The 94,575-nt window shown below is 51.1% G+C and carries 104 protein-coding genes and 1 pseudogene (1 of these 105 cut by a window edge); 52 read left to right on the top strand and 53 right to left on the bottom strand.

What is annotated here, in order from left to right; genetic code table 11:
- The first annotated feature begins 84 nt into the window (after positions 1-84).
- The 5 genes and pseudogenes from tnpA to AJE_RS05535 all read left to right on the top strand — a co-directional run bounded on the left by tnpA (position 85) and on the right by AJE_RS05535 (position 4,148).
- Positions 85-370: pseudogene (gene tnpA, locus AJE_RS05555) on the top strand (IS66 family insertion sequence element accessory protein TnpA).
- A gap of 2 nt (positions 371-372) precedes the next feature.
- Entirely contained in the window at positions 373-729 is a 357-nt protein-coding gene (gene tnpB, locus AJE_RS05550; protein ID WP_008950031.1) for an IS66 family insertion sequence element accessory protein TnpB, read from the top strand.
- Positions 730-821: 92 nt separating this feature from the next.
- Entirely contained in the window at positions 822-2,384 is a 1,563-nt protein-coding gene (tnpC, locus tag AJE_RS05545) for an IS66 family transposase (RefSeq protein ID WP_039928106.1), read from the top strand.
- Positions 2,385-2,428: 44 nt separating this feature from the next.
- Positions 2,429-3,259 (top strand): hypothetical protein, encoded by an 831-nt coding sequence (locus AJE_RS05540; RefSeq protein ID WP_008950029.1) that lies wholly within the window; start codon positions 2,429-2,431, stop codon positions 3,257-3,259.
- Positions 3,252-4,148 (top strand): DUF4824 family protein, encoded by an 897-nt coding sequence (locus tag AJE_RS05535; protein ID WP_008950028.1) that lies wholly within the window; start codon positions 3,252-3,254, stop codon positions 4,146-4,148. The genes AJE_RS05540 and AJE_RS05535 overlap by 8 nt, the downstream gene beginning before the upstream one ends.
- Here the strand turns inward: AJE_RS05535 and AJE_RS05530 are convergent.
- Together AJE_RS05530 and AJE_RS05525 are read right to left on the bottom strand one after the other, a co-directional pair.
- Positions 4,145-4,753, bottom strand: a complete 609-nt coding sequence (locus AJE_RS05530) for a gamma-glutamylcyclotransferase (protein WP_008950027.1) — start codon at positions 4,751-4,753, stop codon at positions 4,145-4,147. The two genes, AJE_RS05535 and AJE_RS05530, sit on opposite strands and share 4 nt — an antisense overlap.
- A gap of 127 nt (positions 4,754-4,880) precedes the next feature.
- Positions 4,881-5,405, bottom strand: a complete 525-nt coding sequence (locus tag AJE_RS05525) for a DsbA family oxidoreductase (RefSeq protein ID WP_008950025.1) — start codon at positions 5,403-5,405, stop codon at positions 4,881-4,883.
- Between the two features lie 281 nt (positions 5,406-5,686).
- Here AJE_RS05525 and AJE_RS05520 point away from each other — a divergent pair, with 281 nt between their 5' ends.
- Positions 5,687-6,736 carry an NAD(P)-dependent alcohol dehydrogenase gene (locus tag AJE_RS05520; RefSeq protein WP_008950024.1) on the top strand — a complete coding sequence of 350 codons (1,050 nt, stop codon included), beginning with the start codon at positions 5,687-5,689 and terminating at the stop codon, positions 6,734-6,736.
- Between the two features lie 73 nt (positions 6,737-6,809).
- Here AJE_RS05520 and xseA read toward each other — a convergent pair whose 3' ends face one another.
- Positions 6,810-8,147, bottom strand: a complete 1,338-nt coding sequence (gene xseA / locus AJE_RS05515) for an exodeoxyribonuclease VII large subunit (RefSeq protein WP_008950023.1) — start codon at positions 8,145-8,147, stop codon at positions 6,810-6,812.
- A gap of 152 nt (positions 8,148-8,299) precedes the next feature.
- On the opposite strand from xseA, the gene guaB reads away from it, so the two are divergent.
- Together guaB and guaA are read left to right on the top strand one after the other, a co-directional pair.
- On the top strand, positions 8,300-9,769 hold the full coding sequence (gene guaB, locus AJE_RS05510; protein WP_008950022.1) for an IMP dehydrogenase: 1,470 nt from the start codon (positions 8,300-8,302) through the stop codon (positions 9,767-9,769).
- Positions 9,770-9,875: 106 nt separating this feature from the next.
- Complete coding sequence (guaA, locus tag AJE_RS05505) at positions 9,876-11,453, top strand: glutamine-hydrolyzing GMP synthase (RefSeq protein ID WP_008608957.1); 1,578 nt, start codon at positions 9,876-9,878, stop codon at positions 11,451-11,453.
- 573 nt (positions 11,454-12,026) lie between these two features.
- Here the strand turns inward: guaA and AJE_RS05500 are convergent.
- Both AJE_RS05500 and AJE_RS05495 read right to left on the bottom strand, forming a co-directional pair.
- Positions 12,027-12,572, bottom strand: a complete 546-nt coding sequence (locus AJE_RS05500) for a hypothetical protein (RefSeq protein WP_138984199.1) — start codon at positions 12,570-12,572, stop codon at positions 12,027-12,029.
- A 121-nt stretch (positions 12,573-12,693) separates the two neighbouring features.
- Positions 12,694-13,068: a hypothetical protein gene (locus AJE_RS05495; RefSeq protein ID WP_008950020.1), complete on the bottom strand. Its 375-nt coding sequence runs from the start codon at positions 13,066-13,068 to the stop codon at positions 12,694-12,696.
- Between the two features lie 393 nt (positions 13,069-13,461).
- Between AJE_RS05495 and AJE_RS05490 the strand changes: the two genes are divergently transcribed.
- The 4 genes from AJE_RS05490 to AJE_RS05475 all read left to right on the top strand — a co-directional run bounded on the left by AJE_RS05490 (position 13,462) and on the right by AJE_RS05475 (position 15,310).
- The gene (locus tag AJE_RS05490) at positions 13,462-13,734 is read left to right on the top strand and encodes a type II toxin-antitoxin system Phd/YefM family antitoxin (RefSeq protein WP_008950019.1); all 273 of its coding nucleotides are present in this window, start codon (positions 13,462-13,464) and stop codon (positions 13,732-13,734) included.
- Complete coding sequence (locus AJE_RS05485; RefSeq protein WP_008950018.1) at positions 13,715-13,987, top strand: Txe/YoeB family addiction module toxin; 273 nt, start codon at positions 13,715-13,717, stop codon at positions 13,985-13,987. The genes AJE_RS05490 and AJE_RS05485 overlap by 20 nt, the downstream gene beginning before the upstream one ends.
- 314 nt (positions 13,988-14,301) lie before the next feature.
- Positions 14,302-14,751: an SRPBCC family protein gene (locus tag AJE_RS05480; protein ID WP_008950017.1), complete on the top strand. Its 450-nt coding sequence runs from the start codon at positions 14,302-14,304 to the stop codon at positions 14,749-14,751.
- Positions 14,752-14,794: 43 nt separating this feature from the next.
- Positions 14,795-15,310 (top strand): GNAT family N-acetyltransferase, encoded by a 516-nt coding sequence (locus tag AJE_RS05475; RefSeq protein WP_008950016.1) that lies wholly within the window; start codon positions 14,795-14,797, stop codon positions 15,308-15,310.
- On the opposite strand, the gene AJE_RS05470 is transcribed toward AJE_RS05475, so the two are convergent.
- From AJE_RS05470 to srmB, 4 genes are all read right to left on the bottom strand, one after another.
- On the bottom strand, positions 15,270-15,710 hold the full coding sequence (locus AJE_RS05470; RefSeq protein WP_008950015.1) for a type II toxin-antitoxin system HicB family antitoxin: 441 nt from the start codon (positions 15,708-15,710) through the stop codon (positions 15,270-15,272). The two genes, AJE_RS05475 and AJE_RS05470, sit on opposite strands and share 41 nt — an antisense overlap.
- Positions 15,711-15,721: 11 nt before the next feature.
- Positions 15,722-15,904, bottom strand: a complete 183-nt coding sequence (locus tag AJE_RS05465) for a type II toxin-antitoxin system HicA family toxin (RefSeq protein WP_008950014.1) — start codon at positions 15,902-15,904, stop codon at positions 15,722-15,724.
- Between the two features lie 156 nt (positions 15,905-16,060).
- Entirely contained in the window at positions 16,061-17,119 is a 1,059-nt protein-coding gene (locus AJE_RS05460; protein ID WP_237709312.1) for a S66 peptidase family protein, read from the bottom strand.
- Between the two features lie 151 nt (positions 17,120-17,270).
- Positions 17,271-18,491: an ATP-dependent RNA helicase SrmB gene (gene srmB / locus AJE_RS05455; protein WP_008950012.1), complete on the bottom strand. Its 1,221-nt coding sequence runs from the start codon at positions 18,489-18,491 to the stop codon at positions 17,271-17,273.
- 68 nt (positions 18,492-18,559) lie between these two features.
- On the opposite strand from srmB, the gene AJE_RS05450 reads away from it, so the two are divergent.
- Entirely contained in the window at positions 18,560-19,285 is a 726-nt protein-coding gene (locus tag AJE_RS05450; protein ID WP_008950011.1) for a tRNA1(Val) (adenine(37)-N6)-methyltransferase, read from the top strand.
- Between the two features lie 17 nt (positions 19,286-19,302).
- Here AJE_RS05450 and AJE_RS05445 read toward each other — a convergent pair whose 3' ends face one another.
- The gene (locus AJE_RS05445) at positions 19,303-20,367 is read right to left on the bottom strand and encodes an alpha/beta hydrolase family protein (RefSeq protein ID WP_008950010.1); all 1,065 of its coding nucleotides are present in this window, start codon (positions 20,365-20,367) and stop codon (positions 19,303-19,305) included.
- Positions 20,368-20,459: 92 nt separating this feature from the next.
- Positions 20,460-20,972, bottom strand: coding sequence for a flavodoxin FldB (fldB, locus tag AJE_RS05440; RefSeq protein ID WP_008950009.1), 513 nt, complete (start codon positions 20,970-20,972; stop codon positions 20,460-20,462).
- 181 nt (positions 20,973-21,153) lie between these two features.
- On the opposite strand from fldB, the gene xerD reads away from it, so the two are divergent.
- The 8 genes from xerD (at position 21,154) to yghX (ending at position 29,901) form a co-directional block, all read left to right on the top strand.
- Positions 21,154-22,065, top strand: coding sequence for a site-specific tyrosine recombinase XerD (gene xerD, locus AJE_RS05435; protein WP_008950008.1), 912 nt, complete (start codon positions 21,154-21,156; stop codon positions 22,063-22,065).
- 16 nt (positions 22,066-22,081) lie between these two features.
- On the top strand, positions 22,082-22,816 hold the full coding sequence (gene dsbC / locus AJE_RS05430) for a bifunctional protein-disulfide isomerase/oxidoreductase DsbC (protein ID WP_008950007.1): 735 nt from the start codon (positions 22,082-22,084) through the stop codon (positions 22,814-22,816).
- A 3-nt stretch (positions 22,817-22,819) separates the two neighbouring features.
- The gene (recJ, locus tag AJE_RS05425; RefSeq protein ID WP_008950006.1) at positions 22,820-24,553 is read left to right on the top strand and encodes a single-stranded-DNA-specific exonuclease RecJ; all 1,734 of its coding nucleotides are present in this window, start codon (positions 22,820-22,822) and stop codon (positions 24,551-24,553) included.
- Positions 24,554-24,666: 113 nt separating this feature from the next.
- Positions 24,667-25,765 (top strand): peptide chain release factor 2 gene (gene prfB, locus AJE_RS05420; protein WP_162097744.1). Its coding sequence is split into 2 segments (ribosomal slippage): positions 24,667-24,741 and positions 24,743-25,765, totalling 1,098 coding nucleotides; the frame shifts between segments, so codons are not numbered across the junction.
- A gap of 27 nt (positions 25,766-25,792) precedes the next feature.
- Entirely contained in the window at positions 25,793-27,313 is a 1,521-nt protein-coding gene (lysS, locus tag AJE_RS05415; RefSeq protein WP_008608940.1) for a lysine--tRNA ligase, read from the top strand.
- Positions 27,314-27,489: 176 nt separating this feature from the next.
- Complete coding sequence (locus AJE_RS05410) at positions 27,490-27,873, top strand: PA2779 family protein (protein ID WP_008950004.1); 384 nt, start codon at positions 27,490-27,492, stop codon at positions 27,871-27,873.
- The gene (locus AJE_RS05405) at positions 27,873-28,850 is read left to right on the top strand and encodes a PA2778 family cysteine peptidase (RefSeq protein WP_008950003.1); all 978 of its coding nucleotides are present in this window, start codon (positions 27,873-27,875) and stop codon (positions 28,848-28,850) included. Before AJE_RS05410 ends, AJE_RS05405 begins: the two co-directional genes overlap by 1 nt.
- A 160-nt stretch (positions 28,851-29,010) precedes the next feature.
- The gene (gene yghX, locus AJE_RS05400; protein ID WP_008950002.1) at positions 29,011-29,901 is read left to right on the top strand and encodes a YghX family hydrolase; all 891 of its coding nucleotides are present in this window, start codon (positions 29,011-29,013) and stop codon (positions 29,899-29,901) included.
- Positions 29,902-29,987: 86 nt separating this feature from the next.
- Here the strand turns inward: yghX and AJE_RS05395 are convergent, their stop codons facing one another.
- The 3 genes from AJE_RS05395 to AJE_RS05385 form a co-directional block, all read right to left on the bottom strand.
- Complete coding sequence (locus tag AJE_RS05395) at positions 29,988-30,623, bottom strand: NAD(P)H-dependent oxidoreductase (protein WP_008608933.1); 636 nt, start codon at positions 30,621-30,623, stop codon at positions 29,988-29,990.
- Between the two features lie 158 nt (positions 30,624-30,781).
- Complete coding sequence (locus AJE_RS05390) at positions 30,782-31,246, bottom strand: CreA family protein (RefSeq protein ID WP_008950001.1); 465 nt, start codon at positions 31,244-31,246, stop codon at positions 30,782-30,784.
- Positions 31,247-31,694: 448 nt separating this feature from the next.
- The gene (locus AJE_RS05385; protein WP_008950000.1) at positions 31,695-32,063 is read right to left on the bottom strand and encodes a hypothetical protein; all 369 of its coding nucleotides are present in this window, start codon (positions 32,061-32,063) and stop codon (positions 31,695-31,697) included.
- A 225-nt stretch (positions 32,064-32,288) separates the two neighbouring features.
- Between AJE_RS05385 and AJE_RS05380 the strand changes: the two genes are divergently transcribed.
- Entirely contained in the window at positions 32,289-33,116 is an 828-nt protein-coding gene (locus AJE_RS05380; RefSeq protein ID WP_008949999.1) for a MipA/OmpV family protein, read from the top strand.
- A gap of 213 nt (positions 33,117-33,329) precedes the next feature.
- On the opposite strand, the gene AJE_RS05375 is transcribed toward AJE_RS05380, so the two are convergent.
- The 4 genes from AJE_RS05375 to parS form a co-directional block, all read right to left on the bottom strand.
- A complete protein-coding gene (locus AJE_RS05375; RefSeq protein WP_008949998.1) occupies positions 33,330-33,614 on the bottom strand; it encodes a type II toxin-antitoxin system RelE family toxin in 285 nt (94 codons plus the stop codon).
- Positions 33,604-33,855: a type II toxin-antitoxin system Phd/YefM family antitoxin gene (locus tag AJE_RS05370; protein ID WP_008608928.1), complete on the bottom strand. Its 252-nt coding sequence runs from the start codon at positions 33,853-33,855 to the stop codon at positions 33,604-33,606. Before AJE_RS05370 ends, AJE_RS05375 begins: the two co-directional genes overlap by 11 nt.
- 250 nt (positions 33,856-34,105) lie before the next feature.
- Positions 34,106-34,576: an RES family NAD+ phosphorylase gene (locus tag AJE_RS05365; RefSeq protein ID WP_008949997.1), complete on the bottom strand. Its 471-nt coding sequence runs from the start codon at positions 34,574-34,576 to the stop codon at positions 34,106-34,108.
- The gene (parS, locus tag AJE_RS05360) at positions 34,576-35,031 is read right to left on the bottom strand and encodes a type II RES/Xre toxin-antitoxin system antitoxin (protein ID WP_237709311.1); all 456 of its coding nucleotides are present in this window, start codon (positions 35,029-35,031) and stop codon (positions 34,576-34,578) included. The genes AJE_RS05365 and parS overlap by 1 nt, the downstream gene beginning before the upstream one ends.
- Positions 35,032-35,186: 155 nt before the next feature.
- On the opposite strand from parS, the gene AJE_RS05355 reads away from it, so the two are divergent.
- Positions 35,187-35,534 carry a PadR family transcriptional regulator gene (locus tag AJE_RS05355; RefSeq protein WP_008608924.1) on the top strand — a complete coding sequence of 116 codons (348 nt, stop codon included), beginning with the start codon at positions 35,187-35,189 and terminating at the stop codon, positions 35,532-35,534.
- Positions 35,534-36,481, top strand: a complete 948-nt coding sequence (locus tag AJE_RS05350) for an HAAS signaling domain-containing protein (RefSeq protein WP_008949995.1) — start codon at positions 35,534-35,536, stop codon at positions 36,479-36,481. The genes AJE_RS05355 and AJE_RS05350 overlap by 1 nt, the downstream gene beginning before the upstream one ends.
- Positions 36,482-36,552: 71 nt before the next feature.
- Here AJE_RS05350 and AJE_RS05345 read toward each other — a convergent pair whose 3' ends face one another.
- Together AJE_RS05345 and AJE_RS05340 are read right to left on the bottom strand one after the other, a co-directional pair.
- Positions 36,553-36,774: a hypothetical protein gene (locus AJE_RS05345; RefSeq protein WP_008949994.1), complete on the bottom strand. Its 222-nt coding sequence runs from the start codon at positions 36,772-36,774 to the stop codon at positions 36,553-36,555.
- A gap of 295 nt (positions 36,775-37,069) precedes the next feature.
- Positions 37,070-37,282: a coiled-coil domain-containing protein gene (locus AJE_RS05340; RefSeq protein WP_008949993.1), complete on the bottom strand. Its 213-nt coding sequence runs from the start codon at positions 37,280-37,282 to the stop codon at positions 37,070-37,072.
- A gap of 185 nt (positions 37,283-37,467) precedes the next feature.
- Between AJE_RS05340 and tadA the strand changes: the two genes are divergently transcribed.
- Positions 37,468-37,971, top strand: coding sequence for a tRNA adenosine(34) deaminase TadA (gene tadA / locus AJE_RS05335; RefSeq protein ID WP_008949992.1), 504 nt, complete (start codon positions 37,468-37,470; stop codon positions 37,969-37,971).
- Here tadA and AJE_RS18610 read toward each other — a convergent pair.
- Both AJE_RS18610 and mltF read right to left on the bottom strand, forming a co-directional pair.
- The gene (locus AJE_RS18610) at positions 37,928-38,092 is read right to left on the bottom strand and encodes a hypothetical protein (RefSeq protein ID WP_008608916.1); all 165 of its coding nucleotides are present in this window, start codon (positions 38,090-38,092) and stop codon (positions 37,928-37,930) included. The genes tadA and AJE_RS18610 overlap by 44 nt on opposite strands.
- A 74-nt stretch (positions 38,093-38,166) precedes the next feature.
- On the bottom strand, positions 38,167-39,597 hold the full coding sequence (gene mltF / locus AJE_RS05330) for a membrane-bound lytic murein transglycosylase MltF (protein WP_008949991.1): 1,431 nt from the start codon (positions 39,595-39,597) through the stop codon (positions 38,167-38,169).
- A gap of 198 nt (positions 39,598-39,795) precedes the next feature.
- Between mltF and purL the strand changes: the two genes are divergently transcribed.
- Positions 39,796-43,686 (top strand): phosphoribosylformylglycinamidine synthase, encoded by a 3,891-nt coding sequence (purL, locus tag AJE_RS05325; RefSeq protein WP_008949990.1) that lies wholly within the window; start codon positions 39,796-39,798, stop codon positions 43,684-43,686.
- An 89-nt stretch (positions 43,687-43,775) separates the two neighbouring features.
- Here the strand turns inward: purL and AJE_RS05320 are convergent, their stop codons facing one another.
- The 7 genes from AJE_RS05320 to olsF all read right to left on the bottom strand — a co-directional run bounded on the left by AJE_RS05320 (position 43,776) and on the right by olsF (position 52,483).
- On the bottom strand, positions 43,776-44,036 hold the full coding sequence (locus tag AJE_RS05320; RefSeq protein WP_008949989.1) for a hypothetical protein: 261 nt from the start codon (positions 44,034-44,036) through the stop codon (positions 43,776-43,778).
- Between the two features lie 55 nt (positions 44,037-44,091).
- A complete protein-coding gene (locus AJE_RS05315) occupies positions 44,092-45,186 on the bottom strand; it encodes a GGDEF domain-containing protein (protein ID WP_008949988.1) in 1,095 nt (364 codons plus the stop codon).
- A 51-nt stretch (positions 45,187-45,237) separates the two neighbouring features.
- Positions 45,238-46,155, bottom strand: coding sequence for a histone deacetylase family protein (locus tag AJE_RS05310; RefSeq protein ID WP_008949987.1), 918 nt, complete (start codon positions 46,153-46,155; stop codon positions 45,238-45,240).
- Complete coding sequence (locus tag AJE_RS05305) at positions 46,155-47,999, bottom strand: bifunctional acetyl-CoA hydrolase/transferase family protein/GNAT family N-acetyltransferase (RefSeq protein WP_008949986.1); 1,845 nt, start codon at positions 47,997-47,999, stop codon at positions 46,155-46,157. Before AJE_RS05305 ends, AJE_RS05310 begins: the two co-directional genes overlap by 1 nt.
- 133 nt (positions 48,000-48,132) lie before the next feature.
- A complete protein-coding gene (locus AJE_RS05300) occupies positions 48,133-48,831 on the bottom strand; it encodes an OmpW/AlkL family protein (protein WP_420167167.1) in 699 nt (232 codons plus the stop codon).
- A 148-nt stretch (positions 48,832-48,979) separates the two neighbouring features.
- Positions 48,980-50,641, bottom strand: a complete 1,662-nt coding sequence (locus AJE_RS05295; protein WP_008949985.1) for a DUF3300 domain-containing protein — start codon at positions 50,639-50,641, stop codon at positions 48,980-48,982.
- 135 nt (positions 50,642-50,776) lie between these two features.
- On the bottom strand, positions 50,777-52,483 hold the full coding sequence (gene olsF, locus AJE_RS05290) for a bifunctional ornithine lipid synthase OlsF (protein ID WP_008949984.1): 1,707 nt from the start codon (positions 52,481-52,483) through the stop codon (positions 50,777-50,779).
- Between the two features lie 152 nt (positions 52,484-52,635).
- Here olsF and AJE_RS05285 point away from each other — a divergent pair, with 152 nt between their 5' ends.
- Positions 52,636-53,556 (top strand): 2-hydroxyacid dehydrogenase, encoded by a 921-nt coding sequence (locus AJE_RS05285; protein WP_008949983.1) that lies wholly within the window; start codon positions 52,636-52,638, stop codon positions 53,554-53,556.
- A 302-nt stretch (positions 53,557-53,858) separates the two neighbouring features.
- Here the strand turns inward: AJE_RS05285 and smrA are convergent, their stop codons facing one another.
- From smrA to AJE_RS05270, 3 genes are all read right to left on the bottom strand, one after another.
- A complete protein-coding gene (gene smrA, locus AJE_RS05280; RefSeq protein ID WP_008949982.1) occupies positions 53,859-54,437 on the bottom strand; it encodes a DNA endonuclease SmrA in 579 nt (192 codons plus the stop codon).
- A gap of 112 nt (positions 54,438-54,549) precedes the next feature.
- The gene (locus AJE_RS05275; RefSeq protein ID WP_008608898.1) at positions 54,550-54,828 is read right to left on the bottom strand and encodes a hypothetical protein; all 279 of its coding nucleotides are present in this window, start codon (positions 54,826-54,828) and stop codon (positions 54,550-54,552) included.
- Between the two features lie 152 nt (positions 54,829-54,980).
- Complete coding sequence (locus AJE_RS05270) at positions 54,981-56,309, bottom strand: M20/M25/M40 family metallo-hydrolase (RefSeq protein WP_008608897.1); 1,329 nt, start codon at positions 56,307-56,309, stop codon at positions 54,981-54,983.
- A gap of 120 nt (positions 56,310-56,429) precedes the next feature.
- Between AJE_RS05270 and AJE_RS05265 the strand changes: the two genes are divergently transcribed.
- Positions 56,430-56,819 (top strand): response regulator, encoded by a 390-nt coding sequence (locus AJE_RS05265; RefSeq protein ID WP_008608896.1) that lies wholly within the window; start codon positions 56,430-56,432, stop codon positions 56,817-56,819.
- An 89-nt stretch (positions 56,820-56,908) separates the two neighbouring features.
- A complete protein-coding gene (locus tag AJE_RS05260) occupies positions 56,909-57,205 on the top strand; it encodes an ArsR/SmtB family transcription factor (protein WP_008949981.1) in 297 nt (98 codons plus the stop codon).
- A gap of 188 nt (positions 57,206-57,393) precedes the next feature.
- Here the strand turns inward: AJE_RS05260 and AJE_RS05255 are convergent, their stop codons facing one another.
- Together AJE_RS05255 and rpsT are read right to left on the bottom strand one after the other, a co-directional pair.
- Complete coding sequence (locus AJE_RS05255) at positions 57,394-58,833, bottom strand: IS1182 family transposase (RefSeq protein ID WP_008949780.1); 1,440 nt, start codon at positions 58,831-58,833, stop codon at positions 57,394-57,396.
- Positions 58,834-58,949: 116 nt separating this feature from the next.
- Entirely contained in the window at positions 58,950-59,219 is a 270-nt protein-coding gene (rpsT, locus tag AJE_RS05250) for a 30S ribosomal protein S20 (protein WP_008608893.1), read from the bottom strand.
- A gap of 174 nt (positions 59,220-59,393) precedes the next feature.
- On the opposite strand from rpsT, the gene murJ reads away from it, so the two are divergent.
- The 18 genes from murJ to AJE_RS05160 all read left to right on the top strand — a co-directional run bounded on the left by murJ (position 59,394) and on the right by AJE_RS05160 (position 74,974).
- Complete coding sequence (gene murJ, locus AJE_RS05245) at positions 59,394-60,971, top strand: murein biosynthesis integral membrane protein MurJ (protein WP_193353306.1); 1,578 nt, start codon at positions 59,394-59,396, stop codon at positions 60,969-60,971.
- Between the two features lie 48 nt (positions 60,972-61,019).
- Positions 61,020-61,970: a bifunctional riboflavin kinase/FAD synthetase gene (ribF, locus tag AJE_RS05240; RefSeq protein WP_008949979.1), complete on the top strand. Its 951-nt coding sequence runs from the start codon at positions 61,020-61,022 to the stop codon at positions 61,968-61,970.
- 14 nt (positions 61,971-61,984) lie between these two features.
- Entirely contained in the window at positions 61,985-64,810 is a 2,826-nt protein-coding gene (ileS, locus tag AJE_RS05235) for an isoleucine--tRNA ligase (protein ID WP_008949978.1), read from the top strand.
- The gene (gene lspA, locus AJE_RS05230) at positions 64,810-65,301 is read left to right on the top strand and encodes a signal peptidase II (RefSeq protein ID WP_008608888.1); all 492 of its coding nucleotides are present in this window, start codon (positions 64,810-64,812) and stop codon (positions 65,299-65,301) included. Before ileS ends, lspA begins: the two co-directional genes overlap by 1 nt.
- Entirely contained in the window at positions 65,298-65,729 is a 432-nt protein-coding gene (gene fkpB / locus AJE_RS05225; RefSeq protein WP_008949977.1) for an FKBP-type peptidyl-prolyl cis-trans isomerase, read from the top strand. The genes lspA and fkpB overlap by 4 nt, the downstream gene beginning before the upstream one ends.
- Positions 65,730-65,731: 2 nt before the next feature.
- Entirely contained in the window at positions 65,732-66,661 is a 930-nt protein-coding gene (gene ispH / locus AJE_RS05220; protein WP_008608886.1) for a 4-hydroxy-3-methylbut-2-enyl diphosphate reductase, read from the top strand.
- Between the two features lie 25 nt (positions 66,662-66,686).
- Positions 66,687-67,721 carry a sensor histidine kinase gene (locus tag AJE_RS05215; protein ID WP_008949976.1) on the top strand — a complete coding sequence of 345 codons (1,035 nt, stop codon included), beginning with the start codon at positions 66,687-66,689 and terminating at the stop codon, positions 67,719-67,721.
- Positions 67,718-68,422, top strand: a complete 705-nt coding sequence (locus AJE_RS05210; RefSeq protein WP_008949975.1) for a LytR/AlgR family response regulator transcription factor — start codon at positions 67,718-67,720, stop codon at positions 68,420-68,422. Before AJE_RS05215 ends, AJE_RS05210 begins: the two co-directional genes overlap by 4 nt.
- A 118-nt stretch (positions 68,423-68,540) precedes the next feature.
- Complete coding sequence (locus tag AJE_RS05205; RefSeq protein ID WP_138984196.1) at positions 68,541-68,957, top strand: type IV pilin protein; 417 nt, start codon at positions 68,541-68,543, stop codon at positions 68,955-68,957.
- A 4-nt stretch (positions 68,958-68,961) separates the two neighbouring features.
- Complete coding sequence (locus AJE_RS05200; RefSeq protein ID WP_008949973.1) at positions 68,962-69,417, top strand: GspH/FimT family pseudopilin; 456 nt, start codon at positions 68,962-68,964, stop codon at positions 69,415-69,417.
- Positions 69,417-69,833 (top strand): type IV pilus modification protein PilV, encoded by a 417-nt coding sequence (gene pilV / locus AJE_RS05195; RefSeq protein WP_008949972.1) that lies wholly within the window; start codon positions 69,417-69,419, stop codon positions 69,831-69,833. Before AJE_RS05200 ends, pilV (AJE_RS05195) begins: the two co-directional genes overlap by 1 nt.
- A gap of 47 nt (positions 69,834-69,880) precedes the next feature.
- The gene (locus AJE_RS05190) at positions 69,881-70,345 is read left to right on the top strand and encodes a PilW family protein (protein ID WP_237709310.1); all 465 of its coding nucleotides are present in this window, start codon (positions 69,881-69,883) and stop codon (positions 70,343-70,345) included.
- A 12-nt stretch (positions 70,346-70,357) separates the two neighbouring features.
- On the top strand, positions 70,358-71,563 hold the full coding sequence (locus tag AJE_RS05185; protein ID WP_008949970.1) for a PilX N-terminal domain-containing pilus assembly protein: 1,206 nt from the start codon (positions 70,358-70,360) through the stop codon (positions 71,561-71,563).
- Positions 71,564-71,646: 83 nt separating this feature from the next.
- Positions 71,647-72,132, top strand: coding sequence for a type IV pilus modification protein PilV (pilV, locus tag AJE_RS05180; RefSeq protein WP_039928102.1), 486 nt, complete (start codon positions 71,647-71,649; stop codon positions 72,130-72,132).
- A 3-nt stretch (positions 72,133-72,135) separates the two neighbouring features.
- Complete coding sequence (locus AJE_RS05175) at positions 72,136-73,086, top strand: PilW family protein (protein WP_008949968.1); 951 nt, start codon at positions 72,136-72,138, stop codon at positions 73,084-73,086.
- Positions 73,087-73,140: 54 nt separating this feature from the next.
- Positions 73,141-73,518 carry a hypothetical protein gene (locus AJE_RS05170; protein WP_237709309.1) on the top strand — a complete coding sequence of 126 codons (378 nt, stop codon included), beginning with the start codon at positions 73,141-73,143 and terminating at the stop codon, positions 73,516-73,518.
- Entirely contained in the window at positions 73,515-74,573 is a 1,059-nt protein-coding gene (locus AJE_RS05165; protein WP_008949966.1) for a hypothetical protein, read from the top strand. Before AJE_RS05170 ends, AJE_RS05165 begins: the two co-directional genes overlap by 4 nt.
- Positions 74,573-74,974: a type IV pilin protein gene (locus AJE_RS05160; protein ID WP_008949965.1), complete on the top strand. Its 402-nt coding sequence runs from the start codon at positions 74,573-74,575 to the stop codon at positions 74,972-74,974. Before AJE_RS05165 ends, AJE_RS05160 begins: the two co-directional genes overlap by 1 nt.
- A 13-nt stretch (positions 74,975-74,987) precedes the next feature.
- Here the strand turns inward: AJE_RS05160 and AJE_RS05155 are convergent, their stop codons facing one another.
- Both AJE_RS05155 and nadE read right to left on the bottom strand, forming a co-directional pair.
- Positions 74,988-75,479: a GspH/FimT family pseudopilin gene (locus AJE_RS05155; protein ID WP_039928097.1), complete on the bottom strand. Its 492-nt coding sequence runs from the start codon at positions 75,477-75,479 to the stop codon at positions 74,988-74,990.
- Between the two features lie 147 nt (positions 75,480-75,626).
- A complete protein-coding gene (gene nadE / locus AJE_RS05150; protein WP_008608862.1) occupies positions 75,627-76,460 on the bottom strand; it encodes an ammonia-dependent NAD(+) synthetase in 834 nt (277 codons plus the stop codon).
- 138 nt (positions 76,461-76,598) lie between these two features.
- Here nadE and glnB point away from each other — a divergent pair, with 138 nt between their 5' ends.
- The gene (gene glnB, locus AJE_RS05145) at positions 76,599-76,937 is read left to right on the top strand and encodes a nitrogen regulatory protein P-II (protein ID WP_008949963.1); all 339 of its coding nucleotides are present in this window, start codon (positions 76,599-76,601) and stop codon (positions 76,935-76,937) included.
- A gap of 28 nt (positions 76,938-76,965) precedes the next feature.
- Here the strand turns inward: glnB and AJE_RS05140 are convergent, their stop codons facing one another.
- Genes AJE_RS05140 through AJE_RS05130 form a run of 3 tightly spaced genes read right to left on the bottom strand, consistent with a single transcriptional unit; the run spans position 76,966 to position 81,343 of the window.
- Positions 76,966-78,504: an FAD-binding domain-containing protein gene (locus AJE_RS05140; RefSeq protein WP_237709308.1), complete on the bottom strand. Its 1,539-nt coding sequence runs from the start codon at positions 78,502-78,504 to the stop codon at positions 76,966-76,968.
- Positions 78,477-79,817 carry a DASH family cryptochrome gene (locus tag AJE_RS05135; protein ID WP_008949961.1) on the bottom strand — a complete coding sequence of 447 codons (1,341 nt, stop codon included), beginning with the start codon at positions 79,815-79,817 and terminating at the stop codon, positions 78,477-78,479. The genes AJE_RS05140 and AJE_RS05135 overlap by 28 nt, the downstream gene beginning before the upstream one ends.
- The gene (locus AJE_RS05130) at positions 79,814-81,343 is read right to left on the bottom strand and encodes a cryptochrome/photolyase family protein (RefSeq protein ID WP_008949960.1); all 1,530 of its coding nucleotides are present in this window, start codon (positions 81,341-81,343) and stop codon (positions 79,814-79,816) included. Before AJE_RS05130 ends, AJE_RS05135 begins: the two co-directional genes overlap by 4 nt.
- Positions 81,344-81,467: 124 nt before the next feature.
- Between AJE_RS05130 and AJE_RS05125 the strand changes: the two genes are divergently transcribed.
- The gene (locus tag AJE_RS05125; protein ID WP_008949959.1) at positions 81,468-82,094 is read left to right on the top strand and encodes a ZrgA family zinc uptake protein; all 627 of its coding nucleotides are present in this window, start codon (positions 81,468-81,470) and stop codon (positions 82,092-82,094) included.
- 116 nt (positions 82,095-82,210) lie between these two features.
- Here AJE_RS05125 and AJE_RS05120 read toward each other — a convergent pair whose 3' ends face one another.
- The gene (locus tag AJE_RS05120) at positions 82,211-82,756 is read right to left on the bottom strand and encodes a DUF3299 domain-containing protein (RefSeq protein ID WP_008608847.1); all 546 of its coding nucleotides are present in this window, start codon (positions 82,754-82,756) and stop codon (positions 82,211-82,213) included.
- Positions 82,757-82,854: 98 nt separating this feature from the next.
- Here AJE_RS05120 and AJE_RS05115 point away from each other — a divergent pair, with 98 nt between their 5' ends.
- From AJE_RS05115 to AJE_RS05105, 3 genes are read left to right on the top strand one after another with little or no spacing between them, the layout of a single operon-like run.
- The gene (locus tag AJE_RS05115) at positions 82,855-83,547 is read left to right on the top strand and encodes an ABC transporter ATP-binding protein (protein WP_039928118.1); all 693 of its coding nucleotides are present in this window, start codon (positions 82,855-82,857) and stop codon (positions 83,545-83,547) included.
- Entirely contained in the window at positions 83,541-84,797 is a 1,257-nt protein-coding gene (locus tag AJE_RS05110; protein WP_008949957.1) for an ABC transporter permease, read from the top strand. Before AJE_RS05115 ends, AJE_RS05110 begins: the two co-directional genes overlap by 7 nt.
- A 9-nt stretch (positions 84,798-84,806) precedes the next feature.
- A complete protein-coding gene (locus AJE_RS05105; RefSeq protein ID WP_008949956.1) occupies positions 84,807-85,307 on the top strand; it encodes a DUF1543 domain-containing protein in 501 nt (166 codons plus the stop codon).
- Here AJE_RS05105 and AJE_RS05100 read toward each other — a convergent pair.
- From AJE_RS05100 to AJE_RS05030, 13 genes are all read right to left on the bottom strand, one after another.
- Positions 85,222-86,277 (bottom strand): metal-dependent hydrolase, encoded by a 1,056-nt coding sequence (locus tag AJE_RS05100; protein ID WP_008949955.1) that lies wholly within the window; start codon positions 86,275-86,277, stop codon positions 85,222-85,224. The genes AJE_RS05105 and AJE_RS05100 overlap by 86 nt on opposite strands.
- Positions 86,278-86,297: 20 nt before the next feature.
- Positions 86,298-87,083 (bottom strand): PEP-CTERM/exosortase system-associated acyltransferase, encoded by a 786-nt coding sequence (locus AJE_RS05095; protein WP_008949954.1) that lies wholly within the window; start codon positions 87,081-87,083, stop codon positions 86,298-86,300.
- 279 nt (positions 87,084-87,362) lie between these two features.
- Positions 87,363-87,764, bottom strand: coding sequence for a type II toxin-antitoxin system tRNA(fMet)-specific endonuclease VapC (vapC, locus tag AJE_RS05085; protein WP_008949952.1), 402 nt, complete (start codon positions 87,762-87,764; stop codon positions 87,363-87,365).
- Positions 87,764-87,997, bottom strand: coding sequence for a type II toxin-antitoxin system VapB family antitoxin (gene vapB, locus AJE_RS05080; protein WP_008949951.1), 234 nt, complete (start codon positions 87,995-87,997; stop codon positions 87,764-87,766). Before vapB ends, vapC begins: the two co-directional genes overlap by 1 nt.
- 1,428 nt (positions 87,998-89,425) lie before the next feature.
- A complete protein-coding gene (locus AJE_RS05070) occupies positions 89,426-89,710 on the bottom strand; it encodes a hypothetical protein (RefSeq protein ID WP_008949950.1) in 285 nt (94 codons plus the stop codon).
- Positions 89,711-89,723: 13 nt separating this feature from the next.
- Positions 89,724-91,076, bottom strand: a complete 1,353-nt coding sequence (locus AJE_RS05065) for a replicative DNA helicase (RefSeq protein ID WP_008949949.1) — start codon at positions 91,074-91,076, stop codon at positions 89,724-89,726.
- Positions 91,060-91,863 (bottom strand): hypothetical protein, encoded by an 804-nt coding sequence (locus AJE_RS17930; RefSeq protein ID WP_008949948.1) that lies wholly within the window; start codon positions 91,861-91,863, stop codon positions 91,060-91,062. Before AJE_RS17930 ends, AJE_RS05065 begins: the two co-directional genes overlap by 17 nt.
- A 9-nt stretch (positions 91,864-91,872) precedes the next feature.
- A complete protein-coding gene (locus AJE_RS05055; RefSeq protein ID WP_008949947.1) occupies positions 91,873-92,307 on the bottom strand; it encodes a hypothetical protein in 435 nt (144 codons plus the stop codon).
- A gap of 8 nt (positions 92,308-92,315) precedes the next feature.
- A complete protein-coding gene (locus tag AJE_RS05050) occupies positions 92,316-92,525 on the bottom strand; it encodes a helix-turn-helix transcriptional regulator (RefSeq protein WP_008949946.1) in 210 nt (69 codons plus the stop codon).
- 114 nt (positions 92,526-92,639) lie between these two features.
- Positions 92,640-93,482 (bottom strand): hypothetical protein, encoded by an 843-nt coding sequence (locus AJE_RS05045; protein WP_008949945.1) that lies wholly within the window; start codon positions 93,480-93,482, stop codon positions 92,640-92,642.
- Positions 93,483-93,494: 12 nt separating this feature from the next.
- Positions 93,495-93,677, bottom strand: coding sequence for a hypothetical protein (locus AJE_RS05040; RefSeq protein ID WP_008949944.1), 183 nt, complete (start codon positions 93,675-93,677; stop codon positions 93,495-93,497).
- Between the two features lie 13 nt (positions 93,678-93,690).
- Entirely contained in the window at positions 93,691-93,876 is a 186-nt protein-coding gene (locus AJE_RS18985) for a helix-turn-helix transcriptional regulator (protein WP_008949943.1), read from the bottom strand.
- Positions 93,877-93,905: 29 nt separating this feature from the next.
- On the bottom strand, positions 93,906-94,575 hold the 3' portion of the coding sequence (locus tag AJE_RS05030; RefSeq protein ID WP_008949942.1) for a tyrosine-type recombinase/integrase. The gene runs 563 nt beyond the window's last position; only the last 670 of its 1,233 coding nucleotides appear in the window; the start codon falls outside the window, past its right edge; it ends in the stop codon at positions 93,906-93,908.

The raw sequence follows: 94,575 nt of genomic DNA, 5'->3' as shown, positions 1-94,575 counted from the left end.
GTAAGCGTAACGCCAACCACACATTCCAATCCTAACTGATCAACTTTACCCTGACTGCCACTATCAACTGTCAGGGTAATCATCATGCACCGCACCAAAGAACAATGGTTGGCTTTATTTGCCGAGCAAGCCCAAAGGTGGTCTCACCCAAACTGAATTTGCAAAACGCCAGGGCATCATTCCTACGTATTTTAGTTATCGCAAGCGACAATTGTTGGCGCTTCAGGATAATGACGGCGGCTTTATTGAGCTGACGCCACAGGGCTTGCAGCTGAATCAATCCATTTTACTACGCAAGCGTGATGTGGAATTGCAGTTTCCAGCCGGCACCGATGCGCTGTGGTTAGCTGCCTTGCTCAGAGCGCTTTAACTATGAAAATGTTCCTCGATGTGCCCCAGGTCTATTTGCATAAACAGCCAGTCGACTTTCGTAAATCCATTAATGGCTTATCGTTGCTGGTCGAGCAAGAGATGCAGCTCTCGCCCTTTAGTGGCGCGCTGTTTGTGTTCTGTAATCAGCAGCGCACCCGGTTAAAAGTGCTGTACTGGGATAGCACCGGCTTTTGCCTGTGGTACAAACGGCTTGAAAAAGACAAGTTTCGCTGGCCACGGCAAATGCCAGGTAAAGTGTTAGCCATTAGCGAGCAGCAGTGGCATTGGCTGTTGCAAGGTGTCGATATTCAAAAAATCACCGCACATCAGCCACTGCATTACCAAAGCGTCGGTTGATATGCCGATCGGCTATAAATCCTGTAGATCGCATCCAAAACAATCTAAATCTTACCAAGCACTTAGCCCGATTGGCCGTTACAATAGCGGCCATGAAAAAGACACCTCAATCCTTACCTGATGATGTTGAACTGCTCAAGAAAATGCTGCTTGAGCAGACGCAAAAGCTTGAGCGGAAACTGGCGCAAAAAGATAAACGCATCGCCAAATTAGAGCGGGTTAACCAGCAACTGTCGGACAAGTTGCAGCAATTGCTCGAGCGTTACAACCTGAAGAAGTACCAGAAATTTAGCCCCAGCAGTGAAACCTATGAAGGTGAAGGCGAGGTGTTAAATGAGGCCGAACAGCTTATTGAAGACGAGTCAGTAGCGACAGAGCCAGATACTCAGACGACCGAGAGCGCTGAGAAACCCGCCGCTAAGCCACGCCGACCAAGGATTGCCCCTGAGCTGCCGCGCGTTGATGTTATCCATGACATTGACGATAAAACCTGTGCTTGCTGCGGCCATGCGCTGCATAAAATGGGTGAAGAAGTTAGTGAGCAAATCGAGTTCGTGCCAGCACAAATCCGGGTGCTGAGAAACGTGCGGCTGAAATACAGCTGCCGGCAGTGTGAGACCAATGGCATGAAGGTGGACATTAAGATTGCCGATGTGCCACCGGCGGTTATCCCGAAAAGCATGGCCACACCGAGTCTGCTGGCACAAATCATCAGCAGCAAAATGCACTATGGCTTGCCGCTTTATCGTCAGGAGCAGTTGTTTAATCAGGCCGGTATTGAGCTTAGCCGTCAAACGATGAGCCGCTGGCTGATAACCTGTGCAGAAAAACTGAAACCGCTACTGGCGTTAATGAAAGCCGAGCTTCTGAAACAGCCGGTGCTATGGGCAGATGAAACCACGGTTAATGTATTAGACGTTGAGAAAAGCACCTGTTATATGTGGGTATATGGCTGTGGCTTAGAGCAAAGCACTGGCCCCAAACTGGTGCTGTTTGATTATCAGGATAGTCGCAGCAGTAAACATCCCACCGACTTCCTGACGGGGTTTACCGGCTATCTGCAGGTTGATGGTTATGCCGGATATGAGAAAACCCACGCAACCTTAGTCGGCTGCTGGGCACATGCCAGACGTAAGTTCGTTGAAGCACAAAAAGCGCAGGGCAAAGGCAAAACGGGTAAGGCGGATGTGGCCCTTAACCATATCCAGAAACTCTATGCACTGGAGAGTAAATTAAAAACCGCGCCGCCTGATAAGAAATATGACGCCAGACAAACGCTAGCCAAGCCACTGTTAGAACAATTCAAAAGCTGGCTGGATAAATCAAGCGAGAGTGTCACGAAAGAAGGTTTACTGGGAGCTGCTATCACGTATAGCCTGAATCAGTGGTCCAAACTTATGCGCTATCTGGATGATGGCAGGTTGAATATCGACAACAATCGCGCTGAGCGCGCCATCAAACCGTTCGTGATTGGTCGCAAGGCATGGTTGTTTGCCAATACCAAATCGGGAGCACAAGCCAGTGCGGCACTATACAGCCTGGTTGAAACCGCCAAAATCAATGGTCTGGAACCCTATGATTACTTATGCCGGTTGCTGACAGAGTTGCCCAAAGCCAATACCCATGAGCAATTACAACAACTCCTACCTTACTAATCAGCAGCCACACCGCAAGGTGTGGTTGCTGTTACGCTTACAGTTTGTTTTTTCTGTTCTATCAGTATTGGGGTTTCTTTGGTACCGCAGCCCAGGTCGGACTTTTAATCAGTGCGCCGCTGTTAAGCCTGGCTCTGGTTGGGTGGCTCATGCGGATCGATGCCAGTGGTTACTATGCCAAGCTGGCTGCTCTGGTGTCCTTCGCTGCCTGGGTGCTGAATATCGTCATGCTGGGCAGTATTTTTAATTTGCCGGCATCGCCAAATGCCTTTGCTGTCTTTGCGCTCTATGCCTTTACGCTGGCGTATTTACTGAACCTGCGGTTACTGTTAGCTGTGGGTATGCTCTGTAGTTATATTTTTCTTGGCGCCCGCTTTGGCAGCTGGATGGGCAGTTACTGGGTGTCGACCGGCGAATATCCGGAACATTTTCTGTTAACCAGCCTGTTGTTCTTTTTGTTACCCCTTAAATTTAAGCAGCAGCACTACGATGGTTTTGCTGCCATTTATCAGATCCTCGCGGCGGTAGTGTTCTTTATCGCGATACTGATCCTGGCGAACTGGGGCAGTGTCAGTTATTTACCCTGGTCGCATAGCGTCATTGAAGGGCTGTATCAGGTGCTGGGTTTTGTCTGTAGCGCCTTGCTGGTGCTGTACGGTATCCGGCAACAGGCGGCAAAGTTAATGCTCACCGGTAATGTGTTCTTTGCGTTGTTCCTGTATACCAAGTTTTTTGACTGGTGGTGGGACTGGTTACCGAAGTACCTGTTCTTTTTCCTGTTGGGGCTGACGGCCATTCTGGCACTGTTAATCTTTAACCGGTTACGGCTGGTGGTTCAAACCGCAGCCAAGCCAGATGAGGTGGCCAATGTTTAAGCCTGTGGCAAAAAAGCTGTTACTGTTGGCTGTGATAACCGTACTGGGCGTCAACGCCTTTATCCTTGGCAAAGTCTGGCTAAACCGCAGTTTGGTTGTGGCTGAGCTGACGCTGAGTGAGCGGGAGCTTGACATGCCATATCACTGGGGTATGGCCAAAGAAGATTCATCATTACGCCTAAATCTAGCCTGGACCACGCCCTGGTTAACGTCAAGCGAGGATGATTGGCAATATTTGTCTCGACAGCAACAACGTATCCTAAGGTTGCAGCAGCCGCAGTTTGCCAGTTTTCGATTCGGTAGCTGCACAGATGGCTATCAGCGGCAACAGCGTTCAGGCTGGGTGTTGCTGGAGTTTAATGGTCAGAGTTATCAGGACTACCTGAAACAAGCGGAACAACATTATGCTGTGATACAACAACGGCTGGCAGCAGAAGCGGCTGCGGAGTTAAATGCTGGCATGGCACAGGACAGGCTGCAGGCAGCAGCAAAACGCCGGCAGGAACAGCAGCAACGTGCCGAAGAACAATGGCGGGTTGCCCGCGAGGAGGCAACCCGCCTCTTTGTGATTGATGCCGCCGCAGATCGCAACTTATTACAGCAAACACTGGCAAAACATAGTGGGCCGACAGCCGGTCAGCTATTGCTAGTGCCTGCAGATATTCAGCTTAGCTATACCTGGTGTCAGGACGATAAAACAGCAAAACAGCCCGAGGTAATGGTAAACCGCTTGGCGGTGGAGTCGTTATATGTGGCTAAGCCTTATGCGCAACACTTGCCACGGGATGCCAATCGTCAACATAAAATCCGCTTTCAGGCTCAGCTGCGCTATGGCCGTTATGCCGAGCCCTGGCTAAGTGCGCTGACGCTCAGCGGGACTGAGCCTTAAGCTATTGGCTGCTGCGGTAAATCTAACAGCAGCTGCTCCAGCTTAAACACATGTTCATCCTGTTCGTTAAGCTGGCGCAGTGCCTGTGCCAGCTGCAGCAAATACTCGCTATTCGGGCCGCTCGGGCCACGGCTTTCGGCAATCTGTCTGGCAATATCGGCTTCCGGTGCCGGCCCCAAATAGGCGGCATTATCCGGATTGGCAATATAGACCACGCCTTGCTCGATGCCTGAGCTATCCGCTGTGGAGTGGGGACCTGCGTTATCCAGCCAGTGCAGTTCGGTAAAAAAGCGCAGATAGCCGTTTTTCTCACGCTGATCTAAATGGGCAAAGGTATCCGGTGTTACCTGATACGCCATACCGACACAGCGCTTAGCGGCCGCTTCCACCAGGGTAACAACCCGGCCCGGTGCCTCTGGCGTACCACGGTGATCGTGCGAACCTTGCCAGAAGCGGCGCTGCCAGCCATAAATACAGGCCGGCCGGCTAGCGAGATAGGGAAAATCCGCTTTATAGATTAAAGAACCATAACCGAACAGCCATACCGTATTCAGATGATCTAAGGGTTGGCGTTGTTGGTTTAAAGTAATGGTGTTAACAGGCATACACTGATTAGTGAGTTTCGGCTGCAATTTGCCGCAGCGCTGCCGCCAGTTGTTGCGGCTCCTGGGCGCCGGAAATCAGGTATTTATTATTGATAATAAAGGCCGGCACGGAAGAAATGCCAGCATGCTAATAGCGGGCGATATCCTGTTGTACCTGCTCGCTGTAAGCATCTGAGGCCAGAATTTGCGCTGCCGTTGTCACATCTAACCCCAGTTTAGCCACACAGTCGAGCAGCACCTGATGCCTGGAGACATCGGCAGCCTCACCAAAATAGGCGGTGAATAATGCCATTTTCATTGCCGTCGCCTGGCCTTGCGTCTCTGCCCATTTCACCAGCCGGTGTGCATCAAAGGTATTGCAGGTAAAGCGCTGCTGCATCTTGCTGAAATTTAAGCCAAGCTCTGCCGCGACTTCCATAATGTAAGCCTGACTTTGCCGCATCTCGGCTTCGGATTTACCGTATTTACGGCTTAGCGCTGGCAGGATCGGCTCTTGCGGCGCGTTTTTATCAGGATTGAGCTCAAAGGCATGCCATTCCAGTTCAATCTTAAGTTCAGGCAGACTGGCCAAAGCGCGCTCTAAGCGGGCATAACCCACAGCGCACCAGGGGCAGGCGATATCGGAGACAAGATCAATTTTTAGATTAACCATTTTGGGGTTCTCGTATAGTCACTTAACAGGTTGGGGTGATACTCATTACCACCATTACCCTGAGGTTGAGCTGGCGCCCAGCTTTTTAATAAACGCAGTATAACGTTAAAACCGTAGAGCGGGCATGCACATTCTGGGTCGTTATTTTAGTAACAGCGCCGCTGTTAGCTTGCTGTTTGATAGTATGGCCTCTATTCTTCAACCTAACACCGCACTCGCGCGATGAGCAAAAGCAAAGTGCTAATGCTGCAGTATCTAAACTAATCTTGGGATGAAATCACATGAAAACAATTGGTTATGCAGCTTTTTCTACTGATGCAGTTATGGCCCCTTATCATTTTGAGCGGCGGGCCTTGCGGCCTAATGATGTCGCCATTGAGATTTTATTTTGTGGTGTCTGTCACTCAGATTTACATACTGTAAATGGCGATTGGGGGCCACAGCCGTATCCGTTAATCCCTGGACATGAGATTGTGGGCAGAGTGCAGGCTGTCGGATCTGCGGTAGTACATTATAAAGAGGGAGACCGGGTGGCGGTTGGCTGTTTGGTTGATAGCTGCCAGCAGTGTGATCAGTGCGAAAAGCATGCGGAACAATATTGTCGTACCGGTATCACCCCGACCTATGGCGCGCCGGATCGTGTTGATGGTGTTATTACTCAGGGTGGCTACTCTAAGCACATCGTCGTGCGGGAAGAGTTTGTGCTGCGAATTCCGGAAAACATGGATCTGGCAAAGGCCGCCTCTATTCTCTGTGCTGGTATCACCACCTATTCGCCACTTCGTACCTGGCAGGTCGGCCGCGGCAGCCGGGTTGGGGTAGTTGGGTTAGGGGGCCTGGGGCATATGGCGGTGAAATTGGCTCATGCGATGGGTGCTGAGGTAACCGTCATTAGCCGCTCAGATCAGAAAAAAGCACAAGCCATCGCTATGGGTGCGAAAGCCATGCTGATTTCATCTGATACTGCAGCGATGAAAGCTGCCGCTAGCGCCTTTGATTTAATTATTGATACAGTACCAGTCAAACATGATGTAAGTATTTATACACCGCTGCTGGATGTTGATGGCACTCTGGTGATCGTCGGGCAGGTTGGTCCGCTAAATGAGCTGATGACCATTCCGTTAATTATGGGGCGGCGGCGAATTGCAGGATCATTAATTGGTGGTATTGCTGAAACACAGGAAGTTTTGAACTTCTGTGCCGAGCATGATGTTTATCCTGATTGCGAGATGATTCGCATGGACCAGATCAATGAGGCCTTTAGTCGATTAAAAGAAGGCGACTTAGCGCGTCGTTTTGTAATTGATATGGCCTCCCTCAACCCGAACTAAGCAAATAAGCGCTGCGGACACAGGCTGCAAATGCAGCTGTGTCCAATGTTGCCAGCACTGTTATTAGCTATGGTTATTGTGTGGTAAGTTTTTTCACCTCAGCTTCAAAGGCCCCTTCGGCCAGCTTAACCGTGACTTTATCACCAGGCGCTAACTGCGAGTTACGAGTAACTACCTGTTGCTGAGCATCAAAGGCGATACTATAGCCCCGAGCTAAAGTAGCCAGAGGGCTGACCGTATGCAGTTGTTTACTCAGTTGTATTAAATTGAATTTATGCTGTTTTAGTTGCTGCAACTGCGCCTGCTGTAAACGCTTTGCCAGCTGCTGTAGCTGCAGTTGCTGCTGCTTAATGGCCTTGGCCGGCGATAAGTGCTGCAAGCTTTGTTGTAAATAACTGTGTTGCCGCCGCGCGGTTTGCAGGTGTTGCTGCATCCGCCGTTGCAAACGCAGCTGCAATTCATCCAGCCGCTGCTGCTGTTGCTCCAGCCGCCGCTGTGGATGCAGTTGCTGCAGCCGTTGTTGCAGTTGCATTAAACGTGGTTGCTGCTGCGCCAGTTGCCGGCGTACAGCACGGCTAAGGCGTTGCTGCAGCTGTGTTAACGCCGTCAGATACTGGCTTTGGTCCGGTGATACCAGCTCTGCCGCGGCCGATGGCGTGGCGGCCCGCACATCGGCAACAAAATCGGTTAGCGCAAAATCAATTTCATGGCCCACCGCACTGACAATCGGGATCGGACACTCGGCCACGGCACGGGCCAGGGCTTCATCATTAAAACACCAGAGATCTTCAATCGAACCACCGCCACGGCCGATAATCAAGACATCGACTTCGTTGCGTCTTATCGCGCTGCTGAGCATATTTCGAAGTTGAGCAGCGGCGGTTTCCCCCTGCACCTGACACGGATAAATAATCAGCTCAATGCCCGGCGCCCGGCGCGCCAGCACGGTAATAATATCGCGAACGGCGGCACCGGTAGGCGAGGTAATGACCCCCACACGCCGCGGATTAGCAGGTAACGGCCTTTTCCGTTCAGGGGCAAATAAGCCCTCGGCTGCCAGTTTGGCTTTAAGTTGCTCAAACTGTTGTTTTAACAAGCCAGCACCGGCCGGCTCAATAAATTCGGCCAGCAACTGATATTCACCACGCGGCTCATAAACACTAATCCGGGCCCGGATCAGCACTTGCTGGCCATTTTGCGGCCTGACAGTGGCATAGCGGTTGGCTTGCTTAAACATCGCTACCTTAACCTGTGCCGCCTGATCTTTGAGGCTAAAATACCAATGGCCGGAAGCGGCTGCGACAAAGTTTGACACTTCGCCAACCAGCCATAGCTGCTGAAACTGCAACTCCAGCGTCAGTCGTACTTCAGAATTCAGGCGTGATACCGTATAAATATCCGGGTTTTGCATAGCGTCATTCAGTTTAGCAATCAGGCCCCTAGTGTACCCAGAGTGGGGCTACCTGACAAAAAGAAAAAAAGCCTTTGTCCTAAAGCCCGCTTTGCGCTAAAATTGCACCGCAACATTCCCTATCATTTCACCCAGAAAGCGAGATTGTTGCAATGCTCAGGATCATCAAAGAAGCCCTTACTTTTGACGACGTGTTATTAGTACCGGCACACTCTAGTGTTTTACCCCACACTGCGGATTTACGCACTAAACTTACCGCCTCAATCACGCTGAATATCCCGATGGTATCCGCTTCTATGGATACGGTTACCGAAGCCCGGCTGGCCATTGCGCTGGCGCAGGAAGGCGGTATCGGTTTTATTCATAAAAATATGACCATTGAAGAGCAGGCTGCCAACGTACGTAAAGTGAAAAAGTACGAAAGCGGTGTGGTCTCTGATCCGGTAACGGCCTCTGCTGAGATGACGGTACGCGACGTGCAGGCACTGGCGCAGCAGCATGGTTTCTCCGGCTTTCCGGTACTGGATAAACAGGGTGAATTAGTCGGTATCGTTACCGGCCGGGATATGAGCTTTGAAGCCAATCTGCAGGCGAAAGTGACCGATGTCATGACGCCGCGTGAGCGTCTGGTGACGGTAAATGAAAATGCCCCACGCGAACAGGCACTGAAGCTGATGCATCAACACCGTATCGAGAAGGTACTGGTGGTGGATGATCACTTTAAACTGAAAGGCCTGATCACCGTGCGTGACTACTACAAAGCCGCCAGTAAGCCAAATGCCTGTAAAGATGAATTAGGCCGGTTACGGGTGGGTGCGGCAGTGGGCGTAGGCCCAGGCACTGACGAGCGCATCGCCGCCCTGGTAGAAGCCGGTGTTGATATCCTGCTGATTGATACCTCACATGGCCACTCGCAAGGTGTCATTGACCGCGTTAAACAAACCCGCGCCCAGTATCCGGATTTGCAAATTGTTGCCGGTAATGTGGCAACGGCAGAAGGCGCGAAGGCGCTGGCCGAAGCCGGTGCCAATGCGGTGAAAGTGGGTATCGGCCCAGGTTCAATTTGTACTACCCGTATTGTTACCGGCTGTGGTGTACCGCAAATTACGGCCATTTCTGATGCAGTAGAAGGGGTAAAAGGCACCGACGTTTGCATTATCGCCGATGGCGGCATCCGTTTCTCCGGTGACATTGCCAAAGCCTTAGTGGCTGGCGCTAACTGTGTAATGGTGGGCTCGATGTTTGCCGGTACTGAAGAAGCGCCGGGCGAAGTTGAACTCTATCAGGGCCGCTACTACAAATCTTACCGCGGTATGGGCTCGTTAGGTGCGATGGCGCAGCGTAACGGTTCGTCTGACCGCTATTTCCAGGGCAGCAACAACGCGGAAAAACTGGTACCGGAAGGCATCGAAGGCCGTGTGGCCTATAAAGGCCCGATTGAAACCATTATCCATCAGCAAATGGGTGGCCTGCGCTCTGCGATGGGCTTAACCGGTTCACCGGATATCGATACCCTGCGCACCAAGCCCAGCTTTGTCAAAGTGACAGCCGCCGGCATGGGCGAGTCGCATGTGCATGATGTGCAGATCACCAAAGAAGCACCGAACTACCGTTTGGGTTAAGTTGGCGGTTAGGTAAATTTAGCGTTTAGGTTAGCTTGGCGTTTTCGTTAAGCCAATACCCGAATCCGGCTGGCGCAAGCCAGCCGCCTGAGCATACAAGGTTACTATGAACAAAAATATTCATCATCATCGTATTCTGATCCTCGACTTTGGTTCGCAATATACCCAGCTGATTGCCCGCCGGGTGCGCGAAATCGGCGTTTACTGCGAGCTGTGGGCCTGGGATGTGACCGAAGCCCAAATCCGCGATTTTAATCCAACCGGTATTATCTTATCCGGCGGCCCGGAAAGCGTTACCGAAGCCGGCTCACCACGGGCACCGGCTTATGTGTTTGAAGCGGGCGTGCCGGTACTGGGCGTGTGCTACGGTATGCAAACTATGGCAGAGCAGCTGGGCGGTAAGGTGCAGGGCTCAGAGGAGCGTGAGTTTGGTTATGCCCAGGTCGAAGTGCTGGCGCCAAATGAACTGTTCGCCAAAATTGAAGACCATATCGGCGCCAACGGCAATGCCTTGTTAGATGTGTGGATGAGCCACGGCGATAAAGTGGTACAGATCCCGGCCGGTTTTACGACGATTGCCCAAACGCCAACCTGCCCGCATGCCGCCATGGCGGACGAAGCGCGGCAGTTTTACGGTGTACAGTTCCACCCGGAAGTCACCCATACCCGCCAGGGCCTGCGGATGCTGGAGCATTTTGTGGTGGATATCTGTGGCTGTGACAAGCTGTGGACGCCAGCCTCGATTATTGAAGATGCCATCGTACGCTTAAAACAGCAAATCGGTGATGATCAGGTGATCCTGGGCTTATCCGGTGGTGTCGACAGCTCTGTGGTCGCCATGCTGCTGCACCGCGCTATCGGCAAAAACCTGACCTGTGTTTTTGTTGATAACGGCCTGCTGCGCCTCAACGAAGGCAAGCAGGTCATGGATATGTTTGGCGATCACTTTGGTTTAAATATTATCAAAGTCGATGCCGAACAGCGTTTCCTGTCGGCCTTAGCCGGCGTGGATGAGCCGGAAGCGAAGCGGAAAATTATCGGCCGCGTTTTTGTTGAAGTGTTCGACGAACAAGCGCAAAAGCTGAGCAATGCCAAATGGCTGGCACAGGGCACCATCTATCCGGATGTGATTGAATCCGCAGGTTCCGCAACCGGTAAAGCCCATGTGATTAAATCGCACCATAACGTTGGCGGTTTGCCAGAGCATATGAAGCTGGGCTTAGTCGAGCCACTGCGCGAATTGTTTAAAGACGAAGTGCGCAAAGTCGGTTTAGAGTTGGGCTTACCGTACGATATGCTGTACCGTCACCCGTTCCCGGGACCAGGTTTAGGGGTGCGGGTACTGGGCGAAATCAAAAAAGAATACTGCGACTTACTGCGCCGTGCCGATGCGATCTTTATCGAAGAGCTGCATAAAGCCGATCTGTACAATAAAGTCAGCCAGGCGTTCGCCGTATTCCTGCCGGTTAAATCAGTGGGTGTAATGGGCGATGCCCGTAAGTACGACTGGGTGATCTCGCTACGCGCGGTAGAAACCATCGACTTTATGACCGCACATTGGGCACACCTGCCATATGAGTTGCTGGGTAAGGTGTCGAACCGGATTATTAACGAGATCAATGGTATTAGCCGCGTAGTTTACGATATTTCAGGCAAGCCACCAGCGACCATCGAATGGGAATAATTTTGGCGTTGTCTTTGTCACTGTAGCGGCATTGTCTTCGCCGTTCACCCCGGTCACATACTGTATGTATGCTCCCGGGGCTGAACAGCTCGACGGCTTTGCTACAGCAACAAATCCTTAGCCAAAACCCGAGTAAATTAAGGCGTTGTTTTTATTACTGTAGCGCCATTCTAAACGCTACCCCGCTCCAGGACTCCGGTACGCTCGTCGTACCGGAGTCCATTCTGCGATAGTGATAGCAGCACCAATCTCAACGCTACCGCAAACCCAGGACTCCGGTACGCTCGCCGTACCGGAGTCCACTCTGCGATAGTGATAGCAGCACCAATCTCATCGCTACAGCAAACCTAGGACTCCGGTACGCTCGCCGTACCGGAGTCCATCCTGCGATAGTGATAGCAGCACTAATCTCAACGCTACCCCGATCCGGGACTCCGGTATGCTTGCCGTACCGGAGTCCATCCTGCGATAGTGATTATATCGCTTTGGCGCAACCATGATGACAGATGAAGCAGTCTATCTTGCTGATGGACAACAAACTGGCCGCTAACGCGGCCAGAAGAGCGGTTTTACCTATTGACTCCGAGAAGGCTCATATGTGTTATGTGCAACACATTCCAGAGCCTTAACTTTTATTTCTTCTGCTATTTTGATCCATGGTATCTCATACTCTGCGATACCAAAACCTGAAAGAGTAATGGCGCTACTTCCGTGGCCTCCCCAATACAACTCGTAAAATAAACCATCAAGCATTATTACATCCGTTTCTTGTACAGGTTTATATCCTAAAATCATTTTAGATGAGTCTAAGAGGGAGTTTTTTAACTTTTCAATTAAAGCAACTACGTTAGGGCAATTTTTTAACTTTAGATTGTTTTTTGTTATTGCTTTTGTTACAAAATCTTTGGATGCAATCATTAACTCTTTATCATCGATTTGAAAACCATACATCCCTTTTTTATTCCCAAAGTATCCAACTTGAAATTTTATATCAGGAAAAAACTCTTCGTGTTCTTCATAAGGAAAAGCAGTCTCTAAAATGGGAGTGGGCAAATGATCATTGGTAGAACAAGATAACAAATGAGTTGAGATTAATAATATAATTATCAGTTTAAACATAAACTTCCATTTGCACATAACACCATTGCTAATGGGCAGCCGAAACGCAGTTTAGGCTGTCCCGTGGAGACCACGCTTTTTTTGGCCGTAACGAAATTTAGTAACTTGTCATACGTCATCTTCAAAGGCAATCAATTCCTAAGGAGCATACTGTGTATATGCCAATTAAAGGGAAAAGAGCCGTATAAAGAGCTGAGAAAACACCTGCAAACCAATGAATAAAGAGTGATGAAGGTTTCTTAAAAAAGCTGGTTGCAACAAGCATTAATATAATCGGACTCCCATACATAATAATTTTGCTCAAAGCATACTTAATTGGAGGCTGCACTATTCCATAGGGAGAACTTTCGAAGAAATACCCATATGCACCAAGCAGAATTACTACAAACAATACTATAAAACAGACAGGAGTTGCTCCCATTCTCATTCGTAACCTAAAAATCAATTCAGCAGCCGCGAAAAGAAGTAAGAAAATAGTGATTAATATCGTGGCCAAGATACTCTCCTTGACATATAACGCTTTAGAGTTTTATCCGGCACGCTTTTCAGTGACGGATAAACTCCTGATGAACGGCCCGGTTCACTTAATTTTTGGTATAACTGATGCTAATGGGGTTTGTTTATTTTGGAAACAGATAATTTACCGGCTACCGTTGAAGATGTGGTTGGTTTTGATACTTTTTCCTACCTTTCACACGCAGCATCACCAGGAAAATCGACGACATCGGTTTTCTGCTCCAGTTCGCAGATTATGACTCCGGTACGGCAAGCATACCGGAGTCAGGCGCAGTAGCGGCAAAGCCGGAACGAAAAAGCTGTCGCTATCCTTGGTCTTGTTAGGGCTCTTGACATATACTTGTACGGAAAGTCCGTACATCAAGGTGCCGTTATGGATACGATTAGCGTAAACAAATTTAGAGACAACATGAAGAGTGTTGTAGAAGAAGTGATTAACAGACACGAACCGCTCAAGGTAACGAGAAGGGCCGGAGATGCGTTCGTTGTGATTAGTGCCGATGACTGGGAGCGCGAGCAAGAAACGCTTTATATACTGCAGAACCAAAATCTGATGCAACAGATTGCTAGGTCCCTTGAAACTCACAACAGTGGTAAAGGCTATATTCCGACCGAAGAGCAAATGAATGAGATCACTGGTCTTTGAAGGCAACACTTGGGAAGCGTATGAAGCTATGCGCGAGAAAGATAAACAATTGCACAAGGCATTGTGCAAATTACTGAGGGAAATGCTGCGTTCAAACAATCCCGCTGCAGGTTTAGGGAAGCCAGAACCACTTAAGCATAATCTCTCCGGCCTCTGGTCAAAACGGATATCTCAGAAAGATCGTTTGGTATATCGGTTCGACGAAAAAGCTATTTATATCTTCGCTATTGGTGGTCACTACGATCAGACCTAGCCTAACGGCAAGCATACCGGAGTCAGGTGCAGTAGCCAGGGCTGTTGCAAAGGCTTGGTGCCATCTCCCCTAAATCAAATCCGTGTTCCATACAGCGGCACAGGCAAAACGACGACATTGGTTTTCTGCTCTAGATCGCAGATGTGACTCCGGTACGACAAGCATACCGGAGTCAGGTGTAGTAGTGCAGGCTAAGATTCCCAAGTTGGCGCCACTGTGCTACTTTTATCTGGCTGACCAACTCCGGACGGGATCCGTAGCCGCGTGCACATACTCAACGCCGGCTTCGCATTGCATAATAAGAGGAAAAACCGATGCGTAACGTCAAAGTCATCCAGCATAGTATTGTGATAAAGGCACCAGTCGAACATGTCTGGCAACGGATGTTTGACCCACAGGCTTACCGGCAGTGGACGGCGGCTTTTTGCGAAGGCTCTTATTATCAGGGCGAATGGCGGCAAGGTGAGACGATACGCTTTCTCGATCCCGACGGTAATGGCATGGTCGCGCATATCGCCGAGGTACGGCCGTTGGAGTTTATGTCAATCAGCCATCAGGGTTTTGTGTATGCCGGGCGTGATGATCTGGACAGCGAACAGGTAACAAGCTGGGCGCCAGCCTTCGAAAATTTCCGTTTTCTGCGCCATGGCGACATCACAGAGCTGCAGGTTGAGCAGGAAGTGGCTGCGGAGTACGAAAGCTTTATGCAGCAAGCCTGGCCCAAAGCACTGGAAAAACTCAAGGCCCTGTGTGAGTCATCCTAAGCGCTATGACGCTGTCTTTTTTGCGTATTAATACCGGTATGCTATGAGCAGTCCTGATCTGATCCTGCTTAAGTATTTGCCTGAGCTGATCCCTGAGCTGGCGCATTGGCATTATCTGGAGTGGGGCGCCCTGTTTCCGGAAAAAACCGAAGCCGACTTTGCCGCCGATCTGGCCGACAGTTTAAATGAGCAGCAATTGCCGATCAGTTGGGTCGTAGTGTATGAACATCAGGTGGTAGGCACCGCCTCGCTGTTACTGCACGATATGCAAACCAATCGTGAGTTATCGCCCTGGCTGGCCAATATTTATCTGGCACCTTCGGTAAGAGGTAAAGGGCTTGGCAAATGGCTGGTGCAGCAAGTGATGACAGAAGCCCGGCAGCAGGGGCTGACGCAACTGTATTTATTTACCGAAGATCAGACGGCGTTTTATCAACGCCTGGGCTGGCAGGTACTCAAGCAGGAGCTGTATCAGGGCAAGGCGGTGACCATTATGAGCTGGTGTTGTAACGGAATGGCTAATTGCTTGCCGTCTCCAATTCATGCCGCGCCGCTGTAGCCAAAAAGTGACTGCGATCACGGTAACGATCAGGTGAGTTCTTCACTGTTTGATCAATGCGGCTGATCAAGGTGTCAGGCATACTGATGTTAATACGCTTGGGTTTACCGTCAAAACTAGACAGATCAATATAAACCAGCAACCAACCGTCACAATACGCATACTCAGTTTGCTTTTGATAGCTAAGCGGGCCAAGATCCTGAATGTTGGTTAGTGCAAGGCCTTGCTCTTGAAGCTGTTCCAGCATCATCATAATGGCTTCTGTTACAGCTGGCGCAATTTCTGCCTGGCTGTCAGCAGCACTGATACAACTAAAGTCGGCGGTACAAAGCGCAGGCACCACTAGACCATAAGCGGTTTTATCATCTGTTGGTTGTTCAATACCCACCGAAAAATACATAGTTTACCTCGTTATATACCAGCGGCTTTTCTGATCGCTTTTAATGTGCCAATAGGTAAGGCACCTTTGGGATGGGGAACGACAAAGGTTTTACCAGTAAGTGGCGAATACCATAGTTGATGGCTGCCTTTGCCTTGCCGTTTTAGTTCACAGCCTGCAGATTTCAGTTCCCTGATCAAATCTATGGATTTCATTATAGCTCCGTTTCGCAAGCTTGCACACACCAATACACACACTCTGGTAAGCAGACTTACCAGAGCAGGCGGGTAACAAACGAAGTGTAACTTTAATGTAAAAAGCTTAGCAGGTTTTTGCTAAGCTTTTTATCAGGCAGGTAAGGCTAATATGGGCTAATTTTGAAACACCGGCTCCAGCAGGCGGAAGGTGCCGGCGTCGGCATCCATTTCTGCCATAGCGCCAACCGGCACAATAAACTGCTTTGGAATATGGCCAATCATGGCGCCGCGGTAAGCCGGAATACCGAGCGGTTTAATAAAGTCAGCAAAGATTTCATCTAAGGTTAAACTGCCCCAGCCATTGCCTGGAGTACAGCGGTTACAGTCGCCAAAAATAAAGCCTTTAATTTTATCCAGCGCGCCCATTAGCTTTAAAGTGCTCATCATGCGGTCGATACGGTATGGCTGCTCTTCAATATCTTCGAGGAATAAAATCTTATCCTGAAAATCCGGCAGATAAGGTGTGCCAGCCAGTGCCGTTAATACCGTCAGATTGCCGCCGATCAGCTGGCCCTGTGCTTTGCCGCCGCTAATAACCCGGGTACGGTTTTCGCGCTGCACCAGCTCGCCTTTTAGATCCTGCTCGTTCTGGTATTGCATCAGCTCTTGGTTAAAGAACAGCCGCTCAAACTGATCGACATTAAAGGCATTCCAGCTGCCAATGCCATTCGGGCCATGAAAACTGACCAGGCCGCACTGTGCCAGCAAGGCATTATGCAGGGCGGTGATATCGGAATAACCGAGCAATGGCTTAGGATTACGACGGATCATCTGATAATCCAGCAGCGGTAAAATGCGGGCTGCGCCAGAGCCACCCCGGGCACAGATCACGGCTTTAACCTCCGGATCGGCAAACATCGCGTTCAGATCCGCGGCGCGATCTTCATCTCTGCCGGCTAAATGGCCACGGCGTTCGTTATAAAAGCGGCCGCTTTTTACGTTAAAACCCAGGGCTTGCAGGGTTTCGCGCGCGATCACCAGATCTTCAAGATCCGCGACGGCAGCCGATGAGGCGATTAAGCCCACAGTATCGCCCCTGCGCAGCGGTTTTGGCAGAATGCGGCCAGTAGCTTGCGGCCTGGCTGTGGCTGCGCCAGCCGGTACAGCGCAGGCGGTAAGCGGAAGCAGGCTTAAGGCCAGCGCACTGTGTTTTAGAAATTGTCGTTTGTCCATCAGCGGCACCATGCTTATCAGTAATAATTTATTCCTATTGGTAGCATAACTTTGGAATAAATGCAGCAGCTATGGCGGAAAATCAGGCGTTTTTTCGAAGGGCAGCCCGGCGCAGAGCGCGGCCGGGCTGCATAATGGCAAGTGACAAAGCTTACTTTTTGGCTTTCGGTGCAAGCTTTTTCGCGGCAACCCGGCCCGGTTTTTTCTTTTTCTTGGTGACCTTGGCTTCTTTATGTTTTGGTCGTAGCTCGTCGATAACCCGGCGCTTTAACGGCTGCTCGGTATAACGCTCAACCTTGCCAACCACGGCCATATCATGGGCTTCGACCAGCGAAATCGCGGTGCCTTTTTTACCGGCGCGGCCGGTGCGGCCAATGCGGTGCACATACACATCGGCGCTACGCGGCATATCATAGTTAATCACATGGCTGATATCGTCGATATCCAGCCCACGAGCGGCCACGTCGGTAGCTACCAAAATCCGTACCTGATTATTGGTAAAGCGTGCCAGCGCCTGCAAGCGTTTATCCTGCGGCATTTCGCCCTGTAGCCAGCAGCATTTAATACCGGCGGTTTCCAGCTGACCAGTTAGCGTTGCCAGGCGCTCGCGGGTTTTGACAAACACTATGGCTTTATTCACGTCGGGCTGCTTCAGAATATGGGTGAGCAGCGCCAGCTTATGGTTGGCATCATCGGCCAGATGGCACCATTGCAAAATTTTGGCTTTTTCTTTGCGCGATGGGTTGGCTTCGACATGCTCCGGCTCTTTGAGTGCCTTCTCGGCAAAGCGCTCTAACGAAGCGCCTTCCAGGGTGGCAGAGAACAGGAACGTTTGGCGGCGACGGCGCGCTTCCAGCACAATACGGTTCATCTCACCGATAAAGCCCATATCCAGCATACGGTCTGCTTCATCGAGGATCAGCAGTTCGACTTCATCGGCCTGAAAGCTCTCGGCATCCAGATATTCAATTAAGCGGCCCGGGGTGGCAACCAGAATATCGTTGTTCTTTTCCAGCGTATCTTTATGGCTACCGTAATTGATACCGCCGGTGATCAAACCGACATTGAGCGTGGTGAACTGGCTGAATTGTTTAAAGGTATCGTAAACCTGATACGCCAGCTCGCGGGTTGGTGTCATTACCAGAACCCGGGCGAAGCCCGGATCGCGGCGCGGGAAATCCAGCAGATACTGAATCGCCGGTAACACAAAGGCCAGGGTTTTGCCGGTACCGGTGGGGGCACTGGCTAACAGATCACGGCCTTCCAGCGCCGGCGGGATCGCCAGTTGCTGTATTTGGGTAGGCTGATCAAAACCGGCACTTTCCAGCGCCTGATTTAAGGCGTCATCCAGTTGGAACTCGGCAAAACTCATGTTATTTCCTTAAGCTGTTATATTGTGACATTAGCGGCTGGCGCGTTACACTCCGCGCCGGAGGGCTTATGTCAGCAGGTTTTCAGTGTAAACAATTTTATATCGGCCATCAGCACTGTGCGATGAAAGTCGGCACCGATGCGCTGTTATTGGGCGCCTGGGCGGCTTTGCCCACCGCGTTACAGGCGACACCCGCCATGCTGGATATTGGCTGTGGCAGTGGCATTTTAAGTTTAATGCTGGCACAGCGCACCGGGGGCCAAATTCCGATCACGGCAGTGGAGCTGGATACCCATGCCGCTGCCCAGGCTGCCGCTAATGTGGCATTAAGCCCCTGGCCTGACGCTATTCGCGTGATAAAGGGCGATATTCTAACCTATAGCACCGCCGAGCGTTACGCTTTAATTATTTCTAACCCGCCTTTTTTTCAGCATGCGCTGCCAAGTCAGGATGCCACGCGGCAACATGCCAGGCATACCGATAGCTTGCCCTTTGCGGCCTTACTCGATAAAGCCGCCAGTTTATTAGCACCGGCAGGTGAGTTTAGTTTGGTGTTGCCGGCCGCCAGTCAGGCGGCTTTTACCGCAGCGGCGACCGCGCGCGGTTGGCAGTGTTTGCGGCTTTGTCAGGTGCAAACCACGGCTGGCAAGCCGGTGAGTCGTTATCTGCAAAGCTGGATCAGGTCAACCACAGCGACCTTCTCAGAGCCGGCAAGCTTACTGATCCAGGATGGCGCTGGCGTTTACTCAGCGCAATATCGTGATTTGCTGCGGGATTTTTATCTCAAGTTTTAACACAGGCCTAGGTGGTATCAATTTGCCTTTACCAGCAGATCCGTATGCACAAAGTTGGCAAGCACGGCCTGATGTTGTTGTTGCCATAACCGGATAGCCTGGTCATCACCGGTAATCAGGCGTTCGATAAAGGCGCTGGATAACGCCTGGGTTGCAGCCTTGATCACCTGTTGCTGTGCGGTACTATCCGAGTTGCGGCGCCAACCGGAGAAAATATTGTGGCTACCGGCACTGAACACCGCCAGCACTTTATAGTTACTGGCCATGGCATTGAACAAGTCGAAGCGGTCTTGCGGTGACGAGTAGAAACCCGGCACCCGAATTTCGTCTTCCGTGGTGGTGATATGTAAGGTCGGGATCCTAACTTCCGCCAGTATGCTGTCTAGCGGTTGGTCGTTATAAAACGGCGGCGCGGAAATCAAAATGGCGGCTTTAATGCGCTCATCTCTTAAACTTACCAGCACACCGTCCTGTTCGACCTGAGCGCCGCTTAATAACATCGAAGTATTGGCACCATAAGAATGGCCGGCCATCACAATCTGCTGTGCATCAAAAGCCAAGGCATACTCCGAGGCTAACAGCTGATCCAACGCAAATTTCACATCCTGCACCCGGGCCAGCGCTTCACTGGCAGCGGCCGCGTCTTTTAAACGAAACGGCAAGGTTAGCCGGCTACCACGCCAGACTTTGCGGTCACTACCGTCATGTTGCAAATGCAGGCTGGCATAACCCTGGCTGGCCCAATACTGGCCAAGATAAGCGTAGCGTTCTTTCGAGCCCCCTAAGCCATGGGAAAAAATAATCAGTGCTTGGGCAGATTGCTGTGTTGTGGGTTTAAATAGCAGCGCCGGTACTATCCGCTCCCGACTTTGATCCAACCAGTCGAAATTTACCACCTCAACCTGTTGTGACAGCTGCTTTACAACATCAGCTGACGCTTTAACCGATGGCAAACTTAGTTGCTGCTGCCAAACACTGTCGTCTGGCACAGGTGGTTTTTTTGCGCATCCGGCTAAAGACAGCAGCAAGGTAAAGGCAATGGCGGCAACGCTTGCCGCTTTGAAAAGGCTAACAGCTTGCATTAAAGGTCCTCGTTACGACATCTTTGTCTGCTCTTGCTAGCTTATATGTCCGCGCGCGGGTTTGGGTTTAGTCTGCGCTCAATAAAGCCGCTTTATGCAGCGCACTCCAGCAAAATTTGCTCTACCCACTGCGCCAGCCGCGCATCGGTTTGCTCGTATTGATTTTCATCATCCAGTGCCAGGCCATAAAACCACTCGCCATCCGGTGTGACGGCTTTTGAGGCGATAAAGTCATAGCCCTGATTTGGCCAAAAGCCAACCCGTTTTACCTGCTGTTTGGCGATTTCATGATGCAGCATACCGAGCGCATCCTGAAACCATTCGGCATAGCCCAGCTGATCGCCCATGCCATACAGCGCGATGGTTTTACCGCTCAGATCCACCTGATTAATCTCGGGCCAGTGCGCTTCCCAGTCTTCCTGAATTTCGCCAAAGTCCCAGGTCGACAAGCCGAGGATCAGGATGTCATAGTCGGCCATCGCAGTTAACGGCGTATCTTTTAAGTTATGCAGCGCCACATATTCCGGGCCAATCAGCGCCTGAATTTTTTCTGCCACCATTTCGGTGTAACAGGTGGTTGAGCCGTAAAACAAGCCAATCTTCATCTGGCAGACCTTTTTATCGAGAGTGTTATGACATGCTAAAAACGGGCGCCAGTTTAGCATAATATGCGCCTTGCGCCCATCAGCAAGCAGGGGTAGCTGCCGCTCGCTGGCAGATCAGAACCCTTGTTCCCTAAGGGGGGCCTCCGTTACACTAGCGTCAATTAGTTAAGAAAGAAAACTCATGCCAACACCGCCGCTGTCCGCCGAAAATCTGCATCTGATCCAACAGTTTCAGGAACAACTGGAACTGGAGCAGGCCGCCAGCGTGCATACGCTAAGTGCTTATGGCACGGATCTGAAACATTTCGCCCGTTTTTGCCAGCAACAGGGACAACCGCATCTTACGGCAGTGAGCAGCGATCTGATTAACCGCTATCTGGCGAAACGCTATGACGAGGGTTTTAACCCGCGCAGCACTTCGCGGCTACTAAGCAGCCTGCGCCGTTTTTATCGTTATCTGGTGCAACAACAGCAGCTTGCGCAAGACCCAACCACTGAGCTGATTAACCCGAAAATTGGTAGCAGCTTACCGAAAACGCTGTCGGAGCAGGATGTTGAAGCCCTGCTGGCCGCGCCGGATATCAGTGAACTGATCCAGTTTCGCGATAAAGCCATGCTGGAGCTGTTATATGCCACTGGCATCCGGGTAACCGAGCTGGTGACACTATCGATGCAACAACTGTATTTGCAGCAGGGTATAGTGCGGGTGCTCGGCAAAGGGCGTAAAGAGCGCTTAGTGCCCATGGGCGAGGAGGCGCAGTACTGGCTTAGCCGCTATTTAAAAGAAGCACGGCCGGCGCTACAAAGTCAGCTGAGTGATGTGGTGTTTCCCAGTAGCCGGCAACAGCTGATGACACGGCAAACCTTCTGGCATCGGATTAAGTTTTATGCGAAAGTAGCCGGTATCCGGGCTACCTTGTCGCCCCATACGGTTCGGCATGCCTTTGCCACGCATTTGCTGAATCACGGTGCGGATTTACGGGTGGTGCAGATGTTGCTGGGGCACAGTGATCTCTCTACCACACAAATTTACACCCATGTCGCGCAGGCGCGCTTACAGCAATTGCATCAACAACATCATCCGCGCGGTTAGCGGAGTGGGAAGCATTATGAAAAAGTCAGTTAAAACCCTGTTATCGGTACTTTTTGCCGCCAGCCTGCCTTTCAGTGCGGTTAGCGCGAACGATAATATCAGTAAAACCCTGGCGGAAGTTGGGCTAAATGTGCAGGAAGTCAAAGCGTCGCCGATGCCCGGGGTTGCTCAGGTCCTGACCGATCAGGGGCTGTTTTTTATGTCAGAAGATGGCCGTTATCTGATTGCCGGTAATGTGCTGGATCTGCAGCAATGGCAAACGGTGCGTGGGCAGCGGGTACCGACTAACCTGAAAGATCAGCTGATGGCACCGCTAATCCAGCAAAAACTGCTGGAGCAAAAAGATCAGGTTATTGAATATAAGGCACCAAAAGAGAAGTATGTGGTGCATGTGTTTACCGATCCAAGCTGTGGCTATTGCCGCAAGCTACATCAGGAAATGAAAGACTACCATAATGCCGGTATTACCGTGCGCTACCTGGCCTATCCGCGGGCCGGTGTCGGCTCGGAAACCGGCTTGCAAATGCAGCATGTCTGGTGCGCGAAGAATAAAAACGCTGCCATGGATAATGCAAAAGCCGATAAGACTGTTGCCAAAGCCATGTGTCAGAACCCGGTGGCCAGCCAGTACGCGCTGGGTCAGTTCTTTGGCATTAATGGTACCCCGGCGATGATCCTGCCGGATGGCAATATTATCCCGGGCTATATGCCAGCCGCGGCCTTACTGCAACAGCTAAGTAGCGGAGGCTAAGCTTTGCAGCTAAAACAGATCAGCCGCCGGCCATTACCGGCGCAAGCTGAAAGTGTACTGGATCCGGCTTTGCACCCGGTATTACACCGTTTGTATCTGAGCCGTGGCGTTAGCTGTGCCAGTGAGTTACAACGTCAGGCTTCGGCGTTACTGCCTTTTACGCAACTAAAAGATATCGACCGCGCCAGCGCTCTGCTGGTGGAGGCGCTGACCAGCCAGCAACGTATTGTGATTGTTGGCGACTTCGATGCCGATGGCGCCACCAGCACTGCTGTGCTGATGAGTGGCTTAAAAGCCTTTGGCTTTAAGTATCTGGAATATCTGGTACCGAACCGCTTTGAATATGGCTATGGCTTAACGCCGGAGCTGGCCGAAATTGTCGTAGCGCAGGGCGCTGAGCTGATTATTACCGTTGATAATGGCATTTCCGCTATCGAAGGCGTAGCACTGGCAAAACGTGCCGGTGTCAAAGTACTGGTTACTGACCATCACTTGCCGGGCAATACGCTGCCGGATGCCGATGCCATCGTTAACCCGAATCAGCCCGGCTGTAACTTCCCAAGTAAGGCGCTGGCCGGTGTCGGTGTGGCGTTTTATTTATTACTGGCATTACGTGCCACCTTACGTGACCAGGGTTACTTTGCTACACAGGGGCTTACCGAGCCGAATGTGGCGGAATTGCTCGACCTGGTAGCGCTGGGTACCGTCGCCGATGTGGTGCCGCTGGATGCCAATAACCGTATTCTGGTACATCAGGGCTTAATGCGTATTCGCGCCGGTAAATGCCGGCCCGGTATTCAGGCGCTGATTGATGTCGCCAATCGTGATGCGGCCAAACTGACCGCCAGTGATTTTGGCTTTGCACTGGGACCGCGCTTAAATGCCGCTGGGCGGCTGGATGATATGTCGCTTGGCATCAGTTGTTTGCTGGCACCAAACTTAGGTTTAGCGCGCCAATATGCGGCCGAGCTGGATAACCTGAACGCTGAGCGGCGCAGTATCGAGCAAAGTATGCAGCAGGAAGCGCAGGCACTGCTGAGCCAGCTCTCCTTCGATGGCAGCAACTTACCGGAAACCTTATGTTTATACCGGCACGACTGGCATCAGGGCGTGATTGGTATTCTGGCCGGTCGCATTAAAGAGCAGTTTCACCGGCCGACCATTGCTTTTGCCGAGGGGGATAACGGCGAGTTAAAAGGCTCGGCGCGTTCAATTACTGGCTTACATATCCGTGATGTGCTGGAAGAGATGGCAACCCAGTATCCGGGGCTGATTAAAAAATTTGGCGGCCATGCGATGGCGGCCGGTTTAACGATTAGCGCAGATAAGCTTGATACCTTTGCGCTGGCATTTAACCTGACGGCAAAAAAATACCTGACAGCGGAGCAACTGACCGCCATGGTGTTAACCGACGGCGAGCTGGAGGCGGAGTGTTTTGAGCTCAGTTTTGCCCAGTTGCTGCAAAATGCCGGGCCCTGGGGCCAGGCCTTTCCGGAGCCGGTGTTTGATGGCGAGTTTCAGCTGCTAAGCCAGAAAATGCTGGCCGATCGGCATTTAAAAATGCTGCTTAAAGGCCCCGGCGGCAAGCTGGTTGATGCGATCTGGTTTAATGCCGATAACAAAGCCTGGCCCAATGTGAATATTCAGCGGGTACGGCTGGCCTATCAGCTGGATATTAACGAATATCGCGAACAACAAAGCCTGCAGCTGATCGTGCGGTATATGGAAGGCCTGTAAGCCCACTGCAACATGCCTCAGTTGAAGATTGCTGTTAAAAACTGCCCGTAGCGGCAGTTTTTTTGTTATAATCCGCGCCAATTTTTTTATCGTCCTACAGGTCGGTTTATCCCATGTTTGAAGTGAATCCGGTATATAACAGCATCAAAGATGTTACTGAACGCACCAATGTGCTTCGGGGGTATCTTTGACTACGATGGCAAAAAAGAACGCTTAGAAGAAGTCTCGCGCGAGTTAGAAGACGCCGCTATCTGGAATACTCCTGACAAAGCCCAGGCGCTTGGCAAAGAGCGCTCGGCGCTGGAGCAGGTGGTGGGTACTATCGACAAGCTGGACCAGGGCCTGGAAGATGTGCAGGGCTTGCTGGAACTGGCGGTCGAAGCTGAAGATGAAGCGACTTTTGAAGAAGCCAAAGCTGAGCTGGCCGATCTGGAGAAACAACTGGCGCTGTTGGAATTCCGCCGTATGTTCTCTGGCAAACATGATCAGAACGACTGCTATCTGGATATTCAGGCTGGCTCCGGTGGTACCGAAGCGCAGGACTGGGCCAGCATGCTGATGCGGATGTATCTGCGTTGGGGTGAAGATAAAGGCTTTAAGCCAGAGCTGTACGAAGTGACCGACGGTGACGTCGCGGGCATTAAAGGCTGTACCATCAAGTTTACCGGTGAATACGCCTACGGTTGGCTACGTACCGAAACCGGCGTACACCGCCTGGTGCGTAAGAGCCCGTTTGACTCCGGTAACCGCCGCCATACGTCTTTTGCCTCGGTATTTGTGTCGCCGGAAATCGATGACGATATCGAAATCGAAATTAACCCGGCAGACTTACGTATTGATACCTACCGCGCCTCGGGTGCCGGTGGTCAGCACGTTAACCGCACCGATTCAGCGGTACGGATCACCCACTTACCAACCAATATCGTAGTGCAGTGTCAGAATGACCGCTCGCAGCATAAAAACCGCGACAATGCCTATAAGCAATTGCGCGCCAAGCTGTACGAGTTTGAGCTGCAAAAGCAAAATGCCGAAAAGCAGGCGCTGGAAGACACCAAGTCGGATATCGGCTGGGGCAGCCAGATCCGCTCTTACGTACTGGACGACTCGCGCATTAAAGACTTGCGTACCGGGGTAGAAACCCGCAATACCCAGTCGGTGCTGGATGGCGATCTGGACAAATTTATCGAAGCCAGCTTAAAAGCCGGTTTGTAATTTTTTAACTCACTCAGGAATCAACAAATGTCTGAACAGCATAACCAACATGAAGAAATTCAGGATGTTAACAAACTGATTGCTGAGCGAAAACATAAGCTGGCGGCGATTCGCGAGCAGGGCATTGCCTTCCCGAATGATTTTCGCCGGGCGCATATCTCTGATGAAATTCATGCCAAGTACGATGCGTTAAGCAAAGAAGAGCTGGAAGCCAACAAGGTAGAAGTGAGCCTGGGCGGCCGGATGATGACCCGCCGTATTATGGGTAAAGCCAGCTTCTGTACGCTGCAGGATATGGGCGGCAAGTTTCAGGTGTATGTGGCGCGCGACAGCCTGCCGGAAGGCCTGTATAACGACCAGTTTAAAAAATGGGACCTGGGCGATATCCTTGGCGTAAAAGGTTATTTATTTAAAACCCAAACCGGTGAGCTGACGGTATGGGCGACGGAAATCCGCTTATTAACCAAAGCACTGCGCCCACTGCCAGACAAATTCCACGGTTTAACTGATAACGAAGCGCGTTACCGCCAGCGTTATCTGGATCTGATCTCGAACGAGCAATCACGTAAAACCTTTTTGGTGCGCAGCAAAACTGTGGCCTATATCCGCCGTTTCTTTAACGAGCATGGCTTTTTAGAAGTCGAAACGCCAATGCTGCAAGCCATTCCGGGCGGTGCCTCGGCACGGCCGTTTGAAACCCACCACAATGCGCTGGATATGCAAATGTTCCTGCGCATTGCGCCCGAGCTGTACTTAAAGCGGCTGGTGGTTGGCGGTTTTGAGAAGGTGTTTGAGTTAAACCGTAACTTCCGTAACGAAGGCGTGTCGACCCGGCATAACCCGGAATTCACTATGCTGGAATTCTACTGGGCCTATGCCGACTATAACGACTTAATGGATTTAACTGAAAAGTTATTCCGTGGCTTAGCGCTGGACGTACTGGGCAGCACTGAAGTGCCGTATCAGGGTGAGGTGTTTGACTTCGGTAAGCCGTTTGCGCGGATGTCGGTTACAGAATCGATTCTGCATTACAACCCGTCGATCACGAAAGAGCAGCTGGCAACCCGTGAGTCGGTGGCTGAGCTGGCAAAATCACTGGGGATTGAAGTGAAAGCCAACTATGGCCATGGTCGTATTTTAATGGAAGTGTTTGACGAGCTGGTGGAAACCAAGCTGCGGCATCCGACCTTTATTACCGAGTACCCGGCCGAGGTATCCCCGCTGGCGCGGCGTAACGACGATAACCCGGAGATCACCGACCGCTTTGAATTCTTTATCGGTGGCCGTGAACTGGGTAACGGCTTTAGCGAGCTGAACGATGCCGAAGATCAGGCCGAGCGCTTCCGCGAGCAGGTCGCGCAAAAAGATGCTGGCGATGATGAGGCCATGTTCTACGATGAAGACTTTGTTACCGCGCTGGAACACGGTTTACCACCAACAGCAGGTCAGGGTATTGGTATCGACCGCTTAGTGATGTTGCTGGCTGACGCCGCTTCAATCCGCGATGTGATCCTGTTCCCGCATATGCGTTTACATCACGATAAGTGATCTGTCAGCGCGCCGCGGCGCGCTAAGGTCTTCGGCAGCGACGCTGCCGAGGACCCTGTTCCTTCCTTGCAGCTTGGTTTTTATTGGTCTAATCTCAGTCAGTTAGGGTTCAGCAGCGCAGAACTATCTTAGTTGTTGCTGTTGCAGATTCTGTTATTAACTACAAGGATACCGAAATGCAAGCTAAGCTAATTACCGCAACTTTACTGGCCGCCAGCCTGACGTTTGGTTTGAGCCAGGCGTCTGCCGCTGTGGTCAGCTCTGAGCAGGTTATTGCCAAGCAGCAACACCATTATAATAAGCAGCAGGTACTGTCGTTCCTCGATACGGCCGAAGTGCAGCAAAAACTGGTACAGCTGGGTGTTAGCCAGCAAGACGCCGCCCAGCGTATTGCCAATATGACCGATGCGGAACTGGCTGCGCTGAATAGCCAGTTACATGAGATGCCGGCGGGCGGTGTTGTCGGTACTATCGTCACCGTGCTGGTGGTTGTGGCAGTGTTGGATCTGATGGGCCTGACCGACGTTTATCCCTTTATCCGTCCTATCCGTTCCAGGTAATGCCGGCGCAAATCGCAGCGGCCAGCCTAAAGGCTGGCCTCTTGCTATTACTACTGCTGTTATCAGGGTGTCAAAGCCCACCGCAAAGCCGGCAACTGCTGGCTGAGCCACCGGCCATCAGCCGTCAGGCTTTGCTTAGCACAGTACCCTTTTATCCACAGCAAGACTATTTTTGTGGCCCAACCACGCTCTCAGAAGTGGCTGCCTATTATGGGGTAGAGCACAGCGCCGATAGTATTGCCAGTCTCACCTTTACGCCAGGGCTGCAGGGCAGCCTGCAAATTGAAATGGCCGCTGCCAGCCGCCAACTGGGCTTTGTCGCTTATGAACAGCGCAGCAGTTTAAGCCAGTTACTGCAGCTAATTGACGAGAAAATCCCGGTAATTGTGCTGCAAAACAATGGTCTTAGCTGGTTGCCGCAATGGCACTACGCCGTTGTCATTGGCTATGATTTGGATCGGCGCGAGATGATTTTGCATAGCGGTCTCACCGCCGAATACCGGCTTCCGCTGGCTACCTTTGAGCGGACCTGGCAAAGAGCTAACTATTGGCTATTGGCAATGTTGCCGCCCGGGCGCACCAGCGCGCTGCTGGACCCCTTTCTTTATACCCGAGCCTGTCAGGACCTATTGCAAACCAGGCAAACTGAAGCTGGTGTTGCGGCGCTCATCAGCGCCACCGAACAGTGGCCGGATTACTGGCTACCGTATTTTCTACTGGGTAATCATTTTTTAGCACTAGCACTAGCACCGGCCGAGGCTGCGACCTGGTTTGCTCAGGGTCTGCCGCTGGCCAAACAGCAACCAGCCTATTTAAATAATTATGCTTTGGTATTGAGCGAGCTGGGCTGCAAAGCGCAGGCGCTGGAACTGATCAAAGCTGCGCGGCAGCTGGCGCCTGACGATGCCAATATTATAGATAGTGAGCAACAAATTACCGCTCAGGCGACAACAGCGAGCTGTAGTGTGACTCACTAGCTACCACATCATCGCGGTCAATTGCCATCAGCCGCCGGCTGCAGGCTACTGGTCGCAATAGGGTACAGCAGATTGAACCGGCAGCCACAGCACGGCGTTTATTGCGCAAATATTGCGCTATTATTGTGCATTAGCGAATAACGCATCCAGGGAGAGCACTATGCCACGTTTAACCGCCGCCGACTTTAGCCCGGAATTACTTGAGCTGTACGATTTTTATGTGCATGGCAAATTAAGCCGGCGTGATTTTTTAGAGCAGGCGGCTAAATTTGCCGTTGGCTCAATGACGGCGGTTGCGCTTCTGTCCGCGTTAAGCCCGAATTATGCGCTGGCGCAGCAGATCTCTTTTAACGACCCCGATATTATCGCCAGCTATATCCGTTATCCGTCACCCAATGGGCACGGTAAAGTGCGCGCCTACCTGGTGCGACCGGCCAAGCTGGAGCAGCCCGCGCCAGCCGTGCTGGTGGTACATGAAAACCGTGGCCTGAATCCTTATATCGAAGATGTGGCACGGCGGGTAGCCAAAGCCGGCTATGTGGCGCTGGCGCCGGATGGTTTAAGTTCGGTTGGTGGTTATCCGGGCAATGATGACGAGGGCAGGGCCTTGCAACGTCAGGTTGATCCACAAAAACTGTTAAACGATTTCTTCGCTGCGCTTGAATTTTTAATGGGCAGCGAGCTAACCACCGATAAAGTCGGCATCACCGGCTTTTGTTATGGTGGCGGTGTCTGTAATGCAGCGGCTATTGCTTATCCAGAGCTGGCCTGTGCAGTACCTTTTTATGGCCGGCAGGCAGATCCGGCCGCCGTAGCGCCAATCAAGGCGCCGTTGCAATATCACTTTGCGGAGAACGACCCCAGAGTCAACGAAACCTGGCCGGCGGTAGAAGCAGCACTAAAAGCCGCTAATAAAACCTTCGAAGCCCATTTCTATCCCGGCACTTACCACGGCTTTCATAATGATTCTACACCCCGTTACGATGAAGCCGCTGCCAAACTGGCATGGCAACGCACCCTGGATTGGTTTGCCCGCTATCTAAAAACCTAGCCCAGCATCGCGACCCCGGTATGCTCGCACTACGACTCCGGTATGCTAGCCGTACCGGAGTCGATCCTGCGATAGCGATAAATAAATTAACGGTAGGAAACAAACTCGTCTTTAGCGCGTCGCACCTTTTTCAGGTTAACCAGCCAGTCACCCTCGGCGGCGCGATAACCCAGCGGTAATAACAGCACCGATTTTAAACCTGAGGCTGCCAAGCCAAGGATCTGGTCCACTTTCTCCGGTTCAAAGCCTTCCATCGGTGTCGCATCGACTTGCTGCTCTGCCGCAGCAAGCAGCGCTGAACCCAGGCCAATATAGGCCTGACGGGCAGCATGCTCAAAATTTTGCTCTGCCGGACGCTGCGGATAGTACGCCAGCAGTTTCTGCCGGTAGGCTTCCCAGCCTTCGTTTTTAAAGCCACGCTGCTCGTTAACCAGATCAAACATCATATTGATCCGTTCAGCGGTATAGTTATCCCAGGCAGCAAACACCAACAAATGCGAGCAATCGGTTACCTGTGACTGATCCCAGGCCACCGCACGGATTTGCTGCTTGATTGCCGGATCCGTTATCACTAACACCTGATAGGGCTGTAACCCGCTGGAGCTGGCGCTAAGACGAATCGCTTCCAGGATAATCTCCAGTTTATCTGCCGGCACTTGCTCGGCCGCATTCATTTTCTTAGTGGCATAGCGCCAGTTTAATAACTCAACAATATTTGACATGGTATCTCCGTGATAGCTTACGCAGTTTGGCTGAAATTGGTACAGCAGCAATCGCTTTCAAGGTGAGCGTCAAAAGATTTTTGCCGCCACTATCAGCACAACTCCGCTACGCTTGCCGCACCGAAGTCGATCCTGCGAGAGTGACAGGAACACCGAGCTTAACGGGCAACACTCGGAGCGGTATAAGCCTCGGTCCCCCACAGTGGTACCGTTGACAGGCCATGCTTAAAGCTACCCGAGGTTTCCTTGGTTGAATAAGACAGATACATCAGGGTTTGATTCTGCACATCGTAGATGCGGCGGATTTTCATACTTTTAAAAAATACGCTTTTCGATTTAGTGAAAAGCACTTCCCCGTTTTTGCTTTTATCGATTTTAGCAATCATCTCTGCGGTAATAGGCCCGGTTTGCCGGCAAGAGATAGCGCTATCCGAAGGATCCGAAAAATCCAGATTGGCCTCAATACTGGATACATGGCAGGTTACGCCGCTGACGATAGGATCAGTAAAAGCATCCAGTTTGATATCTTTGGTAGTAAAGAGCCCCAACGACACATCTCCCACTTCATTTTTATTGCAGCCGGTAAGTGCCAGTAATAATAAAACGCAACCTAGTATCCGCATCCCAGACTCCTTAGTGTGCTTTGCTGGCCGCTGCCAGCCCAGTGGTTAGTGGCAATAATAGCGTAATAGGTGGTTTTGCGGTTAGGTGTAAGAAGTATACTTTTCACTATAAAAGTATAATTATTTCTATTAGAAACAGTACACAGAGCTAAGCAGAACTGTCAAACAGACTATTAAATGCGCAACATACCCAGCATCAGAAGTTAGGGTAACTTTTGCCAAATACTATATAAAGTTAGTGCTATTAACGTGCCTGAAAACATAGGTTAACGCGGGAGGTCTGTCGCAAGAATCTTGAAACCTACAACGAAGTAGTGGCGAGCGACCTCCAAGCACAGCAGGCATTTACTCGACACCACTTGTTTCATAACTTATTAAGAAAAAATCTAAGTGAAGATATCTGAAATTCCGAAATCTGTTATTACAGATATATGCTATATCACGTTAATCAGCGATTTAAATGAATTAAATCACCTTCTACACGCATACAATCACGACCGTAAATTAAAGGTATGTACCATCTGTTCATCTCAATACGGACATTGACTAGTAAATCACCATCAATGCCAGAGCTACGGCCGTTGCTAATAGCATTGTCCATAGCTCGTTGGATACGATCATCGTGTTTGCCTACAGGAAAAATGATGACAGTATGGAGACAGGTCTCCCCTTCAGTCTTTGTTAGTGTGCCTTGCTCTGTAGAATAGTCTAATCCACGAACATTGTGTGTAGACGCCGCAGTAAACTGCCCCAACCTAACCGAACAAGCAGAAAGCAATAGAGCCATTAATATTGCAACAGCATGATTTAGTTTCATTATTTATTATCCTTTTCAAAAAAAGGGCGCAAACTACCATGCTCCGAATTAAAGTTCAACCCAAAAAAGGTACAATTTTCAACGTAACGCAAACAGCGCCCACCGGAGTCGATACCAGAACCACGCTAAAAACATGACAAACAGTGATCTTTACGCAACAAAATCCGTAAACGCTAATGTATAGATAAGTTGGCATTTTGCTAAATTGGCATAGGAAAGAATTTTATGAAGAAATTACTAGTGTTAGGTACCGCCCTTGTTATGCATAGCCTGCTGTTGCCGGCAGCGAGCGCACAAGAAACAAGAACCGCTTTGGTGCCCTTGCCATCTATTGATGATTTTAGTCGGGGTAAAGATGGCTGGAGTTTCGCGTTAGGTGCGGGTATTGAATACGAAACTGCCTACGAGGGTTCAGACGAATTTGGTTTGGAGCTTGAACCGGCAGGGGGCTTACAATGGCGGCGCGGTAATGATGTGTTCTATTGGGTCGGTGAAGCCATAGGGTGGCGTGGCTTACGTGCGGATACCTGGTTGTTTGAAGCCCTTATTGGCTTTGACGAAGGTCGTGCAGAGAGTGATTCAAAAAAAGGTTATCTGGATGGGCTCGGTGACAGTGATGAGGGCTTTGAATTAGTGCTGCAAACCCGTCGCGCCTTTGATGCGGATTGGCGCTATTGGCTGGTTGGCCGGCTTGTCACCGGCGGTGATGGTAACCTGGGGTTGTTTGGTGTGGGTCGCCGCTTTGGCGAGAAGTTTGATGGCTCGGGCTCAGAGGTGAATATTGTTGCAGTATTTCACGATAGTAAATATGCCAATAAAGATTTCGGCATCACCGCTGAGCAGTCGGCGGCATCAGGTTTAGCCGCAACCAATATGAGCGGCGGTTATCGCTCTGTCGGTATCAATTACAATTATCGTCACTACATAAACAATAACTGGCAGATTTATGGTGAGGCACTGTATGAGCATTTTAGCAGTGCTGTCCGCAAAAGCCCGATTGCCCGTGGTGACTTTGAAGCAGAGGTTGGCATCGGCTTTATCTATGTGTTTTAAGCGCTAAAGCTAACAGTGCGCGAGAAAGCCCGCAGCTCCAGCATTTGGCCGTCGGAAAATAGGGCATTGCCAGATCCCCGCGTCCGCAAGCTGTGTGTTTGCTACCAAAACTGAATGTCCGCAAATAAATCAATGCGGGCATTCGGTTTATTTAAAATAATGAGTTCAAACGGTGTCTGTTGCAATTGTTTGTAGTGCTTGCTCTATTAGATCTTAGGTTCGCTTTTTGAGAGACGAATAAACCTTACCCTTTTCCCGCTTACCTACGGCAATTACATACACAAACAGTTCATCGTCAACAACCTCATAGGCTAATCGATATCCAGCAGAGCGAAGTTTAATTTTGTACACTGATTCATAGCCACTTAACTTATCAGCAGGTACTCTGGGATTTTCTAATCGCTCCGCCAGTTTTTTCTTGAATTGACTCTTGATCGGGGCACCAAGCTTTTCCCATTCCTTAAGCGCAGCCGGAAGAAATCGCAGCTTATAAGTCATCCAGCGACACCGTTATAGCTTTATCCTTGTCACCACGACGTTCCTCAACAAGCCGCGCCAATTCATAGTCTTCGAGCATATCCATCAGAGCCTCGTAGGTCTCTGCTGGAATCAGGTAGGCTGCAGGTTTATTGTGGTTTAGCACCGCTATCGGTGAACCACTTGCCTGAGCGAGCAAGGCTGAGGGGTTTTTCTTTAATTCTGAAATGCTTACAGAAAAGTCAGCTAATACCTGACGCATGAAAACCTCTATTTTGACCTTAATTATGGTCTTATATTAGCTCGTTTTTCTATTGGGCGCCACGAAGTTTTAGGTATGACAGTTATATATTGTGTTGAATTCCTGTTTCACGTTCAAAGCAGCCTCTCCTCACAACATGATAGAGCGACATCAACTAAAGGTGCTTATCCCACTATCGCAGATGGCGACTGCGGTACGGCAAGCATACCGGAGTTGGGGCCGGGAGCTATATTGGGTTTGGTGTATTAAGCTATCTGAAGATCCGTGCATCAAAACTAAATTCAAGTTTTTCGGCTTTGGCGAGGATAGCAGGTAGCAGCGGGTGCTGTGGATTAACCAGGTAGTTACGGTCTCGCGGCGAAATACTTGAGGGGACCTGGAGTGCGGCGAACTCGGGGTTTTCGGCGTTAAGAAATTGATCGCCAATCAGTTGCGTCTGTTCCGGCGCCGGTATTGCCCGCCAGTTAGGTGGTAGAACTGAATTATCTAACGGGATAATCAGCTCGTCGGGTAACTCAATGCGGTAAAGATCGTATTGCTGAATAACCTCAGGGTCGTGATTAAGGTGTACAAAAACTTCCAGTATGCAAAGCGATTCAGATGCAGCGAAATACAGCGCCGCTGTGCCTTTTGAGTTCCAGCGCCCGCCAAATAATTTTGCGCCTTGCGGATTGAAGGGCGCCTCGGCGAACTTTTTTTGGGTCAGCCGATACAGTTGCATCAAGAAAACACGCCGTGTTCGAGCCGGCCGATTAACTCTTTAACCGTTTCAAAATCGACAGTGGTCGCAATCATATCTAATGGCCGCTTGCCATTCAGGCCATACACACTTTCACGCAACCAGGCCAGAGCGCGTTGTTCATTGCCAAAAAGCTCGGTCGCTAGTTTGATCAGCAGTGCCAGGCGGTACATAACGTCACTTTCCTGCGTGTTGAAACGTTCTCCATTTTTCAGGCGGCGCTTAATGGTGCTGATTGGGATCAGGGTAACATGGTGAAACTCGGTTTGTGACAACCGAGCTTTCGCCAGAATGTTACGATAGACCTCTGGTTTAAAGCCTTGATGAATAGCGGCATTTTTTGACGTTGCCTCATCTTCTATACCAAGGCTATACCAAAAATTCGGTTGGTACAGCGGTGTGGGTTTAAAGCTTTTCACTGCGCTGACAGTCATCATTGAGCCCTTTTTGGTTCATATGGCCTATTAAAAATAGCCCATATGGGCCAGTAGTGCAATTTTTAATTATTATCCCCCTTGCTTTTATACTATGCGCCACCTAGTATATAGCTGTGTGGCACACAGTATGCGGTGCACAGTATCAGGAGCAAAAGATGACACAATCGCAACTGGACAAAATTCGGCTGGAACTGCGCCGCGGGGTGCTGGTTTTGGCGGTGCTGGCGTCGCTGAAAGAAGCGCATTATGGCTATTCGCTGCGCAAACAGCTTAACGACAACGGTATTGAGATTGATGAAGGCACCCTGTATCCGCTGATCCGCCGTCTGGCAGAGCAGGGGTTACTTGACAGTGAATGGCAGCAAGGCGAAGGGCGGGAGCGGCGTTATTACCAGCTATCTGCCAGCGGCCACAGCTTGCTTGGGCAGTTAACCGATGAATGGCAACAGCTTAATGGCGCCCTGAGTAACTTACTGGGTGTAAAGCCAGAGGAGACAGCATAATGGATTTAGTAACACGTTATATTGCTGCGGTGCAGCGCGAGTTACCCGAGGATAAACGCGATGAAATTGGTCGTGAACTGAATGCCAATATCCGGGATCAGCTGGATGCGCTGGCGGAGCAAAAAGGTGAGCTTAGCGACGACGACAGTGCTGCCGTGCTGCTACAAATGGGGCATCCACGTGATGTAGCCCAGCAATTTGTGCCGCCGCAGCCGTTAATCAGCCTGAGCTATATGCCGGTGTACCGCTATACCCTGTATATGGTGCTGGGGATTTTGTTTGTCCTGCAAATTATCGCCAGTACCAGCGCCTGGTTGCACAGTCAGTTTGGTTTGCTGCTGTATCTGAAAAGCGTTGCCAGTGGCTTTATCGGCGATGCCTGTCTGGCATTTACTGCGATTACGGTGACTTATATGTTGTTATCGCGGGAGCCGGCTGCAGCGGCTAAAACGACACCGAACTGGCATCCGCGGCAGTTACCGGCAGTGGAGCCGGGCTGGCAGACGATTTCGCTGCAGAATATTTTTACCGATCTTGGCACCTATGCCTTTTTATTGGTGCTGATCTGGTATCCGCTTTGGTTTACCCCAGAGCAGCTGGAAGCGCAGCGTATTAGTCTGGCTGAACCGGCACGGCAGTTTCTCACCTGGTGTACACCGGTGTTGCTGGCCGGCATAGTGCTGAATATCGGGCAACTAAAACAACGCTTCTGGAATCGCCCGCTGCTGATCGCGAATGTGGCGCTAAATAGCGCGCTGGTGCTGATTTTGCTGTATCTGGCTGTCAGTGGGCCGTTACTGGAGATCAACATGGCTGCCTTGCCCTATGTTTTTGAGTGGGATTATCTGCAGCGCACCATAGTGGTAACGCTGTTGATTACTGCCTGTTTTCCGGGATATGAATTGGTACGGGATCTGCTGCGGTTAAAGCGTCTGGCCAGAGCCTAAATATTCTGCGAGGAGCAGAGGCTGAATGCAGGTTCAGCCTCTGGCTTGTTAGTTAGTGCTACCGGTGTTGCTTAATACTGCCGGCTACGTTTGTTATCACGCACCAGCCACCAAATTAGGTAACCCAGGATCACCAGGGGTAATACGGTGAATAACAAAGTCAGGCCGATACCAATGACCGCACCGACCAGACCAATTAATAAGCCAAAGATGGTCGCAGCAATAGCGATTAAGCTTGGTAAGCAGTAAATACCCACGGCGACTAATAAAATAATAACGATTGTTCTGTTCATACTAAGATCCTTTTGTTCGAGCTATTGATTCAGGTTAGCTTAAGGTAATCAAACAGTATGCCAATAATATAGTTGTTAAATATCAATTGTTTAAGTTGTGCCATTTATCGCTGTAGAGATTTTAGACCACCTGGCTTAGCGAAATTAACCAATTAGTAGCGAAAATCTTTATCAGAGCACGCAGTCAGCGGCAGGGCCAGCGTCTGGGCTTGTGACAGCGCTAAAGTCTGGGCTGTTACAGCAAAAAAACGGGCTGCAGTAAGCAGCCCGTTCCGGAGGTTGTAGGATGGTGCTGTCAGAGCTTGTTAATCTGCTCTTTTAGCTGATAGGACTTGTCGGTAACAATACTCTCTAGGGTGCCCACCCGTTCCTTCAGTTTGGCAATTTCTGCCTGTAAGGCTTCGATATCAGCCTTACAGGCTTTGCCTTTGGTTTTCATATGCGTTTCGTAGGCTGCGTAACCCAGGCCACCAATAATGGCGATAGCGGCAATTTCAAATGGACCCATTATTATCTCCTTGCTGTTTTTTTTGTAAGGAAAGCAAGCACGATGCCATTATTTTAAGCTGCTGATTAATATCAGATTGCTTTATATTCTGTGATAGTGCTTAGTGTAATATTCAAATATTTAGTCAGTTTAAACATAGTCTAGTGGTAAAATTGGCCAAAGAAAGTGAATTTTTGTAAGGCTTTATGACTGACGAACAGTGGATGCGCCATGCTCTGATGCTGGCACAGCGGGCGGAACAGCTGGGCGAGGTGCCAGTCGGGGCGGTATTGGTTAAAGATCAGCAGATCGTTGCTGAAGGCTGGAACCAGATGATTAGTCTGAATGATCCCTCGGCGCACGCTGAAATGCAGGCGGTACGTCAGGCTGGCCAGGTACTGGACAACTATCGGCTGCTCGATTGTACGCTCTATGTTACGCTGGAACCTTGCACTATGTGTGCCGGAGTACTGGTACACAGCCGGATCAAACGTCTGGTCTACGGGGCGGCTGATTATAAAACCGGTGCCGCAGGCTCGGTGCTCGATTTAGTACGCTACCCGCAGTTTAATCATCAGTTAGAGGTAACGGCCGGGGTGCTGGCTGAGGAATGTGCCGCCATGTTGTCTGCGTTTTTTCAACGCCGGCGGGCCGAGAAAAAACAGCTTAAACAGCAGGCGCTTCAACCAGATGTTGAAAGTAAGCAATAAAACTGCGGCGGCGGTGATGTACCTTTTTAATTTGCAGATTGCGCTTAATCCGGCGGCGGCTGGATGCCACATCCAGTAAGCGACGGCGGCGTTTTAGCGCCGGCTTTTTCTTTTTTAGCATAGACTTATCCTGTTCTTTACACTGTTGTGAATAATATGGGCAGGGCTGGCGGGCTGCAAGCACCCCAGATGAATTTATTGTGACAGGGGCGGCGCCTCGGCAACTTGCTCACTTTGTTCGACCAGTCGTTGCCGCTGTTGTTCCTGACGCTGCTCTAATTGTTGCCGCTCATCTACACCCACTAGCGTATCGTAATAGCGGCGGATATTTTCAACATAGAGTGCGGCTTCGTCACCGCGGGCAAAACCAAAGCGGGTATGTTGGTACACCGATTTTTGCCGTAGCAACGGCAAGCGCTGTTTTACTTCCAACCATTTATCCGGATCGGCGCCATCACGCTGCGTCAGGCGCCGGGCATCTTCCAGATGACCCCAGCCAATATTGTACGACGCCAGCGCAAACCACAGCCGGTCTGGCATCGGGATCCGCTCCGGGATCCGGTTTAGCAGCAGCTGCAGATAACGGCTACCCCCGGCAATACTTTCTTCGGCATCCAACCGGCTTTGTACTCCCATTTGCCGCGCAGTGGGCATGGTTAGCATCATCATACCGCGTACCCCGGTAGGGCTGCGGGCTTTCGGATTCCAGTGCGATTCCTGGTAACTCAGCGCTGCTAACAGGCGCCAGTCGAGGTCGCCGGCATATTCGATAAACCAATGCCGGAATGCCGGTAGGGTGTCTTCGATAGCCCGGATAAAGCGGATGGTATCGACATAGTCAAACAGCTCAACATGGCCAAAATAGCGATCTTCCAGCGTAACCAAATCGCCGTTTTGATACACGTGGCCAAAGTATTCGATTAGCACGCTAAACAGGCTGTCGTCCAGGGTTTTGGGCAGTAACCAGCCCACCGGTAAGTTTTCGCTGACGGTAAAGCCAATCGTCAGCTGTGGGAATAAACGGCGGTTAACTGCCAGCTGATTAGAGTCTGTCAGCGTATAGTTGATACTGCCATCGACCACTTTTTGCAGTAGCTCGTCGGCATCCAGCTCCGGATCTTCCTGATAGCTCAGCCCCGGAATCTCTGCACTGAGTCGTTTCAGGGTTTCCGCATGGCTACTGTGAGCGGAGACAATCACTGGCTCAGTCAGGTCGGTTAATTGTTGCGGCCAGTTGTTGCCCTGGCGAAACACCAACAGTTCGTTAATCCAGCGGTAGGCCGGTGCCGCCCGGAATTTTTGGGTGCGCTCCGGGGTGAGTGTCAGGCCGCCGGCAATAAAATCAACCTGACCATTTTTCAGCTTGGTTTGTAAATCATCTAAATCGAAGCTGGGGAACAGTTGCAGTTCAACGCCTAAGCGATCGGCCAGCCCCTTAGCCAACTCATACTCAAAGCCGGTAGGGCCATCGACACCAATATAGTAACTGGTCGGGCCATGCAGGATGCCAACCCGTAATTGACCGCGCTGATAAATGTCAGCCAGCTGATTTGTTTGCTCTGGCAATGGCTTAGAGCAGGCCAGTAACAGCAAGCTCAGGCAAAGCACAGACCATAATCGCAGCATAATCAGTTCCGGTTTAGACGATTTTGCGATGTTACCGCAAACTTCTTAGTCACAGCCAGCCTTTTCACATATCACTTAGCGCGAATTTTCTTTATAATGTGGCGCCTTTTAAGGCGTGTTGATGTTTGCTGCAAAAACAAGTAGCAAACGTCAGCACGTCCTAGGTTCCACTGTCGTTCAACCAACGGAAAATAGCCTATGTTGATCCTGCGTGGTGCACCTGCACTGTCCGAATTCCGAATTCAAAAGTTACTCGATCTTTGTGCCCAGCAAAATTTACCGGTTAACGGTATCTATGCCGAATATATGCATTTTGCTGATTTATCGGCACCACTTAGCAGCGAACAGCGCCAGGTGCTGGATCAACTGTTAACCTACGGCCCGAGCATTGCCAGCCACCAACCCAGCGGTTTGTTGCTGTTAGTGACACCACGCCCCGGCACTATTTCTCCCTGGTCTTCCAAAGCCACCGATATTGCCCGCAACTGTAACCTGCCAACGGTAAAACGCCTAGAGCGTGGTATTGCCTATTATGTTGACGCCGTAGCCTTAACCGCGGCTCAGCAGCAACAACTGGCCAGCCTGTTACATGACCGGATGATGGAAGCGGTGTTTACCGAATTGGAGCAGGCTGCCGCGCTGTTTGCGCAGGCCGAGCCGGGTACTTTAAGCTCGGTGGACATTCTGAGCGGTGGCCGTGCGGCACTGGAACAGGCCAACCAGACGATGGGTCTGGCCTTAGCCGATGATGAAATTGATTATCTGGTCAGCAATTTTCAGCAGCTCGGTCGCAACCCGAACGACATTGAACTCTATATGTTTGCGCAGGCCAACTCTGAGCACTGCCGGCACAAGATTTTTAACGCCGACTGGACCATCGATGGCGTAAAACAGCCTAAATCGCTGTTTAAAATGATTAAAAATACCTTCGAGCAAACACCGGATTATGTGTTATCAGCCTATAAAGATAACGCTGCCGTGATGGTTGGCTCTGAAGCCGGTCGTTTCTTCCCGACGCCGGCTAGCCGCGAGTATCAGTATCATCATGAGCCAATTCATGTGCTGATGAAGGTAGAAACCCATAACCACCCCACGGCGATTTCGCCTTATCCGGGGGCGGCAACCGGCTCGGGCGGCGAAATCCGCGACGAGGGTGCCACTGGCGTTGGCTCTAAGCCCAAAGCGGGCTTAGTGGGTTTCTCTGTGTCTAACCTGCGTATTCCAGGCTTTGTACAGCCGTGGGAAAGTGATTTTGGTAAGCCGGAGCGCATTGTTACCGCACTGGACATTATGCTGGAAGGCCCACTGGGTGGCGCCGCCTTTAACAACGAATTTGGTCGTCCGGCGATCAACGGTTATTTCCGTACTTATGAAGAAAAGGTACACAGTCATAACGGCGAAGAAGTTCGTGGTTACCATAAGCCGATTATGATTGCCGGTGGTCTGGGCAATATCCGCGCAGAGCACGTCCAAAAAGGCGATTTGCCAGTGGGTGCCAAGCTGGTGGTATTAGGCGGCCCGGCGATGAATATCGGTCTGGGTGGTGGTGCGGCGTCTTCGATGGCATCAGGCCAGTCGAATGAAGATCTGGACTTTGCTTCGGTACAGCGCGATAACCCGGAAATTGAACGCCGTTGTCAGGAAGTGATTGACCGCTGCTGGCAGCTGGGCCAGGACAACCCTATCGTCTTTATTCATGACGTTGGTGCCGGCGGTTTATCCAATGCCTTCCCGGAGCTGGTAAACGACGGCGGTGTCGGTGGTAAGTTCGAGCTGCGTAATGTACCGAACGATGAGCCTGGCATGTCGCCGCTGCAAATCTGGTGTAACGAATCGCAGGAGCGCTATGTAATGGCGATCCCGGCCGACAAAATGCCGGTATTCGAAGCCATCTGTAAACGTGAACGCGCCCCTTATGCGGTAGTGGGTGAAGCCACTGCTGAACAGCATTTAACGCTGAGCGACAGTTACTTTGGCAATACGCCGATTGATCTGCCGTTAAACGTGTTACTGGGCAAGGCGCCAAAAATGCACCGCGAAGTGCAAAGCTTAAAAGCGCCGGCTAAGCCTTTAGATCGCTCTGCTATTACGCTTGCCGATGCGGCTGAGCGTTTATTACGTTTGCCGACCATTGCCGAGAAAACCTTCCTGGTAACTATTGGTGATCGTACGGTAACGGGTTTGGTTGCGCGCGATCAGATGGTGGGCCCCTGGCAGGTGCCGGTGGCGAACTGTGGTGTCACTGCCGCCAGTTATGATACTTACCATGGCGAAGCCATGGCGATGGGTGAGCGGACGCCGGTTGCCTTGCTGGACTTTGCTGCCTCGGCCCGTCTGGCCGTAGCGGAAGCTATTACTAATATTGCTGCCACAGATATTGGCGACTTAAACCGGATTAAACTTTCTGCCAACTGGATGGCCGCCGCCGGTCACCCGGGCGAAGATGCCGGTTTATATGCGGCAGTAAAAGCGGTCGGCGAAGAGCTGTGTCCGGCACTAAAAGTGACGATCCCGGTGGGCAAAGACTCGATGTCAATGAAAACCCGCTGGCAACAGGATGGTGAAGATAAGGCCGTTACCGCGCCTATGTCGCTGATTATCACCGCCTTTGCCCGGGTAGAAGATATCCGTAAAACCGTGACGCCACAGCTGCGCACGGATAAAGGTGCCAGCTCCCTGTTGTTAATTGATCTGGGGCAGGGCGCTAACCGCTTAGGCGGCTCGTGTTTAGCTCAGGTGTATAAGCAACTGGGCGATCAGCCTGCTGATCTGGATAGCCCACAGCTACTGATTAACTTCTTTAATGCCATGCAGCAACTGACGCGCGAGCAGAAATTGCTTGCCTACCATGATCGCTCCGACGGTGGTTTATTTGTCACCCTGGCCGAGATGGCCTTTGCCGGTAAAGCCGGTATCGCCGCCGATATCAGCGCTCTGGGTAGCGATGCGCTGGCGGCGTTATTCAGCGAAGAGCTGGGTGCGGTGCTGCAGATTGCCGACAGTGAACTGGCTTATGTCCAGCAGGTGCTGGCAACACATAACCTGGCAGACTTAAGTCATGTTGTAGGTAAAGTTGAACAAAGCGATCGTTTTGTGATCAGCCAGCAGGGCACAGTGGTATTTAACGATAGCCGCAGCCGTCTGCGCACCGTCTGGGCCGAAACGACTTATCAGATGCAGAGCCTGCGCGATAACCCGGCGGGCGCCAAGCAGGAGTTTGACGCCAAGGCCGATCAGCTGGATCCGGGCTTGCATGCCAAACTGACCTTTGACCAGAATGCCGATATTGCCGCGCCGATGATTTTAAAAGGTGCCGCACCCAGGATCGCGATTCTGCGCGAGCAGGGTGTTAACTCGCAGCTGGAAATGGCCGCTGCCTTTAACCGTGCCGGCTTTAGCGCGGTTGACGTGCATATGAGCGATATTCTGAGCGGTCAGGTGTCGCTAAAAGACTTTAACGGCTTAGCGGCTTGTGGTGGCTTCTCTTACGGTGACGTGTTAGGGGCCGGTGAGGGCTGGGCCAAGTCAGTGCTGTTTAACGAGCAGGCACGCAAAGAGTTCCAGACCTTCTTTGAACGGCAATCTACCTTTGCGCTGGGTGTTTGTAACGGTTGTCAGATGATGTCGAATCTGAAGAGTCTGATCCCGGGTGCTGATTTATGGCCACACTTTGTGCGCAATAAATCTGAGCGCTTTGAAGCCCGCTTTAGCCTGGTGGAAGTCCAGCAAAGCCCGTCGCTGTTCTTTAGCGGTATGGCTGGCTCGCGGATGCCGATTGCCGTATCGCACGGTGAAGGCCATGCCGAGTTTGCCTCTCAAGCTGCCTTTGCCGCTGCCAACCAGAGCGGTACTGTGGCACTGCGTTTTGTTGATAACTATGGTCAGGTTACCGAGCAGTATCCGGCAAACCCGAATGGCTCAGTGGCCGGTATTACCGCGCTGACTACCACCGATGGCCGGGTCACCATTATGATGCCACACCCGGAGCGGGTATTCCGCACCGTGGCCAATTCCTGGCATCCGGATGACTGGCAGGAAGACAGCCCCTGGATGCGGATGTTCCGCAATGCCCGGGTCTGGTTAGGTTAATTCCTAACACCACCCAATAAAAAACCTGCTGCGGCAGGTTTTTTATTGGGTGCTTTTCCCGTTGTCACGAACTAGCTATCACGGCATCACTACTGGTTTTTTTCTTCCACGAACAAGGAGCGGATCCAACCAAAACCGATATTAACGAGCCCAGCCAGGGTGTCTGCCTTTGCCGAGGGTTCCGCCTGATTAATCGCAGTTGGCGACTGCGTCTGAGATTGCTTGGAATTGTTGATCGCGCCGTCAAAGAAATCATCGGCGCCTTGTTGGGTACTGTAAGTGCTACAGGCGCTAATCATTAAGCTAAAGGCAACGGCAGCTATAGTGGTGATTTTTTTGGTGTTGTGCAAACTTAATCCTTGTCAGTAAATAGTCGGGCATTTTTAAACTATTAAGGCTGTTTGTCTAGTTTAAAAACTGTTGCCGGGCCTGATTACGGCCCTGCTGCTTGGCTTGATAAAGCAGCTGATCGGCTTGCTGCATCAACTGACCACTCTGATAACCGCTGGCCGGGTAATTTAGGGTGATAATACCGATTGATGCGGTGACTACGCCAAAGGGTGAGTTTTTATGCGGGATCGCCATTGCCGCCAGCTTGTCTGGTAATTGTAGGAGTGAGGTGCTGATATCTGCATTATGTTGCTCAACCAGAATAAATTCCTCACCGCCAAAACGTACCACCAGCAGCTTAGGATCGGCAGAGAGCAGCCGGGATAGGCGTACCAAAACCAGATCACCATCCAGATGACCATAGAAGTCGTTGTAGCGTTTAAAGTAATCGATATCCAACAACCCCAGGGATAATTGCTGATCTGCCGGCAACTGCTGGAGTTTTTGCTGCAGGCGTTGTTCGAAGCTACGCCGGTTAAGCAAACCGGTTAATTGATCGGTTTCGGCTTTTTGTTGTTCCAGCCTTACCGTTTTAAACTGGCTGCGTAACAAGCGGTCGAATTGCCGCTGCCAGCTCAGGCAAAGCAAGGTTGTTACCACCAGATAAAAGACGGACCAGCCGGTATCAATAGCAGTGCAATATTTCAGGAATAACACTGCGGCGGCCAGTTGTAACCACAATAAGATTTTTTGTTGTAAGTTAAAAATCGGAATGGCGGCAATGGCGAAAGCCACGACCATAGGGCCACCTTCACCTAATTTGCCGTAGTAGAGTGATGAACCATAAAAAGTGATACTTAATAATAAGATAACCAGGGCTGAGATCCCAAGCCAACCCTGTAACCACTGCTCAGCGTTGAGTGTTTTATTCGCCAGAGCATAAAGTAAAATCAGGCCGGCCGCTGTATAGCGTGACAGATTACCCAGGCTGTACCAGCTGTCGCCAACCAGAATATCTGTGATCGAAAACAACAGCATTAATGCCACACAGACTAATGCCAGCCGCTGCGCAATATGGCGGGTACTGGCAACCAGATACAGCCGGAACTCCGCCTCGCTGGCCGGGTCCAGATAAGATAAAGCTGGAAAGTAGTTTTTAATCAATTGCATAGAAAAGAGATATCCAAATGATACCTCTAAGCTTAGCAGCTAATTTGTTACTCAGAGCAAGCCTTTTAAAAAAGCCACCACGCTGCGTCCGAGCGCACTTAACGCATAACCGCCTTCCAGCATGGCGACGATGCGGCCCTGGCAATGTTTATCGGCCAGTTGTTTTAGCTCGCTGGCGATCCACTGATAGTCCTCTTCGCGCAACATAAAGTGCGCCATCTCATCTTCAGCGTGACCGTCAAAGCCGGCCGAGATCAGGATCAGTTGTGGGGCAAAGGCATCAATGGCCGGTAGCCAGTGTTGCTGCACCTGCTCACGCCAGGCGCCGCTGCGGCAGCCGCCGGCCAGCGGTAAATTGATAATATGCTCGTTACTGCTGTCGGCGCCGGTGTAAGGGTATAGTGGATGCTCAAACGAGGAGCAAAACAGTACTCTGGGTTCGTGCTGAAAAATATCCTCGGTACCGTTACCATGATGTACGTCGAAATCAACGATGGCGATCCGGCTTAGCTGATAGGTATTCAGGGCGTGCTCAGCCGCGATAGCAATATTATTTAGCAGACAAAAGCCCATTGCCTGCTCGCGGGTGGCGTGATGACCGGGCGGACGCACCGCGCAAAAGGCCTGCTCGTTACTGCCTTTCATTACCTGATCCACGGCATTGATACCGCTGCCGGCGGCATGCAGGGCGGCATTCAGGCTTTTCGGGCCCATAATGGTATCGGGATCCAGCCAGATATGGCCCTCGGTTGGTGCTTTGGCAAATAATTCATCGACATAGCGTTTGCCATGTGCCAGATATAACGCTTCTTTTGTGGCGGGGCTGGCGTCGCGCTGCATCACCACATATTCCATACCGGAACGGATCAGCTGGTCATTAATCGCTGACAGGCGCTCCGGACACTCCGGATGATCAACGCCATTTTCATGGTAGTAACAGCTGGGGTGACTGAAAATGGTAATGGGCATCAGCTGTCTCCTGCTGGAGTTAAATCCAGTTTTAAATAGGCTTCGGATGGATCTTCGCTACGCAAGCGCACAAAGCCGGCGTTTTCGAATACTTTGAGCATGGGTTTGTTTTCGGCGCGCACATAGGCCTGCATTGAAGCCAGGCCGCGGGCTTTTGCCACATTAATCATTTCTGCCAGCAGCCGCTTAGCCATGCCTTTGCCCTGGAACTTTTCGCGGGTAACAAAGGCCACTTCACAGCTATTCTGGCTCTCAATCAGGTAGTAGCGGCCGACGGCCTGGATCTCTACGACTGAGCCTTTTTGCTTCACAATGCACAGTGCTAAATCCTTGGACTGATCGACGCTGACCAGGGTGCAGGATTTTTCGCGGCTCATCTGAGTCGGCACTGAGTTATAGCGCATTTGCAGCGTTTCTTTGGTATGGGAGTAAAAAAACTCCTGCAAGCGCCGTTCATCTGAAGGGTTCAGTGGCCGCAAATCAAAGCTCTCGCCGTTTACGCTCAGCTCTTTAAAGCCGACAGGCCCCAGCTCCGGTACTTCGACCGGGGTTTGCACCTGATAATGCGGTACCCAGTAATGTTTACGGACTTCAGCCAGTAACTGATTACGGAATTTCGGATGGGCGACCCGGATCAGCTCCAGCGCCCGCTCGCGGATACTTTTGCCGCGTAACGAGGCCACGCCAAACTCCGTCACCACATAGTGTACGTGCGCCCGGCTGGTGACCACGCCGGCACCTTCGCGGATATGCGGCACGATGCGGGAAATACTGCCATCTTTGGCGGTCGAGGGCAGGGCGATAATGGGTTTACCGCCATTACTCATTGAAGCACCGCGGCTAAAGTCAACCTGACCGCCAACGCCGCTGTAAAACTGATGACCAATTGAATCTGACACCACCTGCCCGGTCAGATCAACTTCGATGGCACTGTTAATCGAGACCATGCGCTCGTTGCGGGCGATATTGCTGGGCGAATTGACATACTCACTCGGATAAAAGCCGATATGCGGGTTTTGGTGCACAAAGTCATACAGCTGCTTAGTACCGATACAAAAGCTGGTGACACTTTTGCCGGGATGAAAGGTTTTGCGCCTGTTGTTGATCACCCCTTTTTTAATCAGCTCCAGTACACCGTCGGTCAGCAGCTCGGTATGCAGGCCCAAATCCTTGTGATTGCTCAGATAGCGGGTTACCGCTTCGCAGATTTTACCTACGCCGAGCTGAATAGTGGCGCCATCTTCGACCAGCAGCGACACATACTGGCCGATACGCTCAGTGCGCGGATCCAGCTCGGTAGGCTGGACTTCCGGTAGTGGCTGCTCGGCATAGAAAAAAGCATCGATATCGTCTTTATGAATAAAAGACTGGCCGTAAGTGATCGGCATCGCCGGATTGACCTGGGCAATCACTGTTTTGGCGGCCTTTGCTGCAGCGGCTATCACATCAACTGATACACCAAGTGAATGATAGCCATGCTCATCGGCCGGGCTCACCATAATCAGCGCGGCATCCAGCGGCAGTACGCCGTCAGTAAACAGCGCCGGAATATCGGTCATAAAACAGGGGGTGTAATCAGCCCGGCCCTCAGCGACAGCCTGACGCACGGTATGGCCGCCGATAAAGAAGGTATTGACCTTAAATAAATGCTGAAACTCGGGTTTGGCCCATTTGTTGTCTGACAGGGTCACCAGTTGCACAATTTCAATATCATGCAGGCTTTTGGCATTCGCAATCAGATCGTCAATCAGTAGGGTCGGCACCGCGGCATGGGAGCCAATAAAAATCCGGTTTCCGGATTTTAGCAGGTGTTGCCAGTTAAGTTTGGAAACAGGACTTGGCATAACAGCTCCGGCTTGAGATCAGTAATAGCACTCTAATCCAGAAGCCGGAGCGGGAAAAGCCCCGACTTTGGTCGGAGCGCCCGGAAAAATACCGTCAACACCGTAATGTTGACGGCAAAGGGCAAGATAAAACTTACAGCGTCCAGCGCAGACCAATCATTGCTACCAGCGGATCAATACTGACATCAACGCTTTGCACTGTATTGCCATTAACCCGGACATGCGCCTTGGTATCGATATCAATTTTGCTGATCATCAGGTGGACACCCAGGTTATCAGCCAGTTTGATATTGACGCCGGCTTGTGCGGCCAGGCCCCAGGAGTTTTTCAGCTTAATGGTCACAGGATCATTAGCACCAGCCGCACCCAGCGCGACCAGCGTGCTTTTCAGCTGACCATCGGCTTCGGTATTAAAGAAGTTGGTGTAATTGACGCCCAGGCCAACAAAAGGCTGAATGTTGCTGTTGCCAACATCAAAATAATACTGGCCGAGTAAGGTAGGCGGTAAATGCTTGGTTTTACCTACTTTTAAACCGTCAATAGCGCCATCGCCACTGATTTTGTGGGTAAAAGGGGTAGCGGCAATTAACTGCACGCCCCAGTTTTTATCCAGTTTGTAGTCAAAGGTCAGGCCCAGTTGGGTATTGTCATTCACCTTGACGCCAGTTGAGCCGGCTGGTAAGCCTGCGACGGCTTCTACCACATTCAGATTGCCGCTGCTGTCACTTGGCATCACGCTGATGGCGCCAACGTTGACAGAAAATTCGGCCATGGCAGGGGCGGCAACTAAACTCAGGCCCAGTGCTACTGTAGATAACATTGTTTTCATCATATTCTCCAGTCAGATAACTGGCGCCATTGTGCGCTTGCTGGCGGTGAAAACCTTGGGCTGGATCAAAAAAGCCCGCTACAAAGCGGGCCTTTAACGGTAAGTATTGTTCTATATCAACAAAGAGGTAGGGAACACGCCCTAACCAAGCCTAGTCCTGCTGTTGGCGCCGGTTTTCAAAGCGGTTAGAGCGCTCGGAGATCGAACCTGTTGTCCGGCTCTCGCTTGCTGGCCGGCTGACCACTGCTTGCCGTTGTTCCATTTGTGGCCGCTGTGGTTGTACCCGCTGACTGTCCTGTGCTGGCCGGCTCACCGGTTGTACCCGCTCTTGCTGAAATCTTTGCGGCTGCGCCCGCTCGGTTCTTACCTCTTGCGGTGGCCGTTGATACTGCACGCGCTGGGTTTCAGCTTGCGGCACTCTGATAGGCTGTACCCGTTCCGGCCGGCTGTCCTGCGCCGGGCGCTGATACTGTACCCGCTGCTCTCTGTTTAGTGCTTCGTTGCGCTGTTGTGCTCGCTGCTCTCTGCCCAGCGCCTCATTGCGCCGCTGTTCTCTATTTAGTGCTTCGTTGCGCTGCTGCGCGCGCAGCGCACTATCCTGCACACGTTGCGGCCGTTGCCGGTCAACAGCCGGGCTGGTGTCTGCGGCAGGGATTGGCTGGATACGCTGCTCGTTTTCTGCCCACTGCTGAGCAATACGTCCCTGAGGGCGCTCCTGGCGTTGCGGCTGTTCGCTTCGTGCCGTCTCATGCTGGCGCGGCTGGCGGTTGCTGTCATACTGGCGGCCTTCACGCTGCGCATTGCGTGGTGCAGCCTCTGCTTCGCGATTGGCCTGACGTAACTTGCTGTCGGCCGGAATAAAGCGATTATCAGCTTGTGAGCGCTGCTCCTGATTGCGCTCAGCACGCCACTGTTCGCGAGGTCTGTGCGGCGCATCGTCATGACGGCGTGGCCGATCCGGGCGGTGCTGATAGTCTGGCCGGTCACGTAACTGACTGTGCCGGTAGTGCACGCCACGGCGGTGATAATGATCATGCTGCCAGCGAGGCGCATTATGGAAATGCTGCCGTTTTGGATAATAGCGCGGTGGCTTATGATAGTAATGGTGGTGCACTATCACATGATGACGGTGCCAGTCGAAGACGCTGAAATAAAACGCTGGCCTGACGTAAAAGCCACTACTCCAGTAAAAGCTGACCCGGCTGCGGTGACCGACAGGCTCATACCAATACAGTGGTGGATAGGCTGGCCACCACCAGTGACCGTAAACCACCCGGGTATCGTAGTAGGGTACGTAAATCACCTCACGCCGCGCCGGTTCAATCACGATCACTTCGCGTTCGCGCTCCACCACCACATGCTCCATCTGCTGCAGTGAGCCCTGAGCATAGGCGCGTTGCCGTAAGCGCTGAATACTCGCCAGTAACGCTGGCTCATCGGCTAAAAAGATTTCTCCCAGCCGCTGCGTCCATTGCAGATCATCATTCAGGCGTTGCACTAACTGCGGGAAGGCAACCAGAGCCTGCACACTGGGGTCCCAGTCCTGGCCTTGCACGGCTTCTACCGCGTCTTCGCCGCGAAGATCCGGGTTACGCTCTAACCAGCGTGCCGCCTGCACAATTTCCAGCGGATAGGTCGAGGCAATCAAGACGTGGGTTAGTACTGAGTCCGGATACAGTGCAATCGGGGCCAGCATCTGGTCCAGCTCGGCCTCGCTGTTACTGGTGCGGCTTTGTGCCTGACTGGCGCAGGCGCTGAGCAATAAAATCGCCAGGGCTAACAGTAGCTGTGGCAGGGTTCGTTGTATCGTCATATCAAGCTCCTAACCACGGGCGATAGATTGCGCCGGCAGAGGGATGGACATTAAGTATACAACTTATAGTGGGCCGCGGCTGAATCGCGGCTGAACTTTACCGGATCTTTACACTAAGCTACAAGAAACTGTGGTTCAGCTCAGATAACGGGCGCGCTTTTGTGCTTTTAACTGTGTCAGGTCCACCAGTACCAGACCATCAATGCAGTCAGCGAAATCCGGATCCGTGCCAAAGGCCAGAAATTTCACCCCGCCTGGCTCGCACAGCTCACTGTATTGCTTATATAAGGTGGGAATACTTACCCCCATATTGGCCAGCAGGTGTTTTAGCTGCACAAAGTCTGCTGCATAGTCCTGACCGCTGAAGTGCTGCTGCAGCTGTTGCAGAATAGCTTGCGGCAGCTGATAGGGCTGATTTGATACTGCTGTTTGCTGTTCATCCTGAAAATATAAAGAGTAGAAGTAGACCATCAGATCCCGGGCTGCTTGCGGGTAGCTGTTTGATAGGCTGACGCCGCCAAACAGATAGCGCAGTTCCGGATACTGCTTAAGGTAAGCTCCAATGCCATACCACAGATAGTCCAGGCTGCGCTTACCCCAATAGCGCGGTTGCACAAAGCTGCGTCCCAGCTCCAGCCCCTGTGCCAGATAGGGTTGCATCTGGGCGCTAAATTGAAACAACGAGGCGGTATATAAGCCGGCTAAGCCGTGATCAGCGATCACCCGGGCCGTATTGGCAAAACGGTAGGCGCCGACGATCTCCAGATCATCGCTATCCCACAGGATCAGGTGTTCATAGTGGCTGTCGAAACGGTCAATATCACGGCGCTGGCCACAGCCCTCGCCGACAGCCCGAAACGCCAGCTCGCGCAGGCGGCCGATTTCACGCATCACCGGCGAACTTTGCTGATGATGATAGAGGTAGATTTTTTTGCCATCGCCGGTTTCGCCCAATAACTGGCAACTTTCTACTGCCTTTTTCAGCACAGCCCGCTCTTCCGGATGCGCTATCGCACTCTGGGTTTTAAACAGCGGGGCTTTATCTTTTGCCAGCCGGTACAGATGCTTTTTAAACAGTTTAACTTTATCTGCCAGCTCCAGCTGCAGGTTGTTAACGCTGTCAAACGGAATGCTTTCACCAATGCGCAGCGTGATCGATTTGCGCTGTTGCTTAAACATTTCCTTTACCAGCAATAAGGTGGCCAGCGGTTTATATAGCATCGAGGCACTGTAAAACAGCGCCGAATTGCGCCCACCAATATAGATCGGCAGAATTGGCGCCTTACTTTGACTGGCAAAGCGCAAAAAGCCGCTATGCCACTTGCCGTCACGGATTCCATTGGGTTTTAAGCGTGATACCTCACCGGCCGGAAACAGGATCAGTGCGCCTTCCGCCGCCAGATGGGCGGCAATGGCGTCTAAGCGGCGCCGCTCGGTGCCGCCTGTCATGTTATTTACCGGTAACAAGAGGGGGTGCAGCGGCGGTAGCGCCATCAGTAGCTGATTGGCCAAAACCTTAACGTCTGGCCGGATCTCGCTGACTAGTTTTAGCAGGGCCAGCCCGTCCAGCGAGCCGATCGGATGATTGGCGATAATCACCACCCGCCCGGTCGTCGGGATCCGCTCCAGCTCGTTGTCGCGTACGGCGTAGCTGAAGTTAAAATAGTCCAGCACCTGCTCCACAAACTCCAGTCCCTGCAGGTGCGGGTAGCGCTTGGCAAAATTCTGAAAATCCTGCTCATGTAACAGGTAGCTGAGGAATCCTTTAACCGGCCGGTAAAACCAGCTCTGGCGGTCAACCAGTGGCAGTTGTTGTTCGATCATTTGCTCGACATTCAGCATCGCTCTGTCCTCTCACCTGTTACATAGGGTCACACAGTTGAGCCTAATGCCTTTGTATGACGCCAAGTTGGCAGTTTTATGGCAGTTTGACGACAGCCGAAGTGCCGCTTTTATGCTAAGGTTGGCACCCTGGCCAAGATATGGAGTGAGCTGTGACTATTGCCCTTATTATCCCTGATCGAAAACTGGATGACTTACAACAACGGCTCAGTGCCGCCCTACCGGGGGTAACGATTGAGGTCTGGCCCGAGCTAAATGATCCTGCTGCTGTCACCTTTGCCGTGGTATGGAAGCACCCGGCAGGCTGTTTACAGCAGCTACCAAATTTAAAAGCGCTGCAAAGTTATGGTGCCGGTGTGGATAGTATTCTTGCCGATCCTGAGCTGCCTTTGGTACCACTGGCGCGGGTTGTCGATCCGGCGTTAACTGAGTCTATGCTGCGTTATCTGGCCGGTATTGAAAGCTATTACCGTTTGCGCCTGGATCAGTTTCATCGCCAGCAACAGCAGGCGCAGTGGAAACCGAAAAGCCCACGTCAGTTGCGCAAGCTTTGTGTGCTGGGGTTAGGCGAACTGGGCGCGGCCGCCGCACAATTTTTTCAGATGCAGGGCTATCAGGTGACGGGCTGGGCCCGTCGCCCGCAGCAGCTTAGCGGTGTAACTTGCTATGCCGGCGTTGATGGCTTAGCCGCAGCCCTTAACGATGCCGATCTGGTGATCTGTTTATTACCACTGACCAGTGCCACCGAGGATCTGTTAAATAAACAGCTGTTTGCCCTGATGAAGGCGGGAGTGATACTGGTCAATGTCGCGCGTGGCGCGCTGCTGGTGGAGGCAGATTTATTGGCCGCACTGGACAGTGGGCAGGTTCAGGCGGCGTGTCTTGATGTGTTCCGGCAGGAGCCCCTTGCTGCAACGCATCCGTTCTGGTCGCATCCGTCGATTTTGGTCACACCGCATATCTCAGCTGTAACCCGGGTGGATACAGTGGTGGCGCAGATCGCAGAGAATTACCGGCGTAGTGAAGCCGGCTTGGCATTGTTAAATCAAATCGACCGGCAACAGGGCTATTAACTGGTTAAAATTACAGCGTTGCCAAGGAGTTATTAACGGACTACACTCTTTTGGTCGCAGTAACCTGCCTGCCGGTCGCAACCAGGGCTGTTGCCGTGACAGAATAATAAGAATAAATGTTGAGGTTAGGTTATGAGTAAAGCGTCCAGTCGTGGTTTTGGCTTTACCACTCTGGCTATTGCCGTGATTTTAATGGCGTTGTCAGCCCTTCTCACCCGGGCAGAAGCCTTTTGCTGGGTGATTTAAAAATTAAGGGCCGTTTGGGCCCTTAATTTTTTATCTGTTAGCCTAATCTTGTTTCATTATTTCTTGCTATGCCGTTCCCGGTTTTCGCGTTTTTGTTCGGCATTTTTTTGCAGCAGGACATAGGTAGCACTATAGCCGCCATGTTGACGCTGTGCGGTATGCGCTGCCAGAACGACACCAAAAGCCGGTAACCATTTAAAAACATAGCTACGTAAGATGGCTGGATGCGGCTTGCTGTTGCGGCCCATACCATGCTGGATCAATAAGGTACGCACGCCCCGTTGATGGCAGTCGGTAATAAATTGCTGTAGCGCACCGCGGGCTTCGATCAGTGTTTTGCCCAGCAGGTTCAGGGTGGCATCCAGTTGATACTTGCCCAGGCGCAGATTGCGGTATACCCCTTGTTGCACACCGTCTTTACAATAGGCAAAGACGTCATCCGGCTTTACCAGCTCGACATATTCCATGCTCAGGTAATGCGGATCATACTCCATTTCCTGTTCCGCCGCCTTGCGTCTGGCTTGTTGCGCCAGAGTGGGGCTAAACTCAGCGTTGGCTTGCAGCACAGCATCCTGAGTCAGTGGCTTTACATCGGCCATTTCAGAAAGAAACAGCTCGAATTCATCTTCCTGCATAGCGGTCTCCGTCGATTAGCATGGTCTGGATGCACTACGTTAAAAAGCTAGCGCTGGTCCAGACCTGAAAGATCGGAAAGTATAACGGCAAGCCGCTTTGGAAAAAAGCGGCTTATTCGGCTTGCGGTTTTAAGGCGGCGGGTACGGTGTCGCTACTGGCGGCCTTTTTGCGTGCGGCAGCAAAGCGCAGTAAATAGTAGGCGTTAATCAGCAATACCAGCAGATTGGAGATCACCCCCTGCGGAATGGCAATATGGCTGTAATAGACAAATAACAGGCTGCAACCTATTAATGTAGCTAATCTCAGCCAGAATACATCTTTGATAAAAAAGGCGCCGATACAGATCGTCAGGCCAACCCAGCTGATAATGTCATAAATTAAGTTTTCCATCTGCAGGCTCCACGATACGGCAGGTTAATTGCGCGCATTATGAGCAGTGTCGAGTTTTTACTCAACTGAGGAATATTGTAGATTTCAAATTAGATTTTTTAATAGATGTAACCCTGCTGTCATAAAGGCGACAGCAGGGGCAGGGGGGGAGTTTACTGGCGTAAATCAACGCTGCTATTGGCGATGGCGCGGGTCATAATCAGCCAGGCTTCCAGGTTTTGCCGCAGTGCCGTTGGATCAATTTTATCCAGGGTATCGTTTGGCGTATGGTGATAATCGAAGTAATCGGTGCCATCCTGCATCAGGCTGGCGACTGGCACACCCTGAGCCTTTAAAATTGACACATCCGGACCACCTGAGGCGGTATTCGGACCCATGGCAATACCCAGCGGTGCCAGTTGTTGCTGGATCTGTCTGGCAAATTGCAGCGCCTGCTCGCCCATACCGGTATCAAAACGCCAAACCCGGCCGGCACCAAAGTCAGATTCAGAGGCAAAGACATGCTTATGCAGTTGTTGGTGATGACGGGCGGCATAAGCACGGGCGCCAATCAGGCCGCCTTCTTCGTTGCCAAACAGCACCACCCGGATGGTGCGCTCCGGCTTTTCCTGTTTTAGCAGGGCGGCCGTCGCCATCACGATGCCCACCCCGGCGCCATCATCCAAAGCCCCGGTGCCTTCGTCCCAGGAATCCAGGTGCGCACTAATTAACACAATTTCATCCGGTCTTTTACTGCCGGTAATTTCCGCAATCACATTATGGCTGGTGACGGTGCCTGGCAGCTTGTTGTTCATTTGCAAGCTTAAGCTGACTTCCGGGTTACGGCTGAGCATTTTACTAAGCTGCAAGGCGTCAGGTACCGAGATCGCCGCCGCCGGGATCCGCGGCACGCCCTCTTCATAGCGCATCTGACCGGTATGAGCGAAACGGTTGCTACTGCTGCCGACCGAGCGGATCAGCAAGGCTTTGGCACCGAGTTTTGCCGCTTCGACAGCACCGCGGGCGCGACCACCGACTACCTGGCCGTAGAAGCCACCACGGATGTCTTTTTCCAGCGCATGGTTAATAAAGACGATACGATCTTTGACCTGTGACGGCTCGGCGGCAATCAGCTCTTCCAGGGTATTAAACATCACGACCTGAGCCGTGATACCATCAAAGGGCGTACCCACAGAGCCACCCAGAGCGGTGAGTACCAATGCCTGGTTAAAGGGCGCGCCAACGCGCAGACTGGCGTCACCACGCTCCCAATACAGCATCTCAAACGGCTCGCGCCAGACTTTATCAAAACCTAACTGTTTAAAATGTTGCTCGGCCCAGATCACAGAGCGGATGTCAGCTTCACTGCCAGCCAGGCGCGGTCCGACCTCGACGGTTAAGGATTCCACCAGCTTATAGGCCAAATCTTTATCCAGTGGTAGGGTTGTTGCCTGCACATTCAGACTAAAAGCTGCTATTATTGTGCTGATCCAGAGTTTCATATGCTAAGTGACCTTGGTGGTTTAGATTTTTTCGAATTTATCATCTTTAACGGATTAAACCCAGATTTAGCGGCTAACGTAAGAAAAAGCCAGACTAACTGAGTAAGGAGTACCTTCAGGATGCAAGGGCAGACACAGGGAGACGCATCATCAGGCCTGACAGCTTTGGTGGTAGACGATACGCTAACCAGCCGACATTATCTGAAACAGATCCTGCAGTCGCTTGGCGTAGCGGTAGTGCATGAGGCCGCAGATGGCGCCAGTGCTGAAGCCTTATTTGTGCAACAGCAACCGCAGCTGGTTTTTTTGGATATTCAGCTGCCAGACATCAACGGTAAGGTACTCTTACAACGATTCCGGCGTATTGATCAGCACTCGCATATTTTTATGGTGTCGGCCCACTCCAGTGTCGACAACCTGAAAGCGGCAGTAGCAGGTGGTGCCAAGGCTTTTGTCGTGAAGCCATTTTCGGCAGAGCGAATTAGTCATCTGGTGCAACCTTTGCTCTGATTGTTGGTCTGAGGCTGGTCAGGCGTATCAGGGCTTCAGTTGTCAGCTCTGGGTTCTTTTTCAGGTTCAGTCAGGTACGGTAACAATAAATGAATTTAGAAGATATGCTGAAGAACTCAGCACAAGCGGTGAAATTGCTGAAAGCCGTTTCGAATGAACGGCGGCTGATTATTTTATGTCACCTGTTAGAAGGTGAAATGTCGGTGGGTGAAATTAACGAAAAGCTGGATTTAAGTCAGTCAGCCCTTTCGCAGCATTTGGCATTGTTACGAAAGCATAAACTGGTGAAAACCCGCAAAGAAGCACAAACGGTATTTTACCGCCTCAATAGCGCCGAGGCCGAGGCCTTGATTGCGTTGATGCATAAATTGTACTGTTCAGAATAAAGGTTGCTACGGCAGCCTTTATTTTTGGCCGCTATCAGGGTTTGTTGACCTTTACTATGAAGAATCGCGTAAAACAAAAAAGCCAGCATTAGCTGGCTTCAGATTAATGACAAACCCCGGTTTTTTGGCCGGGGTTTGTGTTTTCTGGATTCTGATCTTTTTTGATCTGTGTTTTCTGCTTTCTTTTATTAAATCTGGCAGTATTGAATCTCGGATTTGTTATGCCGCAGAATGCACTCTGCAAAGGTGTATAGTGCCGATTTCAGGCCATAAAAAAGCGATAAAAAGGCCAGCAAGGCCATTTTCTTGATGTTTTGCGCTACCGCCGCCAGTAAACACTGCATCTGCACTTTCGCCAGACCACGGAACCGTGCATAGCGATGGCCATGATGCTGTTTTGCGTCTGCGAAGCTGCGTTCAACCGTCTCTTTTCGTCGGTTGTAAATCTTCTTACCCCACGACAGCAGCCGCAAACCACTCACATGCTCTTTATCCTCTTCCCAGACATGCCGGGTTATCGTTTTCTTATACTGCTTGTTCTTCGTGCAGTCCTGACGTAGCGGGCAATCCTGACACACTTTAGGGTTAGATTGATAATGCCGGTAGCCCTGACGGTCTGTCGTGCTGTAAGTCAGGATTTCACCTTGGGGGCAACGATAGGTATCGGTTGTTTTATCGTAGGTAAATTGCTTCTTCTTAATCGGATTAGCGGTGACATTGGGACGACGGTAGGCAATAACCGGTGCAATTTGCCGCTCCCGGATTAAATGGCAAAGCGGTGCAGTAAAGTAGCCCGCATCCAAACCAACGGCTATCGGACTAAACTTAAAGCGCTCAAGCTGACGGTCTAATCTGGCCAGATAGGGCTGGCTATCATGCACATTCCCCGGCGTCACGAAGGTATCCGTGATGATGCCGTGGCGGCCATCCACGGTGCGATGGTCAAGGTAGAAGAAGCCCTGTGGTTTGCCTTCCCGCGTCATAAAGCCACTGTCAGGGTCGGTTGTGCTGACCTTTTGATTTTTGGTTTCGGGCTCCTTCGAGTCATCTTGCTTCAGTGGCGCTTTGCCATGGGCTAACCGGTCCTCTTCAACCGCCTTGTTGAGCTCAGCGATATACGCCGATGCACTGACCGCCACCTCTTTGTTCACCGCCTTGCGCTTATTGGCATTGGCTTTTAAATGTGTGCTGTCAGTGTAAAGCGTGTGACCACCAATCAGACGCTGCTCATACGCCTGTTCAACTATCCGGTCGAAGATACGCTGAAACACATCCGTGCCGTTAAAACGACGAATACGATTCTGGCTCAGCGTGGAGGCATCAGGCACTTTCTCGGTTAATCCCATCCGCAAAAACCAGCGATAAGCCACATTAACCTGAATTTCCTGTACCAGACGACGCTCACTGGGAATGCCAAACAGATAGCCGAGGATCATCATCTTAAACAAACGGACAGGGTCAATCGGCGGACGGCCATTATCTTTGCAGTAGAGATGTTCGACTTCAGCACGAATGAACTCGAAATCAATGGCGGCATCGACCTTGCGAACCAAATGGTTCTTCGGTACCAGCTCTTCGAGCGTGACCATTTCTAACTGATATTGTTGAGGAGAGGGAGTTTTGAGCATGTTGGTTAGCCTTCAAATCAACTAACCCTATTAGATCAAAGTCCTGGATCGGCGTCCAGGACTTTGTCAGCAGTCTGAAGCCAGCATTAGCTGGCTTTTTCGTCGAACTCTGACAGTTAAGCGGCTTTTAACGCTTTAACATGTGCATTTAAGCGAGCTTTATGACGAGCTGCTTTGTTCTTATGGATCAGACCCTTGGCCGCCATGCGGTCAATTACCGGAACCATTTTGTTGAATGCTTCCTGAGAAGCAACTGCGTCAGCAGTTAACACCGCTGCGTAGGTTTTCTTGATGAAAGTACGCATCATAGAACGTTGACTGGCGTTTTGCTGACGACGTTTTTCTGATTGAATTGCGCGCTTCTTAGCAGACTTAATGTTAGCCAAGGTAACACTCCTAAAAACTAAACCGGACTCTTTAAAGGCCGCATAATATGCCTATTTACTGTGCCATTGTCAAATGCTTTCCGCGAAAAGGCCAGCAATTTAATTGGGATTACCGCTGGTAATTGGCGCCCCGAACAGGTGAAAATAGCGTCGCATTATACACAGGAGTTTCTGGTGTCGGGAAAATTATTAAAGTCAGGGCTGATTGTAAGTTTTATGACCCTGATTTCACGGGTATTGGGGCTGGTCCGCGACGTGGTGGTCGCTAATTTTGTCGGCGCCGGTGCGGCGGCCGACGTATTCTTTTTTGCCAACCGCATTCCAAATTTCTTACGTCGTTTATTTGCCGAAGGCGCGTTCTCGCAGGCCTTTGTACCGGTATTAAGTGAGGTGAAAGCGCAGCATGGCGATGATGCGGTGCGCGAACTGGTGGCGAAAGTCGCTGGTACTCTCGGTGTGATTGTTACGCTGGTGACCTTATTTGGTGTCATTGCCTCACCGCTATTAGCCTTGCTGTTTGGTATGGGCTGGTTTATCGAATGGCTTAACGATGGTCCGGATGCGCAGAAGTTTGAGCTGGCCTCGTTAATGCTGAAAATCACTTTTCCCTACCTGTGGTTTATCACGCTGGTTGCCTTGTCGGGCGCCATTCTAAATACCTATAACCGCTTTGCGGTGGCGGCCTTTACGCCGGTATTTTTAAATATTGCCATTATCGGTAGTGCGCTCTATCTGGCACCGACGCTGGATGAGCCTGCGCTGGCCCTGGCCTGGGGTGTGTTTATCGGTGGCGTGGTGCAGCTGTTGTTTCAACTGCCGTTTCTGGCCAAAGCCGGTTTGCTGGTGATGCCAAAATGGGGTTGGCGCGATCCGGGCGTGACGAAAATCCGCACCCTGATGTTGCCGGCGCTTTTCGGGGTATCTGTCAGCCAGATCAACCTGCTGTTGGATACCGTGATCGCGTCGTTTTTATTAACCGGTGCGGTGAGCTGGCTGTATTACTCAGATCGCTTAATTGAATTTCCACTGGGTTTATTCGGTATTGCTATTGCCACTGTCATTCTACCGAACCTGTCACGCCATCATGCCACCGCCAATGCGGAGCGTTTTTCGCATACGCTGGATTGGGCGATCCGTTTTGTGGTGATGTTTGGCTTGCCGGCGATGCTGGCGCTGATGGTGCTGGGGCAGCCCATTATCAGTGTACTCTTTATGCGCGGCGAATTTACCCAGCAGGATGTGCTGATGGTGTCATACAGTCTGGTGGCCTATAGCTGTGGTTTGCTCAGCTATATGCTGATTAAGGTGCTGGCACCGGGCTACTACGCCAGACAGGATATTAAAACCCCGGTAAAAATTGGCATTATTGCTATGGTCGCTAATATGGTGTTTAACCTGATGCTGGCGCCGTTTTTAAGTTATGTTGGTCTGGCGCTGGCGACTGCGATGTCGGCAAGTTTAAATGCGTTTTTACTGTATCGGGGTTTAAAGCTAGCCGGAATATATCAGCTAAGCCGGCAGAACTGTTGGTTCTTAGCCAAGTTTAGCCTGGCCGCGATCTTAATGGCGGCAACCTTGTGGTGGTTAAGTCCAGAATTGAATGACTGGATTGCCCGGCCACTGGCAGCACAAATTCTGTTGTTAAGTAGCCTTTGTGTCGGCGCGGTGCTGCTGTACTTCGCCTTGCTGTTGCTTTTCGGGGTACGTTTGGCTGATTTTAAAGCGAAATCTGTTGCTGAAAGCCGTCACTAATCCGGTTATAATCCGGCGTTTACAGGCACCAGAGGCATTATTGCAGGCATGGAGTTAATCCGCGGTATCCATAATATTCTGCCGCAGCATCAAGGCTGTGTACTGACTATTGGTAATTTTGATGGTGTGCATCTGGGGCATCAGGCGGTGCTGGCAAAGGTGCAGCAGTTAGCGCAGTCACTTAAGCTGCCATCCTGCGTGATGGTATTTGAGCCGCAGCCGCTGGAGCTGTTTGCCGGTAATGCCGCGCCAGCGCGTTTAAGCCGCTTCCGGGAAAAATATCAGGCGCTGGCCGCGGTCGGGATTGACCGGATGCTGTGTGTGAATTTTAACCGCAGCTTTGCCGCTCAGGATCCGCAGCAGTTTATCAAAACTCTGTTGCTGGATAAGCTGGGCGTGCGGCATCTGATCGTAGGCGATGATTTTCACTTTGGCAAAAATCGCAGTGGTAATTATGCCTTACTGGCCCAGGCCGCGGCGCAATATGGCTTTGGTTTAAACAGTACTTCCAGTTTAAAACTGGGCGAGCAGCGGGTCAGCAGCACCTTAATTCGTGAAGCGCTACAGCACGACCAACTGGACAGAGCCGCCGCCATGCTGGGGCGGCCTTTTACGCTAAGCGGCCGGGTGCGCCATGGTCGTAAGCTGGGGCGGGATCTGGGTTTTCCGACGGCCAATGTCTGGCTTTACCGGCGTAAGCTGCCGGTGTCAGGTGTGTACGCTATTACAGCGCATACTTGTTATGGTGTTTTTAACGGTGTTGCCAATATTGGCAACCGACCGACAGTGCAGGGCAGCCGTGAGCAGTTAGAAGCTCATTTATTTGATTTTAATCAGGATTTATATGGCAGCCAGATCCGGGTAGAGCTACGGCATAAACTTCGAGCCGAGCAACGTTTTGCCAGTCTGGATGCGTTGCAACAACAAATTGCCGCCGATGTTGCGGCAGCACAACAGTATTTTAGTGAGGCCGCGTCCGCGCAGGCCCCGACAACCTAACGGAACCGAAACGGATGAGCGATTACAAGCATACCCTTAATTTACCGGAAACGGCCTTTGCCATGCGCGGTAATCTGGCGCAGCGGGAACCGCAAATGCTGGCCAAGTGGACGCAGGATGATCTCTATGGTCAGATCCGCAGTGCAAAAAAAGGCAAGCAAACCTTTATCCTGCATGATGGCCCGCCCTATGCCAATGGCAATATCCATATCGGTCATGCCGTTAACAAAATTCTGAAAGATATTATTGTTAAAGCCAAAACCCTGTCTGATTTTGATGCGCCCTATGTCCCGGGCTGGGATTGTCATGGTCTGCCGATTGAGCTGGTGGTGGAGAAAAAATACGGCAAGCCGGGTACCAAGCTGACTGCGGCGGAGTTTCGTGACAAATGCCGCGAATATGCGTTAACCCAAATTGATGCCCAGCGCACGGATTTTATCCGTTTGGGTGTGTTGGGTGACTGGCATAACCCCTACCGCACCATGGATTATGCGACCGAAGCCAATATTATCCGCAGCCTGGGTAAAATTATCGGCAATGGCCACTTGCAACAGGGCTTTAAGCCGGTGCACTGGTGTACCGACTGTGGTTCGGCGTTGGCCGAAGCCGAGGTGGAATATCAGGATAAGGTCTCGCCAGCGATTGATGTGCGCTTTAAGGTACTGGATGACAGCGTTGCGGATAAGTTTGATCATCCGGCTGGCCATGCCGGTCAGGGCCCGATTTCTGTGGTGATCTGGACCACCACTCCCTGGACTATTCCGGCAAACCGCGCCGTGGCCCTCAATGCTGAGTTACAGTATTCGCTGGTACAGGTTGAACAAGGCCCGAATGGTGCAGAGCGCTTAATTCTGGCCACTGACCTGGTGAAAGACGTGATGGCGCGCGCCAATATCGAGCATTACCATGCGCTGGGTTTCTGTCAGGGCGCGGCGCTGGATTTAGTTCAGTTGCAGCATCCACTGTATGACTTTAGCGTGCCGGTGGTGTTAGGCGAACACGTTACGACGGATTCGGGTACCGGCTGTGTGCATACGGCACCGGGCCATGGTCAGGAAGACTTTGTCGTTGGCCAGAAATATGGTCTGGAAGTCGCTAACCCGGTTGGTGCCAATGGTGTTTATCTACCGGATACGCCGCTGTTTGCCGGGCAACATGTGTTTAAAGCCAATGACACCGTGGTTGAAGCGCTGAAAGCGGCCGGTGCCTTATTGGTACACAAAGCCTATAAGCACAGTTATCCGCATTGCTGGCGCCATAAAACGCCGATTATCTTCCGTGCCACGCCGCAGTGGTTTATCAGCATGGAGCAGCAGGGCCTGCGCCAGACGTCATTAACGGAAATTGAGCAAACCCGCTGGATCCCGGATTGGGGTCAGCAACGGATTGAAAATATGGTCGCCGGCCGGCCGGACTGGTGTATTTCACGCCAGCGTACCTGGGGCGTACCGATTGCGCTGTTTGTGCGCAAAGACAACAGCGCCTTGCATCCGCGTACGGCCGAACTGATTGAGCAGGTGGCGCATAAAGTTGAGCAGGCGGGTATTCAGGCCTGGTTTGATCTGGATGCTGCTGAGCTGTTGGGCGCGGACGCTGCCGATTATGTTAAGGTTACCGATACTCTGGATGTCTGGTTTGACTCTGGTGTAACCCATGCCGCAGTCGTCGATGCGCGGCCGGAATTCCATGGTGCTGAAATTGACCTGTATTTAGAAGGTTCGGATCAGCACCGTGGCTGGTTTATGTCGTCACTGATGACTGGCGTCAGCATTAAAGGCAAGGCGCCGTATAAACAGGTACTGACACATGGCTTTACCGTGGATGGTGAAGGCCGCAAGATGTCGAAATCGCTGGGCAACGTGGTGTCACCGCAGGATGTAATGAACAAACTGGGTGCTGATATTCTGCGCTTATGGGTGGCGACCACGGACTACACCTCGGAGATGACGGTATCGGATGAAATTCTGAACCGTGCCGCTGATAAATACCGCCGTATTCGGAATACCGCGCGTTTCCTGCTGGCCAACCTGAATGGCTTTAACCCGCAAACCGATGCTCTGCCATTTAATGAACTGGTGGAGCTGGATCTGTGGGTAGTAAACCGGGCGGCGAAGTTACAACAAGAAATTATCGATGCGTACGATAATTATCAGTTCCATCAGGTAAGTCAGAAGCTGATGAATTTCTGTACCGTGGAGCTTGGCAGTTTCTATCTGGATGTGATTAAAGATCGCCAGTATACCGCGCACACCGAGTCCAAAGCCCGCCGCTCCTGCCAGACTGCGCTGTATCATATCGCCCAGGCGATGGTGCGCTGGATGGCACCGGTAATGAGCTTTACCGCGCAGGAAATCTGGGAAGCCTTACCGGGCCAGAGCACGCCTTATGTGTTTACCGATGTTTGGTATCCGGGTTTTGCCAACTTACCGGCAGGTAAATTCAGTGACGCCTTCTGGCAACAGCTGTTAGAAGTACGCGATGAAGTGAATAAGGTGCTGGAAGCAGCGCGCCGCGAAGAAAAACTCGGCGCCTCTTTACAGGCCGAAGTGACCTTGTTCGCCGGTGCTGAACTGGTGCAAGCGCTGTCACAGCTGGGCGACGAGCTGCGTTTTGTGCTGATTACGTCAACCGCTAAGGTGAGTGCGGAGCAACCGGCTGCCGCTGCGGTGGCCACCGCCATTAAAGGCTTAAGTGTGCTGGTGGAAGCCTCTACCGCCGCCAAGTGCGAGCGCTGCTGGCACCACCGTCACGATGTCGGCGCCGATGCCGCCCATCCGGGCATTTGTTTACGTTGCGTCAGTAACGTAGAAGGTAGCGGTGAACAGCGGGAATTTGCCTGATGCAGTTGTTTAATAATACCGCCTGGCGCTGGTGGTGGCTGATCCTGCTGTTAATCGGTCTGGATCAGCTGACCAAGCAGCTGGTACATCAAAATATGGCCCTGTTCGATTCGATTGAATTACTGCCATTTTTTAATCTGACCTATGTGCGTAACTATGGCGCGGCCTTTTCGTTCTTAAGTGACGCTGGTGGCTGGCAACGCTGGTTCTTTACGATTCTGGCGGTGGTGATAAGTAGCGTGATTGCGGTCTGGATGAGCCGGTTACCACGGCAGCAGATTAAGCTGGGGTTGGCATTGAGCCTGGTGTTTGCCGGCGCTATCGGTAATTTAATTGATCGCAGTATCTATGGTTACGTAATAGACTTTTTCCATCTGTATTACCAGACCTGGCATTATCCGGCCTTTAATATCGCCGATTCGGCGATCTGTATTGGCGCCGCCCTGATTATCTGGGACAGTTTTAGCAGTGATTCTGAGGCAAAAAAATGAGCGAAATTCAGGCCAAAAGTACGGTAATCTTCCACTTTGATATCACGCTGGCCGATGGCAGTGCCGCCGAGAGTACCCGGGTGCACAACAAGCCGGCAAAATTACAGATGGGCGATGGCAGCTTATCACCGGCATTTGAAGCCCAGCTGTTAGGCATGTCGGCCGGAGAGAAAAAAAGCTTTACCCTGGCCCCGGAAGACGCCTATGGTATGCCGAACCCGGATAATATTTATTACGTTGACCGCAGTAAATTCTCGGCTGATGCGCCGGCGAAAGTAGGCGCCATTATTGGCTTTGCGATGCCGGATGGCTCGGAATTGCCGGGTTTAGTGCGGGACGTGGTGGGCGATTCGGTCACCGTCGATTTTAATCATCCGCTAGCGGGTCAGACTCTGACCTTCAATGTCGAAATTGTGCAGGTAAGCTAAAGATGGATATTTTACTCGCTAACCCGCGGGGCTTTTGTGCCGGTGTTGATCGGGCGATCAGCATTGTAGAACGGGCGCTGGAGCTGTTTCCGCATCCGATCTATGTGCGGCATGAAGTGGTGCACAACAAATTTGTAGTGGACGGTTTACGCCGTCGCGGCGCGGTGTTTGTGGATGAACTGGACGAAGTGCCGGATAGCCATATTGTGATTTTCAGCGCCCATGGTGTGTCGCAGGCGGTACGTGAAAATGCACGGCAGCGCGGCTTAAAGGTGTTTGATGCCACCTGTCCACTGGTAACTAAGGTGCATATGGAAGTGACCCGCGCCAGCCGCAAAGGCACCGAGTGTATCCTGATTGGTCATGCGGGACATCCTGAGGTAGAGGGTACCATGGGCCAGTATGATAATGCTGCAGGTGGCATCTATCTGGTGGAGTCGGTCGAGGATGTGGCAAAGCTGCAGGTTAAGAATCCGGCACAGCTGTGCTACAGCAGCCAGACCACTTTGTCGGTAGACGACACCGCCGATGTGATTGATGCACTGCGTGCCCGTTTTCCGGATATCGAAGGGCCGCGCAAAGATGATATTTGCTACGCCACCCAGAATCGCCAGGATGCGGTGCGCGAGTTGGCCGCCAAGGCTGAACTGATGCTGGTGGTAGGTGCGAAAAACAGCAGTAACTCAAACCGCTTACGCGAGCTGGCGGAAAAGCTTGGTTGCAAAGCCTATTTAATTGATACCGCCAACGATATCCAGCAAAGCTGGCTCGATGGTATCAGCCGGGTTGCCGTTACCGCCGGTGCTTCTGCACCGGAAATTCTGGTGCAGGATGTGATTAGCCAGCTGAAAATGTGGGGCGGTAAAACGGTGACCGAAACCACCGGCCGCGAAGAGAATGTGGTGTTCGCCATTCCGGCAGAGCTAAGATAACGTCTTCAGACAGGGAGGTTAGCTGATGTTAAACCAGCCAACTCAGGTTAACAGACGCCTCCCTGATTTTCGTAGCCCGGTGCAGTTATTACGGGTGATTGTGTTCACGCAGGGCCTGGCGTTATTGTTAGCCTTCGCGCCTTTTGCTATCGACTCTTCGCCTTGGTATCGCCTGGGTTTTATCAGTCTGTTTTTACAGTGGATCGCTTTAATTAGTTGTCTGACATTTAGCTGGTTCACGCCACTGTTAAGCCGGGCGAGTTTTTGGCAGTTGGCGCTGTTGATCCAGGGGATTCTGCTGACTATTACCGCCGGCTGCACGATAATTAGTTTTTGGTATTTTCAGCAATTAGCCCCTGCTCTTGAATTACCCGCGTTACTCATTAATAACTTGCTGATCTGTTTTGTGGTGGCCTTACTGGTGATCCAGCTACTGATCATGTCGGATGAACAAAGCAAAAGTATCACCGCCCAAAGCCGGGCTGAACTGATAGCACTGCAGGCCAGGATCCGGCCTCACTTTTTATTTAACACCTTAAATTCTACTGCTGAGCTGGTACACCAGAATGCCGCCGCTGCAGAGCAGGCATTGCTGGATTTAGCGGCATTATTTCGTGCGGCGATGCAAACAGCGGAAACCATCTCTCTGACAGAAGAGTTGGCACTCTGCCGGCGTTATTTATCGTTAGAACAATGGCGGTTAGGCGAGCGGTTAAAGGTGAATTGGCAGCTGCCAGAGCCAATACCTGAGTTACAGTTGCCGGCCTTAACCTTGCAACCCCTGCTGGAGAATGCTGTGTTGCACGGTATCGAGCCAGCAGCCGCTGGTGGTGAGATCCTGCTTAAGATGACGCAAACTGCCCAACAGTTGCAAATCGTCATAACAAACCCCTATCCGCTGCAGGGCAGTCGTCAGCCACACAATGGTATGGCGCTACAGAATATTCAACAGCGGTTGGCCTATGTATTTGCCGAGCAAGCGCAAATGGTGATCAAAGACCAGAATCAACAGTTTAGTGTTACCTTGCTGTTACCTTTAGCAAGGGAGCAGATCTCATGAATATTCTGATCGTTGATGATGAGCCGCTGGCTCGCAGCCGGTTGCGACGCTTACTCGCCGAATGCGCAGTTAATGCAGTAGTCACCGAAGCGGCATCGGCAGAGCAGGCCAGGCAACTGGCAGCTAGCTTGCAACCGGATCTGGTGCTACTCGACATCTCGATGCCCGGTGAGAGTGGTTTACAATTGGCAGAGGCCTTTGCCAATAGCACGCTGCCACCGGCCTTGATTTTTGTTACCGCTTATCCTGAACATGCCTTGGCGGCGTTTAACGTGCACCCGGTTGATTATTTACTTAAACCTGTCAGCTTAAGCCAGTTGCAGCGCAGCTTACAGCGCGCCTGTCAGCTTAATCGTCTCCAGCAACAACCGCTCGAATTGCCGCTGGTCAGTTATCAGCATGCGGGCTTACAAAAAACGGTACCCCTGACGGAAGTGCTGTTTTTCGCTGCGGAAGACAAATACGTCCGGATGCAACTTGCTGACCAGAATATTTTGCTAGATAAAAGCCTGCATCAGCTCGAAGCGGCGTATCCGCAGTTACTGCGCATTCACCGCCAAACGTTGATTAACCCTCTATACCTGACCGCTATCCGCCAGCCTGCAACGGGTCCCGCCCTGGCAGAATTGGTGCAAGGAAAGTACAAATTACCAATTAGCCGGCGCGCGTTAGGCACAGTTAAGCAAGCCTTACATTCCTGAACTATCCATAGTGCAGTGGAACGGTTCGACTCTTTACCGCTGGTCAGAAAAAATTACCTTTTATCCGTTTCGACTCGCACTAGACCGAGTAAATGATATGGTTAATTCATAGGTTTATATGACGTTTTGGAAGATTATGCAGTACAAATCCGTTAAGCCCGCTGAACAACAGGGTTTTACATTAATAGAAGTCATGGTTGTGGTGGTCATTATCGCTATTTTGGCCAGTATCGCGTTTCCGTCTTATCAGAATTATGTCTTGAGATCTGGCCGGACGGATGCACGGGATGCGCTGTTAAATATTTCACAGCAATTGGAGCGGCACTACACGCTTAACAACAGCTACGCTACTTACAACTCTGCTCCTGCCACCTCGCCGGCGGGTTTTTATAGTATCACTCTGACGAAGGGTGCCACCACTTATACCATTACTGCCGAACCTGCCAGTGGTTCGCGACAAACAAAAGATAGTTGTAAGAGTTTCACGATTAATCAGGCTGGGGTCAAAACTTCAACTCCGGCAGGTTGTTGGTAACCGTATGCGAATAAACAAATCTGGTTTTAGTTTAGTTGAGTTAATGGTCACCATCGCGGTGTTGGCGATTATTATTGGTATAGCTGCGCCCTCTTTTGTCGAAATGATGCGGCAAAACACTTTGCGCAGTCAGGCTAATGAGCTATTGGGTGTAATGCATTATGCGCGAACTGAAGCGATCAAACGTCGGGTTAATGTTACGGTGAATCTAACGACGGGTAACGGCTGGAAGGCTGAAGTTATTCAACCAGGGACAACTACGGTGTTGCGGTCAGTTGATAAAACCACAAGCTCAGTGGCCTTGAAGGGCTCAGGGGTGGTAGCGGTAGTTTTTGATCTACGCGGCCGGCGTCAAAGCGCCGGTAACTGTTTTGAGCTCTCGTATTATGGTAACCAACGGCAATTACTCATCGAAACCGGTGGTGCACTAAAGATCGAAGCCGGTGCTTGTGGGGGGTAATGATGGACGTGAAAGTATCCGGGCAACGAACTACACAGGTCGGCTTTTCGTTGTTGGAAGTATTAATCGCGGTGTTAATAATCGCAATCGGATTGCTCGGCATGGCAGCGTTACAGCTCAAGACGGTACAGAACAGCCACTCTGCGTTCCAACGTACGCTAGCCAGCGTAATTGCCATGGATGCCTCTGAGCGCCTCTGGATCAATCTTGGCGATACCCCGGCAAAGTCTGCTGCAACTATTCAAACAGAATGGCTCGCTGCCTGGAATGGGGTGTTGCCTGCAGCAACTGCGGCAAGTGCTATTGAAGATTTAGGCGGTGGTAAGTGGAGGATTTCTGTAAGGTGGCAAGAGAATAGATTGGCAGACACCAATGCAGTAGAAACCTTCGTTTATGAAATGGACCTGTACCCATGATATCAAGCACCGAAAAGTATACGAACCGATGGCAGCAAGGTATTACCTTGGTTGAACTGCTTATAGCTCTTACATTGGGCATCGTTGTATTGGGTGGAGGTATTCAGATCTTTATTAGCGGGCAGCAAGCATACAACGAAGCTCAGCGTTTTAACCGCTTACAAAGCGATCTCAGTTTAATTAGTGATTTTTTGGCCAGCGATATTAGAGCTGGCAATATTGTTGGAACCGCTCCTACTCTCATTCTGATTGGACCCGAAGGTACAACAGAATATCGTCTCGAAGCGAACAACACCTTAGTTAGGCAGGTCGGTTTAGCAACACCAGAGATTTTGTCGCAAAACATTAGTGGTTTTAATACCAGTTGTCTATCGGTAGGTGGAAATGATTGTCCCACGGCTATAGGTGTTTCAGTACAGCTATCCATGAGGGCAACAAATACTAATTTGGTGACAGTAAATTTCCGAGTAGGGGTTCGAAATAATATCTTAACGAGAAAGTTCGGTAGTTAAGATGAGGGCAAAATGATGAAAAATTACCAAAATGGCTCAGTGCTTATCGTAAGTTTATTGTTACTGTTAATTATCACTATTGTTGGCATTGCCGGTGTTGGTAATTCGATGCTTGGTGAGCGATTGGCGGGAAATCAAAAGCAAATTTCTGAGGCAATGATGAAGGCCGAAAGTGGCTTAGTCGCTTCACGAAACTTTTTTATGGTCCCGACCAACCTTGCGAAGTGGCCGGCCTCGAATGCGACATGGGGAGCAGAAAAGGTTAAGCAAGAAGGTTTAAAAGATGCTATTTCAAGTGGACTGCATTGGTATATAGAAAGCATTGATTTTGTTGGAAATAGAGCGCTAATTGTAAGTTGTGGAGCTCATAACGATTCCGGGGTAAAACGGTGCATTCAAAGCATTATGCAGAGAGGTTCTGGTGAGGGGAATCTTGCAGCGATGAACATCATTGGAACCATAAAAAATATGACAGCCGCCAGTAGCTCCCAGTTTCAAATTGTGGGCGAACAAATAGCCGGCTCTGTAGTTGCTCCTGCTGTTGCGACTAACACTCAAGGTAATGTGCAGAAGATTTTAGACTCGACCAAGGACAGCCGGGAGGCAAATTATGTCGGAGGGGTGAAACAAGTTGAGTTTAGCGGACCATTTGGTGATGCAAACGATATGCGTAAATTTATCGATACTGTTAAAGCAGAATGTGCGGTAACTAGTAATTGCTTATATGAAAACAGTATTAATAATAAATCTTTCCCAACGTCATTACCAAGAATCTACATTTTGAACTGTCCGTCAAGTTGTGAATTAGCAGGCAATACAACAGGTACAGGGATTTTGATTGTTGAAGGCAACGTAATATTTAGTGGGCAAGCTACTTTTGATGGCTTAATTATTGTTACCGGAAGTCAGGTTAGACTGAATGGTTTAGGTAACAATGGATTACGAGGTACCTTGGTCGTTGCTCATATGGTGAAGAATGTCGTTTCAGGCCAGCCTGATAATTGGACCTTTGGCTCGGCTGAGGCAACTATCGATCTGGATTTAAAAGGCGGTGGTAACGCGAAGATTGAATTCAATCGACAATTAGTTGCCCAAGGCCGAGCACTACTAGGTACCGCTGCGAAGGAGCTTTGGAGTTTTACGGATACTAATAGTGGAACAGGAAGTAGTGGCTCAACATCAATTCGGGTAACCAGTTGGACTGAAGTAACCAAGTGAGTTTAATTTTAAGTAAATTTTTTTTGACTTTTCTGGTGCGTGATCTATGGTTATTGTCCCAAGACTAATTAACCGAGGTCGTTATGACTCGCCAGCGAGGTGCGACATTAGTTGAAGTGCTGATCACATTGCTTATCTTGAAGGTAGGCTTACTTGGCGTGCTTGCTGCGCAATTGCAAGCACTCCGTTTGGTGACAGAAGCGACTCAACGCACCTCGGTAGTAGCATTATCTCGTGATATTCTGCAACAACTCTCGACACTGGATGGTGTTTCGCCAACAGTTTCAGTTACCGCTGATAGTGCTCTGGCGATGGTGCCGTGCACTACTTCTTCGCCCTGTACTGAATCAGACTTCACTCAATTTCTTATTGCTCGCTGGCAGCAAGACTGGCTGAATGATAACGGTTACGGGTTATTGTTCCAACCGGCTTTTTGCTTAAACAAACAGCATGGTTCTATGCAGCTTGAAGCCAGCTGGCAAGGGCGTACTACCCTGGCTACACAAGCGACGAAAGGTTGCCGCACAGGGCCTGATCGAAACGTGTTAAGGCTTGGCAGCCAGGAGTAAGCGATGCAAAGGCAAGGAGGCTTAACACTAACAGAATTAATGATAGCAACCGCTTTAGGGTTGATGTTGCTCGTTTTAATGCTGACAGCTTTTAATACCTTGAGTGCTTCTTCAACCCAAAGTCGTCAATTAGCTTTCTTACAGCAAAATGGCCAGTTAGCCCTTAATCTACTGTATAACGAACTCCAAAATGGCGGCTTTCTGGCTGGCAAAACACTGGCTCAAATGCAAGATGCGATATCGGAAATTGCCTCTCCTGCAGGTGATTGCCTGGAGTCAGGTCTGGATAGTGGTAGTTTCCCTGTTGTTGGACAGCCATTTATCAATCTGTACGCAGGGCTGGGGCAAGGTGGTAGGCAGCTGAATTGTCTGAATGATGTCGCTAAAGAAACTGAATTTATCCAGATAAAGCGAGCATTAGGAGCGTCAGTCGCAGCTGCAGAGATGCGTTCCAATCGATTTTATCTTACTGCCGACTTGCCGCAGGCCTATTTTTTGAACCGGGATAGCAATTTACATACGGATAATCTTATTTATCCCTACCAACATTTGGTGCTGTATATCCAAATGCAGCGTCAGGCTGATAGTGATGTGCCGGTATTGATGCGCAAAAGACTGATCCGAACTGCTTCAGGCCAGGCCAGTATTAGCACCGACTCGATACTTGATGGGGTTGAACGTTTACATTTCGAGTTTCTAATTGATACCGATCTGGATGGTAAGTCCGATGCTCTGCTGCCAACAGCGCAAATGCAAGATGCACACTGGTTGCAGCAACAGTATCGAATTACCGGGATCCGTTTTTACGTATTGCTAAGAACTTTGGAACCGGATCGGCGTTATCGTAATAACCAAAACTATCAAATGGGGGAGAGTCGTTTTGTTGCCCCTGGTGATCATTATCGCCGCTTGTTACTAAGTGGAGCTGTACAATTTGCCGTTGCTGAAGGTTAGAGTTAAGGAGCTTTTTTAACATTAATTTATTGTAACTGAAACATCGGAGGAGCTATGAGAGAGCGAGGATTGGTTTTGCTCAGTGCGCTGTTGTTTTTAGTCGTAATGTTATTAGTTGTCGCAAGTAATCTATTGCTGAGTCAGCTCAGCTACAAGTCGGCGCAGATCGCCCAACAGCAATTGCAGCAGGAGTTGCGAGCGTTGGAGCAGCATTTGCAGCAATTAAAAACCTTAGATGCTAATGAAATCAAGGAGAGTAGCTTTGTTCTGCCCTCATGCCCTGGCGTCTATGCCGCCTGGTCTGATGCTGCGCTGCAGTGTGAATTGCTAGTCTTGGAAACGAGCGAGCAGAGTCAGCAGCCACCATCAATCACCCGCTATAACACTCTGCTAATGCGTAAGCGTTTGCGGTTACAGGAGGTGGGGCCATGAAGTTCGTACTTGGCTGCTTGTTATTGTTTGTTGCACAGGTACAGGCATTTTGTCCTTTATCTCAGGCTGAACCGGTAAAGGTTAGGATCCATCATCAGCAACAAGTGACTTATGCCAGCGTAAACTTAGTGACAGCGGACGATGCTAAGCAGCGGCTAGAGCTGGTAAAAGAGCACGGTCCGCTCCTTACCAGCTTCGATTTATCGGATATAGCGGCAGATATTCGAGTATTAGCTAAGCCCTTGGCGGAAGACTGGAACCTAGACGGCATAGCAGACCATTTATGGCTACTAGGCATCGATGGTCGGCTATGGCGGCTATCTATCAGTGACGGGTTGTTTGGCATCCCACGGTTAATGGCCGACTTATCTGATTCTGGCTTGTTCTTTGGTAGCACCATTGCGCTAATTCGTGCTCGCCTGCCAAGGCATCTGGCTCCAGCGTCTTGGCGTAGCGTTGACCACCATCAACTGTTACTGGTAGGTACTGAGCCACTATCCGGTAAGGATGTACTCTTTAATTTGCGTTTTGATGCGCTTTTGAAGTTACAGTATCTGCTGAATAGTCAGCATCTGCTCGACAGAACCTTACTCAGTGAGCCGGAGCTTAAACAGCAGTTCTCGGCGGCTGATTGGCGGACAATATTAAGTGCCGCCGGTTGGAAGGTGTCGCTACCGGGCAGAATTAGTAGCATGCCAAAGGTTATCGCCGGTGTGATTTACGCGCCCGTTGTTACCAGCGAGGGATTTGGTATTTGTCACGCGAATCAGACGGAGCAATTACTTTTCGCGTTTCAATTATATACTGCTACTCAGGTATACCGACAGCGGAGTTGGAAAATCCCAGTGTTGGATAATGCTGTGCTAAAGATACGCGAACAGCCAGATAAAACACTGGCGCTGGTGTTACAGGATGAGACGCACTATATCTCTTTGCTGGATGGGCTGCTAAAAATCAGTCATGAATGCCATCAATGCACTGCGCCCCTGACTCTGGACAGATTTCCGCTTTGGCAGCGCCTGGCTACCTACCGTGATGAGAGGGGGGCATTCTGATGTTTACCCGGGGCTTTAGTTTGTTAGAGATGTTAGTGGTATTAGCGATCTTAGGCATTTTAATACAGCTGAGCTACCCGTCATATCAACAGTTTGTTTTGCGTAGTTACCGTGCTGAGGCAGTCACCACCTTGTTAGAACTAGCCAATCGTCAGGAGCAAAGATTATTAGACACGGGGCGTTACTCCGACCAGCTGGCCGATTTGGGGGTGTCCTCCGCTGACACAAGTTCAGGACGTTATCGAATTCAGCTCGTTATAGATTCAGATGGTACGGCTTTTCAGATAATTCTTACAGCTCAGGGGGCACAACAACACGATAGTGCTTGTCAGCAATTTTCGATAAATCACCTGGGACAACGCAACCATGGTGTGTCGGCGGCACTAAGTTGTTGGGACTAAATTAGTATGCTGCTCAACAAGCGTATGGCAACCGTTGCAGCCTATTGCGCCCGGCTTGATTCATCACAATACGATAATGCCAGTTAAACCGTCCTGGTGGACAATAATGAAAAGTCCCATTCTCCAGCGCGTCCAGACTGCCGTCACGGCGAAACTGCAGTTGTTGGCGGTTGTAACTTAACTGATGTCCTGATGGCAACAGCGGAAGCTCTCGCAACAATATCGCTTGGTTGGTCAGGGGGTTTAATAAACTCAGCAGTAATGGATCTTTTTGCCACTGACCTTGGCATAAGTCTATCTGCCCCGGACAAAGCCTTACTGGCTGTTGACTGCTGCTGGCTTGTACCCGAGCATAGTTAAGGTGTCGCTGGAATTGTTGCACATAACTTTCAGCCCTTTGTTTATGGATAAACTCATCCATAGCTGGCGCACCTAATGTTAACAAAATCAGTAGCACGGCTATACATATGAGTATTTCTAATAAGGTGAGTCCATCTTGGCGCATGGTCGCACTCCGACTTTTACACATAGCTAGCAGGAAGTGTAGTCAGGGTACTGCGTTTGTGAAATAAATGTTATTTATATTGGTTTGGATTATTATGCTAAAACGCCCTAAAGCGGAAATGCTATCCGCTTTAGGGGATGTGCGCTGTTACAAAGGGTCGTATACCGTTGGGATCGGTTGGCGCTTATGTTGGGTTTTTTGATAGATCTGCACTAAACGTGCGCTGACCGCCGCATCCACGGCCTTACCTTCCAAAAAGTCATCAATTTGCTGGTAAGTAAGTCCCAAAGCCGCTTCATCGGCCTTTTGCGGCGCCATACATTCCAGATCGGCTGTCGGTGTTTTTTCTACCAGTAGTTCCGGCGCGCCCAGATGCCGTGCCAAGGCCCGTACCTGACGTTTACTTAAGCCAAACAGCGGTGCTAAATCACAGGCACCATCGCCCCATTTGGTATAAAAACCAGTAATATTCTCGGCCGAATGATCGGTACCCAGCACTAAACCGCCTTGCAGCGCCGCAATATGATACTGCGCCAGCATCCGGCAGCGAGCTTTAACATTGCCTTTGGCAAAATCCTGCTGCGCTTCGCCCGGTAACGGCAGGCTCTCAATACCCAGTAAGGTGCTCTGATGCAGCGCATCGGCTGCCGCCTTTATATTGACCGTCACACTAAGACTGGGTTGGATAAAACGCAGCGCCAGCTGCGCTTCTTCTTCATCTTTTTGCACACCGTACGGCAGCCGTACCGCGATAAACTGATAGCCACCACTCTGTTCGCGGTTTAATTCATCCACCGCTAACTGGGCCAGCCGGCCACAAGTAGTGGAGTCAACACCGCCACTGATGCCAAGTACCAGAGTTTTTAAGCCGGCACTTTGCAGCCTCGCTTTAATAAAGTCGACCCGGCGGCGGATCTCAAATTCGACATCGATCTGCGGCAGCACCCGCATTTCCCGGATAATTGCTTGTTCTATGCTCATAGTGGCCTCGCTGTTGGTTATAGATATCTTAACGGATTTATTGCTGAAAGGATCAACAAAATGCGCTCTGACAGCTGAAGCCTACCGCCTGTTGTATTATACTGCGTCCACCATCTAAGCAGAGCGATGAGTTCTACCATGAAAAAAATTGAAGCCATTATCAAACCCTTTAAGCTCGATGACGTGCGCGAAGCGCTGGCCGACCTGAATATTACCGGCATGACGGTAACTGAAGTTAAAGGCTTTGGCCGGCAGAAAGGCCACACTGAGTTATACCGCGGCGCTGAATATATGGTGGATTTTTTGCCTAAGGTGAAGCTGGAAATCGTAGTCACTGATGAGCAGGTAGAACGTTGTGTCGAAGCCATTATGACCACAGCGCAAACCGGCCGCATTGGTGATGGTAAGATCTTCGTGTTTGATGTGGAGCGGGTGATCCGTATTCGTACCGGTGAGGAAGACGAAGAGGCTATCTAAGCTGCTCCCGTCAGCTTAAGCCAAGGTGTTAGTCGAATAACCCGAGCTGGCTGCTCTGCTTTACTGAGCGCCGCTCTGCTGGCCGATTCCGGCTGGCATGGCGCTGAAATACCTGACGCTTTTCCAGTTCAAACTGCCCGCGTTGCTGCGCCAGCCACTGACTGAGTTTCGCTCTGGCTGCGCTTACGGCCTGGCCGGCCGCGACCACCGGTGCCGGATAATCGCGGCCTATCACACAACCGTATTGCTGTTGCAGCGAGCTGCTCATCAACCAGGGCTGATGCAGCCAGCTGTCCGGCACCCGGCGTAGTTCCGGCAGCCATTGCCGGATAAACTCGCCTTTGGGATCTTTTTGCATACTTTGCTTTACCGGGTTATACATACGGTCGGGGTTGATCCCGGTCGTGCCGGCTTGCATCTGTATTTGCGGATAGTGGATGCCCGGCTCGTAGTCGACAAAGCATTGTGTCAGATGTAGTGCCAGCGGCCGCCAGTGCAGCCACAAATGATAACTGGCAAAGGCCACCAACATGGCGCGGCCGCGAAAGTGCAGCCAACCGGTATGTAGCAGAGAGCGCATGGCAGCGTCAATCAGCGGATAGCCGGTCTGACCGCTGGCCCAGGCTTGATACAGCGTCGCATCAAAGGCGTCCTCGCGTAAGCCATCAAAGCCGCGATGCATATTACGCATTTCCACTTCCGGTTCATCTTCCAGCTTCTGTATAAAGTGGCAATGCCAGCGCAGCCGGCTGTAAAACGCCTGCAGCCCGCGTTTTTGCTGCGTGGAATCGCTGGCCTTACGTTGTTGCTCGGTAAGCTGCTGCAGTTGACGGATACTAAGCTGGCCATAAGCCAGAAAGGGGCTGAGGCGGGAGCAGCTGTTTACTGCGCGCGCCGCAAAAGAAATGCCGCCATGATAGTGCTGGCTGCGTTGGTGTAGAAAGCTATCCAGCGTTTGTTGCAGCTGCCAGCCATGCTGCCGCTGCTGACACGCCGGCAAATCGCGGCTACGTTGCGGTACCGGCAGCGGCGCCAGCCAGTTCGCGGCGCAAATAAAAGGTAGCCTGGCCGGGCAGGGGTACAGCGGTTGGCTCAGCCAATGATCAGCTTGCTCGAACCAGTGATCACGGGAGCTGAGCGCGCGGATCACCGCAAACTGCGGGTATTGCTGCCAGGGTAGAGCCAGTTCTGCCAGTAAACGTGCTACTGCCAGATCACGCTGATAGCTCCATAAATTACCGGTTTCCTGGTGGCTATAGACAGCGCTGATCGGAAAGCGGGCACAGAGTTCACGTAGTACCCGGGTCGCGGCGCCATAACATACTAACAGCGGCTGCCCCAGTGCTGTCAGTTGCTGCTGCAGCTGCGTCAGAGCTTCGCTGACAAAGGCCCAGTGCCGTAACGACACGTCAGGCTGTTGCCAATAATCCGGCTCGACAATATAGACTGGTAACACGGCGCTGCCATTTTTGGCGGCATAAAACAGCGCGGCGTGGTCTTCGAGGCGCAGGTCGCGTTTAAACCACAGCAGATGCATCGCTAGAGTTCGCTTAACCAGCTGCGCCACTGCGGTAACAGGCGGGCGTGCGCGGCAGGGCGATGCGCTGCCTTACCGACGCCGCTGATGTCCGGCAGCAGCTGCCGCACAAAGGCCGCGTCCGGATCGTACCAGAGCGCCTGCTTAATCGGGTTAAATGGCCGGGCTTCACTATTACCATAGCCTGCGATATAGGCCCAGTTACCCCAGTTACTGGCCACATCATAATCGAGTAGCCGCTGCTCGAAGTAGGCAGCGCCCAGCCGCCAGTCCAGCGCCAAGTCATGCACCAGATAGCTGGCCACATTCTGCCGGCCGCGGTTACTCATTAAACCGCTCTGATTTAACAGCCGCATATTGGCATCGATAAAAGGCACGCCAGTATTACCGGCACACCAGTTGGCAAAAGCATGCTGCTGCGAGTTGTTCAGGTTGGGTTTGGTGTAATCAGCCTTACCGCTGATGCCGGTTTTGCTAAACCAGCGCGCCTGATATTTGCGCATTTGCCAGCGGAAAAACTCCCGCCACAGTAATTCAAATTTTAGCCAGTAGGTCGATTCGTTAGCTTCGATCTGCTGTTCAAATTGTTCCACCTGCTGCCAGCAGCGGCGCACCGACAAGGTTCCAAGGCTGAGCGGCGTTGAGAAAAAACTGGCGTAATGCTCACCGATGAGCGCATTGCGGCTGTCTTTGTAATGCAGAATATGCTGGCCCTGCCAGATAAAATGCTTAAGTCGCGCCAGCGCCTTAGTTTCATCCCAGCGCGCCGGAACGCTGTTGCCAAGCCATTGCTGCAGTATCACCTGCTGCGAGTAAGTAGCGGCAGCTGCCGGGCTTAACCAGTCACCAGCAGGCTGAGTCCTTTGCGGCGGCGTGACCAACAGGCTTGGCTCCAACTGTTTGCGAAATTGCGTAAAGCGATCGGGCAAGCGGCCAAGTTCTGGTCTTAGCGTAGCGCCGAGTAGGCTGTTATTATCCTGCAGTTCCAGCGCAAGCGCGGGTGTCAGAGCACGCAGCGCCTGGTATTCCTCCGGTGCCGTTGGCTCACTGGCCAGCAGTCTATCGGCCTGCAGCTGTTCTGCTAACTGTAAGAGTTCGCTGCGGGTATCGCCAAAGCGGATAATCAGGCCAATATTATGCTGTGCCAGGGCCTCAGTGAGCGCCTGAACGGCTTGCAGCTGGGTTTTCAGGCGCCACAGGTTGCAGCGATAGAGGCCATACTGGCGGCCAAAGCACTGCTGCTGCTCAAGCACCACAACGGCAGCGGCAGGCCCCGCTGGCGCCTTGAGCAGTGGGTTGTCATCCAGCCGTAAGCTGCTATTTAGTAGTACCAGTGTTGTCATAACTGCTCAATCTGTATTAACCACTGCGCAGCCTGAGCGCGGATCGCCTGTTGCTGCTCCGGCGTTTTGTTATGCCAGTTTTTATAAGCCAGCTGCATCCGTGCATTCTGACCTAATTGCGACTCGTTGCGGGCCAGAAAATCCCAATATAGGGCGTTAAAAGGGCAGGCTTTGGCACCTGTCACCTCTTTCACCTGGTAGTGGCAATGTTTGCAATAGTTGCTCATTCGGTTGATATAGGCTCCGCTGGCGGCATAGGGTTTTGACGCCAGAATGCCGCCATCGGCAAATAACGCCATTCCCAGCGTATTGGGCAGCTCAACCCACTCGTAGGCATCGACATAAACCGCCAGATACCAGGCCGTGACTTCATCGATGGCTAAGCCCGCCAGTAAGGCAAAGTTACCGGTAACCATTAAGCGTTGAATATGATGCGCATAGCCATGTTGCAGGGTTTGACTGATCGCCTGCTGCATACAGCGCATCTTAGTTCCGGCATGCCAGTAAAACCCGGGCAAAGGTGTATGCGCCTGCAGGAAATTATGGCGGCTGTAGTCTGGCATCATTAACCAATACAGCCCGCGGACATATTCGCGCCAGCCAATGAGCTGCCGGATAAAGCCTTCGGCGGCATTCAGGCTGACGCTTTGCTCGCGCCAGGCGGTTTCGACTTTCTGGCACATCCAGCGTACATCCAGTAAACCTGCATTCAGGTACATCGAACAGATGCTGTGAAACAAGAATGGCTGCTCCAGCAGCATTGCGTCCTGATAATCGCCAAAGTTGGCCAGTTGCTGATCAACAAAATGCAAGAACGCCTGCCGGGCGGCTTTACCAGTGACGGCATAGTGAAATTCGCCGACGCTGCCAGGATGGTCGGCAAACTCGGTTTCAACCAGCGCCATCACCTGCCGGGTAATGTCATCGGGGCTAAACTGCAATGGCGGAACTTGCTTTAGATCCGGAGGGCAGGCTTTGCGATTGTCTTTATCATAGTTCCATTGGCCACCGACAGGTTGTTGCTTCGCATCCATCAGTAAGCCGGTATAGCGCCGCATCTGGCGGTAAAAAAACTCCATCCGCAGCTGCTGGCGATCAGTGGCCCACTGTGCAAACATCGCCGTTGAACAGATAAAGCGGTCATCTTCCAGCACGTGCAGCGGCAGATTAAAACGTTCGCGCCAGCTCAGTATCTCCTGTTGCAACCGGTATTCGCCGCACTCGGTGATGACAATGTCACTGAACTCTTGCTGCTGCAAGGCATAGGCCACGGCATCGGTCATACTGTGAATACCCGGCTGTGCGCCATATTCCAGATAACAAAGCGCAAAGCCCTGTTGCCGTAAGGTTGCGGCAAAATGACGCATTGCGCTAAACAGTAAAATGATTTTGTGCTTATGATGTTTCACGTAACGGGCTTCGGTTTTCACTTCTGCCATCAGAATCAGGTCGTCAGGACCTGCCTGACGCAGGCTGGCAAGGGCCGGGCTTAATTGATCGCCCAGAATAATAATCAGTTTGCGCATAGCGGCCACAGTTAATCAGAGTTATGGCGAGTACGGGCGTGAGCCCTTTGGCGATCATTCGTTAGCGTTGCAGTCGCGTAAAAACTGAGTATGATGTGACACAATAACATTTGAGGAGAAGGCTATGTCATCAAAATTGATTGCCCTGCTGCTGCCCGCCTTACTGCTGGGCCCGGCTGCGCTGGTTCAGGCGCATCCGGCGCATCAGCACGACAAAGCGCCCAAGGCTGAACAACATAATCACGATCATGATCATAAACACGATCATGATCACAAGCATGCGCACGACCATGATCATGATGACATGACTCAATTGGGTGCCCATGTGCATGGCGCGGCGACGCTGACGCTGGTGCTGGAGGGCAATGAACTGCAACTGGCGTTGCAATCTGCCGCCTACAATATTGTCGGTTTTGAACATGCGCCAAGCAATAACGAGCAACGGCAGGAAATTGCGCTGGCGCTGGATAATCTTGCTCAGGCAACCTGGCTTACCTTAAGCCGCGACGCCCATTGCGAAGTGCAAAGCGCCGATGCTAATACTGATCTGACCGAACCGGGTTACACCGGTCATGGTGATTTTTATGCCAATATCAGTTTGCTGTGTCAAAACCCGGCGCGTTTGCAGCAGTTGGAGCTGGGTTTGTTCAGTCTGACGCCGGCACTGGAAAAGGTGGAGGTGCAGTGGGTGATTAACGGTCGCCAGGGCGCTGCTACAGCAACGCTGAATAACAACAGTATTCGATTCTAACGGCAGTTGTATCGCAAGGCGCTGGAAAAGCAGCGCCATAAAAAAGCCGGTATTGCTTAAACAGCAATCCGGCTTTTTTGTAACTGTTTTTTGTTACTAATTTTTGTTACGGGGCGTTACCAGGTATATTCTTCTACCTTATCGGCCTTGATGCTGTAAGCCGCATTGGCTAAGTCATGCGAGACACTGTCGGTGGTAATGGTGCCGCTGATCCAGAATGGCGAATAGATCATATCCGCGCGCAGATTGGACGCGCCGGTAACATAGATAATCTGGTTTGGTGGCGGTGGCGGTACGTGGATACAGGCACCAAAGTAGGGTACCAGGAAGAAACTGGTCACATTTTGTTTGTCATCAAATTCCAGCGGCACAATAAAGCCCGGGATCCGGACCTTAACGTTATTAAATTCCGGTTTTACCTTGGCTGACTGTAAAATTTGCTGCCAGGCCTGGGCAGTAGGGTCATTACCATTGTAGTTATCTTCAAACGGTGAAGGCTGACTATAGTCGTGCGTCACCTCGGGTAAGGACTGGAGTAACTTCAGGTCCTCTTCCGGCATTAAATCAGTCCATTCAATGGTTTTAACCTCGGCCGCCTGCAGGCTAAAAGCCAACATTGCGGTCAGTACCAAAGAAAACGCAACAGACAACTTGTTGAACATTGGAGTTTCGCCTCTTAATTAACGCATAATACGGCACAGAACACTGCACAGCACATTGCACTATGCTGCGCTATCATAGCATGCAGAAAGGAGACCCTGTGACCACCAAGCCGAAATTTCCTGCGATTGAACTCAAAGATCTTAAATTTTGGTACCAGCCCGGCGGCTGGCAACTGGCCATCCCAAAGTTGTCGCTAAGTAGCGGCCAGCACCTCTTTGTACGCGGTGCCTCGGGCAGTGGTAAAACCACGCTATTGAATTTGTTATGCGGTATTACCGTGCCTAACGCTGGTGAAATCTGGTTAAACGGCATGGCACTGCATCAGCTTAGTGCCTCGCGGCGCGATAAATTGCGCGCTTCGGAGATCGGGGTGGTGTTTCAGCAGCTGAACCTGATCCCCTATCTGAGTGTGCTGGATAATGTGCTGTTACGCGCTGCCTTTGCCAGGGCGCCGGCCGCAGCAATGCAGCAGCGGGCCCGCGAGCTGTTAACGGCACTGGGGCTGGGAGATAATTACTGGCAGCAAAAAGCCAGTCAGTTAAGCGTCGGCCAGCAGCAGCGGGTCGCTATTGCCCGGGCTTTACTGACCCAGCCAACCTTACTGATTGCCGATGAGCCCACCTCCGCGCTGGATGCTGATAACCGTGATGCCTTTATGCAGGTATTGCTCAGTGAAGCGGATAAAAGCGGCACTACTGTGATCTTTGTCAGCCATGACAGTCAGTTGCAGCGTTATTTTCATTATCAACTGGCGATGACAGCCCTGGAGCAAGGAGTAGTGGCATGTTAATTAAGCTCGCCCGTCTAAGTTTGTGGAACCGCCGTGGCACTGTGTTATTAACCCTGTTGTCGCTAACCATTAGTCTGGTGCTGCTACTGGGAATTGATCATATCCGTAAAGAGGCCCGCAGTAGCTTTACCAATACGGTGTCTGGTACTGATCTGATCGTCGGTGCTCGCTCTGGTCAGCTGAATTTGTTGCTGTATTCGGTATTCCGGATCGGCAATGCCACCGCGAATGTCAGCTGGGCGACCTATGAGCGGATCAGCCGGCATCCGCAAATCGCCTGGACTATCCCGTTATCGCTCGGCGATTCACACCGTGGCTACCGGGTTTTGGGCACGAATCAGGGCTATTTTGAACATTTCCGCTATGCCTCATCGCAACAACTGCAGTTCGCTGAGGGCGTGCCCTTTGCCGGTGTTTATGATGCGGTATTAGGCGCTGAGGTGGCAAAACGCCTGGGCTATGTGCTGGGACAGGAAATCGTACTGGCGCATGGTATCGGCGCTGTCAGTTTTTCCGAGCATAAAGACAAGCCCTTTACCGTCGTCGGCATCCTGGCACCAACCGGTACTCCCGTTGATCAAACGGTGCATGTTAGCCTGGAAGGCATTGAAGCTATCCATATCGACTGGCAGCAGGGCGCGCCTATGCCTGGCCGGCAGGTCAGTGCCGAGCAGGCGCTGGAAATGGATTTAACTCCGAAGGCGATTACCGCCTTTATGGTGGGGTTGAATTCACGGATGGCCACCTTTGTGGTGCAGCGGCAGATCAACGAGTTTCGCGGCGAACCTCTGACTGCCATCTTACCCGGGGTGGCACTGGCTGAACTGTGGCAGATGCTGGGTATGGTAGAGAATATGCTGCTGCTGATCACCTTATTGGTGCTGGTGGCAGCTTTAGTTGGCATGATGACCACCTTGCTGGCTTCGATGCGGGAGCGGCAACGGGAAATGGCGATTTTACGCGCAGTGGGAGCCAGCCCCTGGTATCTGTTTTGGCTGATCCAACTGGAAGTGCTGTTGCTGACCAGTGTGGCGATGCTTAGCAGTGCCGTCCTACTGCTGGCAGCGCTGTGGGGTGTGCAGGACTATCTGGCGGCGAACTATGGCCTCTTTATCAGCCTGAGCCCCTTTAGCTTACAAAGTCTGTATTGGGCTGGCGGCATTCTGGCTGCCGCTGCGCTACTGGCTTGCGTGCCGGCGCTGGTGGCTTATCGCCGCGCCCTGACTGATGGTTTAAGTATTCGTTTATAAGGACAGCTGATGCAGCTATTTTTAGTCTATTTAGGTGGCACCGCACCCGGTGCCAATATTGAACTGCACGATGTGCGTTTTGTGGTTGGTGAGACCATTGAGCAGACTTACCCTCAGCTGCGCCAGCAATGGTTTGGCGAGATTAAAGGTCTGCATCTGGACAGCTATCTGGCGCTACATAATATTGATGGCTATCAGATCCGTCTGTCGACAACGCCGGTTGAGCAGGCGGAAAAGCTGTTTTTTGTTAATTTTGGTGGCTATTACCCGGGCAAGATTGCCGAGCAGCATGATTTTATGCTCTGTGTCGCGAAGAGTGCTGCAGAGGCGAAGGCAAGGGCCAAAGCTCAGCTGTTGACCGATGCCGATAGCCCGCACAAAGATGATTTGCTGCAGCTGGACGATTGCCTGCCGTTACAGCAGGCTAGTGGCTACTATATTGAGCTGCTGCCGGGCGGTCAGGCTCAGACTCTGCGTCCGGACTGGTCAGGTTACGAGGTAATTGGTTAGCGGCACTGAGCTCACCGGTCAGAGTGCGCCACACCCAGCTTACGGTTTCGGCCAGCTGCAGTTGTCGTGGCAAGCGACTAACCGGTTGCCCCGGCTCCGCGGCCAGCACAAAACTAAAGGCATAGTTTTGTTGTTGGCCCATCCGTAAATCTGTCATGACTACTTGCTCGCCCTGTTGCTCCAGGGCGTAAAAGCCCTGACTAAAGGCGGCCAGCGTCTGCACATCCGGATGCTGCTGATAGCGCTGGTATAACTCAGGGTCCAGTACATAACGCTGAAACACGATGTCGCTGTTCTTTTCCAGCAGCGAGTAAAAGCCTTCATAGTAAGCGTCTTCGGTGACCAGCAATACCCGCCACAGTAAGGTATTCAGTGCCGTCGGTACCACCAGCACCCTGGCTTCACTGCTTACCGGCTGCTTGGCCGCAACTTGTAAGACATGCTGCTGCGCAGCAAGGCCCCAGAGTAAATAACAGCTGGAGAACACCAGCGCTGCGGTATTGGCGGCCAGGGCCCTTTTGCCGCGCCACAGCACCCAGGCCAGGCCGAGCAATAATGGCAGGGTATAAAGGGGATCGATAATAAAGATGCTACCCACCGCAAACGGATGATTACTAAAGGGCAGCGCCAGCTGAGTGCCATAGATGGTAAGGGTATCCAGCAGGGGGTGGGTAATTAGCACCAGCCAGATCGCCAGCAACCAATGACGGTATAGCGGCATTTGCCGATGAATTTTACAAATCAGCAGCGCCAGCAGCGGTGATATTAGCGTAAGATAGAACAGCGCATGGCTAAAGCCACGGTGGTACACCATATTACTCAGCGCATCACCGTAGTCGATCAAGATATCCAGATCCGGCAGCGTGCCGGCTACCGCACCCCAGAGCGCGGCTTTTTTAACTGAGCTTTTGCGGCCCACTACAGCAACGGCAACCGCCGAGCCAAGGGCAATTTGGGTTAATGAGTCCATATCAATTCTTTCTGGGTATGTTACATCTTGCTGATACCAGCAGACAGTAGTTGTGTCGACAGTACTTGTCTAAGCAATTGGTAATCGCTGCACAGGTTTTTTAACGACGACTCTAATTCGAGGTAATAGGCTGCGCGAAGCCCATTAAGTTCAATAGCTGTGCTGATTTGCTGGAATGGTAATCCGACGCGAATTAAGATCCTGGCCAGTGCGGGAGCCATTACAGCATAGGCATGCTGATAACCCTGTAAAGTTGTATGTTCCAGAGCGGCAAGATAAAGTGCTGCCGCCAGATAACGATGATGGCTCGGTGCACTGAGCGCTTGAATCGCATTACCTTCAGCTGCGTGTTGACGTCTGAATGAACTGGCTAACGCTAATCTGGAGAATTCACAGATGGTGTGAGCTGAAAACGCTGAGGGCTGAAGCGCAGATTGGGTAAACTTATTGCGAAAGTAGCGCTCCACCGGCAACCGCTCCGTAGGGTTGGTGCAGGTGATAGTGCGCATCGTACCGGCTGGTTGCTGCGATTGGCGGTGATATAACAAATAGTGTAACGATCTGAGATCATACGTATCAGATTCGATCCCAATTGGGTTTGCTGGCTCAAACGCCAATTCTTCGCAATACACCTGATGCCGCAGCCGATAAGTTTGCTGCTTTTCAGTCGGTGTATCAGCTAATTTGAGCTGAAAATCGCGCTGAAACAACAAAGCCCAGTGACCGCTCTGCTGTGGTAGCTGATCGCTGGGCACAACAGCCTGTTGCAGGCACGTGGCTGACGTGGCCTGATAATTTGAATGCATGGTGCAACCCTGACAGTAGGAAAATGCTGTTTTGGCATAAGCCGGCCGGCGTGTCCTGGGTGCGGCAATATTTCCTTTGGCAGCTATGCAACCGGCCGCTATTTTCAGGTGCGGCGTAGTACTGATGCTTACTATGCAGATTTTATCTGCAGAGATCAAACCGACAATAGCCTGTTTGGCAGCAAATTGCTGCTAAATCACGCCTGGCTAAGGGGAAAAAGGTTTGAAAATATTTAATTGAATTACTGTCGCAATGGCATCTGCAGCCAGTAACAGGGTTTATTTTAGCCAGTTAACCAGCCGCAAGCCGGCAACGCGCTCAAACTCGCGCAGATTATTAGTCACCAGCGTTAGGCTTTCACTGCGGGCATGCGCACTAATATGCAGATCATTGACGCCGATAGGGATACCAAGCTGTTCCAGCTCTGCGCGGATTTCGCCATAATGCTGAGCCGCTTTTTCACTGTAAGGTACTATCTGCAAACGCGAACAAAAATCTTCCACGGCTTGCCGGTTTTGCTCGGGCCGCGCGCTTTTTTCTACGCCGTGACAAAGCTCGGCATAGGTAATGGCGCTAATACACATTAAGCCGGCATATTGGTTAAAGGTTTGCAGCACTTCAAGCGGCCGGCGTTTAATTACATAGATGCAGATATTGGTATCCAGCATAAATTTCAGCATTAAAAGGCTTCCCGCTCCTGCTGTTGCTGTGTAGCCCGTTCAGTCATAAAGTCGTCTGTGACCGCAGGGCCTTGCAGAAAAAACGAATCCCAGCTGTTGGTAACAGGCGTTAGGATGCGGTCTTTACCGACAACACGCACCACCACCTTTTTTACATCGTCTGGAAAACGCGCTTCAACCGGCAGTCGCACCGCCTGGGTATTGTTATTTTTAAACACTGTACCCGTATCCATATTTACCTCTAGCAACTAGATAGTAGAAGTATATACCTATGGCGTCAGATACTCAAAGTATCGGCCAGTAAATCCGGCGGCGGGAGTGGCAGGCAATAAAAAAGCGGCGCTAATGCGCCGCTCTCATTTGCTGGCGTCTATTGAACTAGCGCTATATGCTTATGATATATGGCGTTTTTGTTATTTGCCTGATTTAAAGATACCCCCAAAAGTACCCCATTTTATGCGCTGTTACCCGGTAAAAATAATTTTCAACCCGGCTGGCGCTTTGTCCGGTTACAGGGTGAAATGCCGTTTTATTACCTGATCTCGATACCGTGATCCGGGTACCGGTAAGCGTTTTATCTAAGGCGGAATTCTGCCTTAGGGTGTCAAATGCAGCTGGGCGGCCCGTTTTAATTTCATTTTTCGCGGTTATAAGAAAGCGTTGAAGGGTGCGGTGTAGGCTTTGTATAGGTCCCAGGGATTAAGATCCCCCCTCCGGTACCGCTTAGGCCGGTTTTGTACAAGTTGATCAGGTTGTAACCGGCTGAATTGCTGGCGCTGGGTGCTGCTGTGGTGGATCAGATAGAAAGCTCGAAAAAAATTGTCTCGCCGCGCCTCTCCGCCCCCTCGGTGATTCAGCCCGTGGTTAGGGTCCCTGCCTGTCGCTGCATTTCTCCGGCGGCCTGTGTTCGCTTTCGCTCTGATCCGGACAAAGTAAAACTTTTAATTTCGCGTTCGCGTAAATTTGCCTAAGGGTGCGGTACAGGTGCTAAGCGCTACAGAGATTATCCCGGCCCCCTGTATATGCTGCCAGTGGTCGAGGCTAACCACACATTCGGGGCTAAGTGTTTAGATACTAAGCTAAGCCAGAATTCCTGCTTAGGTGTTGGTGCTATAGGGCGCAGCGCGGATCGTTCGCTACTGCTCGAGGGCGGCTAAGCCCTTGTAAGGGCTAAGGCGGGTTACTGCTGAGCTAAGCCCGAATTCGGGGTTAGCTATTGGTGTTGGAGGTCGCTATGTAAATCTGCACATCGGCCTATTACCTGTGAGCGTTGGACAATTCTGTCCATCGTTCGCGCTGCCGGGTGTGCGCTAGGGTGCGACAAAATGCGTCGAGCATACTTAATACTGTACTGCTAAAACTTATCAGTTATCTGATTAAAATTCCCAGCTTAGGCGGTTTGGCGTATTCCACTATCGAAGACGCCAAAATGTCCTAGTCGCCATACAATCCGCGATATGTACAGTTATTGGTTCAGGTTGATTGGTGGGAAAATTCGCGGTTTTTAGCCCGTTTTAAAATATTCCATACTGTAAAATTCTCGAATGTCCGGTACGCCTTTTCCGCTGTGGCTTTGGCGGCATATTGTTTCGTGGTCAATGCCTGCCGTCTGCACAATAATTTATAACTACCGCTTATCCGGTAGTTAAGTAGCGGCCCAATCAATGCAAACCTAGTCGGTGCTGCTGTACTATCGCCCGGGCTTGTCGTGGCTGTCTTAGCTTTACCCAATAGGGTAGGGTGGCCGGTTGGTAAACGTGCCAATCGTGGGCGGTTGGTGTGACTGTATCGTGTACCAGATAGCCGCCAATGTTGCCCCTGATGTTTTTCACGAACCGATACATAACGCGCAAGATCCCGCCCTGTGCCATTGCCAGCAAAATAAAATCATCTGGCGCCAGCTGGGGCGGTTGTTGCCCTGGTTGCAGCAATACCCATTTATTCATAGCGCCAGCCCTCTTAATACAGTTTCTTAAGTGGCTTGGCCTGTGATTCTGGCTTGGCCTCTGGTAAGCGCTTGGTATCGCTAAAACGACTCAGGTGTAGCTCTGGCTGTAAAAAGGTGCTGCCTGTTCTGCCCATTCGGTTTTTGGCGAAAATGATTTCTGTCAGGCTGTGTTCGTCTCGCTGGCCCTCATAATCTTCATCATGTAAAAAGATCACCATATCGGCATCCTGTTCAATACTTCCGCTATCCCTCAGGTTTATTAGCGTTGGTTTGCCTGTCAGGTTCCGGTTAAGTTGGCTTAAGGCAATTACAGGGCAGTTCATCAGCTTTGCTAGGTTCTTAAGGCCCGCGCTTACGTTACCAATGCGGATTGTTTGGCTTTCGCCCTCTGCTCTGATTAGCTGCAAATAATCAACTACGATTAAAGCGGGGTTGCTTCCTTGCTTTATTGCCATACGCTTAGCCCGCGCCTGTATCTGCGTTAAGTGCTGGCCGCCTTTATCGTCAATCATTAGCCGTGATTGCTGCATTAGCTCCATAGCTGTACCAATGCGGGCGCATCCCTCGTTATTATCCATAACACTAGCATTAAGTATCTTGGCTAATGGGGTGCTGCTTATGCTGGCGTAAACCTTTTGTAGTATCTGCTGCGCTGGCATTTCTAGGCTAAAGAATAAGGCCCATTTTGGCGCGTTGTTAGTGATAGCTATACGCTCAAGCATATTAAGCACAAGGGTTGTTTTACCCATCGAGGGGCGGGCGGCCACTATGACAAGATCGCCATTTCTTAAACCGCCTGTCATGTAATCCAGATTTTCAAAGCCAGTGCTTAGCCCTGTTATGTTTCCGCCTTTCTTGGTGATTTCGCCCAGGTGTTGCAATAAAGCGGCTTGGTGGTCTTTAAGGTTGGTTATCTGCTGATCTGATTCATCAGCGCCAATGCTGCCAAGCTCGCTTAGTACCAGATTGATCCGTTCTGCTGGCTCGTGGGCCTTATCATGTAAAACGGTTAGCGCTGCATTTAAGGCGCCAGCTGCCGCTCTAAGCTGGCCGTACTCTCTAACTATGTTGGCATAGGCTTTTAAGTTAGCTTGGCTGGGGGTGTTCCTGTAACACTCGCCAAGGTAGCTAATCTGATAAGCCGGTTCTCTGGTGTTGATTAGCTCAGTAACCGTTACAATATCGGCATACTGTCCCCGCGCTGAAAGCGCCTGTATAGCCCGCCAAGCTATTTGATTAGCCTTGGTGCTAAAATCCCCAGGCTTACAGGTTTCGATAGCATATAGCGCGTTCTCGCTGGCGCTATCGTGTAGCACGCCGCCAATTACTGCTTGTTCTGCTTCAAAATTAATTAATGCTTCCATTGTCGCCCTCATTTGTTTGTTCGTTTTTAAGTTGCTGCTGGTACTGCTGATCGAAGTTGCTTAGCCATTGTTCATCAGAAAGCCAAACCTCTTGATTCAGGTAGGTAGCGCAATGCTGATTGCTGCCAAGGATATTAGGATCGGCCCGTCTCATTTCCTGAAAGGCCAGGCAGACGTTTACTTGGTACCGAAGTTTGGCCTCGCTGTGTCCCTTGGTTAACCGCTGCCATGATCTTAACGCTGCTTTTTTACTGCCGATTTTCGAGGCGCCGCCGGTAAGCTGGGCATAGTTTTGCCAAAGCGTTTCAAACCATCGGATAACGCCCTGATCACCGTTATGGTGATCAATGTTTTTCTTCTTATCATTCTTATCATTCTTGTTTGTGTACCGTGAGTTGTCCGCTACCTGTACCGACAGTTGTCCCGCCTGTTGTTCTGTTCTGCCTGTTTGCTCCGCATCTTCTTGCTGATAAGTCGAGTAATTACAAATAGTTATAACGCTGGTGACAGGGGTTTTCTGTTGTACTATCATTCCCCTGTTTTCAAGCATTGCCAGATAGCGCCGGACTTTGCCCCGACTCCATTTCCAGCGCTTGGAAAACGTGATTTCTGAAAGCCCTAATTGCCCCCGCTCAAGGTTTATTTGTACTTGTCTAACCCAAAAAATGCCGGGTTTGTGGTTTGCGCTAAGGATAAGATCTGCCCAGGCTTGGCCCTTGCTGAAAGGCTCCGCCAGCCAAAGATCGTTATCCTGAATCGAGCGATATAGCTTAATCCAGCCAGACACATAGCCCCCTTAAGCCGTTCTTAGGAGCTTTTCTAACGAAGTAGCCCTTAGGCTTAGCCAGGCAATCTGAGTGGCGTTGCGCTTGGCTCGCCACTGATCGATAAGTTGCCTTGCTTTTGCCTGTTGGTGTGGGTAAACGCTATAACGGATCAGGTAGCAGCTTTCACCGTGATAGCCGGGTGCTTTCTCCCGTTCTCGGTGGATTTCTAAGCCGTGATAGTGCGCCAGCTCGCTTATAACGCTATTCAGGTGCCGGGCCTTTACCGGGAATTTTTCCGCCTCTTGGCAATTAAGGCTTTGTTCGTATAGGAGCGCCAGCAATACCCGCTCGAGCTGGGTTGCTGGTTTGGTGGTTGCCGCTTTGTGGTTGTTGCGGTTACAATCTGTATGCTTAATATTTGTACTTTGGCCGCCTTGCTGGGTGGCCTTATTTTTATCTGTCATAGCGCCCCCTATGCTGCCCGGCCAGCTAATGCCAGTCTTTCAGTTATCCAATTTTCAATATCAGACTCAAGCCAGGCAACGCGCCGCCCGCCAATGTTGATTGGCTTCGGGAATTCTCCAACTTTCATACGTTTGTAAATGCTGGCTTTGCATAGGCTTACGCGCTTGATTACTTCTGCTCGAGCTATTAGGCGTGGTTTTGTTGTTTCGGTGTTCATGCTATCCCCTTTTATTGCCCTTTGTGGACTTCGGCAATATTCGGGGATTGCTGGCGCTTAGTCTCGAAGATAAGGCGGAATATGCTCTTAACTTCGATTACGGCTTAACTTCGATTAGTTGCCGCCGTTTGGCTGTACTGATCTTGCCTTGGCAATAATATCGCGGTAAGCGTTATCCGTTATGCCGATGCTGTGGCCGCCGTCAGGGTTAGCTTTATTGGTGAGCATTAGCTCATTTATCTTGCTATGTAGTTTATGCGGGTTATTGATTAATTCCGCATTTTCGCCGGCCAGCTTAAGCGCAAGCTCTGTTAACGCATAAACAGCTTTTGAAATGCCGCCAGTCAGACGCTCAGGCCGCTGGCTTTCAATCTTGCTTCGCTCTAAGGCATCACGCTTTGAAATTTGCTCATCATCAAACCTGGTGCTAAGCGGAGCGCCACTGGTGATAGACTCGTGTAGCTTAACAAGATCTGATTTCACAACGTACAAGGCATCAAGTTTTATATCTTGGTTATGCCATAGTAAAAATTTACCCGGTAAAGGTAGCTCGTCCAGAATGCAGATCCATTCTTTTACAGGGGTATCGGTCGAATAATAAAGCCAGGTGTCCAGGTTCGTGCGGTGTAAACGGCATAAACCTGTTAACCTAACGTCAGCCGTATCGTGACCAATAATGGCCTCAAGATATTTGCCCGCCCGATAAACCGACACTGAGTCCCCCGGAATCGTTGCGTCCGGTCTTAAACCGTACTGCACAATTTCCAGAAATTCGTTTAAAGGGCTAATCTCTGCATAGCGGCCATCGGCCATCAAATACAGGTCGATAGCCCCGACATCTGCCCAATGAAGCAAATCAGACTGTTCGCACCCGAGCAAGCCGGTGGCTCTGGCTACTGTGCAATACTCAAGCGGTAACAGGGGCGGGAGTGGCCGCCCTTTGCTTTTAGCTGTCATGGTTCTACCTTTCTATTGCAACCAAGTTTCAGTAAAAACAGCGGTTCCTGGGTGTTGCGCTCGATGCTCGTTTGCTTCTTCCTCTGAACTGAAAGGGCCAGCAATTTTGCTACCGGGCTGGGTGTTATTGATCAACTGCCTTACTGTATATTCGGTTATTGTGAAATTATCTTCTTTCGCTTGCGGTGTGTTCATGTTAATTCCTTAATCAATTTTTCTGGCTAATAGCCTTTCTTTTGTTGATCCAGTTCTCTATGTCGTTACTGTCCCAAGCCACAGCCCTTGCCCCTAAACTTATAGGAGCCGGTGCTTCGTTTTGCTTAATCATCGTGTACCAGGTTGTTTTGCCTACTCTTACAATTTGTAATACTTCGGGCAATTTAAGCAGCTGCATTACTCCCCCAATCTATCTCGTTAAGTAAGCTAAGCTCGACTTCCGAACTTAGCCGGAATTACGTTGTTGTTGCTGGCGCTTAGTCTTAGCGTGTCCAGGTACTCCGCCCAGCGCTGCATCATGTCTGTTCGTTGTGGTAGGTGCTTGGTTCTGTTGTATGCTCTGCCGTTCGCGTCTTTCACGGCGTGGGCCAGCTGCTGCTCTATCCATTCAATGCGATAGCCTAAAACCTCGTCCAGTAGTGTCCGGGCCATTGCCCTAAAGCCGTGGGGGGTTAGGGTGTCGTTATCATAGCCAAGCGCCCTTAGTGCTGTTCTTACGCCGTTTTCTGATAGTGGGCGGCTCTGGCCTCTTGGTGACGGGAAAACATACTTAAGATGCCCGGTCAGCGGGTGCAATTCTTCCAGTATTGCCTGTGCCTGTTTGCTCAGTGGGATAATATGCGCTTCCCGCATCTTCATTTTTTCGGCGGGGATCTCAATGCGGGCATTATCAAAATCAATTTCAGACCATTCCAAGTGCCTTAATTCACCGGGGCGGCAAAATAACAGCGGGGATAGTTGCAGTGCTGCTTTTACGATATTTGTTCCGGTGTAGCCATCTATAGCCAATAACAAGCGGCCCACTTCTGCGGGTTCAGTGATAGCGGGAAAATGTTTCGTTACTGGGTTTTTTAATGCGCCCTTAAGATCCGCGCTT

Origin of the sequence: Alishewanella jeotgali KCTC 22429, from assembly GCF_000245735.1 — a bacterium.
Taxonomy (GTDB): domain Bacteria; phylum Pseudomonadota; class Gammaproteobacteria; order Enterobacterales; family Alteromonadaceae; genus Alishewanella; species Alishewanella jeotgali.
Note: the sequence above shows the minus strand (reverse complement) of the source record. Positions and strands in the feature narration are given on the sequence as shown.

Coding starts and splice junctions, on each gene's coding strand:
- AJE_RS05450 (WP_008950011.1), top strand. CDS start 18,560: ATGTCAGCAGGTTTTCAGTGTAAACAATTTTATATCGGCCATCAGCAC.
- AJE_RS05385 (WP_008950000.1), bottom strand. CDS start 32,063: ATGAAACTAAATCATGCTGTTGCAATATTAATGGCTCTATTGCTTTCT.
- AJE_RS05055 (WP_008949947.1), bottom strand. CDS start 92,307: ATGACAGATAAAAATAAGGCCACCCAGCAAGGCGGCCAAAGTACAAAT.
- guaB (WP_008950022.1), top strand. CDS start 8,300: ATGCTCAGGATCATCAAAGAAGCCCTTACTTTTGACGACGTGTTATTA.
- parS (WP_237709311.1), bottom strand. CDS start 35,031: ATGATGACTGTCAGCGCAGTGAAAAGCTTTAAACCCACACCGCTGTAC.
- guaA (WP_008608957.1), top strand. CDS start 9,876: ATGAACAAAAATATTCATCATCATCGTATTCTGATCCTCGACTTTGGT.
- tadA (WP_008949992.1), top strand. CDS start 37,468: ATGACTGACGAACAGTGGATGCGCCATGCTCTGATGCTGGCACAGCGG.
- xseA (WP_008950023.1), bottom strand. CDS start 8,147: ATGCAAAACCCGGATATTTATACGGTATCACGCCTGAATTCTGAAGTA.
- AJE_RS05380 (WP_008949999.1), top strand. CDS start 32,289: ATGAAGAAATTACTAGTGTTAGGTACCGCCCTTGTTATGCATAGCCTG.
- AJE_RS18610 (WP_008608916.1), bottom strand. CDS start 38,092: ATGCTAAAAAAGAAAAAGCCGGCGCTAAAACGCCGCCGTCGCTTACTG.
- AJE_RS05390 (WP_008950001.1), bottom strand. CDS start 31,246: ATGCGGATACTAGGTTGCGTTTTATTATTACTGGCACTTACCGGCTGC.
- AJE_RS05255 (WP_008949780.1), bottom strand. CDS start 58,833: ATGCTCAAAACTCCCTCTCCTCAACAATATCAGTTAGAAATGGTCACG.
- smrA (WP_008949982.1), bottom strand. CDS start 54,437: ATGCAGGAAGATGAATTCGAGCTGTTTCTTTCTGAAATGGCCGATGTA.
- olsF (WP_008949984.1), bottom strand. CDS start 52,483: ATGCTGAATGTCGAGCAAATGATCGAACAACAACTGCCACTGGTTGAC.
- dsbC (WP_008950007.1), top strand. CDS start 22,082: ATGAAAAAGTCAGTTAAAACCCTGTTATCGGTACTTTTTGCCGCCAGC.
- AJE_RS05175 (WP_008949968.1), top strand. CDS start 72,136: ATGCAAAGGCAAGGAGGCTTAACACTAACAGAATTAATGATAGCAACC.
- AJE_RS05350 (WP_008949995.1), top strand. CDS start 35,534: ATGGATTTAGTAACACGTTATATTGCTGCGGTGCAGCGCGAGTTACCC.
- AJE_RS05205 (WP_138984196.1), top strand. CDS start 68,541: ATGACGTTTTGGAAGATTATGCAGTACAAATCCGTTAAGCCCGCTGAA.
- AJE_RS05155 (WP_039928097.1), bottom strand. CDS start 75,479: ATGCGCCAAGATGGACTCACCTTATTAGAAATACTCATATGTATAGCC.
- vapB (WP_008949951.1), bottom strand. CDS start 87,997: ATGGATACGGGTACAGTGTTTAAAAATAACAATACCCAGGCGGTGCGA.
- AJE_RS05480 (WP_008950017.1), top strand. CDS start 14,302: ATGCGTAACGTCAAAGTCATCCAGCATAGTATTGTGATAAAGGCACCA.
- fkpB (WP_008949977.1), top strand. CDS start 65,298: ATGAGCGAAATTCAGGCCAAAAGTACGGTAATCTTCCACTTTGATATC.
- AJE_RS18985 (WP_008949943.1), bottom strand. CDS start 93,876: ATGCAGCTGCTTAAATTGCCCGAAGTATTACAAATTGTAAGAGTAGGC.
- AJE_RS05315 (WP_008949988.1), bottom strand. CDS start 45,186: ATGCAATTGATTAAAAACTACTTTCCAGCTTTATCTTATCTGGACCCG.
- lysS (WP_008608940.1), top strand. CDS start 25,793: ATGTCTGAACAGCATAACCAACATGAAGAAATTCAGGATGTTAACAAA.
- AJE_RS05270 (WP_008608897.1), bottom strand. CDS start 56,309: ATGAAACTCTGGATCAGCACAATAATAGCAGCTTTTAGTCTGAATGTG.
- purL (WP_008949990.1), top strand. CDS start 39,796: ATGTTGATCCTGCGTGGTGCACCTGCACTGTCCGAATTCCGAATTCAA.
- AJE_RS05265 (WP_008608896.1), top strand. CDS start 56,430: ATGCAAGGGCAGACACAGGGAGACGCATCATCAGGCCTGACAGCTTTG.
- pilV (WP_039928102.1), top strand. CDS start 71,647: ATGACTCGCCAGCGAGGTGCGACATTAGTTGAAGTGCTGATCACATTG.
- AJE_RS05215 (WP_008949976.1), top strand. CDS start 66,687: ATGTTAAACCAGCCAACTCAGGTTAACAGACGCCTCCCTGATTTTCGT.
- pilV (WP_008949972.1), top strand. CDS start 69,417: ATGATGGACGTGAAAGTATCCGGGCAACGAACTACACAGGTCGGCTTT.
- fldB (WP_008950009.1), bottom strand. CDS start 20,972: ATGAAGATTGGCTTGTTTTACGGCTCAACCACCTGTTACACCGAAATG.
- AJE_RS05095 (WP_008949954.1), bottom strand. CDS start 87,083: ATGCATTCAAATTATCAGGCCACGTCAGCCACGTGCCTGCAACAGGCT.
- AJE_RS05300 (WP_420167167.1), bottom strand. CDS start 48,831: ATGATGAAAACAATGTTATCTACAGTAGCACTGGGCCTGAGTTTAGTT.
- AJE_RS05065 (WP_008949949.1), bottom strand. CDS start 91,076: ATGGAAGCATTAATTAATTTTGAAGCAGAACAAGCAGTAATTGGCGGC.
- AJE_RS05345 (WP_008949994.1), bottom strand. CDS start 36,774: ATGAACAGAACAATCGTTATTATTTTATTAGTCGCCGTGGGTATTTAC.
- tnpB (WP_008950031.1), top strand. CDS start 373: ATGAAAATGTTCCTCGATGTGCCCCAGGTCTATTTGCATAAACAGCCA.
- tnpC (WP_039928106.1), top strand. CDS start 822: ATGAAAAAGACACCTCAATCCTTACCTGATGATGTTGAACTGCTCAAG.
- AJE_RS05370 (WP_008608928.1), bottom strand. CDS start 33,855: ATGCGTCAGGTATTAGCTGACTTTTCTGTAAGCATTTCAGAATTAAAG.
- AJE_RS05125 (WP_008949959.1), top strand. CDS start 81,468: ATGTCATCAAAATTGATTGCCCTGCTGCTGCCCGCCTTACTGCTGGGC.
- vapC (WP_008949952.1), bottom strand. CDS start 87,764: ATGCTGAAATTTATGCTGGATACCAATATCTGCATCTATGTAATTAAA.
- AJE_RS05165 (WP_008949966.1), top strand. CDS start 73,515: ATGAAGTTCGTACTTGGCTGCTTGTTATTGTTTGTTGCACAGGTACAG.
- AJE_RS05295 (WP_008949985.1), bottom strand. CDS start 50,641: ATGACGATACAACGAACCCTGCCACAGCTACTGTTAGCCCTGGCGATT.
- AJE_RS05045 (WP_008949945.1), bottom strand. CDS start 93,482: ATGACAGCTAAAAGCAAAGGGCGGCCACTCCCGCCCCTGTTACCGCTT.
- lspA (WP_008608888.1), top strand. CDS start 64,810: ATGCAGTTGTTTAATAATACCGCCTGGCGCTGGTGGTGGCTGATCCTG.
- AJE_RS05445 (WP_008950010.1), bottom strand. CDS start 20,367: ATGCAAGCTGTTAGCCTTTTCAAAGCGGCAAGCGTTGCCGCCATTGCC.
- AJE_RS05040 (WP_008949944.1), bottom strand. CDS start 93,677: ATGAACACACCGCAAGCGAAAGAAGATAATTTCACAATAACCGAATAT.
- AJE_RS05105 (WP_008949956.1), top strand. CDS start 84,807: ATGCAGCTATTTTTAGTCTATTTAGGTGGCACCGCACCCGGTGCCAAT.
- ribF (WP_008949979.1), top strand. CDS start 61,020: ATGGAGTTAATCCGCGGTATCCATAATATTCTGCCGCAGCATCAAGGC.
- AJE_RS05170 (WP_237709309.1), top strand. CDS start 73,141: ATGAGAGAGCGAGGATTGGTTTTGCTCAGTGCGCTGTTGTTTTTAGTC.
- AJE_RS05110 (WP_008949957.1), top strand. CDS start 83,541: ATGTTAATTAAGCTCGCCCGTCTAAGTTTGTGGAACCGCCGTGGCACT.
- AJE_RS05410 (WP_008950004.1), top strand. CDS start 27,490: ATGCAAGCTAAGCTAATTACCGCAACTTTACTGGCCGCCAGCCTGACG.
- AJE_RS05395 (WP_008608933.1), bottom strand. CDS start 30,623: ATGTCAAATATTGTTGAGTTATTAAACTGGCGCTATGCCACTAAGAAA.
- AJE_RS05530 (WP_008950027.1), bottom strand. CDS start 4,753: ATGCCTGTTAACACCATTACTTTAAACCAACAACGCCAACCCTTAGAT.
- ispH (WP_008608886.1), top strand. CDS start 65,732: ATGGATATTTTACTCGCTAACCCGCGGGGCTTTTGTGCCGGTGTTGAT.
- mltF (WP_008949991.1), bottom strand. CDS start 39,597: ATGCTGCGATTATGGTCTGTGCTTTGCCTGAGCTTGCTGTTACTGGCC.
- AJE_RS05100 (WP_008949955.1), bottom strand. CDS start 86,277: ATGGACTCATTAACCCAAATTGCCCTTGGCTCGGCGGTTGCCGTTGCT.
- AJE_RS05375 (WP_008949998.1), bottom strand. CDS start 33,614: ATGACTTATAAGCTGCGATTTCTTCCGGCTGCGCTTAAGGAATGGGAA.
- AJE_RS05535 (WP_008950028.1), top strand. CDS start 3,252: ATGTTTAAGCCTGTGGCAAAAAAGCTGTTACTGTTGGCTGTGATAACC.
- AJE_RS05160 (WP_008949965.1), top strand. CDS start 74,573: ATGTTTACCCGGGGCTTTAGTTTGTTAGAGATGTTAGTGGTATTAGCG.
- ileS (WP_008949978.1), top strand. CDS start 61,985: ATGAGCGATTACAAGCATACCCTTAATTTACCGGAAACGGCCTTTGCC.
- AJE_RS05485 (WP_008950018.1), top strand. CDS start 13,715: ATGAGATCACTGGTCTTTGAAGGCAACACTTGGGAAGCGTATGAAGCT.
- AJE_RS05490 (WP_008950019.1), top strand. CDS start 13,462: ATGGATACGATTAGCGTAAACAAATTTAGAGACAACATGAAGAGTGTT.
- AJE_RS05470 (WP_008950015.1), bottom strand. CDS start 15,710: ATGTATTTTTCGGTGGGTATTGAACAACCAACAGATGATAAAACCGCT.
- AJE_RS05365 (WP_008949997.1), bottom strand. CDS start 34,576: ATGCAACTGTATCGGCTGACCCAAAAAAAGTTCGCCGAGGCGCCCTTC.
- AJE_RS05200 (WP_008949973.1), top strand. CDS start 68,962: ATGCGAATAAACAAATCTGGTTTTAGTTTAGTTGAGTTAATGGTCACC.
- AJE_RS05460 (WP_237709312.1), bottom strand. CDS start 17,119: ATGGACAAACGACAATTTCTAAAACACAGTGCGCTGGCCTTAAGCCTG.
- AJE_RS05525 (WP_008950025.1), bottom strand. CDS start 5,405: ATGGTTAATCTAAAAATTGATCTTGTCTCCGATATCGCCTGCCCCTGG.
- AJE_RS05475 (WP_008950016.1), top strand. CDS start 14,795: ATGAGCAGTCCTGATCTGATCCTGCTTAAGTATTTGCCTGAGCTGATC.
- AJE_RS05310 (WP_008949987.1), bottom strand. CDS start 46,155: ATGCCCATTACCATTTTCAGTCACCCCAGCTGTTACTACCATGAAAAT.
- srmB (WP_008950012.1), bottom strand. CDS start 18,491: ATGAGTTTTGCCGAGTTCCAACTGGATGACGCCTTAAATCAGGCGCTG.
- AJE_RS05135 (WP_008949961.1), bottom strand. CDS start 79,817: ATGACAACACTGGTACTACTAAATAGCAGCTTACGGCTGGATGACAAC.
- AJE_RS05405 (WP_008950003.1), top strand. CDS start 27,873: ATGCCGGCGCAAATCGCAGCGGCCAGCCTAAAGGCTGGCCTCTTGCTA.
- yghX (WP_008950002.1), top strand. CDS start 29,011: ATGCCACGTTTAACCGCCGCCGACTTTAGCCCGGAATTACTTGAGCTG.
- AJE_RS05275 (WP_008608898.1), bottom strand. CDS start 54,828: ATGGAAAACTTAATTTATGACATTATCAGCTGGGTTGGCCTGACGATC.
- AJE_RS05355 (WP_008608924.1), top strand. CDS start 35,187: ATGACACAATCGCAACTGGACAAAATTCGGCTGGAACTGCGCCGCGGG.
- AJE_RS05305 (WP_008949986.1), bottom strand. CDS start 47,999: ATGCCAAGTCCTGTTTCCAAACTTAACTGGCAACACCTGCTAAAATCC.
- AJE_RS05210 (WP_008949975.1), top strand. CDS start 67,718: ATGAATATTCTGATCGTTGATGATGAGCCGCTGGCTCGCAGCCGGTTG.
- glnB (WP_008949963.1), top strand. CDS start 76,599: ATGAAAAAAATTGAAGCCATTATCAAACCCTTTAAGCTCGATGACGTG.
- xerD (WP_008950008.1), top strand. CDS start 21,154: ATGCCAACACCGCCGCTGTCCGCCGAAAATCTGCATCTGATCCAACAG.
- AJE_RS05185 (WP_008949970.1), top strand. CDS start 70,358: ATGATGAAAAATTACCAAAATGGCTCAGTGCTTATCGTAAGTTTATTG.
- nadE (WP_008608862.1), bottom strand. CDS start 76,460: ATGAGCATAGAACAAGCAATTATCCGGGAAATGCGGGTGCTGCCGCAG.
- AJE_RS05120 (WP_008608847.1), bottom strand. CDS start 82,756: ATGTTCAACAAGTTGTCTGTTGCGTTTTCTTTGGTACTGACCGCAATG.
- AJE_RS05260 (WP_008949981.1), top strand. CDS start 56,909: ATGAATTTAGAAGATATGCTGAAGAACTCAGCACAAGCGGTGAAATTG.
- AJE_RS05070 (WP_008949950.1), bottom strand. CDS start 89,710: ATGAATAAATGGGTATTGCTGCAACCAGGGCAACAACCGCCCCAGCTG.
- AJE_RS05465 (WP_008950014.1), bottom strand. CDS start 15,904: ATGAAATCCATAGATTTGATCAGGGAACTGAAATCTGCAGGCTGTGAA.
- AJE_RS05340 (WP_008949993.1), bottom strand. CDS start 37,282: ATGGGTCCATTTGAAATTGCCGCTATCGCCATTATTGGTGGCCTGGGT.
- AJE_RS05050 (WP_008949946.1), bottom strand. CDS start 92,525: ATGAACACCGAAACAACAAAACCACGCCTAATAGCTCGAGCAGAAGTA.
- AJE_RS05130 (WP_008949960.1), bottom strand. CDS start 81,343: ATGCGCAAACTGATTATTATTCTGGGCGATCAATTAAGCCCGGCCCTT.
- AJE_RS05500 (WP_138984199.1), bottom strand. CDS start 12,572: ATGTTTAAACTGATAATTATATTATTAATCTCAACTCATTTGTTATCT.
- AJE_RS05520 (WP_008950024.1), top strand. CDS start 5,687: ATGAAAACAATTGGTTATGCAGCTTTTTCTACTGATGCAGTTATGGCC.